Annotated in this window: 107 protein-coding genes and 4 pseudogenes (2 of these 111 cut by a window edge); 38 read left to right on the top strand and 73 right to left on the bottom strand. The window is 63.9% G+C overall.

The window, feature by feature from the left end:
- On the top strand, positions 1-1,322 hold the 3' portion of the coding sequence (locus tag AC3FNH_RS07395; protein WP_488719570.1) for a type II toxin-antitoxin system HipA family toxin. 28 nt of this gene lie to the left of the window's left edge; the window shows 1,322 of its 1,350 coding nt (coding positions 29-1,350); its start codon lies off the left edge, out of view; it ends in the stop codon at positions 1,320-1,322.
- A 65-nt stretch (positions 1,323-1,387) separates the two neighbouring features.
- On the opposite strand, the gene AC3FNH_RS07390 is transcribed toward AC3FNH_RS07395, so the two are convergent.
- From AC3FNH_RS07390 to AC3FNH_RS07345, 10 genes are all read right to left on the bottom strand, one after another.
- Positions 1,388-2,377 (bottom strand): WD40/YVTN/BNR-like repeat-containing protein, encoded by a 990-nt coding sequence (locus tag AC3FNH_RS07390; protein WP_488719569.1) that lies wholly within the window; start codon positions 2,375-2,377, stop codon positions 1,388-1,390.
- 10 nt (positions 2,378-2,387) lie between these two features.
- Positions 2,388-4,748, bottom strand: coding sequence for an efflux RND transporter permease subunit (locus AC3FNH_RS07385; RefSeq protein ID WP_488719568.1), 2,361 nt, complete (start codon positions 4,746-4,748; stop codon positions 2,388-2,390).
- 122 nt (positions 4,749-4,870) lie between these two features.
- Positions 4,871-6,619, bottom strand: a complete 1,749-nt coding sequence (locus AC3FNH_RS07380) for a DUF1302 domain-containing protein (protein ID WP_488719567.1) — start codon at positions 6,617-6,619, stop codon at positions 4,871-4,873.
- 159 nt (positions 6,620-6,778) lie between these two features.
- A complete protein-coding gene (locus tag AC3FNH_RS07375) occupies positions 6,779-8,155 on the bottom strand; it encodes a DUF1329 domain-containing protein (protein WP_488719566.1) in 1,377 nt (458 codons plus the stop codon).
- Between the two features lie 66 nt (positions 8,156-8,221).
- The gene (locus AC3FNH_RS07370; protein WP_276101465.1) at positions 8,222-8,653 is read right to left on the bottom strand and encodes a c-type cytochrome; all 432 of its coding nucleotides are present in this window, start codon (positions 8,651-8,653) and stop codon (positions 8,222-8,224) included.
- A gap of 2 nt (positions 8,654-8,655) precedes the next feature.
- On the bottom strand, positions 8,656-9,111 hold the full coding sequence (locus AC3FNH_RS07365) for a c-type cytochrome (protein ID WP_276101464.1): 456 nt from the start codon (positions 9,109-9,111) through the stop codon (positions 8,656-8,658).
- A gap of 6 nt (positions 9,112-9,117) precedes the next feature.
- Positions 9,118-9,651, bottom strand: coding sequence for a methylamine dehydrogenase light chain (locus tag AC3FNH_RS07360; protein ID WP_488719565.1), 534 nt, complete (start codon positions 9,649-9,651; stop codon positions 9,118-9,120).
- Between the two features lies 1 nt (position 9,652).
- Positions 9,653-10,291 (bottom strand): methylamine dehydrogenase accessory protein MauD, encoded by a 639-nt coding sequence (gene mauD / locus AC3FNH_RS07355; RefSeq protein ID WP_488719564.1) that lies wholly within the window; start codon positions 10,289-10,291, stop codon positions 9,653-9,655.
- Positions 10,288-10,869 carry a MauE/DoxX family redox-associated membrane protein gene (locus tag AC3FNH_RS07350; RefSeq protein WP_488719563.1) on the bottom strand — a complete coding sequence of 194 codons (582 nt, stop codon included), beginning with the start codon at positions 10,867-10,869 and terminating at the stop codon, positions 10,288-10,290. The genes mauD and AC3FNH_RS07350 overlap by 4 nt, the downstream gene beginning before the upstream one ends.
- Positions 10,866-11,957 (bottom strand): amine dehydrogenase large subunit, encoded by a 1,092-nt coding sequence (locus AC3FNH_RS07345; RefSeq protein WP_488719562.1) that lies wholly within the window; start codon positions 11,955-11,957, stop codon positions 10,866-10,868. Before AC3FNH_RS07345 ends, AC3FNH_RS07350 begins: the two co-directional genes overlap by 4 nt.
- Positions 11,958-12,349: 392 nt before the next feature.
- Here AC3FNH_RS07345 and AC3FNH_RS07340 point away from each other — a divergent pair, with 392 nt between their 5' ends.
- Positions 12,350-13,363, top strand: coding sequence for a helix-turn-helix domain-containing protein (locus tag AC3FNH_RS07340; protein WP_488719561.1), 1,014 nt, complete (start codon positions 12,350-12,352; stop codon positions 13,361-13,363).
- Between the two features lie 261 nt (positions 13,364-13,624).
- Here AC3FNH_RS07340 and styD read toward each other — a convergent pair whose 3' ends face one another.
- From styD to hpaC, 4 genes are all read right to left on the bottom strand, one after another.
- Positions 13,625-15,103: a phenylacetaldehyde dehydrogenase StyD gene (gene styD, locus AC3FNH_RS07335; RefSeq protein ID WP_488719560.1), complete on the bottom strand. Its 1,479-nt coding sequence runs from the start codon at positions 15,101-15,103 to the stop codon at positions 13,625-13,627.
- A gap of 110 nt (positions 15,104-15,213) precedes the next feature.
- On the bottom strand, positions 15,214-16,611 hold the full coding sequence (locus AC3FNH_RS07330; RefSeq protein ID WP_488719559.1) for an MFS transporter: 1,398 nt from the start codon (positions 16,609-16,611) through the stop codon (positions 15,214-15,216).
- 109 nt (positions 16,612-16,720) lie between these two features.
- A complete protein-coding gene (locus AC3FNH_RS07325; protein ID WP_488719612.1) occupies positions 16,721-16,969 on the bottom strand; it encodes a tautomerase family protein in 249 nt (82 codons plus the stop codon).
- A gap of 205 nt (positions 16,970-17,174) precedes the next feature.
- On the bottom strand, positions 17,175-17,672 hold the full coding sequence (gene hpaC / locus AC3FNH_RS07320; RefSeq protein WP_276101452.1) for a 4-hydroxyphenylacetate 3-monooxygenase, reductase component: 498 nt from the start codon (positions 17,670-17,672) through the stop codon (positions 17,175-17,177).
- 270 nt (positions 17,673-17,942) lie between these two features.
- Here hpaC and AC3FNH_RS07315 point away from each other — a divergent pair, with 270 nt between their 5' ends.
- Positions 17,943-18,578: a response regulator transcription factor gene (locus AC3FNH_RS07315; RefSeq protein WP_488719558.1), complete on the top strand. Its 636-nt coding sequence runs from the start codon at positions 17,943-17,945 to the stop codon at positions 18,576-18,578.
- 17 nt (positions 18,579-18,595) lie between these two features.
- Here AC3FNH_RS07315 and AC3FNH_RS07310 read toward each other — a convergent pair whose 3' ends face one another.
- Positions 18,596-20,095 carry a sensor histidine kinase gene (locus tag AC3FNH_RS07310; protein ID WP_488719557.1) on the bottom strand — a complete coding sequence of 500 codons (1,500 nt, stop codon included), beginning with the start codon at positions 20,093-20,095 and terminating at the stop codon, positions 18,596-18,598.
- Positions 20,096-20,331: 236 nt separating this feature from the next.
- On the opposite strand from AC3FNH_RS07310, the gene AC3FNH_RS07305 reads away from it, so the two are divergent.
- From AC3FNH_RS07305 to AC3FNH_RS07265, 9 genes are all read left to right on the top strand, one after another.
- Positions 20,332-21,522, top strand: a complete 1,191-nt coding sequence (locus tag AC3FNH_RS07305) for an acyl-CoA dehydrogenase family protein (protein ID WP_488719556.1) — start codon at positions 20,332-20,334, stop codon at positions 21,520-21,522.
- Between the two features lie 40 nt (positions 21,523-21,562).
- A complete protein-coding gene (locus AC3FNH_RS07300) occupies positions 21,563-21,931 on the top strand; it encodes a hypothetical protein (RefSeq protein WP_276101449.1) in 369 nt (122 codons plus the stop codon).
- A gap of 15 nt (positions 21,932-21,946) precedes the next feature.
- Positions 21,947-22,456: a nuclear transport factor 2 family protein gene (locus AC3FNH_RS07295; RefSeq protein ID WP_488719555.1), complete on the top strand. Its 510-nt coding sequence runs from the start codon at positions 21,947-21,949 to the stop codon at positions 22,454-22,456.
- Positions 22,453-23,595 (top strand): amidase, encoded by a 1,143-nt coding sequence (locus tag AC3FNH_RS07290; protein ID WP_488719554.1) that lies wholly within the window; start codon positions 22,453-22,455, stop codon positions 23,593-23,595. Before AC3FNH_RS07295 ends, AC3FNH_RS07290 begins: the two co-directional genes overlap by 4 nt.
- A gap of 17 nt (positions 23,596-23,612) precedes the next feature.
- Entirely contained in the window at positions 23,613-24,902 is a 1,290-nt protein-coding gene (locus tag AC3FNH_RS07285; protein WP_276101446.1) for an aromatic ring-hydroxylating oxygenase subunit alpha, read from the top strand.
- Complete coding sequence (locus tag AC3FNH_RS07280; protein ID WP_488719553.1) at positions 24,895-25,395, top strand: aromatic-ring-hydroxylating dioxygenase subunit beta; 501 nt, start codon at positions 24,895-24,897, stop codon at positions 25,393-25,395. The genes AC3FNH_RS07285 and AC3FNH_RS07280 overlap by 8 nt, the downstream gene beginning before the upstream one ends.
- A gap of 9 nt (positions 25,396-25,404) precedes the next feature.
- Complete coding sequence (locus tag AC3FNH_RS07275; RefSeq protein ID WP_488719552.1) at positions 25,405-26,145, top strand: SDR family NAD(P)-dependent oxidoreductase; 741 nt, start codon at positions 25,405-25,407, stop codon at positions 26,143-26,145.
- A gap of 63 nt (positions 26,146-26,208) precedes the next feature.
- On the top strand, positions 26,209-27,159 hold the full coding sequence (locus tag AC3FNH_RS07270; RefSeq protein WP_488719611.1) for a PDR/VanB family oxidoreductase: 951 nt from the start codon (positions 26,209-26,211) through the stop codon (positions 27,157-27,159).
- 50 nt (positions 27,160-27,209) lie between these two features.
- On the top strand, positions 27,210-28,130 hold the full coding sequence (locus tag AC3FNH_RS07265; protein ID WP_488719551.1) for a dioxygenase family protein: 921 nt from the start codon (positions 27,210-27,212) through the stop codon (positions 28,128-28,130).
- Between the two features lie 107 nt (positions 28,131-28,237).
- On the opposite strand, the gene AC3FNH_RS07260 is transcribed toward AC3FNH_RS07265, so the two are convergent.
- From AC3FNH_RS07260 to AC3FNH_RS07250, 3 genes are all read right to left on the bottom strand, one after another.
- Complete coding sequence (locus AC3FNH_RS07260) at positions 28,238-28,384, bottom strand: hypothetical protein (RefSeq protein ID WP_488719550.1); 147 nt, start codon at positions 28,382-28,384, stop codon at positions 28,238-28,240.
- Between the two features lie 258 nt (positions 28,385-28,642).
- Positions 28,643-29,140, bottom strand: coding sequence for a hypothetical protein (locus tag AC3FNH_RS07255; RefSeq protein ID WP_488719549.1), 498 nt, complete (start codon positions 29,138-29,140; stop codon positions 28,643-28,645).
- A 217-nt stretch (positions 29,141-29,357) separates the two neighbouring features.
- The gene (locus tag AC3FNH_RS07250; protein ID WP_488719548.1) at positions 29,358-29,840 is read right to left on the bottom strand and encodes a fumarate hydratase; all 483 of its coding nucleotides are present in this window, start codon (positions 29,838-29,840) and stop codon (positions 29,358-29,360) included.
- Between the two features lie 252 nt (positions 29,841-30,092).
- On the opposite strand from AC3FNH_RS07250, the gene AC3FNH_RS07245 reads away from it, so the two are divergent.
- Together AC3FNH_RS07245 and AC3FNH_RS07240 are read left to right on the top strand one after the other, a co-directional pair.
- Positions 30,093-30,467: a hypothetical protein gene (locus AC3FNH_RS07245; protein WP_488719547.1), complete on the top strand. Its 375-nt coding sequence runs from the start codon at positions 30,093-30,095 to the stop codon at positions 30,465-30,467.
- 59 nt (positions 30,468-30,526) lie between these two features.
- On the top strand, positions 30,527-31,111 hold the full coding sequence (locus AC3FNH_RS07240; RefSeq protein ID WP_488719546.1) for a DUF6988 family protein: 585 nt from the start codon (positions 30,527-30,529) through the stop codon (positions 31,109-31,111).
- Positions 31,112-31,148: 37 nt separating this feature from the next.
- Here AC3FNH_RS07240 and bcsZ read toward each other — a convergent pair whose 3' ends face one another.
- The 3 genes from bcsZ to AC3FNH_RS07225 are packed head-to-tail and all read right to left on the bottom strand — an operon-like array spanning position 31,149 to position 35,484.
- A complete protein-coding gene (bcsZ, locus tag AC3FNH_RS07235; protein WP_488719545.1) occupies positions 31,149-32,285 on the bottom strand; it encodes a cellulose synthase complex periplasmic endoglucanase BcsZ in 1,137 nt (378 codons plus the stop codon).
- 28 nt (positions 32,286-32,313) lie between these two features.
- Positions 32,314-33,042: a cellulose biosynthesis protein BcsS gene (gene bcsS, locus AC3FNH_RS07230; protein WP_488719544.1), complete on the bottom strand. Its 729-nt coding sequence runs from the start codon at positions 33,040-33,042 to the stop codon at positions 32,314-32,316.
- Positions 33,043-33,051: 9 nt separating this feature from the next.
- Positions 33,052-35,484 carry a glycosyltransferase gene (locus AC3FNH_RS07225; protein ID WP_488719543.1) on the bottom strand — a complete coding sequence of 811 codons (2,433 nt, stop codon included), beginning with the start codon at positions 35,482-35,484 and terminating at the stop codon, positions 33,052-33,054.
- Between the two features lie 274 nt (positions 35,485-35,758).
- Between AC3FNH_RS07225 and AC3FNH_RS07220 the strand changes: the two are divergent.
- A pseudogene (locus AC3FNH_RS07220) lies at positions 35,759-35,967 on the top strand (DUF4158 domain-containing protein); the annotation flags it as partial.
- A gap of 62 nt (positions 35,968-36,029) precedes the next feature.
- On the opposite strand, the gene AC3FNH_RS07215 reads toward AC3FNH_RS07220, so the two are convergent.
- From AC3FNH_RS07215 to AC3FNH_RS07175, 9 genes are all read right to left on the bottom strand, one after another.
- Complete coding sequence (locus AC3FNH_RS07215; RefSeq protein WP_488719542.1) at positions 36,030-36,725, bottom strand: hypothetical protein; 696 nt, start codon at positions 36,723-36,725, stop codon at positions 36,030-36,032.
- Positions 36,726-36,859: 134 nt separating this feature from the next.
- Positions 36,860-37,693 carry a YaiO family outer membrane beta-barrel protein gene (locus AC3FNH_RS07210; protein ID WP_488719541.1) on the bottom strand — a complete coding sequence of 278 codons (834 nt, stop codon included), beginning with the start codon at positions 37,691-37,693 and terminating at the stop codon, positions 36,860-36,862.
- A gap of 114 nt (positions 37,694-37,807) precedes the next feature.
- Positions 37,808-38,812: a hypothetical protein gene (locus tag AC3FNH_RS07205; RefSeq protein ID WP_276101432.1), complete on the bottom strand. Its 1,005-nt coding sequence runs from the start codon at positions 38,810-38,812 to the stop codon at positions 37,808-37,810.
- Positions 38,805-39,893: a polymer-forming cytoskeletal protein gene (locus AC3FNH_RS07200; RefSeq protein ID WP_488719540.1), complete on the bottom strand. Its 1,089-nt coding sequence runs from the start codon at positions 39,891-39,893 to the stop codon at positions 38,805-38,807. Before AC3FNH_RS07200 ends, AC3FNH_RS07205 begins: the two co-directional genes overlap by 8 nt.
- A 4-nt stretch (positions 39,894-39,897) precedes the next feature.
- A complete protein-coding gene (locus AC3FNH_RS07195) occupies positions 39,898-41,439 on the bottom strand; it encodes a glycosyltransferase family 2 protein (protein ID WP_488719539.1) in 1,542 nt (513 codons plus the stop codon).
- Positions 41,440-41,533: 94 nt separating this feature from the next.
- Positions 41,534-43,297, bottom strand: coding sequence for a polysaccharide deacetylase family protein (locus AC3FNH_RS07190; protein ID WP_488719610.1), 1,764 nt, complete (start codon positions 43,295-43,297; stop codon positions 41,534-41,536).
- Between the two features lie 178 nt (positions 43,298-43,475).
- Positions 43,476-43,799: a hypothetical protein gene (locus tag AC3FNH_RS07185; protein ID WP_488719538.1), complete on the bottom strand. Its 324-nt coding sequence runs from the start codon at positions 43,797-43,799 to the stop codon at positions 43,476-43,478.
- Positions 43,796-45,028: a non-hydrolyzing UDP-N-acetylglucosamine 2-epimerase gene (gene wecB, locus AC3FNH_RS07180; RefSeq protein WP_488719537.1), complete on the bottom strand. Its 1,233-nt coding sequence runs from the start codon at positions 45,026-45,028 to the stop codon at positions 43,796-43,798. The genes AC3FNH_RS07185 and wecB overlap by 4 nt, the downstream gene beginning before the upstream one ends.
- Positions 45,029-46,474: 1,446 nt before the next feature.
- Complete coding sequence (locus AC3FNH_RS07175) at positions 46,475-46,675, bottom strand: plasmid pRiA4b ORF-3 family protein (RefSeq protein ID WP_488719536.1); 201 nt, start codon at positions 46,673-46,675, stop codon at positions 46,475-46,477.
- Between the two features lie 723 nt (positions 46,676-47,398).
- Here AC3FNH_RS07175 and AC3FNH_RS07170 point away from each other — a divergent pair.
- On the top strand, positions 47,399-48,538 hold the full coding sequence (locus AC3FNH_RS07170; protein WP_488719535.1) for a hypothetical protein: 1,140 nt from the start codon (positions 47,399-47,401) through the stop codon (positions 48,536-48,538).
- A 230-nt stretch (positions 48,539-48,768) separates the two neighbouring features.
- Here AC3FNH_RS07170 and AC3FNH_RS07165 read toward each other — a convergent pair whose 3' ends face one another.
- Entirely contained in the window at positions 48,769-49,473 is a 705-nt protein-coding gene (locus AC3FNH_RS07165) for a dienelactone hydrolase family protein (protein ID WP_488719609.1), read from the bottom strand.
- A 497-nt stretch (positions 49,474-49,970) separates the two neighbouring features.
- Here AC3FNH_RS07165 and AC3FNH_RS07160 point away from each other — a divergent pair, with 497 nt between their 5' ends.
- From AC3FNH_RS07160 to bluB, 4 genes and pseudogenes are all read left to right on the top strand, one after another.
- Positions 49,971-50,207, top strand: coding sequence for a type II toxin-antitoxin system Phd/YefM family antitoxin (locus tag AC3FNH_RS07160; protein WP_488719534.1), 237 nt, complete (start codon positions 49,971-49,973; stop codon positions 50,205-50,207).
- Positions 50,207-50,584 (top strand): type II toxin-antitoxin system VapC family toxin, encoded by a 378-nt coding sequence (locus tag AC3FNH_RS07155; RefSeq protein ID WP_488719533.1) that lies wholly within the window; start codon positions 50,207-50,209, stop codon positions 50,582-50,584. The genes AC3FNH_RS07160 and AC3FNH_RS07155 overlap by 1 nt, the downstream gene beginning before the upstream one ends.
- An 8-nt stretch (positions 50,585-50,592) precedes the next feature.
- Positions 50,593-50,691: pseudogene (locus tag AC3FNH_RS07150) on the top strand (recombinase XerD); the annotation flags it as partial.
- 122 nt (positions 50,692-50,813) lie between these two features.
- The gene (bluB, locus tag AC3FNH_RS07145) at positions 50,814-51,482 is read left to right on the top strand and encodes a 5,6-dimethylbenzimidazole synthase (RefSeq protein WP_488719532.1); all 669 of its coding nucleotides are present in this window, start codon (positions 50,814-50,816) and stop codon (positions 51,480-51,482) included.
- 359 nt (positions 51,483-51,841) lie between these two features.
- Here bluB and AC3FNH_RS07140 read toward each other — a convergent pair whose 3' ends face one another.
- The 8 genes and pseudogenes from AC3FNH_RS07140 to AC3FNH_RS07105 form a co-directional block, all read right to left on the bottom strand.
- The gene (locus tag AC3FNH_RS07140; protein ID WP_488719608.1) at positions 51,842-51,952 is read right to left on the bottom strand and encodes a hypothetical protein; all 111 of its coding nucleotides are present in this window, start codon (positions 51,950-51,952) and stop codon (positions 51,842-51,844) included.
- A 155-nt stretch (positions 51,953-52,107) separates the two neighbouring features.
- Entirely contained in the window at positions 52,108-52,380 is a 273-nt protein-coding gene (locus AC3FNH_RS07135) for a hypothetical protein (RefSeq protein WP_488719531.1), read from the bottom strand.
- A 532-nt stretch (positions 52,381-52,912) separates the two neighbouring features.
- Complete coding sequence (locus AC3FNH_RS07130) at positions 52,913-53,146, bottom strand: BON domain-containing protein (protein ID WP_488719530.1); 234 nt, start codon at positions 53,144-53,146, stop codon at positions 52,913-52,915.
- A gap of 246 nt (positions 53,147-53,392) precedes the next feature.
- Positions 53,393-53,785: a TraR/DksA family transcriptional regulator gene (locus AC3FNH_RS07125; RefSeq protein ID WP_488719529.1), complete on the bottom strand. Its 393-nt coding sequence runs from the start codon at positions 53,783-53,785 to the stop codon at positions 53,393-53,395.
- A gap of 27 nt (positions 53,786-53,812) precedes the next feature.
- Positions 53,813-55,747 carry a molecular chaperone DnaK gene (gene dnaK / locus AC3FNH_RS07120; RefSeq protein ID WP_488719528.1) on the bottom strand — a complete coding sequence of 645 codons (1,935 nt, stop codon included), beginning with the start codon at positions 55,745-55,747 and terminating at the stop codon, positions 53,813-53,815.
- Positions 55,748-55,913: 166 nt separating this feature from the next.
- Positions 55,914-56,312, bottom strand: a pseudogene (locus AC3FNH_RS07115) (Hsp20/alpha crystallin family protein); the annotation flags it as partial.
- 11 nt (positions 56,313-56,323) lie between these two features.
- Complete coding sequence (locus AC3FNH_RS07110; RefSeq protein ID WP_488719527.1) at positions 56,324-56,758, bottom strand: Hsp20/alpha crystallin family protein; 435 nt, start codon at positions 56,756-56,758, stop codon at positions 56,324-56,326.
- Between the two features lie 948 nt (positions 56,759-57,706).
- Positions 57,707-59,077: an LLM class flavin-dependent oxidoreductase gene (locus AC3FNH_RS07105; protein WP_488719526.1), complete on the bottom strand. Its 1,371-nt coding sequence runs from the start codon at positions 59,075-59,077 to the stop codon at positions 57,707-57,709.
- Between the two features lie 244 nt (positions 59,078-59,321).
- Here AC3FNH_RS07105 and AC3FNH_RS07100 point away from each other — a divergent pair, with 244 nt between their 5' ends.
- From AC3FNH_RS07100 to AC3FNH_RS07060, 9 genes are all read left to right on the top strand, one after another.
- Positions 59,322-60,152: a transporter substrate-binding domain-containing protein gene (locus AC3FNH_RS07100; protein WP_488719525.1), complete on the top strand. Its 831-nt coding sequence runs from the start codon at positions 59,322-59,324 to the stop codon at positions 60,150-60,152.
- A 47-nt stretch (positions 60,153-60,199) separates the two neighbouring features.
- A complete protein-coding gene (locus tag AC3FNH_RS07095; RefSeq protein ID WP_488719524.1) occupies positions 60,200-61,078 on the top strand; it encodes a transporter substrate-binding domain-containing protein in 879 nt (292 codons plus the stop codon).
- A gap of 205 nt (positions 61,079-61,283) precedes the next feature.
- The gene (locus AC3FNH_RS07090) at positions 61,284-62,513 is read left to right on the top strand and encodes an aminotransferase class I/II-fold pyridoxal phosphate-dependent enzyme (protein WP_488719523.1); all 1,230 of its coding nucleotides are present in this window, start codon (positions 61,284-61,286) and stop codon (positions 62,511-62,513) included.
- Positions 62,510-63,253 carry an amino acid ABC transporter permease gene (locus AC3FNH_RS07085; protein WP_488719522.1) on the top strand — a complete coding sequence of 248 codons (744 nt, stop codon included), beginning with the start codon at positions 62,510-62,512 and terminating at the stop codon, positions 63,251-63,253. The genes AC3FNH_RS07090 and AC3FNH_RS07085 overlap by 4 nt, the downstream gene beginning before the upstream one ends.
- Positions 63,243-64,055 (top strand): amino acid ABC transporter permease, encoded by an 813-nt coding sequence (locus tag AC3FNH_RS07080; RefSeq protein ID WP_488719521.1) that lies wholly within the window; start codon positions 63,243-63,245, stop codon positions 64,053-64,055. Before AC3FNH_RS07085 ends, AC3FNH_RS07080 begins: the two co-directional genes overlap by 11 nt.
- On the top strand, positions 64,042-64,914 hold the full coding sequence (locus tag AC3FNH_RS07075; RefSeq protein WP_488719520.1) for an amino acid ABC transporter ATP-binding protein: 873 nt from the start codon (positions 64,042-64,044) through the stop codon (positions 64,912-64,914). The genes AC3FNH_RS07080 and AC3FNH_RS07075 overlap by 14 nt, the downstream gene beginning before the upstream one ends.
- Positions 64,911-65,534 (top strand): cysteine dioxygenase family protein, encoded by a 624-nt coding sequence (locus tag AC3FNH_RS07070; RefSeq protein ID WP_488719519.1) that lies wholly within the window; start codon positions 64,911-64,913, stop codon positions 65,532-65,534. The genes AC3FNH_RS07075 and AC3FNH_RS07070 overlap by 4 nt, the downstream gene beginning before the upstream one ends.
- Positions 65,531-66,712, top strand: a complete 1,182-nt coding sequence (gene metC, locus AC3FNH_RS07065) for a cystathionine beta-lyase (protein WP_488719518.1) — start codon at positions 65,531-65,533, stop codon at positions 66,710-66,712. The genes AC3FNH_RS07070 and metC overlap by 4 nt, the downstream gene beginning before the upstream one ends.
- A gap of 1 nt (position 66,713) precedes the next feature.
- The gene (locus AC3FNH_RS07060; protein WP_488719517.1) at positions 66,714-68,138 is read left to right on the top strand and encodes a SidA/IucD/PvdA family monooxygenase; all 1,425 of its coding nucleotides are present in this window, start codon (positions 66,714-66,716) and stop codon (positions 68,136-68,138) included.
- A gap of 206 nt (positions 68,139-68,344) precedes the next feature.
- On the opposite strand, the gene AC3FNH_RS07055 is transcribed toward AC3FNH_RS07060, so the two are convergent.
- The gene (locus tag AC3FNH_RS07055; protein WP_488719516.1) at positions 68,345-70,567 is read right to left on the bottom strand and encodes a rhodanese-like domain-containing protein; all 2,223 of its coding nucleotides are present in this window, start codon (positions 70,565-70,567) and stop codon (positions 68,345-68,347) included.
- A gap of 226 nt (positions 70,568-70,793) precedes the next feature.
- Between AC3FNH_RS07055 and AC3FNH_RS07050 the strand changes: the two genes are divergently transcribed.
- The 3 genes and pseudogenes from AC3FNH_RS07050 to AC3FNH_RS07040 form a co-directional block, all read left to right on the top strand.
- Positions 70,794-71,780: a tripartite tricarboxylate transporter substrate binding protein gene (locus AC3FNH_RS07050; protein ID WP_488719515.1), complete on the top strand. Its 987-nt coding sequence runs from the start codon at positions 70,794-70,796 to the stop codon at positions 71,778-71,780.
- 18 nt (positions 71,781-71,798) lie between these two features.
- Positions 71,799-73,472 (top strand): rhodanese-like domain-containing protein, encoded by a 1,674-nt coding sequence (locus tag AC3FNH_RS07045; protein ID WP_488719514.1) that lies wholly within the window; start codon positions 71,799-71,801, stop codon positions 73,470-73,472.
- A gap of 119 nt (positions 73,473-73,591) precedes the next feature.
- Positions 73,592-73,777, top strand: a pseudogene (locus tag AC3FNH_RS07040) (RNA polymerase sigma factor); the annotation flags it as partial.
- A gap of 36 nt (positions 73,778-73,813) precedes the next feature.
- On the opposite strand, the gene AC3FNH_RS07035 reads toward AC3FNH_RS07040, so the two are convergent.
- The 3 genes from AC3FNH_RS07035 to AC3FNH_RS07025 form a co-directional block, all read right to left on the bottom strand.
- Entirely contained in the window at positions 73,814-74,863 is a 1,050-nt protein-coding gene (locus AC3FNH_RS07035; protein WP_488719513.1) for an alpha/beta fold hydrolase, read from the bottom strand.
- Positions 74,864-75,030: 167 nt separating this feature from the next.
- Positions 75,031-75,351 carry a putative quinol monooxygenase gene (locus AC3FNH_RS07030; RefSeq protein WP_488719512.1) on the bottom strand — a complete coding sequence of 107 codons (321 nt, stop codon included), beginning with the start codon at positions 75,349-75,351 and terminating at the stop codon, positions 75,031-75,033.
- A gap of 266 nt (positions 75,352-75,617) precedes the next feature.
- Positions 75,618-76,535 carry a LysR family transcriptional regulator gene (locus AC3FNH_RS07025; protein ID WP_488719511.1) on the bottom strand — a complete coding sequence of 306 codons (918 nt, stop codon included), beginning with the start codon at positions 76,533-76,535 and terminating at the stop codon, positions 75,618-75,620.
- A 113-nt stretch (positions 76,536-76,648) separates the two neighbouring features.
- Here AC3FNH_RS07025 and AC3FNH_RS07020 point away from each other — a divergent pair, with 113 nt between their 5' ends.
- Positions 76,649-77,398 carry an SDR family oxidoreductase gene (locus AC3FNH_RS07020; RefSeq protein WP_488719510.1) on the top strand — a complete coding sequence of 250 codons (750 nt, stop codon included), beginning with the start codon at positions 76,649-76,651 and terminating at the stop codon, positions 77,396-77,398.
- 39 nt (positions 77,399-77,437) lie between these two features.
- Here AC3FNH_RS07020 and AC3FNH_RS07015 read toward each other — a convergent pair whose 3' ends face one another.
- On the bottom strand, positions 77,438-78,463 hold the full coding sequence (locus AC3FNH_RS07015) for a LysR family transcriptional regulator (RefSeq protein WP_488719509.1): 1,026 nt from the start codon (positions 78,461-78,463) through the stop codon (positions 77,438-77,440).
- Between the two features lie 358 nt (positions 78,464-78,821).
- Between AC3FNH_RS07015 and AC3FNH_RS07010 the strand changes: the two genes are divergently transcribed.
- Positions 78,822-79,832, top strand: coding sequence for an MBL fold metallo-hydrolase (locus tag AC3FNH_RS07010; RefSeq protein ID WP_488719508.1), 1,011 nt, complete (start codon positions 78,822-78,824; stop codon positions 79,830-79,832).
- 164 nt (positions 79,833-79,996) lie between these two features.
- Here the strand turns inward: AC3FNH_RS07010 and AC3FNH_RS07005 are convergent, their stop codons facing one another.
- The 10 genes from AC3FNH_RS07005 to AC3FNH_RS06960 all read right to left on the bottom strand — a co-directional run bounded on the left by AC3FNH_RS07005 (position 79,997) and on the right by AC3FNH_RS06960 (position 89,052).
- Positions 79,997-80,521: a VOC family protein gene (locus AC3FNH_RS07005; protein WP_488719507.1), complete on the bottom strand. Its 525-nt coding sequence runs from the start codon at positions 80,519-80,521 to the stop codon at positions 79,997-79,999.
- 30 nt (positions 80,522-80,551) lie between these two features.
- A complete protein-coding gene (locus AC3FNH_RS07000; RefSeq protein ID WP_488719506.1) occupies positions 80,552-81,553 on the bottom strand; it encodes a Gfo/Idh/MocA family protein in 1,002 nt (333 codons plus the stop codon).
- A complete protein-coding gene (locus tag AC3FNH_RS06995; RefSeq protein WP_488719505.1) occupies positions 81,550-81,939 on the bottom strand; it encodes a Dabb family protein in 390 nt (129 codons plus the stop codon). Before AC3FNH_RS06995 ends, AC3FNH_RS07000 begins: the two co-directional genes overlap by 4 nt.
- Before the next feature lie 54 nt (positions 81,940-81,993).
- Positions 81,994-82,296: a YciI family protein gene (locus AC3FNH_RS06990; protein WP_488719504.1), complete on the bottom strand. Its 303-nt coding sequence runs from the start codon at positions 82,294-82,296 to the stop codon at positions 81,994-81,996.
- Positions 82,297-82,310: 14 nt separating this feature from the next.
- Entirely contained in the window at positions 82,311-83,189 is an 879-nt protein-coding gene (locus tag AC3FNH_RS06985) for an intradiol ring-cleavage dioxygenase (RefSeq protein ID WP_488719503.1), read from the bottom strand.
- Positions 83,190-83,219: 30 nt separating this feature from the next.
- Positions 83,220-84,188, bottom strand: a complete 969-nt coding sequence (locus AC3FNH_RS06980; RefSeq protein ID WP_488719502.1) for a sugar ABC transporter substrate-binding protein — start codon at positions 84,186-84,188, stop codon at positions 83,220-83,222.
- A gap of 64 nt (positions 84,189-84,252) precedes the next feature.
- The gene (locus AC3FNH_RS06975) at positions 84,253-85,218 is read right to left on the bottom strand and encodes an ABC transporter permease (RefSeq protein ID WP_488719501.1); all 966 of its coding nucleotides are present in this window, start codon (positions 85,216-85,218) and stop codon (positions 84,253-84,255) included.
- The gene (locus AC3FNH_RS06970) at positions 85,215-86,192 is read right to left on the bottom strand and encodes an ABC transporter permease (protein ID WP_488719500.1); all 978 of its coding nucleotides are present in this window, start codon (positions 86,190-86,192) and stop codon (positions 85,215-85,217) included. Before AC3FNH_RS06970 ends, AC3FNH_RS06975 begins: the two co-directional genes overlap by 4 nt.
- A gap of 1 nt (position 86,193) precedes the next feature.
- Positions 86,194-87,702 (bottom strand): sugar ABC transporter ATP-binding protein, encoded by a 1,509-nt coding sequence (locus AC3FNH_RS06965; RefSeq protein WP_488719499.1) that lies wholly within the window; start codon positions 87,700-87,702, stop codon positions 86,194-86,196.
- Positions 87,703-87,711: 9 nt separating this feature from the next.
- Positions 87,712-89,052, bottom strand: a complete 1,341-nt coding sequence (locus AC3FNH_RS06960) for an amidohydrolase family protein (RefSeq protein WP_488719498.1) — start codon at positions 89,050-89,052, stop codon at positions 87,712-87,714.
- 222 nt (positions 89,053-89,274) lie between these two features.
- Here AC3FNH_RS06960 and AC3FNH_RS06955 point away from each other — a divergent pair, with 222 nt between their 5' ends.
- A complete protein-coding gene (locus tag AC3FNH_RS06955; RefSeq protein ID WP_276101396.1) occupies positions 89,275-90,189 on the top strand; it encodes a LysR family transcriptional regulator in 915 nt (304 codons plus the stop codon).
- A gap of 56 nt (positions 90,190-90,245) precedes the next feature.
- Here the strand turns inward: AC3FNH_RS06955 and AC3FNH_RS06950 are convergent, their stop codons facing one another.
- Entirely contained in the window at positions 90,246-91,118 is an 873-nt protein-coding gene (locus tag AC3FNH_RS06950; protein ID WP_488719497.1) for an NAD(P)-dependent oxidoreductase, read from the bottom strand.
- A 40-nt stretch (positions 91,119-91,158) separates the two neighbouring features.
- Positions 91,159-92,232, bottom strand: a complete 1,074-nt coding sequence (locus tag AC3FNH_RS06945; protein WP_488719496.1) for a maleylacetate reductase — start codon at positions 92,230-92,232, stop codon at positions 91,159-91,161.
- Between the two features lie 327 nt (positions 92,233-92,559).
- On the opposite strand from AC3FNH_RS06945, the gene AC3FNH_RS06940 reads away from it, so the two are divergent.
- Positions 92,560-93,180, top strand: a complete 621-nt coding sequence (locus AC3FNH_RS06940) for a flavodoxin family protein (RefSeq protein ID WP_488719495.1) — start codon at positions 92,560-92,562, stop codon at positions 93,178-93,180.
- Positions 93,181-93,431: 251 nt separating this feature from the next.
- Here AC3FNH_RS06940 and scpA read toward each other — a convergent pair whose 3' ends face one another.
- The 9 genes from scpA to AC3FNH_RS06895 are packed head-to-tail and all read right to left on the bottom strand — an operon-like array spanning position 93,432 to position 102,156.
- The gene (scpA, locus tag AC3FNH_RS06935) at positions 93,432-95,531 is read right to left on the bottom strand and encodes a methylmalonyl-CoA mutase (RefSeq protein ID WP_488719494.1); all 2,100 of its coding nucleotides are present in this window, start codon (positions 95,529-95,531) and stop codon (positions 93,432-93,434) included.
- Positions 95,528-96,367 (bottom strand): Pnap_2097 family protein, encoded by an 840-nt coding sequence (locus AC3FNH_RS06930; RefSeq protein WP_488719493.1) that lies wholly within the window; start codon positions 96,365-96,367, stop codon positions 95,528-95,530. Before AC3FNH_RS06930 ends, scpA begins: the two co-directional genes overlap by 4 nt.
- A 1-nt stretch (position 96,368) precedes the next feature.
- Complete coding sequence (locus tag AC3FNH_RS06925) at positions 96,369-97,652, bottom strand: MSMEG_0569 family flavin-dependent oxidoreductase (RefSeq protein WP_488719492.1); 1,284 nt, start codon at positions 97,650-97,652, stop codon at positions 96,369-96,371.
- 57 nt (positions 97,653-97,709) lie between these two features.
- Entirely contained in the window at positions 97,710-97,997 is a 288-nt protein-coding gene (locus tag AC3FNH_RS06920) for an MSMEG_0570 family nitrogen starvation response protein (RefSeq protein WP_488719491.1), read from the bottom strand.
- 3 nt (positions 97,998-98,000) lie between these two features.
- Entirely contained in the window at positions 98,001-99,017 is a 1,017-nt protein-coding gene (locus tag AC3FNH_RS06915) for a sll0787 family AIR synthase-like protein (protein WP_488719490.1), read from the bottom strand.
- Positions 99,014-99,568 carry an MSMEG_0567/Sll0786 family nitrogen starvation N-acetyltransferase gene (locus AC3FNH_RS06910; protein ID WP_488719489.1) on the bottom strand — a complete coding sequence of 185 codons (555 nt, stop codon included), beginning with the start codon at positions 99,566-99,568 and terminating at the stop codon, positions 99,014-99,016. The genes AC3FNH_RS06915 and AC3FNH_RS06910 overlap by 4 nt, the downstream gene beginning before the upstream one ends.
- A complete protein-coding gene (locus tag AC3FNH_RS06905) occupies positions 99,565-100,644 on the bottom strand; it encodes an MSMEG_0568 family radical SAM protein (RefSeq protein WP_488719607.1) in 1,080 nt (359 codons plus the stop codon). Before AC3FNH_RS06905 ends, AC3FNH_RS06910 begins: the two co-directional genes overlap by 4 nt.
- The gene (locus AC3FNH_RS06900) at positions 100,637-101,653 is read right to left on the bottom strand and encodes a Nit6803 family nitrilase (protein WP_488719488.1); all 1,017 of its coding nucleotides are present in this window, start codon (positions 101,651-101,653) and stop codon (positions 100,637-100,639) included. The genes AC3FNH_RS06905 and AC3FNH_RS06900 overlap by 8 nt, the downstream gene beginning before the upstream one ends.
- Before the next feature lie 20 nt (positions 101,654-101,673).
- Positions 101,674-102,156, bottom strand: a complete 483-nt coding sequence (locus AC3FNH_RS06895) for an MSMEG_0572/Sll0783 family nitrogen starvation response protein (protein ID WP_276101384.1) — start codon at positions 102,154-102,156, stop codon at positions 101,674-101,676.
- 394 nt (positions 102,157-102,550) lie between these two features.
- Between AC3FNH_RS06895 and AC3FNH_RS06890 the strand changes: the two genes are divergently transcribed.
- Complete coding sequence (locus AC3FNH_RS06890) at positions 102,551-103,942, top strand: aminotransferase-like domain-containing protein (RefSeq protein ID WP_488719487.1); 1,392 nt, start codon at positions 102,551-102,553, stop codon at positions 103,940-103,942.
- A gap of 270 nt (positions 103,943-104,212) precedes the next feature.
- Here AC3FNH_RS06890 and aroQ read toward each other — a convergent pair whose 3' ends face one another.
- The 7 genes from aroQ to AC3FNH_RS06855 form a co-directional block, all read right to left on the bottom strand.
- Positions 104,213-104,653, bottom strand: a complete 441-nt coding sequence (gene aroQ / locus AC3FNH_RS06885) for a type II 3-dehydroquinate dehydratase (protein WP_488719486.1) — start codon at positions 104,651-104,653, stop codon at positions 104,213-104,215.
- Positions 104,654-104,817: 164 nt separating this feature from the next.
- Entirely contained in the window at positions 104,818-105,639 is an 822-nt protein-coding gene (aroE, locus tag AC3FNH_RS06880) for a shikimate dehydrogenase (protein WP_488719485.1), read from the bottom strand.
- 170 nt (positions 105,640-105,809) lie between these two features.
- Positions 105,810-107,216: an MFS transporter gene (locus AC3FNH_RS06875; protein ID WP_488719484.1), complete on the bottom strand. Its 1,407-nt coding sequence runs from the start codon at positions 107,214-107,216 to the stop codon at positions 105,810-105,812.
- Between the two features lie 103 nt (positions 107,217-107,319).
- Positions 107,320-108,564 (bottom strand): CaiB/BaiF CoA transferase family protein, encoded by a 1,245-nt coding sequence (locus AC3FNH_RS06870; protein ID WP_488719483.1) that lies wholly within the window; start codon positions 108,562-108,564, stop codon positions 107,320-107,322.
- Positions 108,564-109,022: a MaoC family dehydratase gene (locus AC3FNH_RS06865; protein ID WP_276103217.1), complete on the bottom strand. Its 459-nt coding sequence runs from the start codon at positions 109,020-109,022 to the stop codon at positions 108,564-108,566. Before AC3FNH_RS06865 ends, AC3FNH_RS06870 begins: the two co-directional genes overlap by 1 nt.
- Before the next feature lie 2 nt (positions 109,023-109,024).
- Entirely contained in the window at positions 109,025-109,417 is a 393-nt protein-coding gene (locus AC3FNH_RS06860; protein ID WP_488719482.1) for a VOC family protein, read from the bottom strand.
- Positions 109,414-110,367: a ketopantoate reductase family protein gene (locus AC3FNH_RS06855; protein WP_488719481.1), complete on the bottom strand. Its 954-nt coding sequence runs from the start codon at positions 110,365-110,367 to the stop codon at positions 109,414-109,416. The genes AC3FNH_RS06860 and AC3FNH_RS06855 overlap by 4 nt, the downstream gene beginning before the upstream one ends.
- A 95-nt stretch (positions 110,368-110,462) precedes the next feature.
- On the opposite strand from AC3FNH_RS06855, the gene AC3FNH_RS06850 reads away from it, so the two are divergent.
- The gene (locus tag AC3FNH_RS06850; RefSeq protein ID WP_488719480.1) at positions 110,463-111,389 is read left to right on the top strand and encodes a LysR family transcriptional regulator; all 927 of its coding nucleotides are present in this window, start codon (positions 110,463-110,465) and stop codon (positions 111,387-111,389) included.
- Between the two features lie 293 nt (positions 111,390-111,682).
- On the opposite strand, the gene AC3FNH_RS06845 is transcribed toward AC3FNH_RS06850, so the two are convergent.
- Positions 111,683-111,981, bottom strand: partial view of an MFS transporter gene (locus AC3FNH_RS06845; RefSeq protein ID WP_488719606.1) — the end only. 1,042 nt of this gene lie beyond the right edge of the window; only the last 299 of its 1,341 coding nucleotides appear in the window; the start codon falls outside the window, past its right edge; its stop codon occupies positions 111,683-111,685.

Below are 111,981 nucleotides of genomic sequence, written 5' to 3'. Positions count from 1 at the left end.
TGTCCCTCTGGGCCAATGGTCTTCGGGTTGGCACCTGGCGCATCCCGCCACACGGTCCAATGGAGCTCCAGTACGACGAAGACTGGATGCGATCTGCCGCCGGCCGTCCCTTGTCCCTGTCATTACCGTTTGGCGTTGACAACTCTCCCTTGAAGGGAGCCCGAGTCCGAAACTACTTTGACAACCTCCTGCCAGATAACGACAACATCCGCAGGCGGCTCGCCACCAGGTTTCAGACCGGTTCCACCGACGCTTTCGACCTGCTGGAAGCCATTGGACGCGATTGCGTTGGCGCTGTCCAACTCCTCAGGGAAGATGAGGCTCCTCAGAATGTCGACCGGATTGAAGGCATCCCGCTATCCGATGCCGACATCGAAAAGCTGCTTGAGAATACGGTTACTACAACGGGGCCTGGAACGGTCAGGGAAGACGAGGATTTCCGCATCTCCATTGCGGGCGCCCAGGAAAAGACCGCCCTGCTCTATCACGAAGGAAGGTGGCTGCTGCCGCATGGCGCAACGCCTACCACGCATATCTTGAAGCTGCCGCTCGGCCTGGTCGGCAACCGCAAGGCGGACTTGACGACTTCGGTGGAGAACGAATGGCTTTGCATGCAGCTGGTCAAGGCGTTCGGACTCCCGGTGCCCGACTGCGAAATACTGACCTTCGGCAAGCAGAAAGTGCTCGTCGTCAAGCGGTTTGACCGACAGCTACATCGCAGCGGCCAGTGGATCATGCGGTTGCCGCAGGAGGACTTCTGCCAGGCCCTCGGCGTACCTCCCCATCTGAAATACGAAGCAGAAGGCGGCCCGGGGATGGCCGACATTGCGAGAATTCTCCGGCAATCGCAGACGCCCGAGCGGGACCTCGAGATCTTCCTGGCAGCACAAATCCTGTTCTGGATGCTGGCCGCGACTGACGGACATGCCAAGAACTTCAGCATCCATATGCTGTCGGCGGGGCGCTACAACCTGACGCCACTCTACGATATCTTGTCTGCCTGGCCCATTATCGGCGATGGGCCCAATTGCATCTCTTACCATAAAGCCAAGCTTGCCATGGCAGTCGATGGCAAGAACCGCCACTATCACCTGAAAGACATTCGGCGCCGCCATTTCAACGCCATGGCCCACAGGTGTTATGCGGGCGAAACTGCAGAGCCAGTCCTTCGCGATTTAATTGCGCAAGTTCCCTCGGTTATTTCGAGCGTAGCAGGACAGCTCCCTGCTGGATTCCCGGCTCGGGTCTCCGACCGAATTTTCGAAGGCCTTCAGGCATCGGCGAAGCGTCTGGAAGACATGGAATCTGTCGTGGTGAGGTGACGGCAATCGGCAATTCCGGCAGATATGCCTGTGAAACGCCGGACATTGTCATCACCTTCCTACGATCAATGCCTGGATCCCGCGGCCACCACTCCCGCCTTCGAGTACTGCAACAGCACACCCGACGACGCGACCGCAGCAGCAGTCAGCGGCAGGCGATCCGCCCGCTGCGTCGCGACGAATGACTTGCCATCATCCGCGCTCGTCAGGAGGACGCCGTCCAGCGCCGTGGCAAACACTTTGCCATCCTGCTCGCGAAACGCGGTCACGGAGCTCTTGGCGGGACTGGCCGCCGGCTTCCAGCTGGCGCCGGCATCGTCGCTTCGGTAGATCGTTCCCTTCAGTCCCCCAACCAGCAAAGCGCCGCTCTTCAGGTACGTGCCGGCCCAGAACGAACCCTGGTACCCGGTCTCGACATAAGTCCACGTTGCGCCATCATCAACGGAGCGCAGGATTCGACCGCGCTCCGCCGCCACCAGCAGTGCACCGGGGCCGCCGGCGAAGACCGCGTAGAGATTGGCATCGGCGCCCTTCTGTGCGGCCGGATGCGGGAGTTCGACCTGCGTCCAGGTCTTGCCACCGTCCTCGGTCCGCAGCATCAGCGACCACAGGCCGACCGCCACGCCATGCATCGTATCCCGGAAGTAGACCGAAAAGAGCGGCTGGTCGATCTTAGTGTCGAGCCGCTGCGTCTGCCACGTGCGGCCTCCGTCGGCCGTGTGCAGGATCGCTCCCCAATGGCCGACGGCCCAGCCCTGCTGCGGATCGGCGAAATGCACCGCGTTCAACGTAGCCCGCAGCGGCACCTTGTCGGCCTGCCGGTATGACTTCCCGTCATCGTTTGACAGCAGCACGATGCCGTGCTCCCCCACCGTGACGACGCGACTGCCGGCGTTGGCCGCGCCCAGGACGGACGCCCTGGTCGCGTGGCTGGCCGCCTCGGCGGGTTGGGTGAATGGCTGCGCAGCGTCGGCGGCGCTTGCGGCAGGGGCGCCCATCGCACCGGCCAGGGCAAGCGCCAGTACCGGGCAGGTCAGCAGTTTCGAGACGTTCATTTGCAGCACCTCAATGACTCAGCACACCGGGCGCCCGGACCGGCTTCCTGCGCGGGAAGATCATTTCCAGCACCACCGCCAGGGCCGGCAGCGCTGTCATCGCCATGATCAGATTGACGATGAACATGAAGGCAAGCAGCTTGCCCATGTCCGCCTGGAACTTCAGGGCAGAGAAAGACCACGTCGCCACCCCGATCGCCAGCGTGATGGCGGTAAAGATCGTGGCCACGCCAACTTCCTGGATGGCCTTCTCCAGCGCGGCCGTGATCTGCACGCCGTTCGCGAGATGCAGTTGCAGGCGGTTGTAGATATAGAAGGCGTAGTCCACGCCGATCCCCACGGCTAGCACCATCACGGGCAGCGTCGCCACGGTCAGGCCGATCTGCAGTTCCTTCATGAACCAGTATCCGATGAAGGTGCCGACGGTCAGCGGCACGCAACAGGCAATCATGGCGCGGAAATCGCGGTACGCCACGAACACGAGGATCAGGATCGCCGCGTAGACGTACAGCATCATCGGCAGCTCGGACTTCTCCACCTCGTCGTTGATGGCCGCCAGCACGCCCGCATTGCCGGCCGCGAAGCGGACGGTCACGCCGGTCGTCTCGTGGGTCTTGCGGAACTCGCGGGCGGCATGCAGCACGCCCTCGATGGTGGTCGCCTTGTGGTCCTTCAGGAACAGGTGGACGGCGGTCATGCTGCAGTCCTTGCTCATGTACCCATGCACACGACCGATCTCGGCGCTCAGCGCGGCGTAATTGCCGGCGTCGATGGGCACCACGGCCATCTTCGGGTTGCCCTCGTTGTAGCCCTCGCTGTAGGTCTTGAGCTGCGTCGAGTAGGACGAAATCGACGCCACGCCATCGGCCTTGCCCATCGCCCACACGAACTCGTCCTGCAGCATGCCGACATTGACGTTCCCGCAGGAGTCGGCCGGCGCCTCGAAGACGACGGTCAGCCAGTCCAGACCCACGTCATAGGACGATGAGATCGCCACGGCATCTCGGTTGAAGCGCGCATCCTCGCGCAGTTCCGGCGCGCCCGGCTGCAGTGTGCCAATCACGCGGTCACGGCTTTCCCAGGCGGCGACACCAAAGACTACGGCGGTCACAAGCAACGCAATGACGGCATTGCGGCGCTCGGCCACGCGCGCCAGCGAGCGCAGCCACACGGCGCGCTGCTCGCGCTTTTCCATCGCCTTGGCCGCGTATGCCTTTTCGAAATGGAAGTACGACGCCGCAACCGGCAGCATCACGAGGTTGGTGATGATCTTGTACCCGACGCCGATCGACGCCGTGATCGCCAGTTCGCGCACCATCGGGATCGGGATCAGGATCAGCGTGACGAACGACACCAGCGCGGTCACCAGCGCCAGCGTGCCCGGCACCAGCAGCCCGCTGAAGCTCGCGCGGGCGGCCTCCATCGAACTCCTGCCGTGGGATAGTTCGCGCACGATGAAATTGATCTGCTGCACGCCGTGCGACACCCCGATCGCGAAGACCAGGAATGGCACCAGCACCCCCAGCGGGTCCAGCCCGAAGCCCAGCAGCCGCAGCGTGCCGAACTGCCACACCAACGACGTCAGCGAGCAGACGATCGGCAGGATGGTGAAGCGCAGCGAGTGGCAGTACCAGTACACCGCCAGCGCGGTCAGGACCAGCGCGATGCTGCAGAAGACCAGCACGCCTTCGGCGCCGTCGGCGATGTCGCCGATCTGCTTGGCAAAGCCGATGATCTGGACTTCGAAGTCCTTGTTCTCGAACTTCGAGCGGATTTGATTTTCGAGCAGCCGGTTGTACGCGATGTAGTCGAGCTGCTTGCCGTCGCGGCCCACCTCCACCAGTTCGGCCGTGATCATGCCGCTGGCCTGGTCGCGCGAGACCAGCGTGCCGACGAAGCCGCCCTGGCTCGCGGCGCGCTGGATGCTGGCGATGGTGTCCGGCGTCAGCTTCTCCGGCGTGATGGTACCGTCGATCAGCGGGTCGGCACGGAAGCCGTCTTCCGTGATCTCGTTGACGAAGCTGTTGGGCGTCCATACCGACTGGACGCCGAGGCGATCCACGTTCGGCAGGTTCTGCACGGCCTGTGTGACCTCATAGAGCCGGCCAAGCCCCTCTTTCGTCCAGATCGTGCCGTGGCGCGCCTTGACGACGACGGTAAGCCGGTTCGCGCCCAGCAGTTCGTCGCGATACTGCTGGAACGTCCTGATGTACTCGTGGCCGATCGGCATCTGCTTCTCGAAGCCGGCCTCCATGCGCAACTGCGACGCAAAGAATGCCATCGCCAGTGTGAACAGGCCGATGACGCCCAGCGTGATGTTTCTATGGCGGAAGACGATCCGCTCCAGCCATCCAGTCATTCTTGACAACACTTGCTTCCCCTTTGCAAAGGCGAGAATCCCGCGCATCCATTCCCGGGCTGAGGCGCGCTCCCCTCCCCGGGCCATGCCCCGGACGACCTTCGGGTAAACCAGTCAGGCCGCCCGAATCCTCCTCAGAAGTTCCTCGAAATGAACGCGCCGAAGAAATTCCGGTCAGCCAGCGGCTGATCGAACGTCGATGCGCCCTTGAAGAACATCGCGTAGTTGATGCCGGCCTGCCACGACGCCGGGTTCTTGTTGAACTGCACGTAGAGGTTCAGCGACTTGGCGCCCTGCATGTAATTCGAGCTGAAGCTCGGCGTGCGGCCGTTGACCGCCTGGAAGTAGGTGGCGCCCGGCGTCACCTGCCAGCCCGGCAGCAAGGTACCGTCGTAGGTCCAGTTGAAGTCGACGGTGTAGCCCCACGAGAACGACGTGCCCTGGCCGACGGCGATGGTCTGACCATTGGCGTCCGCGCCGGTCCACGTCCAGTAGCCGGCGGCCGGCACCTGCGTGACCGCCGTGCCGTCCGCAGCGGTGCGGTTGATGCGCGTGCCGGAGCCAATGCCCGGGTACTTCACGAACACCACTTCGGCGAGGAAGGTCGCGGTGTCGGCACCTAGCAGCTTCAGGAACGGCTTGTGGTCGCTTGGCGTCAGGCTTAGTAAGCCGGTCAGGTGAAGCTGGAATTTCTTCTTGTCGATCCAGGCGTCGCAGGTGGAGGCCGGCGACGCATTCGTGTTCGCGTCGGTCGGACCGCCCTGCCCGTAGCAGGCAGACAACGACACCGCGTCATGCGGGCGATAGGAAAGCTCGGTACCGAAGGCCCAGTTGCCGACCGGCATGTTGGCGCTGATGCCATACAGCTTGCGGTCTTCCAGGTACTTCCAGCGTGCCGCCGAGCCATTGTCCGTGAACTGCAGGACTGGCGTCTTGTCGTGGTAGTTCAGCATGTAGAAGCCGAAATCGGCCTCAACCCCGGTAGGCTTGTAGTGCATCGAAATGCCATATTGCCCCTGGCTTCGTGCCTTCACGTCGCCACCGATCGGTACTGCGAAGCCGGGCTGCTGTCCCGTGCGCGCCGCCGCGGCCAGGTCCAGGCCGCCAACGTTGAAGTTGTTCGGGTCGAGGTAGACCGCCTGGCGGCCCTTGTCGAACGTGTCGGCAACCGAGAAGTACGTGCCGACCGGCGGGAAGCGGTACTGGTTCCAGCCGAACTGGTAGTAGGCTTCCATGTTCAGGCCGTGCCCGAGGCCCGACGCAAAGCTCAGCATCGGCGCCGGCAGGACCGCTTCCTTCAGTTGCGTGCCCGGCATGGAAAGGCGGTTCAGGTCATAGCCGTTAGTGGCGTTGATGCCGCCCAGGGCGAACACGCTTTCACCCCAGTTGATGACCTGGTTGCCCAGGCGCCAGCGAGCGCGCTGCTCGCCGATCTCGAACTCCTTGCTCACCCACAGGTCAAGCAGGCGCGGATCGCTCACGACCTGGGAGCGTGCGTCGCTGGACAGCCCGGTGCGCTGGGTGTTGGCCGCGGCAAAGTCATAGAGATAGCTGACCCGGCCCATGAAGCGGTATTGATCGGGCAGGCTCAGCAGCAGTTCGCTCGTTCCCTTCAGGTACGCGGAAAACAGCTGGCCGCGCTTGTAGTTCAGGTTGCCGTCGTCGCCGTTCGCCCACTGCCCCGTGTTCACATTGCCCCCGCAGTACGAGGGATCGCCGATCATCGAGCAGGACTGGCTTCCGGCCCGCATCCCGAGACCCGCGGTGATTGTTGTATCGAACGCCCCACTGATTGATTCGCCTTCGAACGTAAAGGCAAACGACGACTGGGACGCCAGCGCGCACACCGCCGCGGCGATGGCGCTGATTTTGGCGGCTCGCATGATTCCTCCATCCTAAGTTGGACAAGATTGAAGACGCTGGACGCGTTTCCGGGCGTTTCGTGGCGGCGCGCCCCGTTTTTTATTCATCGTCGCCGCCACGCCCTTTGTTTTTCTGGTTACTGCCGCATTGACTGCTGCAGTTGCCCTCCTGGGCAGGCCCTACCGTTCGCTGATGGCGCGCAGGTTTTCGCCGGTGTAGAAGCTGTCCTTGAAGCGGACGTCGGTGGTCTGCGGGAACCAGCGGATGTCCTTGCTCGATCCGAACGGATGCAGGTCGAACACATAGCGCCCATCGGTCAGGTCATACTGGACAAACGGCAGCACGTCGCAGCTGCCGGTCTCGAAGACCGGCGTCACGTAGCCTTCGCGCAGCTTCCACAGCTTGCCCTGCGTGTCGTAGTCCTCGGCAACCAGGATGTTCCAGCTATCCTCGTCCACATAGAACGTGCGCTTCGGCGAGATATGGCGGGTGCCGGACTTGACCGTGGCCTCGATGACCCACACGCGATGCAGTTCGTAGCGGCGGAAGTCCGGGCTGACGAAGTTCTCGCCAAGCACGTCGTGCAGCTTGGCGGCCGGGTCGAACATGTTCACGTTGTTGTACGGAACATAGATCTCCTTTTTTCCGGCCAGCTTCCAGTCGAAGCGCTCGATGGTGCCGTTGAACAGCAGCGGCTGGTCCATCGTGTACTGGTTCTCGAAGCCAATCTGCGGCGCGTCATAGGCATATGACGGCATGCGGCGCACGCGGCGCTGGCCCGGGAAGTAGTAGAAGGTTTCGCTGACCTTGTCGGTATAGACCGTCTGCACCAGGCCCTGGCCGGCCAGTGCGGTCGGCGCCTTGTAGGCGTAGTACGTGAAGTACTCGACCGGCGGCAGGTCGGACAGGTTCTTGCTGCCCTTGGCGCCCCACGGGAAGTACAGTGTCTGCACCGAAACGGCCTCGATCCAGTCCGTGCTGCCCTTGCGCGGCGACACCACGGTCGTATTCGACGGCAGTTCGATACCCACGCCGCGATAGCGCATCTTGAAGTTCCACATCACTTCGGCGCCGGTCTTGGGCATCGGGAACGGCGTACCCGGCAGCGTCGCCTGCGCCAGGCTCCAGCCATCCGCGCCGAGCTTGGCCGTGCCCACGTTCTTCTTCGTGTTCTCGGCGAAGAAGTCGGGCGCGCTGCAGTTGCGGTGCGTCGGATACACGTCCATGCGGTATCCCTTGGTCTGCTTGATAAAGGCGACCTGGCCCGGGGTCAGCTTGTCGGCAAACTTGTCCACGTTGCCGGCATCGATCGACACCTGCGGCTTCTCGCCCCTGTACTTCCAGAAGTCGGCGCGCTTCTTGCCGTAGCTCCAGCCGTGGCCGACGTCGCCCGGCGCCCAGGCCGGGACCAGGCCGTCCTTGCTGGCTGCCTTCTCTCCGCCCAGCGAGGTCAGGTCGTTGCCCAGCCGCTCGGCTTCCTGCGCGGACGCGCATTGAATCGTGGTGGCGCCGATGGCCAGCAGGCTGGCCAATGCGATTGAAAGGCGTTGTCTCATCGAAAGTCTCCTGCCTTGATTAGTTAATGCCGATTGATGTAAAGAACTCCGTTTGCCGAATGGCGATCACCTGACGTCCTGACCCGCGTCCCGCAATCCCTGGATGACCCGCTCGCGTGCCCTCGGGATGTCGACCGGCGCCGCTGCGCGCAGCCGGTGGACTTCGCCTGCCGTGTATGGCGCCGCGCCCTGTGGCATCTCTGTCTTGCTGAAGTTGTCGAGCATCCACGCCAGTACCTCGGTCACCTCCTGGTCCGAGAGCGGCGCGTTGGCCGTCCCCGGCACCTGCACGAGGAACGCCCGCCCTTGCGGCGTATGGAGGAACTTGCCGATCGACCCGCGCAGGTCCGGTATCCCGCTTGCCTCGTTGCCCGCGCCGTCCGTCAGATGGCAACCGGCGCAGCGCAGCATGTAGTTCTGCTTGCCGAACTCGGCGCCAAAGGCGGCAAGCGGGACAAGCGTTGTCGCCGCGAGCAGAAGAGGCCAAGGGAAACGCATCGCTACTCCCCGAGCAGCGTCTTGCGCAGCCCGTAGACCTGTGCGGGCTTCATCGGGCTCGTGCGTGCCTTGGACACGTCAGCCGCCTCCACCGCAAATCCCGCCGCGCCCGGGTTCAGTTCGCCAGACAGGTAGGTCATGACCGCGGCCAGCTCGGCGTCCGACATCGCGCCTTGCGGCGGCATGATGCCGTTGTAAACCTGCCCGTCCACGCGCAGCGTGCCGGACATGCCCGACAGGAGCAGGTGCGTCAGGTAATCCTTGCCCTGCGCCCCGCCAAGCTGCTTGTCCAGGCTGCCTGCCAGTGGCGGCGCCAGGCCCGGGATGCCCGCGCCACGTTCGCCGTGGCAGGCCATGCAGGCGGACTTGAATACGGTTTCCCCCGCGCTCTCGGCGTGGACGGAAGCCGCGCCGGGCAACGCGAAGGCCAGCGCGAGCAGCAAAGAAGTCGGCTTCATCGACATTTACCTCGCCTCCGCCACGCCCATCGATACCACCACCGTGCAGTGGTACGAGGTGCTGTTGGTATGCGCCATGCACCAGTTCACGTCGTTGTGCTCGCCCATGCGGTACCCGGGCTTGTCGCCGATGTTGTTGTTGCACGCGCAACGGCCGCAGGGCGTGCTGCCGCAGCAGTCGTTGTAGCTGATCAGGTAGTCCTTGCCGTCCTTCGGGTTGTGGCAGGTGCCGATCCATGCCACCTTCGACGCCTCCGTGCCAGGCGGGCAGGAATTGATGGTGCCGCCGCAGCAGGTGCAGAGAAAGCCGTCAATGGCGCAGTAGCGCCAGTACTCGCAGGCGGTGTCGTCCTGCACGCTGCCTTTGGCGCCGCCGCCGTGGCCAGCCGCATGGGCGTTAGTACGGTCAAAGGGCAGGACGGGCAGCGTGATCGCCGAGCCGAGCGCAAGCTTGCCCAGCCTCGTGAGGGCGGAACGCCGGGAAGTCCGGTGCGCGACGCCACGCGAGAGATTTTCGAAGAGCCGGTCGAACACGTTCATGTCAGTGCGCCCCCACCGCGTGCACGTGTTCGTGCGCCGGTTCCCGGACCGTCAGGAAGTCCTGCACCGATGCCACGCCAAGTTCACGCGCGGTAAAGAGGCTCTCGAACTGTTCCCGCGAGTTCACCAGGCCCTTGGCCTGCACGGTGCCGGCCTCGCCGATCAGCACGGCGTAGGGCAACTTCGAGACGCGCCAGGTCATGCCCAGTTCGTGCGACAGTACATATGGGAACGCCTGCAGGCCTGCGCGCCGGACAAACTCGAGGTGTTCCGGCTGCTCGCCGTCCGAGGCCAGCACCACGCGCAGCCAGCCGCTTTCCCGCTGGGCGATGCGCTTCACGATGGGCAGCAGCTTCTTGCAGACCGGACAGGTCGGCGAGACGAAGAACAGCAGCGTGGCCGATTTGCCGGCCTGCCCGAACGGCGAGCCGATCTGCAGGTCCTCGCCAGCCAGCGTGCGGTACACATTCGCCGGGGCGCGGTCGCCGACCTTGGGACCGTCATCCATCATCAGCGCCCCCATGGGCGCCACGCGCTCGTAGAGCACGCCGATCTGCCGCGTGAGCGCAACGCAGATGGCCAGCACTGCCAGGAGCAGGATCCAGAGTAAGACGTGTGAAATGAGGAGTGAATCGCTCATGGGTGTTGCCTCGCGGTGTTGGATACAGGACTGTTGGGACTGTTGGGACTGTTGGGACTGTTGGCGATGAGTTGGGTGAAGGCCACGTGGACGCCCAGAAGGCTCATGGCACCCCCCGCAATGGAGAGGTAGTCGAACAGGGACAGCGCACGCCCGGCGGGCACAGCGGTCAGGCCGGCGGCAACCAGGATCAGCACTGTGTTGCGCGCCAGGATCGGCCAGGACAGGCGCGAAGCCCCCTGCGCCCCGCCGCAGCCGCAGTCGATATCGACATTGCCGCGCGCGAGGTTGATGCCGACCGCCAGCGTGACGATGCCGAGGAAGCCGACCGGCACCCAGGCGCCCCCGCTTACGGACAGCAGTTGCAGCGAGAGCACGCCGCTGACCGCTTCGAGGGCAACCACCAGCATGGCGGCGGCTTTGACGGCGGGATCGGGAATCAGGCGATAGGCGGCGAGCGTGCCGGTGAACGCCTCGAATGCCATCGCCTTCAACGTGGCGCCGACGAGGAACAGCAGGGCCAGGAACGTGCGTCCCACGCCGTGCGCCACCGGATCGCAGATCAGGTCGAGGCTCATTGGACCCCCAGGCTCACCGGAACTTCGACCAGCCCGTCCATGCGGGCCAGCGGCTTGCCGCGCCCGCTCGGATCGAGGCTCACCACGCCGGCCCTGGCACCGTCCAGCACGAACAGCCTCGGCCGCTCACCCCGGCTGACTGCCAGCGCCATCGCGTTATTGCCTGGCAGGCGACTGACCAGCTTTAGCGCTGACAAGTCGTATACCCAGATCTCCTTCGCCGGACTCTTCTGCGTGCCATTCGCGCCCTTCGGATGCATGGCGACGTAGAGACGGCCGGATCCTGCGTGCAGCGCCATCGGGTGGTAGCCGCCCGGGCGCCAGCCACCCTTCACGTCGGCCGGCTTCGTCACAAGATTCCACGGCTCGCCGAACGTGGCGACCTCACCCGCGAGATTTACCGGGTGGACAACGCCGTGATAGCTGACGAAGTAGTACTGGTCGCCGGTATTCGCACTGGAAATGAAGACCGGATCCTTGTCGGGATCGAAGAACTTCCTGCTTTTCTGCTGCGATACCGCCTTGCCTTCGGCGTCGAGCGTGACGGTCAGCAGTGTGCCGTCGCCGCACAGTGTCGAGAAGCGGTTGGGTGCGCTCATCGACGGCGCGATCGACCAGCAGCCCGGCGTAGGCACCTCGCCGATGAAGGTGTGGTTGCGCACGTCGACGACCGAGACCGAGGTCGCCGGGGTCGCGTTCTGCACCAGGACAAAGTGGCCGTCCGAAGTGGCGTGCATCAGGTCGCGATATGGCAGCGACTGCGCATGCTTGGGCGGGATGGGGATCTCGGCCTTGCGCTTCAGGGTCAGCGCGTCGAGGACCTCGACCTGGTCGAGACGGTCCCCGCGGTTGAGCTTCGAGTAGTACTGCGTGGCGATATAGATCTCGCTGCGATCCGGCGACAGGGTGGTCAGCCCCATGCCGCCGGTGGCGAACACGCTCAGCACGCGCATCTTGTCGCCGTCCACGATAACGAGGCGCGAATCCGCGAGATGGGACAAAGCAGCGTCCTGCAGATACAGGCGGTACGGGTTGCCGGGCGCAAGGACCTCTGTGGTCAGCGTCTCGGGCTCAGCGTGCGCGGACATCACGATGGCTGCGCACGCACACCCCATGAGAGCCTGGCACACGCGCCGGATGGGACTGGTAGTACGGGTCTTCAAGTTGGGGCTCCACGGATCGGCTCTGCTGTGCTGTGCTGTGCTGATGCATTCAGGTGCAATGCCGACTTCTGTTTCGTCATCACAAGTCTATGGATGGCGCTATCGCATCGTTATCCGTTTTCCGCATTTCTGCGCGCACTGTTTGCGTGCGTCCTGCGCAGGCGTGCCGCACGCTTCGCAGGCGCTGTGGCGCGAAATGCAACGCGTTGCCTTGATTTCTGTTGCATGGGTCTTTCCCGGATTGCTGGCACTGCATTTGCTACGTATAAAGTCGTCATGATGGGCCGTTTGCAAGCGCATCCAATGCGCGGAAAAACATGAACCACCGATTTGAAGAGATACGCGCTGAGCGCAACGGCATGAGCACCCATGCGACCATCCGCTCGGTCGTCACCAATGACGTGCATGAGCAGGCCTCAGGCCTTGCGGAGTGGGGCCAGCACTACGAGCAGTTGAGCGCAGGCAGGTTCGACGGCGCCGTGACGGAGATCCGCTTCCTCGATACGCAGATCTACGGGGAGCGCTCCAACCAGTCCGTCCATATGACCGGCGATGGCATCCCAGGCACGCGGAATTTCACGATTCCCTACGACATGAGCGGCTCCGGCTCGTTTCACGGGCACCCGCTCACCGACGATTCCCTGCTGATGTTCGCTTACGGCGACAGCCTCGATTGCCGGACCCCGCGGGAACTGCGTCTTGCCGGGGTCTCCTTTGATACGGGCGTACTTGCAGAGCACCTGGAAAGCACATCGCGCGACGATGTCGTGCATCGGCTGACGGGCAAGCACTTGGTGCCAGCCGAGCGCGGCGCCATCGGCCGCATGCGTCTGCTGATCGTGTCCATGCTCGCCACGCTGGCCGGCGATCCCGTGCTGCTGGAAGACGAGGCGATCCAGCGGAACCTGCAGAGCTCGCTGCTGGACAACGTCTCAATGCTGCTCGCCACATCGGAAGAGCTGCCGCCGGTGCCGGCGTCGTACAGTGCGCGGCGCGCCATCGTCGAGCGCACGAAGAACTATGTCATGGCCAATATCGGCGAGCCGCTCACGATTGCCGATCTGTGCCGGGCCGCTGCCGTGAGCCGACGCAACCTGGAGTATTGCTTCAACGAGGTCCTGGCGCAGAGCCCCGCGCAATACCTGCGCACGGTGCGCCTGAACGGCGTGCGGCGCGAGTTGCGCAAGGAAGAAGCCAGCAACGTTCAGAGCGTGGCGGCGCGCTGGGGCTTCTGGCACATGAGCCGCTTCGCCCAGTCCTACCACGCCATGTTCGGCGAACTGCCCTCGGAAACCCTGCGCGAAAAAAGGACGGTGCGCGTCGCCACGTGAGTCCGCGACCACCGCGCACCGGCTTTCCGGTTGCCTTTCAGGCCGGTTTCAACGTTCCCTTCCCCCCAGATATGCCTCGACAGCCGCGCACGCGTATTCGATCAGCACGGGCGTAAGGTTCCTCGCCGTCTCCGTTTCCTTCTTTTCATGGACCCAGCCGAGGTAGGTCGTTCCCCGGGCGGCCATGAACCCGGCACCGCGCGGACACTGCCCTCGGTGGTGAAGTCTGTGGTGGTCATGGCGCGGCTGCCGGCGGCTGGCTCAGTACGCGAAGCAGACGGACTTCGTCTCGGTGTAGGCATCGATGATCGCCTTGCCGTGCTCGCGGCCGACGCCCGACGATTTGAAGCCGCCGAACGGCATGGCCGGATCGACCATGTTGTGCGAGTTGACCCACACGGTTCCGGCTTCGATACGGTCGACCACCTGCAGCGCCTTGTCGAGCTGGTTCGTCCAGACGCTGGCGCCCAGGCCGTACTCGCTGGAGTTGGCGGCCGCGATCACTTCGTCCAGGTCGTCGTACGGCATGGCCACCAGCACCGGACCGAAGACCTCGTCGCGAACCAGCGACAGCGGCTTGCAGTGCTCGTTCGCCACCACCGTCGGCTTGACGAAGTAGCCATCGCCCGGCACGGCGCCGCCGCCCGAGACGATTTCGCCACCCTGAGCGCGGCCTTCGGCAATCATGCCAACGACCCTGTCGCGATGGCGGGCCGACACCAGCGGCCCCATCTGCGTGCGCTCGTCGAAACCGGAGCCGAGCACGAGGCTGTCAGCCACCGCCGCGATGCCGCCGACGATCTCGCTGAACTTCGCGCTGGGCACATACAGGCGCGAGCCGGCGGTGCACACCTGGCCGTGGTTGAAGAAGATGGCGTTGGCCGCGCCCTCGATCGCCTTGCGCGGATCGCAGTCATCGAGCACGATGACGGGACTCTTGCCACCGAGTTCGAGCGATACGCGCTTGATATCCTGCCCGCACTGCGCACCTATGATGCGGCCGACCTCGGTCGAGCCGGTGAAGGTGACCTTGCTCACGTCCGGGTGGCGCACCAGCGCCGCGCCGGCGGTCTCGCCACGGCCGGTCACCACGTTCAGCACGCCTTTCGGGAAGCCGGCTTCGTGCGCCAGCTCGGCGAGGCGGATGGCCGTCAGCGGCGTTTCCTCGGCGGGCTTGAGCACGACAGTGCAACCACAGGCCAGGGCCGGCGCAATCTTCCACACCGCCATCAGCAGCGGAAAATTCCACGGCACGATCGCGGCGACGACGCCAGCCGGCACGCGGCGCGTGGACGCCTGGTAGCGCACGCCCGGCGGAAATGCCAGCGACAAGTCGATGGTGCTGCCCTCGATCTTGGTCGCCCAGCCGGCCATATAGCGCAGCCACTGCGCACTGCCACCCACTTCCAGCATCTTTGAGAAACCGAACAGCTTCCCCTGGTTCAGGGTTTCCAGCGCGGCGAGTTCGTCGCAGTGCGCTTCCACGAGGTCGGCGAGCTTCAGCAGCAGATGCTCGCGCTGGGCCGGGGGCATGCGCCGCCACGCGTCCGACTCGAAAGCGCGCCTGGCCGCGCCAACCGCCGCAGCGACGTCTTCGCTGTCGCCATCGGCCACCTGCGCGATTTCCTCGCCCGACGAAGGATCGTAGACAGCGAAGGTCTTGCCGCTTTGTGCGCTGACCGGTTGCCCGTCGATGAACATCTGGGTACGGATATTTGCAAACAGTTGCTGGATCTGCATTTCAACCCCTGATCTGTCCGGCATTCACACCGGCACTTGAAAGACAAGACAAGGTGGAGCGCCCCCGCGCGGTAGCACGGCTGGCACCTGATGGGCATGAACTATCGGATTCAGGCGGCGCGCGTCCCGGCCGAGCCTGCGCGTGCGAACGAGATCACCACGAATGCGCCGAGCACGAGTACCGCTGCCGCGTACAGCAGCCCCGACGTGAAACTGCTGGTGACATCACGCAAGTACCCGACGATCACTGCGTTCAGCGCCGCGCCGACGATACCGGCGGCGTTGATGAACGCAATCCCGATGGCGCGGTGATTCGCGGACAGCGCGAGGTCGGGCAGCGTCCAGAAAATCGTCATGGCCGCATAGGCACCGGCCGACGCCGCGCACAGGCCGGCAAGCTTGACCAGCGGGTCGGCGGCAAACGATGTGAGTGCCCAGCCGGCGCCGGCGAACAGCATCGGCAGCGCGACGTGCCAGCGGCGCTCCTGGTGCTTGTCGGAACGGCGGCCCCACACGACCATCGCGGCGATGGTGACAACGTGCGGCACGGCGGTCAGCATGCCGATGGCGAGATCGCTGCTGCCCTGGTTAAAGCTCTTGACGATCTGCGGTACCCAGGTGCTGATCATCCCTAGCGTGTTGACCAGCAGGAAGTAGGCAACGGCCAGTTTCATCACTGGCAGCGAGAACAGTGCCTGCGCCAACGACACCTCATTCCCCTCCACCTTCCGGACCGGGCTGCCGGCGGTATCCCTTTCCATCATCGCTGCCAGCCGCGCGCGCTCGGCGGGCGTCAGCCACTTCGCCTTTGCGGGTGTGTCATCCAGATATAGCCAGACCGCGATGCCAAGCAGTGCCGAAGGCAGCCCTTCCAGCATGAACAGCCATTGCCAGCCGTGCAGCCCGTGCAAGCCGTCGAGCTTCAGCAGGTAGCCAGAAACGATGGCGCCGACTGCCGACGTGACCGGCATCGCGATCATGAAGAAGGCGTTGGCACGCGCGCGGTGCGCCGCGGGGAACCAGAACGTCATGTACAGCAGCACGCCGGGCAGGAAGCCTGCCTCGGTGATGCCGACCAGGACGCGCAGCACGTAGAGGCTGTTGGCATCCCACGCGAACATCGTCGCCGTGGAGGCGAGCCCCCACGCCACCATGATGCTGGCGATCCAGCGGCGCGCGCCGAGCTTGCCGAGCATGATGTTGCTCGGAATCCCGAACAGGATGTAGGCGCCGTAGAACACGGTGGACGCCAGGCCGAAGGCCGTGGCCGACAGGCCGAGGTCGCGCCCCATGGTCAGTCCCGCGAACCCGATGTTGATGCGGTCGAGGAACGAGAACACGAACAGCACGAACAGGAAGCCGATCAGCCGCCGGTAGATCTTCCCGACGACGGCTTCGTCCGCCGCGGCGTCCGCGGCATGGACGTCGGCAAAGTGCTCGCCCGCCTGGGGCGGCGATACGGCCGGGGCTGGCATGGCATCGATCATCAGATCGCGATCTGGTCTCATGATTGTCTCCTTTCTCTTCTGTGGATGGCCGGCGCGACGACTGCGGTGGGCTGATGCCTCTGTCAGACCGCTGTGCTGTGCGGTTCAGTGTCGCGCTGTGTCAGGGCGCCTAGCGCCCCAGCGCCTTGGCGGTCTGGCCGCCGATGGCGTAGTCGGTCCTGGGCACGTCGAGGAACATCACCCGGACCGAGGAGCGGTCCACGCCCAGCGAATTGACAGCGGCGTCGGTAACCTCGGTGATGAAGGCCTCCTTCTGCTGCTGCGTACGGCCCTCGATCAGGTAAATCTGCATGACTGGCACTGCGTCTCTCCTTCTGCGGTTCGGTAGTTCTGGACTTCCGTTGTCTACGGTTGGAATCCCAGTGCAGGGTATGACGTACCGCGAGCGGGCGATATTGGGTCGCGTTCGGGCTCGACTGAGGATTCCGACGGGGGTGTGTAGGTATTTCCTTTAGGTCGCCCTGAAAGGGCTCATGACCGAGCCACCCGCGTGGGGCACTCCTGTAAAGAAATGCGCCCATGTGCCTGGGCGCTTATTTCGGCGCAAGCGCGGGCGGCGGACGCTATCGCGAACGCTGGACCCGGTGGAAGTCGCGGTTGAAATACACCAGACCGCCCCCCTCCTCGTTCACCGCGATGCGGTCGAGCGTGACGAAGACGACCGAGTGCGATCCCACCTCCTTGCAGTCGCTTATGGTGCCTTGCAGCTTGACGATGGCGTCGCGCAGGGCCGGCTGGTCGGCATCGCAGTGGTCCCAGATATCCCAGGCGAAGCGGTCCTCCATCGGCACCTTGGTCATGCCGGAAAAGTGCCTGGCAAGTTCCTCCTGCTCGCTGCTCAACACATTGACGCAGAGGCGGCCATTGCGCTGGAAAATGCCGTGCGACGCACTGCCGCGGTTGACGCAGACCAGGATCGTCGGCGGCGAGTCGGTCACCGAGCACACGGCGCTGGCGGTGATGCCGCACCGGCCCGCGTCACCTTGCGTGGTGACGATATTGACCCCTGCGGGCAAGTGCGCCATGGCCTGGCGGAATTCGGTTTGATTGACGGCGTTCATCGGGTGGTCTCGCTAGGGGGCGCGGTCGGCCTGGTTGCCGACCTCGTTGCCGGCTTGTACGAAAGCGTAGGGCAATGCCCCCTCCACCCGCTATTCATAGGATCTACCCTGATTCACAGGGTTGTGCGCCACCTTCTACGTGTTTTCTTTATCGTGGACCCGGTAGTACCTGGTGTACGCTTCAAACCACAAGCACCCGCCGGGCAGAACGCACAACAGATGCACACCGGGCGGAAATATTCAGCATTTGCCACAAAGAGCGCCTCCGCCATGACCGCTTCATCGGCTATCGTCTACATCGTCGACGATGACAAAGACCTTCGCACCTCCCTGGCCTGGCTCCTCGAGACAGTGTCCGTCCAGGCCGAGTGCTTTGCCGGCGCGCGGGAATTCCTGGCCGCCTACGATCCGAAGCGGCCCGCCTGCCTGGTACTCGACGTGCGCATGCCCGAGACCGGCGGCTTCCAGCTCCAGCAGATCCTTAACGACAGAGGCGCTACGCTGCCGATCATCTTCGTCTCGGCGCACGGCGACATCCCCATGTCGGTGAAGGCGCTGCAGAACGGAGCCATCGACTTCGTCGAGAAGCCCTACAACCCGCAGCAGATGCTCGAGAGGATCCAGGCCGCACTGAAGCAGGCCGTGCAGATGCACGACAGCGCCGAGCAGCGCCAGAAGATCCGCGCAAAGCTGGACAAGCTGACCACGCGCGAGCAGGAGATCCTGTGCCGCGTGCTGGACGGCAAGGCAAGCAAGGTCATTGCCGACGAACTGCACATCAGCGTGAAGACCGTTGACGTCCACCGTACCAAGATTCGCGAGAAGCTCGGCGTGGTGAGCACGGCCACGCTGGTGCGGGACGTAATGGAGGTCTGGGCGTCGTCGAAGAGCGGCGCGCCAGGCTAGCGCGCCAGCCGGCAAGGCTAGCTGGCCGCCTGCTCCGCGCACAACGGTACCGAGAACGCGAACGACGTGCCGAACGGTGCGCGATTCTCAGCCCAGATGTCGCCCCGATGCCGCGACACAATGCTCTTGCAGAGCGCCAGCCCGATGCCGTTGCCGGCCGGCTTGCCAGAGAAGAAGCCGTCGAAGATCCGCTGGCTCGCCGCCTGCGGCAGGCCGCGCCCGAGGTCGTGCACGATCAGCATGGCCTTGTCACCCTGGTCGCCTGTCGTGCAGGTTTCGATGCGCAGCGTGCGCCGGTCGGGTGGCAGCGCCGCCATTTCCTCGATCGCGTTGAACGCGATATTCAGGATCACCTGGCCGATCAGCACCTTCTCGCAGCTGATCGGCAGCGTCTGCGGCGACAGCGCCAGTTCCAGCCTGACGTCCGCCTCCTCGCACTTCAGCGAGATGAAGTAGGCGCTGTCATGGACGATGTCGTTCAGGTCCACCAGCGCCTCGGCCTGCTCCAGCTTGACTACGTACTCGCGGATACTCTTGATGATCAGCGACGCGTGCTCAACCTGGCGTGCAGCCGCCTCCAGGCCGAAGCGGATCGAGTCCGGGTCGGCCTGGTTCTTCGCCAACCGCATGGAGACGCCCTCAATGAAGTTGCGCGTGGCCGCTAGCGGCTGGCTCAGCTCGTGCGCGATGGTCATCGCCATTTCTCCCATCGCGTTGTAGCGCGCGAGGTATTCGATCTCGCGCTCGCGTTCGCGCTCCAGTGCCTCGGCCTCGACCTGCGCCGTCACGTCGCGGAAGAGCAGCAGGTAGCCGCTGATGTCATCCTCGATTTCCACGTAGCGCGTGACAGCCTGGTGCCAGCGCAACTCGCCCGTTGCCGCGCGCACCTGGAAGCGCGTGGAGAATGCGCCGCGCATCGCCGAATCGGGCGCGACGTGGTCGCGGAGCACCTCCAGGAGCGGGGTTTCGCACAGGCTGTCGAGCCCCGCTCCGAGCAGGTCGCCCTCGACGCGTCCGAGAATCCGGCACGCCGATTCGCTCACGTATGCCACGTGCCCGCCGCGATCGACCACGAGAACCCCTTCGGCCAGGTCCTGCATGAACGCCCTGAGCCGGCTTTCCGAGCGGCGCAGTTCGCGCTTGAGCGCTTCCTCCGCCGAAATATCGCGGAACTGCACCATCAGCACGTCGCGCGCCTCCAGCGCCACGCGCGTGGCGATGGCTTCCGACAGGATCTCGTTGCCGTTCTTGGCGCGATAGCACCACTCGATCACGCTCTGGCCCGTTCGGGCCGCCTCGTCGAGCCACTGGAGCCCGACCTCGCGCCGGTACTTTTCCGCACTGCTGGTCATGTCCGGCGCCTTCAGCGCCGGAAATTCCTCGAGCGTGAAACCCAGCGTCTCGCGCGCGGCATGGTTCGCCCACAGGATGGATTTGGTTTCGGCGTCATGGAGGATCACGCGCAACGTCAGCGCCTCGACCATGCGAAAGAAGTCGTCTTGTCCGAATCGATACATGTTGCCTCGAGCCATACCGCTGGAATGAATCAACCCGCAGCGTACCGCCGGCAGAGCCCGGACCCGTATAGGTAATTCCTTTACGCATCCCCGGGAAACTGCGCAGCAATTCACGCCCCGCTCCAATTGTTGCCGCCCGGGGGCCGTCGATAGACTGCTTTCAACGGTCCATGCCGTTAGAACCGGCTCCCCCGGCCGGTCCCTTAGCCGGCCCACGCAATCCACCGGAGACAACCATGCTGCATTCCGCTGTGTCGGAAAGCCTCCTCAACCAGCACCCCGGCGTCGCCATGCCATTCGCCGCGCAGACCGAGCCGCGCCAGGCCGAGCTCGATCGCGTGCTGGCCGAAATCCGCGCCCGCCGCGAAGAATTCGATGTAAAGCGGTACGTGCCGCGGGATATGGTAGCCCAGCTGAAGCAACTGGGCGTCTACCGCGCCGCCGTACCGCGCTGCTTCGGCGGCGACGCGTGCTCGCCTTCGGAATTCCTCAGGCTGATCGAAACCATTTCCGAAGCCGACGGCTCCGCCGGCTGGGTGGCCAGCTTCGGCTCGGCACAGGTCTATCTCGCCGCCCTGCCGCGCGAGACCCTCGCACAGCTCTACGCCAACGGACCAGACGTCGCCTTTGCCGGCGGCCTGTTCCCGATCCAGCCAGCCGGGAAGGTGGACGGCGGCTACCGCGTCAATGGCCTGTGGAAGTTCGCCAGCGGCTGCAAGGGCGCGGACATCCTGGGCGTCGGCATCGGCGCCGGCGACGGCGGCAAGCCGCGTACCGCGGTGCTGCGGCCCGAGGACGTGGAAATCGTCGAGAACTGGGAAGTGATCGGCCTGCGCGGCACCGGCAGCCACGACCTGCGCGTCAACGACGTCCTTGTCCCCGACGAGTGGACCTTCGTGCGCGGTGGTCCGCCGACCATCGATGAACCGCTGTACCGCTATCCGTCCATCGCCTACGCCGCGCAGGTACTGGCGGTGGTCAACCTGGGCCTTGCCCGCGCCGCGCTGGATGAAGTGTCGCGCATGGCCGGCGGCCGCACCGGGATCACCGGCGCACCGAAGATGGCCGACCGCGCCTACCTGCGCATTTCGGTCGCCAAGGCCGAAGCCGAACTGCGCTCGGCGCGCGCCTTCTTCTACGACGCCACCGAGTCCGCCTGGGACACGATCCTCAAGGGCGACAACCTCAGCCCCGAACAGACCAGCCTGCTGCGCCTGTCGGCCGTGCAGGCAACCCGCTCCGGCGCCAGCGCCGTGCAGGCGGCCTACCTGCTCGCCGGCACCGCCGCGATCTACGACGGCCACCCGCTGCAGCGCTACTTGCGCGACGCGATGGTCGTCACGCAGCACGCCTTCCTCGGCGAAGGCCTGTATGACGCCGCCGGCGCGGTCAGCCTCGGCGTGCCGCCGATGCCCGGCTACATCTGAAGCGCCGCACGAACCCACACCGACACCGACTGGAGCCAATATGCCGCAACCTGCCCAAAGCCCCCTGCGCGTCCTTTTCTGCATCGGCATCACGCAGAATTTCTTCGACCTGCCAACCGGCCATGGCATCGAAGTGTGGAAGGGATTCAGCGCCATGATGAAGTCGATGGGCGCCATGCCTGGCGTCTCCATCCTCGGCGCCATCGACGACGATCGCCTGATGGTCGGCCCGTCCACCACGTCGCCCTGGACCGTGTACATCATGGCCGATGTGAAGGACTACGACACCGTCGTCGCGGCCTGCAACCTGTTCCGGACGACACCAGTCGGCGAGCACAGCCTGTGGCGCTACGCCAAGATCGAGGCACGCGTTGGCCGCGCGCTCGAGATTCCGGCCGAAGCCGCCTGACGCGGGCCTGACGTCATGACGAAAGCGCAGATCCCCGCAAGCGCCGCGGACACCGGCCGGCGCCTCGCGGCCCTTGAGGCCGAAAGCGCGGCACGCCGCACGCTGTCCCGCTACATGTCGCTGTGCGACGTGCCGGCCCCGGCCGAAGCCCGCGATGGCGAACTGCCGGCGCTGTTCACCGACGACGCGGTGTGGGAAGGCGTGGGCGCGGAGTACGCGTCCGGCTTCGGCCGCCATGCCGGCCCCGCCGCGATCGACGGGTTCCTGCGCAAGTACCTGCCACCCGTACCGCATTTCCAGCGCAATGTGCATTTCCTGACCAGCGAGGCGATGGTCGCGGACGGCGATGTGGTGCGCGGCCACTGGATCATGCAGCAACTGTCGGTCTATGCCGGCGGCAAGACCGAACTGATCTCGGCGCGGCTGGCGGTCGTGTTCGACATCGACAGCGACGGCACCGCACGCATGCGGCATTTCCAGACGGAGCGGCTGTCATGCCAGACGCTGGCGGAGACACGGCCATGACCGCCTTCGTCTCCCGCTTCCGTCTGGGTGGCGATGGGCCCGCCATCGCCATCAAGGATTCGATCGACATTGCCGGCTACCCGACCATCGCGGGCAGCAGGGCACTTAGCGACACCGCGCCGGCTACCGAGCACGCGGACGTAGTCGCGCGGCTCGTCGATGCTGGCTGGTCGATCGTCGGCAAGACCGCGATGCACGAACTGGCGTTCGGCATCTCGGGCATCAACGATTTCGCCGGTACGCCGGTCAATGCGCAAGCGCCGGACCGCATTCCGGGCGGCTCGTCCAGCGGTTCCGCCGCCGCCGTTGCCGCGGGCGAAGTCCGCATCGCGCTGGGTACCGATACCGGTGGCTCGATCCGCATGCCTGCAGCCTGCTGCGGTGTGGCCGGACTGAAGCCGACCTTCGGCCGCGTCAGCCGCCGTGGCGCGCATCCGTCCGAGTCATCGCTCGATTGCGTCGGTCCGTTCGCGGATTCGGTCGAGGGCATCGTGGCCGCCATGGCGGTGATCGCGCCGGACTTCGACTCAGCGCTGGCACGCGATAGCGGCAAGCCCTGGCGCATCGGCCTGCTGGACGACGTGCAGGCCGATCCCGCGATCCTCGAAGCCGTCGCCAGCGCGCTGCGCCAGGCCGGCTTCGACACCCTGCCGGTACGCCTCAATGGCATGGCTGCCGCCTACCACGCCGGCATGCGGGTCATCAACTTCGAGACCTGGGCAGCCTTCGGCCACCTGACCGGCACAGGCGCGCTGCAGCGCGACGTCGAGCAGCGCCTGCTGGCGGCCAGTGCCGTCAGCCGCGACGATGTCCGGCAGGCGGAAGCGGTGCGCCGCGCCTTCACGTCGCAGGTCGACGCCGTGCTCGGCAAGGTGAGCGCCATCGTGCTGCCCACGCTGCCCGAACTGCCGCCAACGCTTGCCGCGGTACGCGCAGGGGCACCAATCCTCGGCCTGACGTCGCTGGTCCGCCCTTTCAACCTGAGCGGCCATCCCGCGCTCACGCTTCCCGTGCCGGTCGCCAGCGTCGCCATCAGGGCGGGCCTGCAGCTGGTGGGCCGCAAGGGCGGGGACGAAGCACTGTGCGCCATCGCATCCCGGATCGAACGCGCCATCGCTGCCGATGGCGCCTCCCAATGACCTCACGGAGAGCTAGCATGTGTTCCCACGACAACTACCAGCCAGTGACGTTCACGGTCAAGCCTGAGCGCCTGGTGCAGGACGACCGCGTTGACGGCTCGATGTACTACGATCCGGCGCTGTTCGAGACTGAACTCGACCGCATCTTCTACAAGACCTGGGTCTGGGTCGCGCACGAAAGCGAGATCCGCAACCCCGGCGACTTCCGCACCACGAAGATCGGCCGCCAGCCCGTCATTGTCGTGCGCGACAAGACCGGCGCCATCCGCGTGCTCGAGAACCGCTGCCGTCATCGCGGCGCCACAGTGTGCGAGAAATCCAAAGGCAATGCCACGGGCTTCACCTGCCCGTACCACAGCTGGTCCTATGCCCTGGACGGCAAGCTGCGCGCCTTGCCCTATCCGGACGGCTACGAGGACATCCTCGACAAGTCCGAACTGCCGCTGCGCTCGCTGCGCGTGGATAGCTACGCCGGCATGGTGTTCGCCAGCTTCAACCAGGACGTGGAACCGCTGAGCGACTACCTCGGCGAAGCCAGGCACTGGATCGACCTGTTCATGAAGCAAGGCGCGGGCTACCCGATCAAGACCCAGGGCGAGCACAAGTTCACGTTCCGCGGCAACTGGAAGATCCAGCTCGAGAACACCACCGACGGCTATCACTTCCCGATCGTGCACAAGTCGTGGATGTCGTCGGTCGATGAAGAGACCTCCGAGATGCTGTCGTTCATGACCGACGAGAAGGCCGTCACCCATGCGCTCGGCAATGGGCACAGCGTGATGGTGATGGTGCCCGAGCATGTGGATCTCGACCAGGACGATGGCACGGAACAACTTCAGGAACGCTTCGCTCACGTCACCGAGGCGCTGTCGAAGGAGATGCCGCCCGAGCAGGTCCGCCGCATCGTCCGCTCGCTGCACGGCGCCGGTTTCAACCTGAACCTGTTCCCCAACGTGGCGATGTCGATGGCGTTCTTCCGCGTGCTGCATCCGGTGTCGGCCACCGAGACCGAGATCCGCCACGTTGCGCTGGGCATGGACGGTGGCCCCGAGATCGCCAACCGCGAGCGCCTGCGCATCCATGAGCACTTCCAGGGCCCGTTCGGCTTCGGCAGCCCGGACGACGCCGAAGCCTGGGAGCGTGTGCAGCGCGGCTCGTACGCCGGCAAGAACGTGCCGATCCTGGTCAACCGCGGCCTGAACCGCGAAATCGTTGCCGAAAACGGCGACAAGATCTCGCACGCCACCGACGAAGGCGGCATGCGCGAAGCCTATCGGATGTGGAAAAGGATGATGAGCGATGAATAAAGCCAACGAACTGACCCTGGTCGCGCCCTCGCTGCAACTGGCCGCCGAATTCATCTGGCGCGAGGCCGAGTTGCTGGACCGCAAGGACTATCAGCAATGGGCCGGCCTGTGGAGCGAGACTGGCCACTACGTCATCCCCATCGATCCGGAGACCGCCGATTTCGATGCCGCGCTGAACTACGCTTATGACGACGCACGCATGCGCTCGATGCGCATCGAGCGCCTGACGTCCGGCCACTCGGTTTCGGCCGTGGATGCCGCGCGCACGGTGCGTACCGTATCGCGCTTCACCGAGGTGTCGAGCGAGGCTGATGTCATCGAGGTGCGCTCAGCGCAGATCCTGGTCGCCTACAAGCGCGAGCACCACACGCTGTTCGCGGCGGACCTGACGCACCGCCTGCGCTTCACGCAGGCCGGCATCCGCCTCGAACAGAAGGTGGTCCGCCTGATCAACTCGACCGACAGCCTCAACGCTCTCGGCTTCCTGCTTTAAGGAGACGCGATGAAGCGAGTTGCCCTGATCACCGGCGGTGCGCGCGGCCTTGGCGAGGTCATCGCCCGCCGCATGCATGCGGCCGGCTACCGTGTAGCCATCGGCGACCTCAATGCGCAAGACGCCGCAGCGGTGGCGCATTCGCTGGATCCCACGGGCGAGACCGCGCTGGCGCTCGCCCTCGACGTGACCGAGAAAGCCGCGTTCGAGTCGGCCAAGGCCGCGCTGGAGGAATGCTGGGGCGGTACCGACGTGCTGGTCAACAACGCTGGCAAGTCGCAGGTGTCGGGGCTGATGGACATCAGCCCCGAGGAGTTCGACCAGGTAGTGGCCATCAACCTGCGCGGCACCTTTGTCGGCTCGCAGGTGTTCGGCGCGCACTTCGCGGCGAGGGGCTTCGGCCGCATCGTCAACATCGGCTCGCTGGCCGGCCAGAACGGCGGCACGGCGACTGGCGCGCACTACGCGGCGGCCAAGGGCGGCGTGGGCGTGCTGACCAAGATCTTCGCGCGTGAACTGGCGCCGCAGGGCGTGACGGTGAACTGCGTGTCGCCCGGCCCGCTCGACCTGCCGATCGTCCACGAGACCGTTCCGCGTGAACGCCTGGAGGCGATCTGCAAGACGATCCCGGTCCGGCGGCTGGGGTCGCCGGAGTATGTGGCGGATGTGGTGCTGCTGCTGGCCGCTGACTCCGCGGGCGCGGTCACCGGCGCCAACTGGGATGCGAACGGCGGCCTCTTGATGCGCTAGGCGTCCAAGGCATCCGCGCGTCTCAGTCTGAATCAAGATAGTCGTTCTGGAAGGGTAGTCATGTTGAAAGTCAGAGTCGAAAAGGTTGTGGAAGAGGCGGTCGGCATCCGCTCGTTCCGTCTCGTGCCCTGTGATGGCGCAGCGCTCGCCCCTTACGAGCCAGGTGCCCACGTGGATGTGCTCGGGCCGACCGGCTTCACGCGCCAGTATTCGCTATGCAGCCCGCCCGATGATGCGTCCGGCTACCTGATCGCGGTGAAGCGGGAAGACGCGTCGCGCGGTGGCTCCGCAGCCCTGCACGACATGGTGCAGGAAGGCGCGGAGCTGGCGATCAGCGCCCCGCGCAACCTGTTCAGCCTGGCACCGCAAGCGAGCCAGTACCTGCTGTTTGCCGCCGGTATCGGCATCACTCCGCTGTTGAGCATGGCTTACCAGCTCAATCGCGGGGGGCGCCCCTATCACCTGCACTACTTCGCCCGCTCGCGCGAGCACGCCGCCTTCCTGCGGCTGCTGGAATCCGCGCCGTTCGACGGCAAGGTGACGCTGCACATTGGCGTGGACCGCGATACGCTGGGCCAGGTGCTGACCGACTGCATGGCGGGAGCCAGCGCGGGCACGCTGGCCTATACCTGTGGCCCGTCCGCCTTCATGGCGCGCGTGGTCGAGGAGGGCGAACGCGTGCTTGGCCCCGACAACGTCCACCTGGAGCACTTCCAGGCCGATCCGTTGGCGGCCGGCCTGCCCGCTGGCGCATTCGAGGCCGAGCTGGCGCAGAGCGGCAAGGTCATCGTCGTCCCGGACGGCACGACGCTGGTCGACGCGCTGATCGCCGCTGGCTGCGAAATCGATACCGAATGCCGCGAAGGCATCTGCGGCACGTGCGTGGTGCCCGTGCTCGATGGCGAGCCGGATCACCGCGACAACTGCCTATCGAAGAAAGAGAAGGCCTCCAACAAGCAGATCTGTGCCTGCGTGTCGCGTGCGCGCACGGCACGGATCGTACTGGACCTGTAGTACCCATCCCCACTGCCCCTCCCGGGCGCAACACAACAAGGAGACAAAGCATGGCTGAAATGAATGCCGCCCAGTTGCTCGAGCTGGTCAACAGCCGCCGCCTCGGCGATGAGGGCGACGAGCGCGTGCGCGCCATTACCGCCCGCATCGTCGGCGACCTGTTCCGCACCATCGATGAATTCGACGTCCAGCCGGACGAGTTCTGGAACGCCGTCAAGTGGCTGACCCGCCTGGGCCAGGCCGACATGGTCGGCCTCATCACCGCCGGCCTCGGCTTTGACCGCCTGCTCGACATCCGCCTGGACGAAGCCGACCAGGCCGCCGAACGCATCGCCGGCACGCCGCGCGCGATCGAAGGTCCGCTCTACGTGCCCGGGGCGCCGCTGTCGGAGAATGAAGTCCGCCTTGACGCCGGCAACGAAGACAAGGGTGCCCCGTTCGTCATGGAAGGCCAGGTGCTCGACACCGAAGGCCGCCCGGTCCCGCACGCCCTGGTCGACGTCTGGCACTGCAATGAATTCGGCCGCTACTCGCACTTCGACCCCTCGCAGCCCGACTACAACCTGCGCCGCCGCATCCAGGCCGACGAGGCGGGCCGCTACCGCTTCCGCAGCTTCCTGCCGCCCGGCTACGCGATTCCGCCGGCCAGCCCCGTGTCCGAGCTGTTCGCACTGCTGGGCCGCCACGGCAACCGTCCGGCGCACATCCACTTCCTCGTATCGGGCGAAGGCAAGCGCGCGCTGACCACGCAAGTCAACATTCCCGGCGACACGTTCATCGATGACGACTTCGCTTTCGCCACGCGAGACGGGCTTGTGGTGGAATTGCAGCAGGTACAGGATCCGGCCGGCTATGAATCTCTGGGCCTGACGGGTCCGTTCACCCGCGTCCAGTTCAACTTCCGCCTGCAGGAAGCGGCCAGCGACCGGGAGACCATCGCGGCTAGCCGGTACGAAACCGAGCTCTGCTGACGCTTCACGGGGAGACGGCCGCGTGGCCGCCTCCCTCTTGCGGTGGCGGTCCCTGCGGCGCCGTGCAGAGAGCCGGATCGGATTTCGCCCCCCGGCGCAGCGGCGGTTTATAGCAATAGCCGGTACATCAGCTGCGTCGCGACCTGCATGAGGCGGCTTCCAATGTCGGAAATCGTGGATTCAAAGCCGAACACTGTTATCAGGCCATAGAAGGTCGCCCCCAGCAGGGCAAAGGACAGCATGCTGGTCTTCACGTTTTCGCTCACAACGCCCCCTCGCAAATTGCCGTATCAGGTCAGAATCCCCCCGACATAGCCGCAGCGAGTAGCAGCGTTTTTTATTATCTGGACCCGTCTAATTCTTTATAGACCGCGTGACGTGCGAGGAGGGGTTCATTGTGTGTGGCATCCCGCACACAATGCGGTTGGCAATGTACGGGACCGCCCCGAGATTTTCAGGATAACGGACCGGAAGCGAACCACCGGCATGGACCGCGTGGACCGCGAGGGGCTTCAGACCGCCCTGCCGAAGCCATCCGCTGCCCAGCGGGCGGCGCGCTCGCGTGTCAGCCGAAAGTCAGGCCGCACCTTGACGGTGGCAACCACATCCCCGAAGGAATCCACGGCCGTGAGCGTGCCGTAAGGCTCGAATTCATCAGGGGTGACAACAAGCCTGATCGTCAGCGCTCCCGATTCGGTCTCGATATTGCACTGCTTGTTGAGCTGCGCATGCAGCTGCTGCTCGTGCCGACGGATGACTTCGGCCGCTGTCTTGACCAGCGTCTGGTGGGCAGTGGCATCTAGCGGCTTCGGATCGACCTTGTTGCGTCCCATGGTCCAGGGGCCGACCAGGGCAGGCTCGGCGCTGCCGTCGCGGATCATCTCGACCGCCCAGCCGTCGCCATCCTCGTTCTTGATCACCCGGGCCGTCCAGCCCTTGTCTCGCCAGAGTCGAGGCTCGTGGATGGTTGAGGATTCCTGCTCCGAAAGAGCGTCGTCGGTATCGTGCATTAACTTCGTCGCGCTGGCCGCGAAAGACTTCCATGTCTTGCATCGACTCCAACCGCGCCGGAATTGCCGGAATACGCAGTCGGTCAATGCGGCATGAAACGAATTGAACCCGAGGGTCCGATGCACGGTTCCGCGGCACCGGGACCTGGGCGCTGACCATGCGCCCGTCTGGCGTCAATCGGCTGGTTGGTGAAATACCAACCAGCCGGGGCAAGGATCAGGCCGAAGCTTGCGGCGTCGCAGCAACCGCCTTCGGAGCCGCCGCCTTCTTCACCGCGGCGCGCTTCGGCGCAGCGGACTTGGCTGCGGCCTTCTTCGCGGCGGGTTTCGCGGCTGCCTTGACGGGCGCGGCCTTCTTCGGGGCTGCCTTCTTTGGCGCAGCCTTCGTGGCGGCGGTCTTGCGCGTTGCCTTACCGGCGCTGCCGGCCTTTGCCTTCTTTGCCGCGAGTTTTTCCTTGGCGGCCTGCTTCTCGAAACGCAGCGCGGACTTTGCGGCTTCCGTAGCTTGCGCGACTTCACGCTTTGCCACTTCGATGGCCTTCTTCGTGTCCGCACGCAGTTTCAGTAGGCGCTTCTTCGCAGCCTGCGCCTCACGTGCGAGCACGCTGGCCTTCCGCTTCGGCGCAGCCACTTTCTTTGCGGCAGGCTTGCCCTTGGCGACTGCATTCTTCGGAGCGGCGGCTTTGGTTGCTACGACCATGTTAATAACCCGTTAGTTGTGGAGCGCGGAGTATAACCGCTGGAGCGATCCATCCTGTACCGGCTTTAATCATTGGCTGATTCTCGAAGGACCCGGACGCTCCGCAAAACCGGGGGTCCCTCATCGGACGATCAGTTCTTTTTCACGAAAATTCGGCGAAATCCCGCCAACTTCAGCAAGCGTCTGAAGTAACGATCGGCATTCACGGCCGTGAGGTATATTCCATGCTTCGATAACACGCAAGTAGTCGGCATGGCCAAGAAATCGATTCGGGTATCGCATGTCGGGATTCCCGGTGACCTGAGTGTCCTGAAACTCAAGGGCTATCTGAGATCCGCACTGGCGGAAGTGGCGCAAGCGACCGGCGAGGACGAAATCCTGCTGGTCAAGGTGCTGGTGCCACGGCCACTGGGCCTGCGAGCCGGGGAAAAGCTGTTCGACAAGGTCTTGCAGGGGATCGTAGATAAGGATCCACGCGTAAATCGGGTGTCGGTCGAGTTTGTCGACGGCGAGGTTACGCCTGAGAAAATCGCCGAAAGCCAGGCGCGAACACAAAAGGAAATTGACGCGTACGGGCACTTGCTCGAGGACTCCACGGACGACGAACAACCTGGTCACACCGCATAGCGATGCCTGCAGACATCATCAAGCGTTCGGCGGAACTCCACGCCGCAGCCGTCTCCTGCATGAGCCGGTCGGAGCCGACCGACCATCCGCGGGTGATTTCCGCGTACCAGTGCGCCCTGATGTCAGTCGAGCATGCCGCCGGTGCCGTTGCCTTGCTTACCATCGGCATGCCAAACGCTGCGATGGCCCTGTTCCGGCCGCAGTTCGAGACGCTGATTCGCGGCGTCTGGCTGCTGGAGGCGGCAGACGAGAAATGGGTACGGCAGTACCATAAGCCGCTGTCGGAGGAGTCGGCACGTGCGGCAGACAAGGCGCCAGGGGTGAAGCGCATGTTCGACGAGCTGCTCAAGCTCGAGGATCCACGCGTCAAGGGCATCGTAGCGCATCTCGACGAGTACCGGGCGCAGTCCTTGCGCGCCTTGAACAGCTTCACGCATGGGGGCATGCATCCCATGGCCAGGTCCGGTACCGGATACCCTGTGGCTCTGGTCGACAACGTGGTTCGTTGTGCAAACGGCCTGGTTTGCTATGCGGCGCAGATGGCGGCACTGGTCTCAACGGACGCGCAAGCGAACATGGCCCGGGTCCGCACGCTCCATCAGGACTTTCTGGATTGCCTGCCTGGCATGAAGGACGCAGCGTAACGGGTGCTGTGGAAGCCTCCAGCACGCGGATACGCTTCTACTGGGAATTATTCCCCAACTGCAGGAAACCGCCCACGTCGAATCTGTATCGCCCTTGCGCCCAGCCAGAGGAAAAGAGCAGAAGATTCTTATCGTAGTAGCCAAGCGACGACCACAGGCGCTCAATATCACTTTCCATCTGTGCCCGCAGCCTAACTGCTAACCGGTCGTGTCCGGCGGCGACCAGGAACGGATAGATGGCCGCAGAGAACCCGGCCGGCCCCTCCCCAAACACTTCCCCCGTTTGCACGTTCACATAATGTGGCACCCTGCCGCTGGCAGCGAAGGCCTTCGCCATGCCGCCGAGCGAGGCGAGCAGTTCAGAGAATGACGGATCCTCGGGATTCAGCATGCCGGCCCAGAGATAGGTCCGGATTGCGTCATAACCGCCGGTCGGACCCTTGGCTGGTTCAACGGAAAAGCCCACGCCTTCCCTGAAGCGGTACCAGTCCGGGGCATAGCCGGCGGGCGCACTGCGGACTAGCAGGCTTACCTGGTTGGCGGCGACCGACTGCCAGGGCCCGTCCGGCTGCCGGCTGGCGAGGCGGCGCAGCACCTGGACCGGCGCATAGCTCGGGTTCAGCAGGTAGGTCCTCTCGCCAAGACGGAATCCGCTTTTACCCGGGATCAGCATGAAGCCCCCGTCGGCCAGGCGTGCCATCTCGCTGGACCGGATGGCGGCGAGCAGCTCCGTGCCAAGCTGCTGGCAGGCCGGACGCTCCCACAATCGTGCCGCCTCCAGCAGCGAGTAAGCGATCCAGAGTTCCGCATCGCTGGCGGAATTGCTGTCGATGATGCCCCAGGTGCCGTCCTTGCGCTGACCCCACAGCCATGCGGGCGGCTCCGCGCGGTTGGTCCAGAGCTGATTCAGTGTCCAGTCCAGTATGGTGTCGAAGCGGACTCTGTCGTTGGCAACCAGCGCGAAGAACAACGCATAGGCCTGCCCTTCCGATGTCGTACGGGCCTCACGGCTGTGCTCGATGACCCGCCCGTCAGCACTGATGGTTTCACTTGCATAGCGATCCCAGAGGCCCCACGATGCCTGAGAGGCCGCGCGGACGAACGGCATATGACACCCGATGCCTGCGGACAAGGCCATGGTGCCCGCGATCCAGCGGCGTCGGCTACGGTTCATGCGCGCCCTCTCCCATAAACGCCTCGCTCTAGAACGCCTTGCTCAACTCCAGCCCGCCATAGAATGCCCGGGCCTGCCCGCTGGTCTTCTTGACGCCTGTGTAAAAGCCCAGCATGAGCGTATCGGTGACCTTGATACCGGTCAGCACGACGCCCCCCTGGACCGCGCGATAGTCGGGATCTCCGTGCCCGATCGCCTCGAGACCCAGCGACATGCTGCCTGCAATGCGCCTGAGCAATCGTCCCCTCGCCCAGAAGGACGCGGGGCCGATGGTATAGGTGCCAATCCCGTTGAACGCCCAACGCTGGGCGAACTGCCACTCACCCTGCACGCCAAGTACCAGCCCCAGCCGATGGCTTTCGGCACGTACGTCGACCCCCGGCGGGCTGACGTCATTGTGACGATAGCGCAAGCCGGCCGAAGCCTCGACCCAGCCCGCGTCCGATGCCGATTTTATACCCAGGGCCGCCTCGATCGCCTGCCCCTTGACCACCACATCGGTCCCGTTGGACGGGTACCCGTACTGATAGTCACTCAGCATCAGCCTTTGCGTAAGGTATTGGGGCGGGAGAAAGGAAGAGGCAAGCCCGAGGTACTCATACCGCTCCCCACGCTCCGCAAAGGACGCACCACCAAAAAGCAGTGGCGGCGCCGCCGCAGCCAGAGCCGCGCCCGTCGTCTGCGCACCGGCCACAACCAGGATCATGGCGGCCCGCCGCCAGACCAGCCGCTTACCAGCAGGTTCGTCGCTGCGCATGGGTTAGTCCTATTGCTGCCGCGGTTGCAGCGCCGGTGCGGCTGGCGCTGCGTTGTAGAGATGGATCGCCCCGGTGGGGGTTTCCAGCATTCCCGCCGGGCTCAGGCTGATATGCTGCTCCGATTGCCGCCCCGCGATACGCTGGCGCAGCACGGTATCCGCGCGCACGTCGAATGCCACGCCGCTCGCGATCATCGAGAGCGCCTGTCCGCTCTGGCCTTTCGCGTAGGCGACGGCAATCGGCAGGGCGGCGCCGTTCCCCTGCTGCGAGACCAGCCCAGGCTCCCAGATCTGGTCGCTGGCCGGCAGGCTGGCATCGCGCCGCAGCGCCCTCGCCAGGCGCGCCAATGGCGCGTCCTGCCTTTCCCGGAGCCGGCCCATCTCGAACTGGAGACTGCTGCCGAACAGGAACATGTCAAGCGTGCGCCGCGCCTCCGGGGACGCCCACTGCAGATGCAGTTCGATCAGGCAGTCGTTTTGTCCGTCAGCATCGCGCCGGGACGTGAAGGTGGCGGCCGCGTTGCAGCGCACCACGGCGTTGGGCAGGTGCACTTCCACATCGATATTGGCCTCGCGCGGCAGCGACGGCACAACTTCGCCACGGTAGAGTGCACTGCTTGCCGACAGGTCTACGGTCAGTCCAAAGAACGACTGGTTCTGCATGGTCAGCGTCAACGGAATGCGCAGCGGAAAGCGATATTCCCCGCTGGGCCGCCTGCCGATACGGAGACTGAAGCGCGCGAGCAGGACAGCCGTCCAGACCGTCACGCATGCCCAGAATATCGAGATGATCCCGGCACCCAGTGGAATCTGTTCCTGCGTCATGCGCGCAATGCCTGCCGGAATGCTGGCGAAATTCAGCACGCCGACTCCCAGCGACGGGGCCAGCCACAGCCACGTCCTGCCGCGTTTGGTGATGTCCTTGCAGGTCACGGAGAACGATACCGTCCTGCGGAACAGTCCCGTAATGGTCAACATGAACGCAAAGAAGCGCGCCATGCCGTATTGCTCGTTGAGGAGAAAGGAGACATAGCCCCTGCCCAGTTCCAGGAAGACCAGCAGGGAAGCCAGGTAGTAGACGGAAAAGATTGCGAAGAAGGTCCACGTGGAACCGATGATCGGCAGCATCCCGAAGCCCAGTACCGCTGGCGGCGTCAGGAAAAAGACGAGCTTCTGCCATCCCTCGAAATAGATCAGCATGGAAGCCAGGTAATTCAGCCGCTGCGCAAGGCTCAGGCCGCGGCTGAAGACAACGCCTTCGCACCGCAGCACCTGCATGGCGCCCGTGCCCCAGCGTATCCGCTGGCTGAGGTAGGTATCAATATTGTGTGGCGCGAGGCCGTACGCGAGCGACTCTGCATGGTAAACGGAGCGGAACCCCTTCTTGTGGAGCCTGATCGAGGTGTGGATATCCTCGGTCACGGTATCAATCGCAAAGCCGCCGACGACTTCGAGGGCGGACCTGCGCAGCACCACGCAGCTGCCACAGAGGAAGCTGGCGTTCCACGTGTCCTTGCCGCGCTGGATCACCTTGTAAAACACCGACTGCTCGCTCCAGACCGCCTCGCCTGCAACGCGATGGCTAAACGCATCAACGTTGTAAAAATCCTGCGGCGTCTGCACGAACGCCACATCGGGATCGGTGAAGTATCCGAGCGTCTTGGACAGGAAATCCTTGCGGGGCGCGTGATCCGTATCGAAGACAGCGACGAATTCGCCGCGGCTGTATAGCAGCGCATGATTGAGGTTGCCGGCCTTGCCGTTTGCATTCACGGCACGCGCGAGATACTTGCAGTCGAGCCCGGCCGCGAGCTTGCGCATTTCGTCGCGGTTGCCGTCATCGAGCAACCACGTCACATGGGGATACTGGATGTTTTTGGCGGCCAGTAGTGTCCTGCGCACGAGTTCCACAGATTCGTCATAGGTAGGCACAAAGACATCGACGCTGGCACCGCTCAACGGCGGAGGCGCCTCGCGTACGCTCAGCCGGAAAGTCATCATCACGTAGAACAGGCCGTTCACGAATCCGAACAACTCCGCGGTGTACAAGGCCACCGACAGTGCCATCGCTTCCGGGTTGAACGTGCCGCTTCTCCATACGAAGTAGACGACCCCGCTGATGATGTAAGCGGCAACCAGGATTTGGACAGACCGTGTTGGCCTTTCCAGCGCAAAGCGGGCGTTGAGTCCCGGAACATTTGCCGACGCGTGGTCATCTGCCTCTGCCGCCATCACGTATGCGCTCCAGCCATCCGCGGCGCCAAGCCGTAGCCTTGCGGCCGACGCGGATCGTTTCAAGATTGACTTCTTCTTATGGCGTGGACGGGACCGGTCTGCGTGACCGAACGTGCCTGGCAATCCGTTGCACAAGCAACGGCATTGACATGCGATATGACGATTAGCCCATCTTCCCGATGGCATGGCCCGGTAGCCTGAGGTCATGGCTAAGTTCATCGTGGACAGGGGCCGGACTCATCAGCAACGAGAGTAGAAAAGGACGGGAGGCGCGGACGTCGGTGAATGTTGGCTACCGCACGCAAACCGCGCATAACGGGGTAGTCGTCCTTTTTGTGCCGAATCTTACGGTTTCCCCGCAAAGCCTTTCTTCACAAGGCGCTCGGGGCAAAGCAGTCAATTGGCTGCTGCCCTCAAGTGACTTCGGGAGTACTGTGTCCGCCCGCGATTTCGGATCGTGTCACCTGGATGGGGGCGTAAGATGCCGGGCTTGGGATTTCGCTATGTGGGAAAAGGCAGCTTGGCTTCTCGATTGCCGGAATTCGATGTCGAATACTATTTCGCGCTGACCGACAGCGACATCGCCGCAATCAACTAGAAATTCGCCGTGCTGGCCGTGCCGGAGCCGCCGTCCAGCTGGCATTTCTGCGCGCAAGTGGATGTACCCTTGACCAACTGAACACACTTCCCGTCAGCTCTTGCGATCTTTTTCTGCCGCCCAAGCATCACATCTCTCCTTGGGGAAGAATGATCTAAGCGGAACGTTCGCATGCCCGTGCACCACGGCCTAAGCTTTGCCAACTCATTGCCCACCCATATAGCGCTATGCATCCGAACAAAATCATTGATGGGCCAAGCAGGAACGACAGGAGAGGCAGACATAGCAATGACCAGCGGCACATGACATAAACATGCAGCATGAGCTGCAATGGCACCGCGACAACAACGAAGGTAAGCGTCATCATGGTCAGGCCTATTTTCCTCGACCAGGAAAAGTCAAAAATGTAGTAGACGAGGGCATGGGCCCATGGCAGCAGTAACAGAAAGCTGACGGCCGTTTTCAATCCATTGTCAACATAGCCGCTTGCGGTGTACGGGAAGCGCTCAGGCACGACGCCAAAGAAAATCAGCGCCGTGACCTGGATGAAGACGGCGAACAGCAGGAGGTAGCGCAGCGGCAGGTATTTGTCGGACAGGCGCAGGGCTACGAGACACACTAGAATCGTTAGTGCGGCCGCAACGAGCCATGTCACCCCATCCGGTAAGGATGCCACTACCTCAACATGGGGCAGAGGCATATCGAACCATGCCATCGAAGTCAGGTGCTCGGAGACGACACCGGCGATTTCAAGGCGTTTAAGCCAAAAGCCGAAGATAGCCGTCCACGCGGTGCTAAGCGGAATGCGCAGTTGCCATTCGACCACGTTGAACAAGACAGGAATCAGCACGATACCAGCGAGCGTTGTCGATGAAAGCGTTAGATGACCTAGGGAGCGATGGCGCGCAACGCTAAGCACGGTGCGGCCGAGAGCCTCTCCTTTGTCGGGCGCTGCGGGGGATTGGTGAGATTGTTGCGTCACCGCTAAAACTCAACAAAGATACTCGCCTCGGCTTGCTTGCGGTTGTAAGAAGGGTTTTCATAGTAGATTGCGCGCAGATTGAACCCCCACCGCTTAGTGATCCATCTACGCCAGTTCAAGCTGGCTTCGTGACTGGTAAAGTCACTCAGCACGGTCTGCGCACCGGTCAACTGGTATGCTTCATTCCCGCCGTCATATTTCAGCGTGATGTACTGTTCCTTATCACGGCCATACGTCACCGCAATCATCCCGCGATTGGAGCGGACATTCCCGGGGTCGCTTCGATTGAATCGCCCGAGAACCTGGACAATCCAAGGGCCGTCGAAGTAATAGGTCGCGCCCAACAGCAGCGTCTTGTCGTTATAGATTTCCTTTGCTTTGTAATAAGTGAAGCCAACGCTCGCCACCAGGTTCCGCTTATCTAGAAATTTGCGGAACAGCATCCCATCGACCCTGTACTTCGGTAGGAAAAAGCCGCCGGAACTGGTACCTCCACTCAGGAATGCATACCAGTCGTCATTGAAGGTTCTTGTATAGCCCAAGCCAAAGAAAGTGCCATCGTCGCCGAAATGGCTCTGATGGCTGATTTCCCCGGTCACGTAATCCTTCGGCGTCAGATGCACCCCTCCACGCAGGAACTGGTCGTTCCAGTCGGGGTTGTTTCCCGTGAGATTGGCGTGCCCGATGCCGCCTTCGATGAAGCCTGTCATGAGCGGCACGTAAACGCGCGGCCCGGTGGCTTCCTGCTCGGCTCGGGCATTTGTCGCCGCGCCTAACATCAGCGCGCCGAGCATCGTCAGCGCCCAACCGCTTAGGTAACCGGGGTGCTTTCCCATTCTTATTCCTTAGCTATATGGCTCTTACCGGTAGGCCTCCATCGCAGCCTTGCCCATTGCTTCCATCAAACTCTAGACCATGCTTCGCTGCTGCTTGGAGACCCACCCCAGCGGCTAGCGACACCGTACTCCCGCTGGCACGGGCGCCAGCGCCCGTTCGGGGGTGAGCCTTGCCTCAAATGACTGGTAGAGCGCCTCTTCCAAAACGTTCCAGTGCGTCCCATGCCGGAACTGAACGGAGCGTGCCCGCCAGCAGGTTATTGCATCCTGGTCTCCCATCTTATCGGCCACCAGAGCCACCAGGCCCCAGGGGAAGTCCGTCTCCGTGTTCTGCAGCCAGACAAACCGGTGCTTCTGCATCCAGGCCAGGTAACTGGCGTCTGGCGACTGGCTTTCAGGATGGATCCCCGCCAGAATCGGGAATATCTGCGCGACCGTATCCGGATAGAACTCGATCTTGTCACGCGCCTGGGTGCTGACCAGGTAGCCGCGTGCCGGCTGCCAGAACACCCGCAGGATGGCCCGGTCGAGTTGCGTGGCCTTGCGCATCCAGAACGCAGCAGCTTCCATGTCATGCCTGGTTTGCAGGTATTTGCTCACCGCCTTGTAGGCACTGGATATCTCGACGTTATCCATCATGAGTGCCACGGGCAGGTCGGCAGCAATGAAATAGACCCCTCGCTGCCGGTCACGCAAAGTGTCGAGATGGCGGCTGGCCTTGTCGAAACTCTCTTTCCATTCTGCCGGCATGCCTTCCGGCGGTGCGAACCGAACTAGGGTTTCCATCCACGTTGCGAGCATCGCGTCATCTGCATCCGCCCGGCGACAAGCGACAAAGCGCTGACTCTTTAGGCAGTAGCGCTCGAACCTTCCATCGCTGCGTTGTCGTGGCAACAACCAATCGATCCATTGGCGCGCAGCCACATCCGCGTCCAGCCCGACGTCCTTTGCGGCCAGCAGCGCCTTCGTGGCGAAGTATGGGTCAATCGAATTTCCGCCGAAGTAGGTAGTAATGGCACCGTCCGATCCCTGGTAGCCGGTGAGACGCAGCTCCGCTGCTTGGCTGGACTGACAAAGTATGGCGATGGCCATCAGAAAGGCAAAAAGGATTCTATTCATGCTCGTCGCAATGTGATGCCATATTGGCCCACACCACCCTCCCGTGATCATCCGCACTCACCGTGCCATGCACAGTTGTGCCAATACATATGCACACTTCCGGTGCCACCAGCGACGTCGGTCTCGAAAGGAGGCCGATCAGGCAATTTTCGGACACATTGATCGATTGCTCCGCGGTAACGGGACCCATGATGGCGCAGGACCTCGCGATGGAAAGCGCGCCACCGCACATCAGTGCTCCATCGATCCGGGCGTACCTCCCGAGCGAGATGGAACCGGTAGCCTTAACGCTGCCCATTATCCAGGCCCCAGTACCAATCCAAAGATCGCCGTGGACGATCAGGTTTCCCTCATAATGGATGTTGGAGGGGAAGGTATAGTCATGTTCGACGATCCAGCGTCCATCGTCGCGAAACGGCATCTTATTGGCCCGGTCCATCTGGTCCTTCCCCGTTGCGCGCGCGCCACTGGTGCTGGCGCTATATTTGGCAGCGCGTTTAGCCTCTTCGCCAAAGTAGATCGATCCGGCTGTCAACGAGGAGAAGTCACACTCTTTCTCAATGAGGATCGCCTGCTGCGCGAGCAGCGGACCCAGAAGGCGGCAGCGAGATTGGATATGCGCGCTTCGCGCATAGGCCCAGCGTTGTAGGACACTACCGTGGCGGAGCAGCATGTCCCCTTCGGTCATCACCGTCAGGAGCCGATTCCCTAGCCCGCTGCTGAGTGAGTGTGTCGCGTACAGTTCGCGCGTGAATGTGAAATCATCGGGCAAAATCAGGCTGCCCTTGGTGGCAAGCACGCGCCAGCACGTCCGCAACCCTATCTCAGCGGGGGCCGGGTCCCAGCATTCCATGACTTGTAGCACCTGACCAGGGGCGCGGTCCGTCTTTACCGCATTGCCCTCCCCCGGTGCGTCCAGCATCGCTCTGAACTCGGCAGCTACCGAGGCCACATCCAGTGTGTGATCGGCATCGATGGGTAGCGGAGCAATATCTAAGCGGCGCTTCCATTCCATGATCGCAGGGACTAACGGAAGACTGAAAACCAACGTGGTGAGGGCAGCCAGCATAATTGGCCACATGATCTCAACTTCCTTGTCGATATCGCGTTGTCTTGTCCCAGCGGAATTCTCGGCGCAGGAGCACGTCCGTGAACATTTGATCGAATATGGCTCGCGAGATGGAAAAAACGCTAACAAGGAAACCGAAATAGTTCAGGGGCAGCAGCCGGATTCGCTCCCGACCACCGTCAAGGTAAACGGCTGCGGCAATTTCGAAGAACGCCGCGAAATTGCCGAGAGTTCCATAGGACATCAGAGCTAGCAATACAAGGGTGCCCTGAATTGGGAAGCCGCTCGTATAGAACAAGAGGATCGTGAGCACCCACCCTATCAGCAAGATAGGAGCCATCGAGTAGATGGCCAGTAGCGCTACGCCGTCCAGCTTCTCGACCAGCCCGTGGCCCTGACAGGTCGCCATCCGACGAACGTGGCGATAGAACGCCTGATTGTGCCCTTTCGTCCATCGCATGATCTGCCTGTTCCGGACTGACCATGCTTCGGGCACCTCCTCATAGCATTCGCACCAGTTCTGATAGATCGTCTTCCAATTCCCCAATAGAAGGCGGTAAGTGAGATCGGTGTCTTCAGCAAGCACGTCGTCGTGCCACCCCCCGACACTGCGCAACGCCGACAGCCTGATGCCGCCCACCGTGCCGCCGTACTGCGGCACAAGCCCGAGGTTCATGCGAGCTTGCTGGTCCACCTGGTAGCCACCAGAACGTTCCAGATCCAGTAGTCTGGTGAGCAGGTTGCTGCCGAGGTTCAATGGCACAACACGGCCCATGGTTGCCCCAACTTCGGGGTCGAAGAATGGCGCCACAAGCTGCTTGAGCAGGCCAACAGGCGGTAGGTAGTCAGCATCGAAGACAACAACGATATCCGTGCCGACAGTCTCGCAAGCATCCTTGAGCGCGGCAGCTTTTCCGGGCTTTCCCCCCGTTCGGTGGAACGGGATGATCCGGCCGGGATGCTTGGCAACGACTTCATCAATAATCTCGCGCGTCCGGTCGCTCGAGCGATCATTCACGGGCGTGATCGTGAGGCGGTCCGCCGGGTAATCCGCCCGCAGCAGGCATTCGAGTGATCCGGCGATGACGGCTTCTTCATTGTGAGCTGCCACCAGCACCGTCAACGGGGGCCAGTCGGCAACGTCGATATCGAGGTAAGGGTGCCTCTGGCGGCCGAACAGCCGGTTCAGAGTGAAGACATAGTGCCTTACTGCATAGAACGCGACGAGGAGGATGATCAGGAACAACAGGCCGGTCAGCGCGCTGACAGCCACGTCGCCGATCCTGGCGCCGTCCACCAGCTTGCCAACGGAGCGATCGCTCGCAGGCGCGGCTACCGAGCCGTCGCTCTCCCCCTCAAGATCTTCTGGTTGCAGCAGCCGGGGGCCCATCTGCGCCACCGTCTGCACTGGTTCCGCGGAGACGGGATCGCTGCGCCCAGCCTCGCGCGAGGTTCGACCGGCCTCGATGGCACGCGCATCTACCGCACCCGGCGAGGCTAGAGCAGCGCCTGCGAGTAGCGCTCCCTGCAGCAGAATGGAACGAAGCGATGGAGGCATGACCGTGGCTTGAAGGTGGTTGTTCCACGAGCCCCCGGGCGAATGGAATTGACGCCTGGGGGATCGCGCTGCGGCACCGCGGCACTATAAGACGTCAATGCTTGCCGCTGGTGAATGCCAGAGACGTGCCGGCACCCGCTGTTATCAGCCAGTTCGTCAAGTCCCACGTCACCGTTGCAACGCCTTGTGTCACGACTGGCTGGTTGTAAGCGGCTTTCGGCAGAACCCAGGTCAGGTCGGTCAGCCCGGCTGCATTGGTCGCCTGGAACGACCACGCATTGCCGGTGTCGGTCGCCTGCCAGGCGGTCTGCTGGCGACGTTGCCCGAACTTGGCCAGATCATCCATGGTGTACCAGTTGAACTGTCCAACCGTGTGGAGCGTAGTGGCCTGGGTGAAGATGGAATTGAGAACTCCGTGGTAGGCGGAGGCGCCGAGTGGATGCATATAGATGAGCCGGCTAGTGCGGTTCTTCACCACGAAGTTAGTCAACTGACTGTACCAATTGCTGACGCTGGAGGTTGGCACACTAAATTGCTGAAACTCCTCGAAGGTCGCGTAGAGGCCGAATGGCATGACCGGGAACGCGCGAATTGTCTGATTAAGCAATGCACCATTGCGGTAACTGCGCGTGGGCGCCATACCAGTATGGCCGGTGAAGTAGTATCCGGTGTTGCCGTTGGCTTCCAGCCAGTCGATCGACCACTGCGGTGTATTCCCTTCCGGAGCCGCGTACTCGACAGTGGGCTGCTGGGTCACGGCCTCAACGCTTTGTTTATTGAGCACAAGGTATTGCGTGAAGGTTGACGCATTGGTTTCACTGGCGTTGGCGCCCCAATAGTCGTGGATCCAGCCGCCATGGTTGCCAATGTGATGCCCTTTGCCCAGCAGATATTGCACGAGCTGCTGCGCGGTGGTGTTCCGCGACAGATTGATCCCGAGGCCATCGCCAAAGGCGGCCTGGTCCGGTCCGGCAGTGATCGCCACTGAGAACGGGCCATTATTGAAAATCCCCCAGCTCTGGAGTTTCAAGGCCGGGGCGATCTCGTCGCCGGCGCAAAAATGGAAGTTAAGCACTAAACCCCCTACAGCCTTAGGCTGCGCAGACAGTCGCGGCATGCGCATCATCGTTTCGCCGAAATAGCGCACGAATCCGTGCATAGCCATACCGTCCGTTTGCCCCTTCAGGTAGGTAAGCGGAAGGTTGACAAAGAGCACCTGCCCGGCACCATACGGGCGCAGACCGGCTACCAGGCCGAAGTTGGGCGAAGTCAGCATAGTGGTCCCCGAGTAAGTGCCTTGCGTCACGTAACTCGGGTAAGTCAAGAAGCCATATACATAGCCTGATATGCCTTCGATTGGATTCGTCGACGTTGTCGTCGTCCACGCCATGGACTTGCCCGGCGGGACCTGGATGGCGCGCAAAGTGCTGCTCAGCCCGGTGACCGGACCGAGCCCGATCATGTTGCCAAGCAACTGGTCATAGAGCACGTAGTCAACCCCAGCCAGATTGCTGAACCGGCTTTTTTGGGGCGCGTAGAACCCGGTGGTTGTCAAAGCGCCGAAGTCATATACCAGCATGACGTTGCCGCCCTGATTCGTGTAGTTTTGGATCGCCGTGACCAGGTCGTCGCTGGCATTCGGGTGCGACAGATCCGGCAGGATCATGCCCGGAAACTGCGTGGGGGTGACGCCCTGAATCACTTGCGTGTCAGTAACTAAGGTAATCTGAAGCCCCTCCTCCAGCGCTGCGTCGAGCCAGGCAGCAATGTGCGGGTCGGACTGGTTGAAATTGTCAGGCACCACCAATGCAATCTGGTTGGTGGCGGCACGGGTGAGTGCCGGTGCCGACAGAACCAGCGAAAGGAGGGCTACGACGCTGATTCGCTGCAGCACGGAACAGAGTTTTTGGAACACGATCGCCTCCAAAGCGCGAAGGAATAAATCGGGACTGGCCGGGGATCAAGTCCTGCGCACCAAACGGGGCACGCGCACCTCCGACCATTGGTTCAACTGCAGGCGGATTTACGAGCTAGCCTCAGTTTGGACCAGGGACAGGCGCGGGCGTGTAGGAACCCGATTTGACCTTGGGCCCGACTACGGCCTTTTGCGGCATCGTCTTCGTCAGCTTGTCCCTCCGCGCCTGGAACTTGGCGGGCGGATCGCCCTCGATATCGACGTCGAACTGCCTGCCATGGTCATAGCCATTTACGCCCCCTGGATTTGACGGGCTGGCCGGGAGATAGAGTATTGGCCCGGACATTACCGCTGCCGCTTCTGCCGACAGCGTGTCGGCACGCGCTGGCCCTTCGGCCCATGTGCTGGCGAGCAGCATCGCTGCCGCTAAGGTTGCAAGCTTCATGATTCACTCCTCCAGATTCCGGCGTTACTGGGTACGTGGATAGCGCGCGGGTCAGTGTGCATTGGTGCCTGCGGCACGCGAGCGAAGGCGGCGGTACACATCGTTGTCACGGGTGCCTGCAAGGCGTTGACAATGCGCTCACTCGCATGCCCATCCCCAAAGGGATTGTGGGCACGCGACATACAGGCATACTCGTCGGGATCGCGAAGTAACAGCTCGACACCCGCAACGATCCGGTCCATGTCAGTCCCCACCAGTCGCGCAGTGCCGGCGGCCACGGCTTCAGGACGCTCCGTCGTTTCGCGCGTGACTAGCACCGGCTTGCCAAGCGCCGGTGCCTCTTCCTGAATCCCGCCGGAGTCCGTGACGATCAGGTACGCGGCCGACATCAGAAACACGAACGGCAGGTATTCCTGCGGCTCAATTAGGTGGATGCTGGGGTGATCGTTCAAGATGGCGTTCACCGGTTCTCGCACCCTTGGATTCAGGTGGACCGGGTAGACGATCTGGATGTCTTCATTACGGTCGGCAAGCCTGCGCAATGCTTTGCAGAATCGCTCGAATGGCTCACCCAAGTTCTCGCGGCGGTGCCCTGTCACCAATACCATCCGTCGAGCCTCGTCCAGGAACGGATAATTGCCTGACAACCTAACGCGCATATTGGCATCCGCGTCGATCCGCTGCTTGACCTGAAGCAAGGCGTCAATGCCGGTATTGCCAGTCAGCCTGACCCGAATCGGGTTGACGCCTTCGCGCAGCAACGAGTCCCGCGCCTGCTGCGTAGGCGCAAAATGCCACGACGCAATGATGTCCGTCACGCGCCGATTCATCTCTTCAGGCCAGGGTGCGCTCATATCGCCGGTACGCAATCCCGCCTCGACATGACCTACGGCCACGTTCCGGTAGAACGCGGCAAGAGTAGCTGCCAATGTGGTCGTAGTATCGCCGTGAACGAGCATCGTATCGGGCAAGAACTCGTCAAGTACCGCATGCACGCCGGTCAGCACCCTGGTCGTGATATCCGAAAGGCTCTGCCCCTTACTGATAACGTTGAGGTCAAAATCCGGGACGATTTTGAAGAGGTGAAGCACTTGGTCCAGCATTTGCCGGTGCTGGCCGGTAACACACACCCGCACATCGAAGGCCGGCGAACCGCGCAACCGGTGAATCAGCGGCGCCATTTTGATTGCTTCAGGACGGGTCCCGAATACCGCGAGAACTTTCTGCATACTGACGCCTTTCTTGGTGTTGGTAGGCCCGTACTCGTGGGCTGATCACAGGTCTTCCCTGCATGCCAAGAACTTTCCGCTTCCACCGCGCAACGGCGGCGGAAGCTACCTTATAGCGACGGTTGTGCCACGCGTTCATAAGTCCTTGATTCGAAGGGAATCACGGCGCCTTTGCCGGGCGACAGGTGTATTCGCCGCCCAATTGGTTGCAATGGTGTTACAAGTGACAAAATTGCTGCGGCGCATCCTTTCCGAGGCCAAATCGGCGAGGCGGCGGATAAATCTGCACTCCAGTAATGGGATTTGACGGGGGTTGGCATATTCGCCCGCCCCTTGGAGTAGCACGTCAACTCGATTCGTCGTCACCATCTGTAAATGTGCGATATAGCCAAGGTAAGGGCGTAAATTGGCACTGCACCCATCCGTTTAACTGAGTTGCGCTGAACGGGGCGGATCCTAAATGGGTGAAGAATGGGACCTTCGAGATAAGCCGAGTGGATAGGTGTCCTCTTAGGACCGCGGAAGTGAAGAGAGGGTCAACCGTTTGGCGGGTCCTTTTGCGACCGCCCGAAAAGTTCCCCAACCAGCGAGATCTGTTACAACGATGAAAATCAGTACACTCTCACGTAAACAGAATTCAATTCACTCGCATATGGACCGCACGAGCTCGGGACGAGACGGACCGGTCACCTGCGGTTTATTTGAGTACTAAATGCATCACAACGCCCTCGCGCAATCAATTTGAAAAATTAATCAGTATTGGGCAGGCCAGATAGTTTGGCGCAGGATCTCCCGGTGTTAACCGTCAGCGGAAACTGTCTGGCGAGGCGAGAGCGCCGGATGGCGGCTACACGGTATATGGGAGTGAAGCGGTGTCCGGACAACGAGATGGCGTTGGCCGGTGCACAAGGCAAGCTTCGACACCCTGGACACGCATTGAAATCAAAGGGATACCGGACACTGCCGCGAAAAATTCCGGACACAGGAGGAAGCGATAGCCTATGGCACTGAGAAGGCTAAGTAGAGGCAGGTCGAACTGCATTCACAGCCGAGACGGCCAGAGCCGAGAGCGAAACTCTTTCGGCAATGACCCGCGTGACATCAAGGGATAAAGCCGAAGCCAGCCGGTCGCCGCCAGCGCCGGGATGAAATAGTCCACGAAGCCCAGCCGTACCCGCTCTTGGGGACAGCATGCTTCAGCGCCCTACGCGGGTGGCCAGTCCGAAGAATACGTAGACCGCCGGCATGCACTTCGCCAGGAACTCATATTCACTGTGTTCGCCCCTGGCCTCCGGGCAGCTGGCCAGGATGTTGCGACAGCATACGCCGCTCCATCCGTATCTCGTGGCGCCACCACGCGTTGAAGCCTTCGTGTTCACGGAGATGAAACGCGGTCAGCGGCAGTTCGTCTGCCACTGTGCAGAACTGCATGACGCCCTCATGAGCTTAGCCGTAACGCCGGCCACGAATACTGAACATATGCAAGTGTTCGTCGGCCCAGCCCATGAGGACCTGGATGACATGGTGCAATTGTCCGAGAGTCAAGTGCTCGGGAACGAGGAAGCGTCGCCAAACCTGCGGGCTCAGGCCGCGCAGAGCAATTCGAAGTTGAAGGACGGAGATCGCCGGCCCGGGTTCGGAAGCCATGCGCGCATTGTAGGTGCCTCATTGGCCTCTTAGCAGTGATCCGGCCGTCAGCCCCCGCTTTGCGCGGTCTCCCGGGTAGCGAATCAGGCACATTCGCTGCGTGAAATTTGCCAGATTTTGTAACGGACGTTCTCCCGGCCGTTCCAGGCAGCCTGGTCTTTTCTTTTCGAATCGCTGCCTGATCCCATTTCCACAGGAGGACCGGCGTACTCGCCCCATACCAGTGCGTTACACCCCTTTACACAGTGATGCCTACGCACTGTAGCCATGCTCCGCCGGCGGCTATCATCGCCCCTCGCGAATGAAAGGTGCGGTATGCGCTTGCCTGAGTTACCACGGCCCGTTCGTTGCGTCGCCGGACGGTGCCTGGTTTTATCTGGCAGCGACCACGCCACCAACGGGCTGAACAGCCCTCATAAGTTCAAACAGCCTGCCTACACAGGCGCGCGCGTTACCAGCATCCACTAGATCTCCGTGACGTCTCCTCTTCGTTGTGCCATGCGCGGGCGACGAACGCCTTGGCTCGTCCATGCCAGTGCGAAACCGGCGCAGCGTCCACGTGAGCGACGGCACGGACGTCCGTTCCCTTCGTCATCAACCAAACACTTACCAACAATGTCATTGCTGAGAAGAAATCGAGCTATAGCCTGTTCCCTTCTTGCCGGCATCACCGTCATCACCTCGGGTTGTGGCGGGTCGGGCGACGATGCTGCCCCAAATACCATGCTGCAGACGCAGGCCCGCCCGAGCAAGGGAGCACCGACGCCGGCGCCCACTCCCCCCACAGCGACCACACCGGAACAGCAGCGGGCGGTCGCATTGCAGATTGCTGGCTTCATCCTGGCCCAACAGGACGTCAACGGTGCGATTCCGGATGAAGCCGGCGCTGACACGGTCAACACCGACTCCAACATGGAATACGCGTTGATTGGCCTCGCAGCCGCCTACGGCAATACCCGCGACCCCAAATACCTGACGGGCCTGGAGAAAGGCATCGCCTGGCTTGCTGCCCGTGAAGAGATGACGGACCCGGGCTGGAAGGGAAGCTGGCGCTATGTGTACTCGATCAAATCGCCGTATAACCCTGTGCCGACGTCGCCGGGTGCAGGTATCGCCGATGTGCGCGGCGTGGATGCCACCTCTGCCCTGTTCGTATATCTGCTGTATCAACACCAGCAGCTCACTGGCAGTAGCGCGCTGGTTTCCAGGTACAGCGCTAACGCGCGCGCTGCCCTGGACTTCATCCTCGCAAAGAACATCAACCCCAGTGGCTTTTCCGGCAGTTCGTGGCAATTGCCCAATGGAAGCTCGACCTGGGAATTCTGGCCGTATGAATACGCCGCCGACCAGGGCGACGTGTACCTTGGCATGAACGCCGGGGCGCTGCTATTCCCAGATAACCAGCAGTATGCAAGCAAGGCTGCCTTCCTCAAGGCGAACGTGCCGACCCAGTTCTACCTGAACAACCAGCAACGGTATGCCATTGGCCGTGACCCGGGCAGTCCGCTCGACACGGATATGGAGATCGATGCCATCTTCCCGCAAGGCTACCTGCCCTGGGTCTTTGGTGCGAATGCGCAGAGCACGGGTTCGGTCCAGTGGCTGATCAACCAGACCCAGGCAGACGGCAGCATCCGTGCGCCTGCAACTGACCCGGCCTACGCACTGAGCAACGTGGTTCTGATGCTTGGCGCAGGGGCGCTTGGAATGCAGCCGCCGAGCACGACCCTGCCATGGATCCTCAACAACGTCCTTGATCCGCAGACGTACGGCATCCACGACTTCCCCGGCTCGCCGGACCAGGAGACCAACGTTTCGGGCTTTGCGGTCGCGGCCCTGCTAGGCATGAAGCCGTTCCCCTGAACTTAGGCGCTTCTTCCGAGTGGTAGCCCGTGCCTTGCAACCCGGCCCGTCCAGTCAGTCCTTTCCGCGCTGCGGTAGCAGACCACTGGCGCGGGCGGTGGGGGCGTCCATCCCATTGGTTACGGATCGCCTCCGCCCGCTCATTTTTGACTGTCATCGTTAGCGTCGCTGCCGTCATCCGGGTTCAGGGCGGCCTGGCCGCAGACGGAATGCTTCTCGGCTGGCGATGATCAGCGCCATAGGTGGCGCGCGAAGAACGTCAGCGTGCGGTCCCAGGCGACCTGCGCCCAAGCGGCGTCGTACTGGGTACCGGCGATGCGGCCGTCGCCGATGGCTTCCTCGTTGGCAAATGCATGGTGCGCGAGGTAACGGTGGAACGTCGCGTCGACGCCGCCGGCGCGCAGCTTCTCCTCGAGCTTGTCGAAGTCCTCGGCCGCAAAGAACGCGTCCTGCGTGGCCGAGTGGACGAGCACCGGCGCCTTGATATTGGCGGGATCGATGGCTTCCAGCGGCGGCAAGCCGTAGAACGGCACACCTGCCTTCAGCTCGGGGATGGCGTTCAGCGACAGCAGCGTCAGCGCGCCACCCATGCAGAAGCCGGTGATACCGATGCGGTTGCTCAGGGTGCCGATGTACTGCACAGCGCCGCGGATGTCCTGCGCCACGGCGTCGCCGAAGTTCAGCTTGGACATCAGGTGGTGGGCTTCTTCCTGCTCGACTGTGCTGGCGCCGCGGTAGAGGTCAGGCACCAGCGCGTAATAGCCGGCACGCGCAAGGCGGTCGGCCACGCCGCGAATCTGGTTGTTCAGCCCCCACCACTCCTGGACAACGATGATGGCCGGGGCGCCCTCAGTGAGATCCGGCCTGGCAAGGTAGCCGTTGACCGACTGGCCGTCGGGACGGGTGAACGAGACGGTCTGACCGATGTGTCGCATCATGGGCTGCTCCTGTCGTTTGCTGTGGACCAGATTGGCCGGATGATAGCGCAAGCGAGGTGCTCCGGAATGCGCGGGCGGCGAATCTCATCGGGTACTGACCGACGCTGCGCTGCATACCGATTTGGCCGAACTGCGCGGGCGCTGCCCGGCACCCGTGCGCTGTTCCGCGAGGTCTCCGGCCTGCTGCCCTTCCGTTACGGCGTCACGCCTACTTTTCCTTCAACGCGGCAGGTCCGGATGGCCTGGGCGGGCGGGCGCACCGGGCTATAGCTCTGCTGCAGCTGTTCGGCGAGGACCCAGCGCGGGCGCACACGGGTGACACCGGCGATCCAAGACCTTCAACGTAATACGTTAAATATTTAACTACCGCAGTCGATATTTAGACATAACTGCGCTTATGTCTATAGATTCCAGCGGATCGAACCCGGTTGCGCGGGTGATCTTGTCGGACGGACTTGACTAAACTAGACTAAGTCCATCCGCAGGAGAGAAACATGCAGACGGTGAACATTCATGAGGCGAAAACGCATCTTTCGCGGCTCATCGAAGAGGTAGCGGCAGGCGACGAGGTGGTGATCGCCAAGGCAGGCAAGCCCATGGCCCGGATCGTGCCATTCGACAAGCCAAAGAGCCCGCGGCGCCTCGGCGGGCTGAAGGGGAAGATCCGCATGGCGGACGACTTCGATGCCCCGCTCCCTGACGACTTGCTCGCAGCATTCGAAGGACGGTAATGCGCATCCTTCTCGATACCCATGTTTTCCTCTGGGCGGTCACGAATGACCCCAAACTGAGCCAGGCCGCGGAGCGACTGATCTTGGATGCCGAGGAGGTCTTCATCAGTGCGGCCAGCATCTGGGAGATCTCCATCAAGGCAGGCCTCGACAAGATCGGAGTCGATGTCGACGAACTTATCGCTGAAATCACCGCCGCAGGCTTTCGCGAGCTTCCTGTGGCGAACTCGCATGCAGCCGCAGTGCGTCATCTGCCAAACCACCATCGCGATCCGTTTGATCGGCTGCTGATCGCCCAGGCGATCACCGAGCCATTGCGACTGCTATCGGCAGACGAACACGTCGGGAAGTATTCCGACCTCGTCATTCGGGTTTAGCCACAGATACGATCGCGACCACGAGCGGCTACTTGCACAGCGAGGAGGATGCACGGCATGAGGCCACCCAAGAGCGGCACCGCATCCGTTGGACCAGCCGGACCTAGGATGAGCCGGCATTGCAAAATCGCACAGCGCGAAGCCATCTATCGTCACGGCACCATCGCGGCAAGCTACCCGCATTGCTACTTCCCTCCAGCCCTAGCGCCACCGCCGCGTTATTCAAGCCATGAACTCATATCGCTACAGCGACAGTGAAATTGCCGCTGTCTATCGCGTCATCCGGGAGCGTCGCGACATGCGCCACTTTCGGAAGGACCCACTCGATCCTGCATTGCTGGAACGCTTGTTGCACGCTGCGCATCTCGCCCCCAGCGTCGGCTTCATGCAACCCTGGCGCTTCATCCGCATCACTGACAGGAGCCTGAGAACGCAGATCCACGCGCTGGTCGATTCCGAACGCCAGCGCACCGCGGTCGCCCTGGGCGAACGCCAGGACGAGTTCATGCGACTCAAGGTAGAGGGCATCCTGGACTGCGCGGAAGTACTGGTGGCAGCGCTGATGGATGGACGTGAGCGGCATATCTTCGGTCGGCGCACCATGCCGGACATGGATCTCGCTTCGGTGGCCTGCGCCATCCAGAACCTCTGGCTTGCTGCGCGCGCGGAAGGAATCGGCGTGGGCTGGGTTTCCTTGTTTGAGCCTGAACAGCTTGGCCAGCTGCTGCGGCTGCCGCCCGGTGCTCGGCCAGTGGCTGTGCTGTGCCTTGGCCAGGTCGACACATTCTATGAGAAGCCGATGCTGGAACAGGAAGACTGGGCCAGACGGCAATCCCTGGACGAGATGGTGTTCGAAAATGGCTGGACCAACCCCAGCCCCCCAATCGCCCCGGGCTGATTACTGAACCGGAAATTTGGGAGTGGAACGAAGTTGTGAGATACGCCTGTCAATATGCTCAGTTGGAGCTCTGGCGATCGTCGGCTAGTCGCCCGCCATGTAATTTCATGATCATGAAACTATGTCAGGTTTGGTCATGGTTACCTAAGGCAGGATGGCCGTACGCCGGCGGGCCCGCCCCTCTGCTAGCCGCATACACGGTGTTGGCTTGTGATGCTGGCGATTAATTGCAGTTAAGAATTCGATTGCAAACCCGGCTTGGGCAGCTGATGTTGAAGATCAACGCTGCGTTGGCAAGGCGTGATCCGGCCGCCCGGCACGCATAGTGCTTCGCCAGCATTCGGCCCTATACGACCGGCCTAGGCCAGGCACGGCCGCCCACAGCGGCGTCGGCGCGGCACACGCACCGTCAGATCGGCCAGCGTCTCGATGCCATGTCCGCGCAATGCGGCTACGGCGCGAGCGGGCAGCCACTGGCCGATGTCATCACTGACCTGCGGTGCGGCGGCAATAGGCGGCGCAACCGCAGGTCAATCGCCTGGCTGATGGCCCTCGCCCACCCGCTCCGCTCGGCACCGTGCTCAGCCAGGTCCTGGCGAAATCGGCCAACTGTTTCAAGGCGGGTTTACCGGGGGTGCTTACGGTCATTCTGCGTTGCTGCGGCGGAAGCGCCCTGGCCGCCGGCGCGCCCCGTACTGCGGTCAACCTTGCCGCGCGCTTCTTCGCTCTTGTCCTTTTTGGCGCTCTCGCCGGAGGAGCTGCTGGCGGCCTGCACCGACGGCTCCGCGCGCCTGCCAGTGTCAGTCCCTGGCGTGGGAGGAGAGCCGTACCGACCGCCCTGGGCCAAAGCAGCAGCGGCCAGTAGCGAAAGTGCGGCGAGGCACGCGAGCTTTTTCATTGCAGTCTCCTTTCAAATGGCATCGTGCTTCGAGGGTGAAAACTGCCAGTCTATTGATCCAGTCCAGCAGTTCAGTGAATTCCTTGAAGGACTTGGGAAAACGATCGAGGGAGAAGGATGTCCTGGTCGGTCAGATCGGCGCGCGCAATGAACCGGCCCGCCGGCCGGACAGAGCCCCCCTCGCGCCAACAGACCGCGATCTCGGCCGGCCAGATGTGCATGGCGTGGCGATCTGCCTTGGCTTGAAGAACAGGCATTCCTGAGAGGACTCAAGCGTCGATGACATAGATGCCGGGGGCCTCCCCCAGGTTGATATTGGGCACCGCTGGAGCGGTCGTCTCGCTAGAATGTTCCGCGAGCCAGGTCTGCCAGCACGGCCACCATGAGCCGCTCCTTGGCCTTGTCTGGGAGAACCACTCATCGGGACTACGATAAGGGGAGCCAGCCTTTCGCGTGCTGAAGCGATGGTGGCGCTCGCTCGGCCGGCGTCGTCGGGGATGGCGTCTGCTTCTGTTCTTCCATGTCGATCCGGTTAGTCGCTAACCTGCATCTCATCTTCCACGGTGCTGACCCCCGTCACCGATATGGCCGCCTTGAGCGCCGTCAGATGATCGCTATCAGTCTTCACTTTGCCGCCAAGATGCACCACTCCATTGTTGGTGCTGACCTTGATGCCAGTGGAATTGAGGCCCTTCGCTGCAAGCAGCCCGGCTCTTACCTTCATGGTAATTGCGCTGTCACTTAGCAGTTTTTGGACTGGTTTCATGACGATCTCCTCGTCGTATTGGCTAACGAATCGTCAATGCGCAAGATGGGTAGATTTCAGCCCCTTGTTGGCCGCATCCGCCCTCGCTTATGCCGGCAATATCTCGCGCCTTCGCGTCCGCTTCTCATTGTTCCGCCACCGACTGCACCGACTGTATTCCCATATGCCGTGAAGCCCCGATACCTTCTCGCCACTGCTATTGCTTCGCCAGATGGGTTCCGCTGACGCTTACTTCGAAATCGCTGATCACGCGCCCCGAAATATCCGCCCCGCTTCTCGCGCATACAGACGCTCGCGCCGGCTCTGGCACTCGGTGCAACGCTTGGCGGTCGGGTATGCCTGCAAGCGCGGGAACGGGATGGCCCCGCCACATTGGATGCAGGTGCCGTACTGGCCATGCTGCATCCGCGCCCGGGCTGCGTCGATGTCGGCGAGACGCATGCGGTAATGGTCCCGCATCGCGTCATCCTGCCGCTGCATGACTCCTTCGTCGGCCAGATCGGCCTCGTCTCTCGGCTCGTGCTGCGCCACTGGGGGCATTGGGGTATCGGAGTCGCTGACGGCGGCGCGTACTCGCGCTTCTTCCGCGTCAAGCTGGGCCGCCATCGCAGCGAGTTCCTGCACTGTAAGTTTGCTCATGATGGCACTCCTGAATCCAACCTCGGCTTACCGCTTCGCGTTCGCCTCCTTGAACTCAACGTCCACCACGTCCTCGTCGTTTTTGCCAACACCGTCCTCTTGCGCGCTCGCTGGACGATCCGAGGTGGAAGGCTCTGTCTGCACGTTGGCGTATACCTTTTCGCCGAGTTTTAGAGAGGCGGTGGCGAGCACCTGCGCCTTGGCGTCAATCCCGGCCTTGTCGGTCGTCTTCAGAGCTGCCTCGAGTTCCTGGATCGCGGATTCGATCCTTTCCTTCTCGCCCGATTCCAGCTTCGCGCCGTGCTCGGTCAGTGCCTTGCGCGTGCTGTGCACCAGGGCGTCGCCGTGGTTGCGCGCCTCGACCAGCTCGCGCAAGCGGCGGTCCTCGGTGGCGTGCGCCTCAGCATCCTTCACCATCCGCTGGATCTCCTCTTCTGTGAGACCCGAGTTGGCTTTAATGGTGATTCGGTTCTCCTTGCCAGTGGCCTTATCCTTCGCTGACACGTGCAGAATGCCATTGGCGTCGATGTCAAAGGTGACCTCGATTTGCGGCATGCCGCGCGGCGCCGGAGCAATGCCCTCGAGGTTGAACTCGCCTAGCAACTTGTTCCCAGCGACTACTTCGCGCTCGCCCTGATAGACCTTGATGGTCACCGCTGCCTGGTTGTCGTCGGCAGTGGAGAATATCTGCGCGAACTTGGTCGGAATGGTGGTGTTCTTGGTGACCATCTTGCTCATTACGCCGCCAAGCGTTTCGATGCCGAGCGAAAGCGGAGTGACATCGAGCAGTAACAGGTCCTCGCGATCACCCGCGAGCACCGCACCCTGGATGGCCGCGCCCACCGCCACGGCTTCGTCAGGGTTGACGTCCTTGCGCGGCTCGCGGCCGAAGAACGCCCTGACCTTCTCCTGCACCTTGGGCATGCGGGTCATCCCGCCCACCAGGATGACGTCATTGATCTTGTCCACCGATACCCCGGCATCCTTGACAGCGATGCGGCATGGCTCCATCGTGCGTTCGATCAGGTCCTCGACCAGCGCTTCGAGCCTGGCGCGCGTGAGCTTCAAATTCAGGTGTCTCGGCCCGCCGGCATCGGCCGTGATGTATGGCAGGCTGATTTCCGTTTGCTGGCTTGACGAGAGCTCGATCTTGGCCTTTTCGGCCGCCTCCTTCAGGCGTTGCAGCGCAAGCACGTCCTTGGACAAGTCCACGCCCTGGTCCTTCCTGAATTCACCGATCAGGTAGTCGATGATGCGCTGGTCGAAGTCTTCGCCGCCCAGGAAGGTGTCGCCGTTGGTGGACAGCACTTCGAACTGCTTCTCGCCTTGCACCTCCGCGATCTCGATGATGGAAATGTCGAAGGTCCCGCCGCCGAGGTCGAATACGGCGATCTTACGGTCACCGCACTCTTGTTTGTCCAGGCCAAATGCGAGCGCCGCGGCGGTCGGCTCATTGATGATCCGTTTGACTTCGAGGCCGGCGATGCGGCCCGCATCCTTCGTAGCCTGGCGCTGGCTGTCATTGAAGTACGCGGGAACCGTGATGACGGCTTCGGTGACGGGCTCGCCGAGGTAATCTTCGGCGGTCTTCTTCATCTTGCGCAGGACTTCCGCTGAGACTTGGGGCGGAGCCAGCTTCTTGTCTTGCACCTCGACCCACGCATCACCATTCTCCGCCTTGACAATCTTGAAGGGGACGAGGCCAATGTCTTTTTGCACCTCCGTCTCGTCGTAGCGGCGCCCGATGAGCCGCTTGACCGCAAACAACGTGTTCTTGGGATTGGTGACCGCCTGCCTCTTGGCGGGGGCTCCCACCAGCGTTTCATCGTTGTCCAAATAGGCGACGACCGACGGCGTGGTGCGCGCGCCCTCGGAGTTCTCGATCACTTTGACCCCTTTGCCTTCCATCAGCGCCACGCACGAGTTCGTGGTGCCGAGGTCGATGCCGATGATCTTGCTCATGGTTTCACTCCTCTTGGTCTAACTGGTCGTCTCGCCGACACGTTATCCGTTCTTCACGTGGGTGCCTTGCGCCGCCAATCGTCTTCATGCTATTGCGGAGTGCCGAACGAATTGAATGCAGGCCGGCGCGCAACACGTTTTGCCGAACCGGCGGACACTTACGCCACGAAACTGCAATGCGGCGTGGACGTGCTTCATCGCGACGCGGAATAGTCAGCTTGAGCACGCCATCCTGCAGATTCGCCTCGATCCTTGACGCGTCAAGGTCGGCGCCGAGCGAGAACGCGCGCGCGAAGTGTGGCTGACGAATTTCTGCGTGTTGCATCCGCAGTCCTGGGGGAGTGGGCACGACCGCTTCCGCCTCGATATGGAGGCTGCCGTCGTGGACATTCACCTCTAGCTTGTCCTTGCTCACACCCGGAAGGTCGGCCCAGAGCGTGACGCCGTTGCCGTCCTCGACGATGTCGACCGCAGGGAGCAGTGTCATCGTCGGGGTCGACCTGTCCTCCCGGGTTTTTGTCACCGCGTTCTGGGCGCGTTCGACCACCTGAGTAGTGTCGTTCATGACGTTCTCCCTTACTGGACTGTGATCGCCCAAGGCTTCGAGGATTCGCGCTTGCCAACATTGATCGACAGGCAGCCGTTGGCATAGCGCGCCTGGACTTTGTCGGGGTCAGCGCTCTGCGGCAGGTCGACAACGCGCCGGAACGTGCCGCTGAATCGCTCCTGCGCATACAGCCGGACCTCGTCCTCCGCGTACGCGGCTTCGCGCTCGCCGTTGATAGTCAGCAAGCCTTTGTCGATCGACACGTCGAATTTGTCCGGCTTGAGCCCCGGTGCAAACGCGACAATCTCGATGGAGTCGTCCGTGGCGCCGATATTGATGGGGGGAAATGCCCCGAAGCGGCCCGAGCGGAGGCTGGATGGGAACCCGCCGAACAAACTGGCCATCTGCCTTTGCATGCGGTCGAGTTCGCCGAAGAGATCGGTTCCAAAGAAGGGATCACTCATGGTCGTATCCTCCTTCGATGCAGCAAGGAGGCGAACGGGCATACGCGCTCCCATCCACCTGCCAAGCCGCTGGCAAACAAACAGAAACACGCAGCGCGCAACATCGCGACTGCCTGAGCGAAAAATAAAATAGTAAACGGACAGCCAAATTTCAAGGGCGAGGGCTGCCCGTCTTCCGGAAGAACGTCGGCCGACACAACCCGGCCTGCGCTGGTTTGGGCGCGCTACGCTTTCATGCTCTCTGCAGCGGGAGGCGCCCAAAATCATGCTGTATGAGGCGCATCAATCGCGCCGCGTGCACGGCACTTCACGATGCGTTGGCGATCCTCAAAGGTCAGGGCGCCGGCGCCTGGCGCCACCTCCGTTCAAGTGCACTCCGCCATGGAGTTGGACCACCACCAGCCGGCGAGCGTATCTCGCCCTGGGGGCTACCATTTCGTCATTCGAATCGCGCGCGGGGTCAGCTTAGCAGCTACGCCCGCGAGCTCGAGTCAATGCATCGACCAAGAGCTGTCGCGACTGACCGCCGTCGTAACGCGCTGGGCACCGCGCCCTTCCGGCAGGCCTAGAGCTGATTCTCACCACCGACGCGACCGTCGCGGAGTTGCCGAAGGAGGAGCGCAGGAGGAGCGCATCGCCGGTGCCTGAAATGGAGACATAAGGGCGGCAAATGGTCGGCTGCAGGCGTGGGGATTTGCCCCTTCGGGCGGCCCTCGCGCGCGGCGAGGCCCCCCGCCTCTGCCCGCGGCCGTTCGTTCTCGATGGCGATGCGTGGGGAACAGCTTGCGGTCATAGCCAAACGTGGCATCTTGCGCCAGACCGGCGCTGCCGCGCACGTGATCGATTACGACGACGGGAATGCTGGGTACGCCTATGACGCCCTCGCACTGCGGGTGGCACGTGGACCGGAATGGTCGCCCCTGTCCGGGGATCCTTGACGCCCCATCATCACGCCGCCGCAGCAACCTCGGCGTGCTTGCGCCTGACCGCGGGATGCGCAGGGCGCGCGAGGCCGAGATGCTCGCGCAGCGTGGCCCCCGCATATTCGGTCCGGAACAGCCCACGCCGCCGCAACTCGGGCAACACCAGCGCGATGAAATCAGTCAGCCCTCCGGGCAGTACCGGCGACATGACGTTGAAGCCGTCGGCGCCGTAGTTGAGGAAACGTTCTTCGAGCTGATCCACGATCTGTGCCGGTGTACCAACGAGTTGCCAGTGACCGCGCGCGCCAGCCACGCGCTGGTAGAGCTGGCGGATGGTAAGGTTTTCGCGCCGCGCCAGGTCCAGCACCAGGCGCTGGCGGCTCTTGCTGGCATTGGTCGGCGCAAGCTCCGGAATCGGGCCGTCGAGCGGATAGCCGGACAGGTCGAAGCCGCCCGTCAGGCCGGCGACCAGCGCCAGGCCCACTACCGGGTCGATCAGCGATTGAAGTTGTTCGAACTTCTCCTTCGCCTCGCTCTCGCTATGGCCGACCACCGGAAACACGCCCGGCAGGATCCTGAGGTCGTCCGGTGAACGGCCGTAGCGCGGCAGGCGGCCCTTCAGGTCGGCGTAGAACGCGACGGCCTCCTCCAGCGTCTGCTGGGCCGTGAATACCGCCTCGCCGCTGCGTGCCGCCAGTTCCTTGCCAGCCTCCGAGGAACCGGCCTGCACCACCACCGGGTGTCCCTGGGGCGGGCGCGAGACGTTGAGCGGTCCCTGCACCGAGAAGTGCTCGCCCTTGTGTCGCAGCACATGGCGTTTGGCCGGGTCGAAGTAGCGCCCGCTCGCCTTGTCGCGCAGGAAGGCGTCATCCTCCCAGCTGTCCCACAACCCGGTCACCACATCGGCGAATTCCTCCGCGCGCCGGTAGCGATCGGCGTGCGCGAAGTGCTCGTCCCGGTTGAAATTGCGGGCCTCGTGTTCGTTCGACGAGGTGACCAGGTTCCATCCGGCACGGCCACCCGAGATATGGTCGAGCGACGCGAACTTGCGCGCCACGTGGTACGGCTCGTTGAAACTGGTCGAAGCCGTGCCCACCAGCCCGATCCGCCCGGTGACGGCCGCCAACGCCGACAACAAGGTGATCGGCTCGAACTGAGCCTGGTAGCTGTGCGCGGTACGGCTGAGGAATTCGACATTGTCGCCGCGCGTGCCCACGCCGTCGGCCAGGAAGATCAGGTCGAACTTGGCAGCCTCGGCGGCCTGCGCCAGAGCCACGTAGTGCTGAAAGTCGATACCGGCGTCGGCCTTGGCTTCGGGATGCCGCCAGGCGGCGATGTGGTGCCCGCTCGGATAGAGAAATGCACCGAGGCTCATCAAGCCTTCGCGTCTCGCCATGTCTGTTTCTCCCGTCCTCAGTCTGTCAATGCAGGGGACATCGTAGGGATCACCACTGGTATTGCGAAGCTCGATGTTCTTCTATCCATAGGCAGGCCTCCCGCATATCGATGGATGGAAGCCGTCGAGCCGGAACATGCGACATTTGCCTACGACTTCGCAGCATATCCATATCCGAAAGCCTTCTTTGTTCACTGCGGCGCCGGGCGATAGCATCGTCTCCTCTTTGTTCTTATGACCAGACATGCCCGCGCTCCCGCTCCTTCGCATCGCCGCTGCTGCGGCACTGTCCTACCTGACCCTGAACGCCGCCTGGGCGGATGCCACGCTGGACCGCGTCAAGCAGCGCGGCAAGGTCTCCATCGGCGTCCTCGTCGGCGGCGGCCTGTTCGGCTCGATCGACCCAGTCACACAGCAGCCGGTTGGCTGGAATCCCGAGCTGGCGCGCGACCTGGCAAAGCGGCTGGGGGTGGACGCCGAACTGGTGCCCGTGCAGCCTTCCAATCGCGTGCAGTTCCTGCAGCAAGGCAAGGTTGACCTGCTGATTGCGTCGATGGAATACAACCCCGAGCGCGGCGAGTTGCTCGGCCATGCGCCAACCCCGTTCTACCGCGTCGGCGGCACGGCGGCTGTGCTGAAGCGCAGCGGCATCGCCAAGTGGGAGGATCTGCGCGGCAAGACCGTCTGCGCTTCGCAGGGCAGCAGTTACGTCAAGCCTTTGCAGGAGCAGTACGGCGCCCAGGTGCGTGGCTTCAAGACCTCCGCGGAATCGTTGCTGGCATTGCGGGGCGGCCAGTGCGTCGCCGCGGTTCACGACGCCACCCTGATCCACCCGCTGGTTCGCAGCAACGCCGACTGGACCGACTACGCCGCGCCAATCCCCACCGAGATCCTGCCCGCGCCTTCCGTGGTCTGGACCCGCAAGGGCGAGACGGACACCATCGCCGCGGTGGACAAGATCGTCCAGGAATGGCATCGCTCGGGCTGGCTGATCGCCACGGAAAAGCGGCTCGGCATCACGCCGCCGCAGCCACTGCTGCCCGAACTGCAAGCACGCTTCAAGAACGCGTCCTGAGCCGAACGCTGCGCACCGGCGCTATGGCGCCAAGGCGCCCTCCTGATATGAAGAGAGTCTTCCTGCTATTCCCTTTTCTCTGCGCCGCGCTGACTGCTTCCGGCCATGCACACGCCGACGCCACGCTCGACAAGATCAAGCAGCGCGGCAAACTCGCCGTGGGCATCGACGGCCCGAGCCCGCCGTTCGGCTTGCTGGATACCACGACCGGCAAGGCCGGTGGCTACCAGACCGAACTTGCGGCCGACCTGGCGAAGCGCCTTGGCGTCGAACTTGAAACCGTGCCGGTCACTGCCTCCACCCGCGTGCAGTTCCTGCAGGCGGGCAAGGTCGACCTGCTGGTCGCCAACATCCAGTGGACGCAGGAGCGCAGCGAGATCCTGAGCTTTGCGCCGACCCCTTATGACCTTGTCGGCGGCGCGGCCGTCGTGTCGAAGGGGAGCGGCATCAAGCGCTGGGAAGACCTGCGCGGCAAGGTGGCCTGCGTCTCGCAGGGCAGCAACTTTGCGCGTCCGCTGGCAGAGAACTACGGCGCGATCGTCAAGGGCCTGCGCGGCATCCCCGAGTCTCTGCTGGCGCTCAAGGGCGGCACCTGCGCGGCATCGGTACATATCCAGCCCGCGCTCTACCACACGCTGAACGGCCCAAGCGCCGGAGAATGGAAGGACTTCACGCTGGCAACGGAAGCGCAGCTGATTCCCTCGCCTACCGTGGTCTGGACCCGCCGCGGCGAGAAAGATACGGTCGCATTCGTGGACAAGGCAATCCGCGACTGGCACCGCTCCGGCCTGCTGCTCGCCACCGCACGCAAGTATGGCGTACCCGAAGGCGCCTACATCAAGCCTGCCAATGCGCGCGCGCAGCAGGGCAGGTTCGATGTCGCGCCGAGCGACTTCGCCGTCTTTGCCGAGAGCAAGAAGCCATGAGCGCGCGCCTTGTTCGTCAGCGAGGCCGCCATCAATTAACTGTTGCACGGCAGCCCCCATGCGCACGGCGGCTCGATCAGCGCACGGCACGGCATCTGCCTGCCCAGCGCGCAGCGCTGACGCGGCGCCAAAAAGCCGGTCTTCGATCGGCTCACCGGCTAAACCCCGGCAAGGCTCAGCCCGACACCACTATCGAAGTTTCTCCATGAGCATTCTCCTGTCCCAGCGCGCCCGCCGGGTGCGCCTCTCGCCGATCGCCGCTGCCGGCCAGCGCGCCACCGCGCTGGCCCGCCAGGGGCGCGACATCCTGGCTCTGACGGCCGGCGAGCCTGAGTTCGATACCCCCGAGGCCATCAAGCGGGCCGCCATAGCCGCGCTCGCGCGCGGCGAAACGAAGTACACGCCCACCGCGGGCTCAGTCGCGCTGCGCCAGGCAATTGCCGCCCGGTACCAACGCGACCACGGGTTCCCGGTCACCCCTGCCGACGTCTTTGTCGCCAATGGCGGCAAGCAGGTCATCTTCGAGGCATTCTCGGCCACGCTCGACAGCGGCGACGAGGTCCTGCTGCCGGCGCCATATTGGCCTTCCTTTCCGGACATCGTGCGCGTCAATGACGGCACCCCGGTGGTTCTGCCCTGCGATGAGCGCAGCGGCTTCAAGCTTGACGCCACCCGGCTGGAAGCCGCAATGACACCGCGCTCGCGCTGGCTGGTGCTGAACACCCCGGCCAACCCGACCGGCGCGGTCTACAGTGCAGACGAACTTGCGGCCCTCGCCGAGGTTCTACGCCGCCACCCACATGTGCTCGTGTTGGTCGATGAAATCTACGAGCAGATCCGCTTTGGCGCGGCACCACCGCACTGGCTGAACGTGGCGCCGGACCTGCGCGCGCGCACACTGCTGGTCAATGGCGCATCGAAGACCTACGCTATGACCGGCTGGCGCATCGGCTGGGGCATCGCCCCTGTGGAACTGGTGCAGGCAATGACGGCAATCCAGTCGCAGGTATCTTCGGGCGCCAGCGCGATCGGCCAGGCCGCCGTGGCGGCGGCGCTCGATGCAGCCGACCAGACGTTCGTGCAGAACGCGCGGGAGGCCTACGCGCGCCGCGCCGGACTCGTGACCAGGACCATCCCGTCTATTCCGGGCCTGCAACTGCTGCCACCCCAGGGCGCGTTTTTTGCCTACGTCAACTGCGGCGGCCTGATCGGATGCCTGCGGCCCGACGGGCGGCCCGTTGAAAGCGACGCCGATGTGGTCGACTGGCTGCTGGAGGCCGAAGGCGTGGCTGTCGTCGACGGTGCCGCCTATGGCCTGTCGCCCTACTTCAGGCTCTCCTTTGCCGTGGCCGACACGGTGCTGGAGGACGCGCTGCAACGCATCGCGCGTGCGGTTGCCGCGCTGAAACCGGCAAAGCTGGAGGTGGTGGCATGAGCGACCTCCTGCCCCCCGTTGTCGCGGCGCTCAAGCCGCTGGGGCTGAACTATGCCTTCGTACTTGACGCCGGCGAACGTGCGGCGTTCCTGAGTGGTCTGGTTGTGACGCTGAAGCTTTGCCTGCTGACCATCCCGTGCAGCCTCGCCGCCGGTATCGCGCTGGCGGCAATGCTCACCTCGGGCCGGCGCGCGCTCGCCGCACCGGCCCGCGCCTTCGTCGAGCTCACGCGCAATACCCCCACGCTCGTGCAGCTCTACTGCGCATTCCTGGTGCTGAACATGCTGATCACCCAGCAGCTCGCCAGCCGCGGCACCGGCAATCCGCTGACGCCTTTCGTCTGGGTCGTGATCGTGGTCTCGCTGCACAAGGCGGTGTTCCATGCCGAGGCGCTGCGCGCCGGTATCGAGGCGGTGCCCCGCATCACGCTGGAAGCCGCGCGCTCGCTGGCCTTCTCGCGGCGCCAGCTGCTGCTCCAGGTTGAACTGCCGCTCGCGGTGCGCTTCGCGTTGCCGGCACTGGTCAACAACGTGGTGGACCTCGTCAAGATGACTGCCGTGGCCTCGGCCATCGCGGTCGGCGACGTGACCTACGAATCCATCATGATCTGGACGCAGCGCGACAACGTGCTGGAACTGCTGTTGCTGATTCTGGCCTGGTTCGGCCTGCTGACCTGGCTGGTCAGCCGCGCCGGTCGCTGGTTGGAAAATCACCTGAGGATGCCCGGCTATGGCCAGTGATTCGATTCTCCCGGCCGCCATCGGCCGCCCCCCTTTGCCGGGCCGCGCGCTGCGCGATCCGTTAGTGCTGGCGCTCGGCGCTCTGGCGGCACTGCTGCTGTTCTGGAGCTTCACCGGCAGCACGCCGGCCGCAGTGCGCAGCCTCTGGACCTGGACCCCCGCGCTGCTGCGCGGGCTATGGGCCAACATCGAGATCAGCGTGCTGGCGATGGTGCTCGGCACCGTTGCCGGCCTGGTGATCGGGGCGCTGTCATTGTCATCGCATGCGGCGTTGCGCCTCTTTACACGTGCCTGGGTGCAGGCGTTCCGCAACGCGCCGGTGCTGGTGCTGGTCTATTTCACCACCTATGTGTTCCCGTTCGAACTGCACCTGGTGCACTGGACCCTTCCGTTCCCGGACTGGGTCAAGGTCGTGCTGGGCCTTGCGCTGCCGGCAAGCGCCAACGTCGCCGAGATCTTTCGCGGCGCGATCCAGTCGATTCCGAGCGCGCAGTGGGAGGCAGCGCAGTCGCTCGCCTTGCGCCGCCGCCAGATCTTCCGCCTGATCGTGCTGCCGCAGTGCCTGCGGCGCATGCTGCCGCCATGGATGAACCTGTACGCCGGCATCACGATGAGCACGTCGCTGGCGTCACTGGTCGGCGTCCATGACGTGGTCGATACCGCGCAGGTTGCCAGCAACACGGTCGCGCGCACCGACTTCACGATCCTCGTCTACTTCACGTTGCTCGCCCTGTTCTTTGCTTATTGCTACCCGATTGCGCGCGGTACCCGCGCGCTTGAACGCCGCCATGAACGCCACTGAGTCCTTTCTGCGCCGTGACACCGGCAGCCACTCCACATCGCCACTGGTGCAACTGCGCGACGTGCACCTGAGCTTCGGCGCCAACACGGTGCTCAACGGCATCGACGTCGACGTGCGCCGCGGCGAAGCCGTCACCATCATTGGCCCGTCCGGTTCGGGCAAAAGCACGATCCTGCGCTGCATCACCGGGCTGCTGCTGCCGCAACGCGGACAGATTCGCGTGGGCGACACCGCCGTCGAGACATTGCGCGGCGAGGACGCGCTCATTGCATTGCGCAAGCGCGTCGGTTTCGTGTTCCAGCAGTACAACCTGTTCCCGCATCTGACGGTGCTGGAGAACCTGGTGCTCGCACCGACCCGTGTGATGGGGCGCCCGCGCGCCGAGGCCGAGCGCGAGGCCCATGCGCTGCTTGCCAGGGTGCGCCTGTCGGAAAAAGCCAATGCCTACCCGGGCGAGCTCTCCGGCGGCCAGCAACAGCGCGTTGCGATTGCGCGCGCGCTGGCGATGCAGCCCGAGTTGATCCTGTTTGACGAGGTGACCTCCGCGCTCGATCCCGAGACCGTCGGCGAGGTGCTGACCGTGATCCGCGAACTGGTCGAGGACGGCATGACCTGCGTACTGGTGACACATGAAATGCGCTTCGCGGCCGAGATCAGCGACCAGATCTACTTTACCGAGGCCGGCCGGATCGTCGAACACGGCCCGCCGGCGCAGATTTTCGGCAAACCGCAGCACGAACGCACGCGCGCCTTCCTGCGCCGCGCGCTCGGTGCAATCCCGCGCCTGCCGCCCGATTTCGACGCCGCGTTCGCGCCGGCGCCTTCCCTCTTTCCCGCTGACGGAGTCTCCGCACCATGAGCCATTCTTCTCCCGCCGACCGCCAGGCGGCCCGCCGCAAGGCAGTGGCCGCCGCCCTGACCGACATCCGGCGCCTGGCCGCGGGCCAGCCTGACCGCGCCGCGCTCGATGCCATTGCCGCGCGCCTGCAGGCGCTGGCCGGGCAGCGCGAACTCTTCACCCGCGAGGACTTTCCGCCTCCGGCGGATACGGCCAGCGGCGCCTCGACGCGCTACCGCCTCAATCCCGATGATGGTGACGACGCGGCCGCGCTGTACCTGAACTCGATCAATCCGGGCAAGACCACCATCCCTCACAACCACGATACATGGGCCGTAATCGTCGCGGTAGAGGGCCGCGAGTTCAACCGCGTCTACCGCCGCACCGACGACCGCAGCGATCCGACAGTCGCGCAACTCGAAATCGAGCGCGAACTGACGGTCGAGCCAGGCACCCCAATCGCTTTCCTGCCCGACGACATCCACAGCATTCACGTGATCGGCGACGCGCCGACGCTGCATTTCCACTGCTATGGCCGACCGCTCGAGACGCTGACGGGCCGCTACGGCGTGCGCCCTGAGACCGGCGAGATCGTCAACTACAACGCCACGCAGATGCAACCCAGCAAGGTGGCGGCATGAGCGCCGCGGGCAGACATACCCAATTGCTTCACGCGGGGGCGCCGACGCTGCGCGACGGTGCCGGGCCGGTCAATGTGCCGGTGGTGCGGACCAGCACGGTACGCTTCGCCAGCCAGCAGGCACTGGAATCGCGCCAGCACCGACGCGCCGCCGGCGAGCGCGTCGCCTCCTACGGCCGCCACGGGCTTGACACGCACGAGGCACTGGAAAACGCGCTGAGCACGCTCGAAGGCGGCCATCGCGCATTCCTGGCGCCATCGGGGCTGTCGGCGATCACGCTGGTGCTGCTGGCCCTGCTCGGCCCCGGCGACCATGCGCTGGTTTCCGACAGCGTCTATGCGCCCGTGCGGCGCGTCGACAAGACGCTGCTGCAGCGGCTGGGCGTCACCATTGAGTACTTTTCGCCAGCGCATGACGACCTTGCCGCGCTGATCCGGCCCGAGACGAAGCTCGTCTACCTGGAATCGCCAAGTTCATTGCTGTTCGAGGTGCTGGACCTGCCGAAGCTGGCGGCAGTGGCGCGCGAGCGCGGCGTGCCGGTGGCCGTGGACAATACCTGGAGCGGCGGGTGGTTCCTGCAGCCACTGCGCCTGGGCGCCAATGTCTCGATCCAGGCGGCGACCAAGTATATTGCCGGGCATTCCGACGTGATGCAGGGCGCAGTCGTCGTGGATAGCCCGGCGCTGGCCGAATGCGTCGCCGCCACGCACGAGGCCCTGGGCCTCGCCATCGGCGCTGACGACGCCTACTTGTCGCTGCGCGGCCTGCGTACGCTGCCGTTGCGGCTCGCCCAGCACCAACGCAATGCCACCGAAATCGCGCAATGGCTGCAGCGCCATCCGCAGGTGGGGCGCGTGTTCTACCCGGCGCTGCCGGACGACCCTGGCCACGCGCTGTGGCAGCGTGACTTCAGCGGCGCCAGCGGCCTGGTGTCGTTTGCATTCCGCGATACCGGGCCCAGCGCAGCCGGCTCGTTCGTCGACGCACTGAAGTGGTTCTCGATCGGCGCCTCCTGGGGAGGATATGAAAGCCTCGCGCTGGTCGCCCCGCCGGAACGGCTGCGCGAACACCGGGTCTGGCAAGGCAATGCACCGGTGGTGCGGCTGCACGTCGGACTGGAAGACACACAAGACCTGCTGGCCGATCTCGACCAGGCCTTTCACCGTACCCTGACCTGACATGAGCGATCCGGATCAACTCGCCCGCGAAGCGCTACGCCTGCTCGGGCCGGCGCCAGAGAACTGGGTGCCGCCACGCGACGGCTTCGACCACAACGTCCTGATCGTCGGCGGCGGCCAGGGCGGCAGCGCCATTGCGTATGCGTTGCGCCGCGCCGGCATTGGCGGCGTCTCCGTCATCGACGCCGCGCCAGACGCCATGCAAGCCGGGGTCTGGTTGACACGGGCGCGCATGCACAAGCTGCGCACCGTCAAGAACCTGGTTGGCCCCGAACTGGGCGCCACCGCGCTGGGCTTCCAGGCCTGGTACGAGGCTCGCCACGGCAGCGAGGCTTACGCAGCGCTGGACCGCATCCCGCGCACCGACTGGGCGGCCTATCTCGACTGGTTCCGCCGCTTCCTCGACATCGAGGTTCGCTACGGCACCCGGCTTGCGGATATCGCGCCGCATGAAGCTGCTGACGTCCCGGGACTGGCTGTACAACTCGTTGTGAACGGTCAGGCGCGCACGGAAACCACGCGCAAGCTCATCCTCGCCAATGGCGTGGCCGGCAATGGCGCGCCGGTGCTGCCCGCCTGCCTGCGCCCGGCGGTAGCGGCCGGGCTGGCCGCACACACCGCCGATGCGATCGACTTCGCGGCGCTGGACGGCAAGACCGTCGCCGTGATCGGCGCTGCCGCCTCGGCCTTCGACGCGGCAGCAGTCGCACTCGAAGCCGGTGCCGCCGCCGTGCACCTGTTCGCGCGCCGCGATCATATCGCCGCGCGCGCCGTCGCCAAGCCGCGCGGCTACACCGGCTTCTACGATCATTTTCCCCGGCTGCCCGATGCGCACCGCTGGCACCACGCCGTGCGCTACCGGCGCGCGGGCTCGACGCCTCCGCCGGATGCGGTCAAACGCGTGCTTGCCCATCACAACTTCCACCTGCACCTGGCGTCACCATGGGAAGCCGCCCGAGTAGCCGATGGCCGAGTGGTGGCAGACGTCAATGGGCATGACTTCGCCTTCGACTTTGTGATCGCAGGTACCGGCTATAGCATCGATCCGGGCTTGCGCCCCGAACTGGCGCGCATCGCCCCGCTGGTGGCGCGCTGGCGCGATCGCTACACGCCGCCCGCCGGCGAGCGCGACGACGCGCTCGGGGCATCGCCCTATCTCGGCGACGGCCTGCAGTACATCGAGAAGATCCCCGGTACCGCACCGTGGCTGGGTGCGATTCATGTGTATAACCCGGCAGGGTATGCCACCGTCGGCGCGCCGCTAGGCGACGTGCCGAGCATGCGGCGCGATATCCCGGCCGCGGTGCGGCGCATCAGCGAGGACCTGTTCCTGGCTGACCTCGATCTGCATGAGGCACGGGCGCGCGTCGACGTGGAGCCCGACTTTGGCCCCGAGCTGTATGCGGGAGCAGTCTGGCGCGGGTAAGGACGGTGCGGCCGGGGCATGCCAACAGTGCTTTCCCCGGCAGCTGCGCGTTACGGCTTGCCGGCATACTGCTGCTGAAGCTGCACCAGCAGTGGCGAGCGCGGCACCAGGTCGAGACTGGCCACGAGCCTGATCAGGCAATCAGCATGGGGCCGCCGTAGGCCGAGCGATGGACCGGCCGCAGCAGGCGTTCGATATCGTTCTTGCTATTGCGTCAACAGCCGGATGCCGATGTCCCCTTCGCGCTCGAGTTGCGCGACCAGACCGATCTCCCAGTCCAGATAGGCCCGGAATGCTGCATCGCGCCGCGCCACATCAGCGTGGTGGTACGGGCTGTACCAGTAATCGTCCTCGCCGGTCAGCACGCCCTGCTCGCCGCTGCCGGTGGGCAGCGCCGCCGCCGTCCATGCTTGCGTGCCACCGGCCAGGTAGCGCACGTCACGGCCGCTGCGCGCCGCCAGTTCCGCTGCCACAATGCGTGCCAGCACACCGTCCGATGACGTGACGAGCAACGTTTCGCTGGCGGGCACTTCTGCAATCAGGGCCTCGAGCCGGTCAGGCACCGCAAACTGCGCCCCGGCAACATGGCGCTTTTCATAGGCAGCGCGGCGCTCGACATCGAAGACGCGTGCTCGCCCGGACTGCAACAGCGCATCGGCCTGCTGCGCCGACACCGGCTGCGCTGCGGGCCGCGAAGACAGCACACGCAGCGGCTCCGGGCCGGTGTCGACCGCGGCGTCGGTCGATGGGGCATATACGAACACCTCGTGCGCGCCCAGTTGCGCCAGCCACGCGCCGGTGGTCAGCGCGCGCACGCCGTCCCAGTCGGCGAGCACGATCCGCGCATGGCGCGTTGCCGCGTATTCGTCCGCGGCTTGCACCAGTTGCCCGCCCGGCGCCCAGCGCCAGCCCGGCAGGTGGCCGGCCTCATATTCGGCGCGCGTGCGCACGTCGAAGCGATACAAGGTGTGCCGCCCGGCTTCGCGCTCGAGCCGCGCCAGACCGGCATCGTCGAGACGGCGCACACCGACACGGGCAGCGACAGCCTCGGCACGTGCACGGCCAGCTTCACGTGTCGCGCCGGCCGGCTCGGGCAGCGACGTATGGCGCCCGTTCGCCAGCGTGCGGCCATCCAGCAGCCAGGCCATGGTGCCATCCTTGAGCGAGACCACGGGGTTCGGCACCCCGGCATCGATCAGCGTCTGTGCGCCCACGATGCTGCGGGTGCGGCCCGCGCAGTTGACCACGACCAGCGTCTCCGGCCGCGGCGCCAGCTCGCTGATACGGTAGACCAGCTCCGCGCCGGGCAGGCTGTGCGCGAACGGCAGGCTGAAGTCGGCAAACTCCTCGGGGGTGCGGCTGTCGACCACCACGAGGTCGTCGCCGCGCTCGATACGCTGCTGCAGTTCGCCGGCACTGATCCATGGCGTGTGCTTCTGGTGCTCGATGACTTCGCCGAAGGCCTTGCTGGGCACGTTGCTGCCGCTGAAAATCTCGAACCCCGCCGTCGCCCATGCCCGCGTGCCGCCGGTCAGCACCGACACATTGCGCCAGCCCAGGCGCAGCAGCTTGGCGGCCGCCTGGTGCGCCAGGCGATCGCCGTCATCACCACCATCGGTCAGGACGACGCGCGTATCGCGGCGCGGCACCAGCCTGTCGGCCAGCAACTCCAGCCGCCACAGCGGGGCGGAGGCCGCGAGCAACAGATGCCCGCGCACAAAGACGCCGGTCTCGCGTACATCCAGCAGCGCGATCTCGTCGCCGTCCGCCAGCGCAGCTTTCAACGCGAGCGCGTCGATGGCGGCATGGGCGATGTGCCTGGGTGGCCCGAAATGCCGATAGCTGCCGCCGGCGGCGCTTTCAAACACCACGCGCCCGCTCAGGCGGTCCAGTGCCAGGCCATAGAAATGCAGGTGCAGGCCGGGCTCATTGCCAACCAGCTCGATGGTATGGACGTCGTCGGGCAACAGCGTGACGGAGCTGCCGGTCACGACATCGCTGCGACCGGTCTCGTTCAGGCGGTCGCGTGCCGGGTCGTCGGTGGCTTCGCGGCGATAGAAGACGTTGCGCTCATTGCCGGTGATGCCGGCAATGATGGCCCATGTGGTGTGGTCGTGCGGCGGCTGTGCCTTGCCGGGCAGCCCGGCGGACACGTAGAGCGCGTAGCGACCATCGAGATCTTCGGACAGGCGATAGACCTGCGCGGGATTGTCAGCCGAAACAGGAAAGTGCGCCGACGGGAACAGGTCGCGTTGTGCGCCGAGCCGCTCCAGCGCCCGCGCCACGGTATGCAGCGTCTCGCGGTTGGCATGCGGGGTGCGCTCCAGCAACTGTCTTGCCTCGGCGATGAAGGCGGCCACGGCCGCGTGGCGCCGGCTGGCAACGTCGCTGCCCGGCACCGCTGATGGGGAAAGGTTCTGTTGGGTCATGCGCCGACTGTAACGCCGACACGAAGCTGCGCAAAAGAAGGCTTTCGAGTATCAACATGCCGCCGGCTTCCATCGCGACTTGTCTCGACCAGGCCGCAAGCCGCATATCCATAGGCTCAAACATTCGTTGGTGCGCGCCAGCCGGCTTCGTAAGCTTGACGGTCCCATCAGGCCATCGCACTTTCGTGCCGGCGACGGCCTGCCAGCTCGCTTCCGGGTCAATACCATGTTCCGTCGCAACTTTCTCCGCGCCGTCCTCGTTCTTTCACCAGCGATGCTGGCCGCTTCGCCGCTTCCCGCCAGCGCCGCCGAAGCGGCATTTCCCACGCGCCCTGTGCGCATCGTGGTGCCAGTCGCGCCCGGCGGCAGCGCCGACAAGCTGGCCCGCACGCTTGCCACGCGGCTCAGCGAGGTGTGGCAGCAACCGGTGGTGGTGGACAACGTGGTCGGCGCCAGCGGCACCATCGGCGCGGCACAGGTCGCCAGGGCCAGGCCAGACGGCCACGTGCTGCTGCTTGGCGGCGAAGGCGTGACGCTCAACGCATCGCTGTTCAAGAACCTGCCGTATGACAGCAGCCATGCCTTCCGCGGCGTCACCAAGGCCGTGGTGAACCCGCAGGTGCTGGTGGTCAGGCCGGACCTGGGGGTACGAAGCTTCCAGGATTACGTGGCCCTGGCACGCCGCAAGCCGGGAGAACTGGCACTCGGGCTGCCCGGCAATGGCGGCATCGCGCATGTCGCACATGAAATGCTGTCGCGCCAGCTTGGCTTCAGGGTCAACTACATTCCCTATGCCGGTGGCGCGCCGGCCACGGTGGACCTGCTCGGCGGTCATATTGACGCCACACTCATCACCCTGGCCGCCGTGACTGACTACGTACGGGCAGGCAGGCTCACAGCGCTCGCGGTCACGACCCCTTACCGCTCCAAGGCCCTCCCGCAGGTACCCACGCTGGCCGAAGCCGGCGCCGCGGGCTTTGCTGTGGAGAGCTGGCAAGGACTTCTCGCCCCCGCGGCGACCCCAACCGCGGTGGTCGACCGTATCAGCCGGGACGTGGCGACAGTGCTGCACGTGCCCGCCACGCGCAGCCAACTGGAAGACGCAGGCTATGTCGTGGTCGCCTCATCGGCGCAGGAACTCGATGCAAGCCTGTCGCGCGACCTGCCCCGGTACGCCTCGGTGATCACCGCGTCGGGCATCGCCCTGCGCTGACAACTTCCCCAACCAATCATGACTGACCTGACGCATACCATCGACGCCACCACGCTACGCAAATGGCTCAACGATGGCCAGTCGCTGGCCCTTTTCGACGTGCGCGAACATGGCCAATACGGCGAAGGCCATCCCTTCTTTGCCGTGCCCCTGCCCTATAGCCGCCTTGAGCTGGAGGTCGGCCAACTGGCACCGCGCCGTGCGGAACGCATCGTACTGCTCGACGATGGCGATGCGGCAAATGAAGTGGCATCACGCGCGGCACGGCAACTTGCCCACCTTGGCTACCGGAACGTGACGGTGCTCGACGGCGGCGCCCCCGCCTGGGCCGCCGCCGGCTACGCCTTGTTCAAGGGCGTCAATGTCCCCTCCAAGACGTTTGGCGAGCTGGTCGAGCAGATTCAGCACACGCCGCGACTGAGCGCCGACGACCTCGCGGCGCGCCGCGCTGCAGGAGAGCGCTTCCTGCTGGTGGATGGCCGCACCGAGGAAGAACACCGCAAGATGACCATCCCTGGCGCCGTGAGCTGCCCCAACGGCGAGCTGGCACTGCGGCTACCCGCGCTTCTGCGAAATCCCAACATGCCTGTGGTGGTACATTGCGCCGGACGAACGCGCAGCATCGTGGGCGCACAGACGCTGCTGAACCTGGGCCTGCCCAATCCGGTACTTGCGCTGGAAAATGGCACGCAAGGCTGGTACTTAGCGGGCCATGCTCTCCAACATGGCAGCGATCATTTCGCCGTGGAGATTGCCTCCGGACCGGTACTCGCCGCGGCGCGCGAGCGCTCGGCCAGGCTGCTACAGCGTTTCGGCCTGCCCGCGCTGTCGACCGCGCAAGCACAGCAATGGCTGGACGATACGCAGCGCACCACTTACCTCTTCGATATCCGCTCGGCCGCGGAATTTGCCCGGCGCACTATCCACGGCGCGGTGCATGCGCCCGGCGGACAACTGGTGCAGGCAACGGATCGCTATATCGGGGTACGTGGCAGCCGCGTCATTGTGTTCGATGACGACCGGGTACGCGCGCCCGTGGTTGCCAGCTGGCTGCACCAGATGGGCTATGAGACGGCGGTGCTTGCCGATGGCGTGGATGCTGCATTGCAGGTTCGCGCGTGGCCGAAAGCGAACGGCGACGCGCTGCCCGTCCTCGACGTGGACCTGCTGCGCGCGCTGCACATCCACGCGCAGAAGCTGGCGGTCATCGACCTGCGCGAGAGCGCGGCATTTGAGCGCGGACATGCCTCTGGCGCCGTCTGGTCGATCCGGCCGCGGCTACTTCAACAACTTCGGGCGCTTGACCTGGCGCATGCCGATCCTGTGGTTCTAATTGCCAACGAGCCAGAGGTAGCAATCCTTGCGGGAAAGGACCTGCTTGAAGCCGGCTATCGGCACATTTACCGCACTGACAACGGCTACGACACCTGGCAATCGGCCGGGCTGCCGGAAGCCATTGCGCCGGAACCGCTGCCGGCCCAGGCGCGCATCGATTACCTGTTCTTCGTGCACGATCGCCACGAGGGCAACCGGGACGCGGCCCGTGCCTACCTGGCGTGGGAGACCGGGCTGATCGCGCAGTGCGCGCCGGATGAGCTTGGTGTTTTCCGCATTGCCGCGCCCTGGCGCGATGAGGCCCAGCCAACAGCACCGGCACCGGCACCGGCACCGGCACCGGCACCGGCAGCCTAATAGCAGGCTGGGCGGAGCGGACTGCGTCCGCACCTACCGCTCAAACCAGACCCAGATGGCCACGATCGTCCTTGCCAGCCTTTCGCCCGTGGACACTTCATGGTCTCAATGCGGATGCCCTTCGCCTGGAGCTTGCCAGCGCTCTCGATTCGCTACCCGCCGGCTATCGCGACATCATTCTGCTGCGGGATTTCGAGGAGCTGTCGATCGGCGAGATTGCAGCTCGCCTTGGCATCACCACTGCAGCGGCGAAGAGCCGCCTGCATCGGGCACGGCTACTCGCTCGTGAATTCTTGCTCGGCTAGTCATGACCCTGGTGGTAGGTCCACCAGGGATCGGCGCTAGCGAGAAGCCTCCGCAAGTCCTTTCAGCAATGCCTCGTGAAAGGCCGCCGGGTCTTGCATTTGCGGCGCATGCCCAAGTTCCTGAAATTCGACCAGCGTTGCGTTCGGAATCGTCTTCGCGGCGACCTTCGCCAGCTCCGGATACCTGCCAATCCTGGCCTTGACCTCGGCCGGGGCCACATCCTTGGCAATAGCGGTCGTGTCCTTGTCGCCAATCAGCAGGAGCGTCGGGGCCTTGATCTGTCCCAGCTCATAAACCACGGGTTGGGTAAAGATCATGTCGTAGATCAGCGCCGAATTCCAGGCCACCTGCTGTTTTCCCGGGCCCCGGTTCATTCCCGCCGGCATCTGAACCCAGGGCTCGTACTCGGCGCGCCAGTGGCCCACATAATAGGTCTCCTGCTCATAGCGGCGGATCCGGTCCGCGTTGGTCGCGAGCTCGCGCGCGTACCACTGGTCAACCGACAGCGACGGTACGCCCTTGGCCTTCCAGTCCTCGAGCCCGATCGGATTGACCAGCACCAATTGCCGGGTCTGGTCCGGATACATCAGCGCATAGCGCATGGCAAGCATGCCTCCGGTTGAATGACCGAGGACAATTGCGCGCTCGATGCCCAACGACGCCAGCAAGGCGTGCGTATTCCTGGCCAGTTGCTGGAAGCTGTACTGGTAGCGTGCCGGCTTGGTTGATTTGCAGAAGCCGATCTGGTCCGGCGCGATCACGCGATATCCGGCCTCAGCCAGGACGCGGATGGTTTCATCCCACGTCGCCGCACAGAAGTTCTTGCCGTGCAGGAGCACAACGGTGCTGCCATTGGCGCGCGACGGTCTGACGTCCATGTAGGCCATATGCATGGCGTCGCCCTGGGACGTGAATGCATAAGTCTGGACGGGATGCGGATAATCGAAGCCCTGGAGCTCCGCACCATACGCGGGGCCGTTGCTGTCGCCGACGGTGGCCGTGTCCGCGGGTGCCGGGATGGCGGTCGAGGCAGTGAAAGCCGCGAACGCGAGCATGACGAGCTTTGCGGGGAATGTGAAGTTCATCGCAATATTGTGTATCAATTGGAGAGGCTCGGGACGCAGGCCACCGTACGGTCACGCCCGCAAGTCGGTGGGCCCTATTGGTCCGTGGGCAGGAGCCCGCACGCATGCCGGGCTCTTTCTGATTGCCTGAAAAATGCTGTACCGGGACACCGGCGCCGCGTCGGCGCTCAAGGCTGTTTCAAATATTCGCGCACCGGCGTCAGAAATTCAATCGTGCGCTGCGCCTTGAGAAGCCGCGGCAGCACCGCTTCATAGTTCTGCCTATAGGGGCGCGACAGGTGATGCGACAGGAAATGCTCGCGGCTGCAGGCCCAGGTCTCATAGAGCACCAGGGTGTCATCGTCTTCAGCCGAGCGGTGCAAGTACGTGTTGATGAAATCGGGCTCTTCGGACATGGCATCGAGCACAGTCAGAAGCTGTGCCTCGAGTTCGTCGCGGTACTCAGGCTTGCCGGGCAGATGGACAATGAAGGATATGTTCTGGGTCATGATGGCGTAGTTCCGGGTTCTGTCACAAATGACGGAAGAAGCAGGGGAGCGTGCCGGGCACCGCGGGAATCCGTCCGGAGCGGAATCCCGCACGAGTGCCGGACACGTCTGCCTAGAATCTAGTTCACGATATCGCGACGTACATGCGACTGGATCGATGAAGTCGTTCGATGAGATCGAACAAGATCCGCCATGGGTGCAGCGGGGCCTCATCGAGTACCAGCCCACGCCCGCACGAATTCGCACGTATCGTGGCCGCGCAGCCCCTACGCGTACGCGTCGATACCGGACACCAGACGCTTGGCCAGGCGTGGCTTGCGCAACTGCTCCAGCCACCATTGCAGGGCACGGCCTTCATGATCCCCGCGCCAACCCACATACAACACGTTGGGCTCGCGCGGGTCTGCCGTGCGCTTTTCCACCAGTTCGCCGCGCTGCAGCAGCGAGCTGACCCGTTGGCGCGGCAGCCACCCGATACCCAGGCCATCACGCTGGGCAAGCGTCTTGGCACGCATGCTCGGCACGGCCAGGGAGCGTTGCCCGCCAAGCATGCCATAGGCGCGCCCCCCGGTCAGGCGCGACGAATCGGCCACCACCACAGCGCGGTGCCGGGCAATGTCCTCGCGGGTAAGCGGCTCGCGGGCTGCCGCCAGCGGATGCCGAGGGGAGATCGCGAACACCCACTCGATCACGCCCAGTTCGAACCACCCCAGCTTGGGAATGACGGGCGGCTCATTGGTGGCGCCGATGACCAGATCCCCACGGCCGTCCCGCAGCGCCTCCCAGGTGCCGGCCAACACTTCATGCGTAAAGCGCAATCCGACACCCGAGTCCAACGCATCGAAGGCATGCACGACAGGCATCAGTGTTTCGAATTCCAGCAACTCATCGGAGACGATCCAGAGCCGGTCTTCCCAGCCGTTGGCCACCTGTCGCACGCGCTGCGTGATGCGAAAGACGTCTTGCGCGAGCCTGGCGGCTTCTTCGGTGAGCAACTCGCCAGCTCGCGTGAGCTGCAAGCGGTAGCGGCGGCGGTCGAACAGGAGCGCGTCGAAGCGCTGTTCCAGTTGCCGCGCGGCGTGCGACACCGTGGAAGGTGCCTTGCCCAGCCTGGCCGCCGCGCGCGACAGGCTGCCCGATTGCCGGATGGCTTCCAGCAGGGCCAATTCGTCGTCGGACAACATGTACAACCCCCTCGAACATGTTCGTTGGATCCATCGTATGGCAAAGCGGAGGCCAGCGTCCATACTGCCTTTACGCGATGGTTCAAATTCAACGTTTCCGACTGGAGGACATCATGAATCGCTTCGAAGGCAAGACCATTCTGGTCACTGGTGGCAATAGCGGCATCGGCCTGGCGGCTGCCCAGGCATTTGCCCAGGAAGGTGGCCGCGTGGTCATCACCGGCCGTGATGCCGCTGCGCTGGAAACCGCCCGCGCCACGCTCGGCACGGAGGCCGTCGCCATCCGCAACGAAACCGGCACCGTGCAGGCCGCGCGTGACCTGGCCCGCCAGCTGACCGACGCTGGCATCCGCCTGGACGCCGTCTTCATCAATGCCGGCATTGCCAAATTTGCCGCCGTTGCCGATGTGGATGAAGCCCTGTGGGACGCCACCTTCAACGCCAACGTGAAGGGCGCGTACTTCCAGATCCAGGCGCTGCTGCCGCTGCTGAACCCGGGCACTTCGATCGTCCTCAACGGCTCGATCAACGCGCGCATCGGCATGCCGATGTCTTCCGTGTACGCCGCCAGCAAGGCAGCACTGATCTCGCTGGCCAAGACCCTGTCGGGAGAGCTGATCAGCTCGGGCATCCGCGTCAATGTGGTCAGCCCGGGGCCGGTGACGACGCCGCTATATGGAAAGCTGGGCCTGGATGCCGACACCCTGTCGGCCACGGCCGCGCAGATCCAGAGCCAGATCCCGCTGGGCCGCTTCGGCGAGCCGGCGGAGATTGCTTCGACAGTGCTGCATCTGCTGGCGCCAGAGTCGGCCTTCATCGTCGGCACGGAAATCATTGCCGACGGCGGCATGAGCCAGCTGTAAGCCAGTCCTGTAAGCCAGTCCTTCGCCACGAGCCGCAATTCAAATCGGATGCGGCCCCTGGCTGGAGAGCGTCGGGACGTCGCCAGCCCCGTGCATGCGGTCTTCGATAAGGGTCATGGCAGTGGCCGAAGAATCGCCGCCTCGAATATGCTCGGCGATAACGGTGTCCCAAGGCGTCGGGTCATTCAGTGTGTCCGCGATTGCATCCATCAGCGAACGTACACGCCTGGGCATGTTCCGGTTCGGGGGATAGACCAGGAACGCAGCCATCTGGGACCAGCGCCAGCGTGTCAGCAGCGGCACCAGCCTTCCCTCCGCAATGGCCTGGTAGCACAGGAAGGTGGGACTGCATACAACGCCGTCGCCGCTCAACGCGGCTGCAAGCAGCACGTCGCCGTTATCGCACATCAGCCCCGGCTGGATCATTACCTCGTTGCGCTCGCCATGCGGAGTCCAATAGGACCAGACGTGTGGCCTGCGCCGGTTGGTATAGCACAGTGTCCGGTGCCATTTCAGATCCTCTGGCACGAGGATTGTCCCGTGGCGCCCGAGGTACTCCGGGCTGGCGGCAACAATATGCCGGACAGAACATAGGCGCCGTGCCACCATCGCGCCGTCCATCTCGGTGCCGATACGCAAGGCGAAATCGAAGGCCTCGCCGACGATGTCGACCCGATGGTCCCCAAGATGGAGATCGATCGACACTTCCGTGTGCTGGCGTTGAAACTGCTCCAGAGTCGTTCGAACATGCGCCAATGTAAAACTGAGCGGCGCAGCAAGCCGAATCCGCCCACGGAAATTGCATGTCTTTCCCGCCGCGTCGACCTCGAGCTCTTCGAAGTCCGACAGCAGCCGCGCTGCCCTTTCATAGATGCCGGCGGCCGCGTCGGTCAGGCTTACTTTGCGCGTATTCCGATGTAGCAGCGTTACCCCCAGGTCGCCTTCAAGCTCGCTCACGCGTCGGCTGACGGCCGAGCGAGCAATTCCCAACTGATGCGCGGCCCTGGCAAAGGAGCCGCACTCCACCACACGTACAAAGGTTCGCCAATGATCGAATTGCGCCATGCGGAAGGTTCTCAATAAGAAACGCTATCAAAAATGCAAGACGGCGCCGCCGTGGCGCGCCTATCGTCGGTCTCGGTTGGGCAACAGCCTGTTCAGCCCAATGCGTCTTCTCACGCGGCTCGGCGATCGACATCATGCGGCAAGCCATGACACACGGTTGTACGTAGCGTGATACATGGCAACGCTATCGATCCCCGACTCTTATAAGGAGACATCTGTGAACCTCTCATGCTATGCAGAGCACCCGGCTACGCCAGCGATGAGTATGACCAGACGGCTGGCTCTTCTCGCACTGGTTCCGTTGTGCATTGGGTCCCTGAGCGGCTGCACAGGCGACGACGCGCACTCGGCGACGACCTTGGGCAACCAGGCAACGCCATGGGGCTTGCCCTACCCGAACATGCCGGATTTCGTGCCGCCGAACGTCCGTCCGACGGAGTATGCGGCCGTTGCGCCTGCCGAGATGGGGCCGTCGATCGATGCCGCGAAGGGCTATCGCACCGAGAACTTTGGCGGTGGCGTCTTCATGGTCACCGAGGGCACGTACCAGGCAATGCTGGTCGTGTCCAACGTTGGCGTGATTCTGGTTGATGCACCGCCGACAATCGGCCCAAAGCTCCTCGATGCTGTCCACGAGGTGGCTCCCGGCGCAAAGATCGCTGCGCTGGTCTACAGCCACGCGCACATCGATCACATCGGATTCGCCGGCGAGATTCTCAAGACCAACCCGTCGATGATGATCGTCGCACACGAGGAGACCAGAAAGCTGCTCGCGCGCGCTCAGGATCCGGGTCGTCCCGTGCCGACGCAAACCTTCAGTACCCAGGATCAGGACTTCCCGCTGGCCGTGGGAAATCAAACGTTGCAGCTGCAATACCCTGGCCCCAATCACGAACCAGGGAACATCGGCATTTATCACGCCGGGCAGAAGGTACTCATGCTCGTCGACGTGATCTACCCCGGCTGGATGATGTGGCGCCGTTTCGGCGTTTCCCAGGATATTCCTGGCTACTTCGACCTGGTCCGGACTATGAACTCGCGCTGGGATTTCAATACGCTGATCGCAGGCCACGTCGGCCGCGCGGGCACAAAGGCAGACGTCGCCGCGCAACTCGATTTCATGACCGATCTGCACAATGCAGCGTACGAAGGACTCACGACCATCAAGCCCGGCGAGACAGTGAATCCCAAGAACCTGGGCAACAGCTGGGCCTACTTCCGCGACTTCGTCGACCGTGTCACCAATCATTGTGTCAATAAGGTCAGCCCGAAGTGGGCAGGCAAGCTTGCGGCGTATGACGTCTGGATCTATGACCAGTGCCTCGCAATGGAGCAAAGCCTTCGGATTGACGGCCCCAGCCTGAAATAGCTTCAGCGGGAGACGTAAGCCGGACGCGAGGTCCGGCGAACCTGGTTCCTGGCGCGCCTTGTCAGAAGCATCAATGTCAGGCAGTGGGGAGTCCACCATGCGAACTCCCCCGCCGTCATCTTTCAAATATCAACTTCGCTCGCCGAGCGAAATGGAGCCGCGCTTCATTGCTCCGCGCCGTGCCAGCCAGGCATATTGGAAAATACTTCGGCGTAGGAATGCGAAAAGCCCTCGATGACGTTGCCGAAGCAGTCTTCACAGTAGACCAACTGGTAGGGCCGTCCCGGCAGGAAGGTCCAGACCTTGGTACGCTGCTTGCCACCGTTGGCAACGATCCGCGCGGCCAGGCCTTCGAGGTCCGGGTCGGTAAAGCAAAGATGGAACACGCCCGGTCGCCAGTACGTGAAAGTCTCGTCACGCGCCTCAACTGCAGGAACGATGAACTGGAACAGTTCCAGCCCCACGCCGTTGGCGGTCACCAGATGGGCCTGGTATGCCTTTTCGAATCGCTGCCCGAAGATCTCGCCCACTTCCGGCACCTCCGGTCTGCGTTCAATCGTGCGCCGGTAGATCAATTGGAACCCGAACACAGCGCCATACCAGGCGATGGCCCGGTCAATATCGGGCACGGTCAGCCCGATATGGTTAAACGCGCGCGGCACAAGCGCCTCATTCGTATGGATGGTCATTGGAAGTTCTCCAGAGTATTGACGCAGTGCCTAGCGGAGGACCACAGTCTCGCCGCTGTTTTCGCTCGACTGCACGATGGCCTCGAACAATCGAATGTTCTCCACCAACTCCGCTGCGATGAACGGATACTTGACCCGTCCCGCCACGGCATCCGCCCAGGTCTCGAAATTCGCCAGTACCGCATCGATGGCGTCAAAGGTGCGTGTCGTGCGCGGGACGCCGGTACCCCGGCAATATGTCAGGTAGGTGGGAAGGCCCTGGTCGACATTTCCTTCCGATACGATTTCAACCCAGCCCTTGTCGCCGAACACTGCGATGCGACCATGGAAAGGGGTAACGGACAGGAAACTGATGGTGGCCTGGACACCGGAGTCAAAGGCGATTGTGGCGGTGGTGAAGTCACGCACGGGTTCGGCGAGGACGAGCGATTCAGTGCGTGCGCGCACGCTGCTGGCAGCGCCGGCCAGCGCGACAAAGATGTCGGTGACATGAATCCCTACCGCGGTCATCATGCCTGCCGGCGCGTGCTTGCGGTCCAGGCGCCAGTTGGAGGGGTCGAGCTTGCGGAACAGGTCGTGGCTGACGTTGGCCTCCATATGCAACAGCTGGCCCAGCTCGCCGGCGCGCACCATGCGCATGACTTCGGCAATGGCGGGCTCGAAGCGCCGCTCGTGCCCGACACCGAGTACCTTGCCCTGGCGCGCGCTCGCATCGACGATGCGCTGCGCACCCGCCGCGGTCATGGCCAGCGGCTTCTCGCAAAAGACATGCTTGCCGGCTTCCAGCGCCGACAGTGCCTGCTGTTCATGCAGCCTGTGCGGCGTTGCCAGGATCACGCCTTCAATATCGCCTCGCCCAAGCACCTCCGCCAGGTCGACAGCGAGCTCCATGCCATGCTGTTGCGCGAACTGCCGGGCCTCGTCCGTTGGCATCGGATCAACGGCAGCGACCACGCTGAATTTTTCGCTTTTGCTCAAGGAGCTGACGATCTGCTTGCCCCACCATCCTAACCCCGCAACGGCGACTCTCAAGGTCTGTCTCCCTCAAATGATTCTGTTTGTCGATCGATGCCACGCTCAGGCGAATGGAGGCGGTGGCTGGCGTGCTGCCCTGCCCCGTCGTAGTCCACCTGGTACCTGGCAATCCTCAGATCGCCAAGCTCCGACTTGACACGAAGGTGCTCCGGGTGGTTTGCGTAGGCCTGCAGCGCGCCGTACGAATCGAATTCGGAATAGAGCACCACGTCGCAGGCATAGTCGACTCGACTCTGGTCGACGCCAATCTCCAGATGGCGCAGCCCGGGAATTCTGCCGCGCAGGCCTTCGAACGCGCCCTTGAGCCGTGCGATGGCATCGCGCTTCTCGCCTTCGCTTTCGCCGCGCAGGTTCCACATCACGATATGTTTGACGACGGGCAAAATTGCCTCCTTTGCTGATGCCTTTTCTCTTTTCCTGAGTGGACTGGAACGGGTTCAGGATGCCGGGAACCCGGTCCGCTGCGGCCACATGTTCTCGAAGGCGTTGACCGAGCTGGTGGCATAGACGCCGGCGACCGTGAACGGCTCCTCGGCCAGCCAGCGGCGTGCCGCTTCGACGGAGGGGAAGTCGATCACCAACAGGCTGCCGACCATCGTCTCGCCATCCTCGGCCAACAATGGTCCGGCGAACGCTATCTGGTCCGCCACAGCGCGCAGGTAGGTCTTGTGGTCCGGTCGCACACGCAGGCGCAACGCACTCACGCCCGGTTTATCGATCATGTGGAATACGTAGAGCATGGTTTGCTTCCTGTTCAGGCGGCCCGGGACGGGCTGGCGGGGTTGAGCACGAAGTCGAAATCGAGCGTGTAGAACGGCTTGTCGGCCTGGCTGCCGTCGGGGGTCGTGCCGGCCTCATGGCGGATCCAGTCCGCCACCAGCGACGAACGTACGCCGAACACCGTGTCGGAATCGAGATAGGTGTCGCCGTCGCGGAATACATGCGTCACCAGCATCTCGTATCCGGGCGCCGAGATCATGAAATGCAGGTGGGCCGGACGCCAGGGATGCCGCCCCATGGCGTCGAGCATGCGTCCGACCGGGCCGTCGTGCGGGATCGGATAGCACTCGGCCACGATCGTCTTGAAGCGGTAATACCCGGACGCGTCGGCATGCAGCGTGCCCCGCCCTTGGGCTTCGGTGCGCTCAGCGTTCTGCACGTCGTAGAACCCTTCGGCGTCGGCCTGCCAGACTTCCATCCTTGCGCCAGGCACTGCCTCGCCCGTGATGCTCCGGACCTGGCCCCTGACATAGCAGGGCTCGCCTGCCATGCCGTTGCCCACGTCGGCGCCGAGCTCGTAATCGGGCGCGTCATCGACGTAGAACGGCCCGAACACCGTGGCCTCGGTGCAGCCGCGGGGCTTGCGGTGGTTCTGTGCCGTCACTAGCGTCGACAGGCCGAGCGTGTCGGACAGCAGGATGAATTCCTGCCGGGTCGGACTGCAGGTCTGGCCCACATCCGTCAGGAACTGGATACCGGCGGCCCACTCCTCCTCAGTCAGGTGCACTTCCCTGGCAAATGCGTGCAGGTGCTGGATAAGGCTGGTCATGACCTCCTTGAACCGGCGGTCCTTCATGTCGACGTTGCGTGCCAGAACCGCCTGGGTAATGGTCTCTTCATCGAGATTGCGCATGTTTGTCACTCCTTGATGGGTTGCCGGACACTACGCCTTGGCACCGTCTTCCCAGCGCGGGCAGGCGCGTTTTTCTACAGGGACGTCCAGCGGCTGGTAATTGGTCTTGTCGATCACGACGGCCGGCAGCACGATGTCCTGCTTCACCGGCAGCCCGCGCAACTTGCGGATCGCCGCCATGGCGCCCAGGCAGCCCTGGGCAAAGCCGTTGTAGTCGCCAGTGGCGAGCATCGTGCCAGCCTTGATCGCGTCCACCGCTTCCTTGGTACCGTTGATGCCGGAGACCAGGGCCTTGCGGTTGGCCCCCTGCAAGGCTTCGATGGCCCCGATCGCCATGGCGTCGTTGGCTGCGAATACGGCATCGATCTGCGGGTAGGACTGCATCAGGTTTTCCATCACCTGCAAGGCCTGCAGGCGCTGGTAGTTGGCGGGCTGCGCGGCCAGCAGCTTCACCTTGGGGAATGCCTTGAGCGCGTCGTTCACGCCGCGCACGCGGTCGACATTGGTCAGCGAGCCCTTGATGCCCTCCAGCAGCACCACATTGCCCTTGCCGCCCATGGCGTTGAACAGATGCGTGGCGGTCTTCAGGCCGAGTTCGTAGTCGCTGGCGCCGACGAAGGAAACGAACGTGCCGACGTCGCTGCGGTCGGTCACGTTGACCACCGGGATATTGGCCGCGTTGAGCTTCTTGACACCCGGCCCCATGGCCTTGTAGTCCACCGGAATGAATACCACCGCATCCGGCTTCCTGACGATGACATCCTCGATCTGGCTCATCTGCTCCGGAATGCTGTCCGGCTTGGTGGGGATGTAGTGCGTGACCTTTGCGTTCATGCTCTTTGCCGCCGCATCCGCGCCCTGTCGCACGACCTGGAAGTACGGGTTGGTCTGGTTCTTGGTGAAGACGGCGATCCGTTCGCCATCGGCATGAGCGACTGGCATGGCCGCCAGTCCGAAAGCCACCATTGCGGCGAACTGCCTGAGGTTACGCGCTTGCATGTCTGGTCTCCTTGATTTTGAGTAGTGCGGGCATGGGTGTCAGCCGGCTGTGATGCCGATTCGCCTAGCGGGTGCCGAGGCGGCGACGTGACACGGCGTCCAGAAAGACCGCGAGTACCACGATGACACCGGTCACCAGCGGCTGCCAGTTGGCGCTGACGGTAAGCAGGTTCATGCCGTTGAGCACCAGCGTCAGGATGATGGCGCCCACCAGCGTGCCGGACACCCGCCCCACACCGCCGAAGAGCGAGGTGCCGCCGATCAGTACCGCGGCAATGGCCGGCAGCGTCAGCGTCTCGCCGATATCCCCCTCGGCGGAATTGAGGCGCGCCAGGAACACCAGGCTGGCCAGGCCCGCCATGGCGCCGCTCACCACGTAGACCAGCACCAGCCGCCGCGTGACCGGCACGCCCGACAGCCTGGCGGCTACGGGATTGGCGCCAATGGCATAGATCTCCTGGCCGTAAATGGTCTTTTGCGAGATCGCCGTACCGGCCACCAGGAACGCCAGCATCAGGAATACCGGGACCGGCACACCCCACAGGTAGCCACTGCCGATCGCGCGGAACTCCGGGGCGAAGCCGTGGATGGTCTCGCCGGCCATGAACCAGTAGGTCAGCCCGTGCAACACCCACAGCATCCCGTAGGTGGCAATGAAGGGCGGGATGCGCAACGCGGCTACCAGCAAGCCATTGCCCAGCCCGATCAGCACGCCGCTGCCCAGGCCAACGCCCACGCCGAGCATCGTCGAACCGGTGGCCTTCATCACGGTCGCTGCCAGGCAGGCGGACATCGCCACATTGGCCCCGACCGACAGGTCCAGGCCGCCGGTCAGGATCACTAATGTCAATCCGGAGGCCAGCAGGAACAACAGGCTGGCCTGGCGCAACACATTGAGCAGGTTGCCCAGTGTCAGGAAGGCGTCGGAGGCCACCGCCAGCGCCGCGCACAGCAAGCCGAGCGCAAACAGGCGGTATGCAAAGGAACGCGCGTCCGCCGACAGCGGCGCCCATGAGATGGCGGTATTCATGCTTTCCCCTTGATGGATTCGATCAGCAGCACGACAAGTACCAGCAGGCCAATGGCCGCTACCTGGACCGACGATTGCACGCCCAGCAAGTTCAGGCCGTTGCGCAACACGCCGACCGCCAGCACGCCCAGCACCGTGCCCGGCAGCCAGCCGTTGCCGCGATCGAACGTGGTACCGCCGACCGCCACGGCGGCGATGGCGTCGAATTCCAGCCCGAGCGCCGCCGTGGGATGACCGGCATTCATGCGCGCCGTCAGCAGCAGCGCGGCCACACCCGCCATGACGCCGCCGAGCGCATACACGGCAACCAGCCAGCGACTGGTGCGCACGCCGGCGAACTTGAGGGCTTCGCGGTTGCCGCCCAGGGCGAACACATAGGTGCCGAAGCGGGTGCGGTAGAGCAGCCAGTGGAACAGGCCGTAGAAGGCCATGGCACCCCAGAGCGGCACCGGGACGCCGAGCAGTTCCCCCGAGTAGAGCAGCGGTATCGTGTCTCCGACGCCCACCACGCTCTGCCCATCAGTGAGAACGAGTGACAGTCCCTGCGCCACGCCGAGCGTGCCGAGGGTAGCGACGAAGGGCGGAATCCCCAGGGCGGCCACCAGCACCCCATTCAGCACACCGAACAGCAGCCCGGCGCCAAGAGCCGCCGCCAACGCCAGCGGCAGCGAGCCGGTGGATACCATCACCATGGCCAGCACCACGCCGCACAGCGTGAGGACGGCGCCCATCGACAGGTCCAGCCCCTCTGTCATGATGATCAGCGTCATCGGCAAGGCGATCAGCAGCAGGACGGAAGACTGCGTGCCCACATTGAGCAGGTTGGCCACGCTCAGGAAGCCGTCACCACCAACGGCAAATGCCAGTGTCAGCAACAGCAGCACCCAGACCGAGCCGGGGAGCGTCCCCAGCGCCGGCGCAAAGGGCAGCGCACCCGTGCGCGGGACGGCTTGGGTGTGAGGCATTTCAGTCATGTCAGGCATCGTTCATCCCCAGTTGCAGAATGCTTTCCTCGGTCATTTCCGTATGCACCAGGTGGCCCGCGACACGGCCCTCGCGCATGACGTAGGTGCGGTCGCAGACGTTGATGATTTCCGGAAGCTCGGAACTGATCAGCAGGACCGCGGCACCCTCCTTCACCAGACCGTCGATCAGCGCAAAGATCTCTGCCTTGGCGCCCACGTCGATGCCGCGGGTCGGCTCGTCGAAGATGAACAGCCTGGAACCCGCAACCAGCCATTTGCCGATCACGATCTTCTGCTGGTTGCCGCCTGAGAGAAATTGGGCGAGCTGGCCGCCGTCGGGCGTGGCGATGCGCAGGCGGGCGATCTCGCGCGCAGCCAGTGCATCCGCCTTGCCGGCGCGAAACCAGTACGCTGGAAAGGCACGCCGCAGCCCGGCCAGCAGCAGGTTGTCGCGCACGCTGCGGATCAGTGCCAACCCCTCGGTCTTGCGGCTTTCCGGAATCAGCGCCGCGCCAAGCGCGCGCGCCTGGTCCGGGCCGCCTTTCATCGGCTTGCCGAAAATGCGGATCTCGCCCTGGCGAACCGGGTCGGCACCGAATACGGCCCTGGCCACTTCGCTGCGGCCCGACCCCACCAGCCCCGCCAGGCCTACGATCTCCCCTGCTCGCACTTGCAGGCTGATGTCCTCGATGCCGTTGTCAGCGCCAACACCGCACATCTCCAGCGCCAGCTCGCCCGCGGGATTGCCGCGCTCGCGGCTGTAGCTCATATCGACCTTGCGGCCCACCATGCGGGCCACCAGTTCATCGGGTGTGGCTTCGCCCGGCAGGTAGCTGCCAACCTTGCGGCCATCACGCATCACGGTGATGCGGTCGCCCAGCGCAAATACCTCGGCCATGCGGTGCGAGATATAGATCATCGACACGCCCTCGGCCTTGAGCTTGCCGATCACTGCGAACAGCTTCTCGGTCTCGCGATCCGACAGCGCCGCGGTCGGCTCGTCGAGCACCAGGATGCGGGCATCCTGCGATAGCGCCTTGGCGATCTCCACCATCTGCTGTTGTGCCACACCCAGGCGATGCACGGGCGTGTGGGTGCTCAGGTCCATGCCCAGGATATCCAGCAGGCGCCGTGCCTCGGCATGCATGCGGGCGTGGTCGACCGAGCCCGGCACGCGGCCCCGCGGCTCGCGCCCAAGGAAGATGTTCTGCGCGATGTCCAGGTAGGGCACCAGCGAGAACTCCTGGAAGATGACGGCGATGCCCAGGCCCATGGTATCGGCCGGGCCGGTCACGCTGACGCGCCGGCCGTTATGGTAGAACTCGCCGGCGTCGGCCAGATAGACTCCGCACAGGACTTTCATCAGCGATGACTTGCCCGCGCCGTTCTCGCCAAGGAGCATGTGCACCTCCCCGGGATAGATCGCGAATGACACATCGTCGAGCGCCTTGACGCCCGGAAAGTCTTTGCATATGCCGCGCATCTCGAACAGCGGCGTCACTTCGGTGATCGCGTTCATGATCTCCTCTCAGGCGTGTGCAGGCTTGTGGAGCAGGCGCTCGCCGGAAGCGCGCAGCGCTTTGAGCCCGGCAGGAAGCCCGTCGACCAGCAGGCGGCCGTGGCGCTTGCGCGCCTCGCCTGCAACAAATACGCTGTCGATATTGGCCAGGCTTGCCTGCATCACCACTGCGCTGACCGGGTCGTGCAGCGGCATCATGTTCAGCCGGCGCGCATCGATCAGCACCAGGTCGGCCTGCTTGCCCGGAGCGAGGGAACCGATGCGCTCGGACATACCGAGCATCCGTGCGCCGGCCATCGTGATCCATTCCAGCGCGTCGCGGCAGCTCACGTCATGGGACATGGCGATCTCGCCTTGCTGCGCGCGGAAGGCAGCATGGTCGAGCGCGCGCTGCACGCCCAGCGCGATGCGCGCGGCCACGAACATTTCTCCGGACAGGCCGGATTCCAGATCGACACCCAGGGACGGTGTCGCTCCCAGTTTGCGTAACCGGCCCGTGATGGGAAAGCCATGACCCTGCGTCAGCTCGTTCTCCGGCGTCAGGGAGAAACTCATGCCCGCGGCAATAAAGCGCGCCAGTTGCGCATCGCTCAGATTGTTGCCGTGCACGATGTTGATATGCGGCCCGAGCAGGCCCGCGGCTTCGAGCCGCTCCCAGCCATCGGGCGTGCGCGCAGCGCCGCCGCCCTGGTGCATGCTGGCCAGCAGGCCGAACTCGCGCGCCAGCGCAAAGTCGTGCAGCGCCACCTCCATCGTCGAATAGTGCGGGCCGAGAATGGCCAGGCCCAGACTGATCAGGCTCGAGCCTTGCAGCCGCCGTGCGAGACGCCCGACTTCACCGCGCGGATGCGGAGTCTCCCAGAACGGCGCAATGCCCGGCCGGGGATCCGGCTTGGGCGAGCCGTGCAGGAATGCCGCGCGGATGCCAGCTTGCTCCAGCGCGTCCAGCGCGGCGTCGCTATGGGCCGGGGTGGGATTGTTGTGGCACCAGTCCACCAGGGTGGTCGTACCGCAGTCAAGTTGATTCCACGCGCCGACCAGGGTCGCAATGTGGATGTCTTCGGGCCGGAAGCGCGTCGCCAGGCCAGCATGCATCTGGCGGAAGTATTCGGTCAACGTCCAGCCTGCAGCAACCCCGCGCAGCGCGGTCTGCCACGTGTGCATGTGGGCGTTGATGAAGCCCGGCGTCACGATAAAGCCGCGCGCATCAATCTGCTCGGCATCGGGGGCTTCGATATGCGGCGCGATGGCGGCGATACGCTCGCCTTCCATCAGCAGGTCGCCGACGAACTCGCCATAAGCGGGTTCCATCGTGACGAGCGTCGCCCCGCGAATCAGGGTACGCGTCATGCCGATTGTCTCCTTTTGTCTGGCGGCTGACCCGTCAGAGCCGCCACCTTCGCTTCTTCAGCGTTTTCGTTCCGGTGCTGGCCGACGCTTCTGCAAACGTTTGTTTGTCCGGCACGGAATGAGTCTATACTCGCCAGAAGCGCAAAAAAACGACGTACTTGAAAATCTTCCTTCCGCTACGCGGAAAACCCCGTCAGGGTGGAAAAGCGCCGGAGACAAGCCATGGATCGCTGGACAGAAATCGAGCTCTTTGTACAGACAGCCGAACTCGGCAGCATCACCAAGGCCGCAGAAAGTCTGGATATTTCTAATGCGGCCGCAAGCCGCCACCTGAGTTCGCTCGAGCAACGGCTGGCCGCCCGGCTGATCGAGCGCAACACCCGCCGGCTCTTCCTGACCCAGGTCGGAGAGGAGTTCTTCAAGCGTTGCAAGGGCGTGCTGGCGGAGATGAAGGAAGCGGAGGCGGACGTCAGCGCCACTTTGCTCGAACCGAGTGGCATGCTGACCATCACCGCTTCGCTCTCGTTCTCGATGAAGCATCTGGCGCCACTGATGCCCGAGTTCACCGCGCTCTACCCGAAGGTGAGCATCAATATCCTGGCCGCCAACCGCTACTACGACATCATGGACAGCGGCATCGACCTGGCCATCCGGACGCGCGAGTTCGAGCCCGACTCCAACCTGACCGTGCGCCGCCTGGCAGAGACCCGGCGCGTGCTGGCCGCCTCGCCGCGCTACCTGGACCGCAGGGGAACCCCGCGCAGCGTGGAAGATCTCGTCAATCACGAGATGATGATTTACTCCTACGCCAACCGGCCCAACGAACTGGCGTTCACGCGGGGCGAAGAAAAGCGCGTCGTGACAGTCCACAGCACAATGGAGTCGAACGACGGCCAGGTGCTGCGCGCGGCCGCGCTGGAGGGCATGGGCATCCTGGTGCAGCCCAAGTACATCCTTTACGACGACATCGTAGCGGGCCGGCTGATCCCAATTCTCGATGACTGGGACCTGCCCCGGCTGACCGTCAACATCGCCTTCCAGACCAGGCGCCACCTGCCAGCGCGGGTGCGGCTGTTCATCGAGTTCCTGGTCAGCCATTTCCAGCGCATGGACTACGAGCGCAAGTGGACCTCGTAGGCAGGCGCGGCGGCCCGGGTGGCGCCCGGGCACATCATGAAAATGCCGGGCTCGTCCTAGCCCGGACGCATGCCGGCGGCCAGCTCCGCCGACTTGATCACCGCCGCATAATCGTCGCCGGCCATGCCCTGCGCCGCGGCACCCTGCAACATCTGCCCAAGCAACGCGGTCAGGCCCATCGGCACGTGCAGTTGCGCACCTGCGTCCAGGATCAGCCCGACATCCTTTAGCATCTGCTCTACCGTGAACGTCGGCGTGTAGTCGTGCACGGCCAGCTGCGCGGACTTTGCCTTCACGATCGGCGAAGCCACAGCGCTGGCGGTAATCACCTCCCACATGGCCGCCCAGTCGAGGCCGCCCTTCTTCCCCAGCGTCAGGGCTTCGGCCAGCATGCCGCTGGTCAGGCCGATCAGCAGGTTGACGACCAGCTTCATCAGGCGCGCCTCTTCCGCCTCGCCGAGATAGAACTGCGCCGGCCCCAGCGCCGCCAGCAGCGGCTTGATCCGTTCGTAGGCGGCCCTCGGCCCCGAAGCCAAGGCGGTCAGCTTGGCAGCCTCAGCCATATGGCTGTTGCCCGATACGGTCACGCGCAGGTAGCCGATATCGCGCTCGGCGAGCGCTGGGGCTGCGGCGGCCGATGTGCCCGGAGAGATCGTGCTGGTGTCGACATAGATCGTGCCATGCGTGGCCGCCGCAGCGACCTGGCCCGACACCGCCAGGAACGCGGCATCGTTGGGCATGGAGCTGAACACTACCTCCGCCTGGGCCACCGCTTCGGCCAACGACGCAGCAACGGCCAGGCCAGCCTGCCTGGCGGCCGCCACCTGGGCCGGGGCGACGTCGTAGACCAGGACATCATTTCCGGCCGCGGCCAGATGACGTGCCATCGGCAAGCCAATCTTGCCGGTTCCGATAAAGCCAATCTTCATGCTCTGACTCCAGTCTCACGTTGTTATTGCGTTCATGTCTTCAGGCCGGCCGTGCGCCGTCGTAGGCGGCCTGCAACAGGGCTCTGATGGCCTCGCGCTCGATCGCGCGGGGGTTCCAGTAGGGGTTGGCCAGCGCGATGTCGGCGGCGCGATCGAGGTCCTCTTCGCGCATGCCGATATCGCGCAAGGCAACCGGTGCACCATGGCGCTGTGCCAGGTCAAACAATGCCGCGGCTGCCGATGCATCGGTGGCGCCGGTGGCTCGCTGGATCCGCGCCATGGCTTCCGGCGCCGCTGCCGCGTTGTACGCCATGGCATGGGGCAAGACGATGGTGTGGGTCTCGGCATGCGGCAGGTTGAAGCTGCCGCCCAGCGTGTGGCATAGCTTGTGATGAAGCGCCATGCCGACGCTGGCGAGTACCGTGCCGCATAGCCATGCGCCGTACAGGCACTGCGCGCGCGCATCCAGGTCGGCCGGCTCGCGGAAGACAGCTGGTATGCCGCTGGCCAGTGCCCGGATGCCCTCCTCTGCCATCAGCGACATCACCGGGTTGGCATCGCGCGCGTAGAGGCCTTCGGCCGCATGGGCAATCGCGTTCAGGCCGCTGGTCACGGTCAGCCCGGGAGGCAATCCGACCGTCAGCGCCGGGTCGTAAATAACAGTGCGCGGCAGCACGCGCAGGTCTCGCCCGGTCTTCTTCAGGCCGGCCTCCGTGATGCCGTAGATCGGCGTCATTTCCGAGCCGGCGTAGCTGGTCGGAATGGCAAGGACCGGCATGCCGGTCTCCAGTGCAATGGCCTTGCCCAGGCCGGTGGTCGAACCGCCGCCGATGGCCACTGCGCAGTCCGCGCCGGCCGCACGAGCTTGCGCCACGGCCTCGCGCGCGCTCTCGATCGGCACATGCATGACCGCGCCGGCGAAGATGCCTGCTGACAGCGTGCCCAGCAGATCCGAAATGCGCTGCGCTTCGGCCACCTGGTTAGGCGTGCTGAGCACCAGGGCACGCCTGCCACCGAGCCGCTTGACCTCTTCGGCCACCTGGTCAGACGTGCCAGTGCCGAACAAGACGCGAGCTGCATGTGACTCATAAACGAATGAATGCGGCGCTTCCATGACCTCTTTCCTGTTGCGGATATCGATAGGAAAGTTATCCTTCCGCACGCCGCAAGGAAACAGTCCATGCGAAAAACACTCTTCACATGGGCGGAAGAATGACGGATGCCAGTGCTTAGGAACCACATACCGGTAAGGACTGCCGTGATACCGGGACGAGCTGGCCGCATTGGACGCGGACCCTGACGCATATTCAAAATTATTCAATTTCTCCTTGAGATTCTGATCGCAATCCTTGGCCATCCCCCACCTAGACTGCCTTCACATCGGTGCCGCACCACGCCGAGATCGATCAAACTTTTTTGCAAGCCACCAAGGAAATCCATCATGACTTCGTCCTCCAACCGCGTCGCCATCGTCTACCACAGCGGCTACGGTCATACTGCCAGGCAAGCCCAGGCCGTCGCACGCGGCGCCGGCAGCGTAGCCGGCACTGAAAGCCTCCTGATCCCTGTGGAAGACATCGATCAGCACTGGGACACACTGGAACAGGTGGACGCCATCATCTTTGGCGCGCCGACTTACATGGGCAGTGCCTCGGCGCAGTTCAAGGGTTTCATGGACGCCACCTCGCGCAATGTCTTTGCCAAGGGCGGCAAGTGGGCCAACAAGGTCGCCGCGGGCTTCACCAACGCCGCGTCGCGCTCGGGCGACAAGCTGGCCACGCTGCAGCAGATCGCCATCTTCGCGGCGCAGCACGGCATGCACTGGGTCAACCTGGGCCTGCCCCCCGGCCACAACAACTCCAAGTCGACGGAAGACTCGCTGAACCGCCACGGCTTCTTCCTCGGTGCAGCCGCGCAGTCCGACGCCGATGTCAGCGCCGAGGTGGCACCGCCGCCAGCCGACCTGCGCACCGCCGAACATCTGGGGGCTCGTGTGGCAGAGGTGGCTCAGCAACTAGTCGCAGGCCGGCGCGCGCTGGCACAGTTGAAAGAAGCCGCCTGAAGCCGCGTTCAGGCGTCGCCGAACAGCAAGCCGGCTGTATGGATTGGCACCCGCACCACCAGCGGGATGCCACACGCTACATGCAGGCGTCTTCAGGGCTGACGCGACAATCCGAGCCATGCCCAGAATGTCGTAGCGGAGACCGCATTGCGTAATGAAACTGATGGACATGGCCGCAATCCGTTCCGCGTGAGCCCATAACGCTGGCTCGGCACAGTAGAGCTTCTGGCCTGCCCAGTAAGCCGCAGCGGTCACGAGTGCCCTGCTGCCACCACATGCCTTTTATCGTGTTGCGCAGTCAGCACCATCACGATCTCTGAGACGATTCGCTCCAGTGGCGTCCCTGGACCATAGATGCCACGGACGCCTGCCAGCTGCAAGGTGCGCCTGTGCGGCGCCGGAATAATCCCGCCAACAAATACCGGCACAGTATCCCCGCGCTGGCGAAGGGCCTTGAACAACATGGCAACCTGGGCAAGATGTGCACCGCCGAGCGTCGAGATGCCGATGGCATCGAAGTCGCCATCGCACGCTTGCGCCGCAATGGCCTCGGCCGACTGGAACAATGGCGTAAGCCCGACCAGGAACCCGGCATCGCTCAGGGCGGCGGCGACAGCCTTCGCGCCGCGATCGTGCCCGTCCTGCCCGAGCTTTGCCACCAGGATTCGCGGCGGGCGTCCAAGTGCCGCGCTCAGCCGCCTCACATGGTCGCAAGCCGCCGCCCAGTTCGGACTCCCGGCGCGGGTAGCGCCGTAGTGCGCCTTGTCGTAGTCCGGTTGCGCTGCATAGCGCGGCCAGACGTCAAGCAAGGCGCGCGTGCATTCGCCGACCGTCGCCCGGCAGCGCATGGCGTCAATGGCGCAGTCCAGCAAGTTCCTGCCGCCCCGTCGCGCAGCTTCCGTCAGTGCCCCCAGCGCCTGCTGGACTGTGTGCTCGTCCCGCCTTGCCCGCAATGCCGCGAGTCGAGTCGCCTGCTCGGCGCGAACGCGGCCTCCATCGATTTCCAGGCACGCTGGCAGTGTTTCTTCGTCGGCCTGGTAGCGATTGACGCCCACCACGACCTCCTCTCCCGCATCGATCCGCGCCTGTGTCCGCAGGGCATTGCGGTGGATGCGCTGCTGCACCCAGCCTGATTCCAGCGCCTTGAGCACGCCCCCATGAGCATCGATCTCGGCAAGGATCGACCGGACGGTATCGGCCATGCGACCCGTCAATGACTCGATCAGGTAGGAACCTGCCCACGGATCCGCCACGTCGCAAAGGCTGAACTCGTGCTGCAGGATCAACTGCGTGTCACGCGCGATACGCGAGGCTTCGACGCTGGGCAGCGCCAGGGCTTCATCAAAGCCGTTTGTGTGCAGCGACTGCGTGCCGCCAAAGATTGCGGCCATGCCCTCGATCGTGGTGCGGGCAATATTGTTGTGCGGTGCCTGCGCCGCCAACGTCCAGCCCGATGTCTGGCAGTGCATGCGCATCGCCGCGGCCTGGGCAGTGGTGCCGCCTCGTGCACGGACGATGTCGTGCCACAGGAGCCGGGCGGCGCGCAGCTTGGCAATCTCCTTGTAGAACTGTTTGCCGACGCCGAAGAAGAAGCTCAGCCCACCACAGAAGGCATCGACATCGAGACCTCGAGCACGCAGCGCATCGACATAGGTCCGCGCGTTCGCCAGCGTCAGGGCCAGTTCCAGCGCCGGATCCGCTCCGGCTTCCTGGAAGTGGTAGCCGGAAATCGACATGCCGTGGAATTTCGGCGCGTGCCTGGCGAGCCATTCGACCACATCCGCCGCAATGCGTAGCGACGGCTCCGGAGCATGGATCCAGGTGTTCCGGACCATGAACTCCTTCAGGATGTCGTTCTGGATGGTGCCACGCAGCCGGGCGTACGGAATGCCAGCTTCCTCAGCCACGACCAGGAAGGCCGCCAGGATTGGCAGAACCGCCCCGCTCATGGTCATCGACACAGAGACCCGATCCAGCGGTATGCCGTCAAACAGGCGCCGCATGTCGTCGACCGAGTCGATCGCCACCCCAGCCATGCCGACGTCGGCCGCCACCTCCGGATCGTCCGAATCGTAGCCACGGTGGGTTGGCAGGTCGAACGCGACCGACAGGCCCTGCGCCCCTTGCCTCAGGGCCTCACGATACGCCAGGTTCGACGTCGCGGCGTCACCATAGCCGGCGTACTGCCGGATGGTCCACGGGCGCTGCCGGTACATGGTCGGGTAAGGCCCGCGTACGAATGGCGCCTCGCCAGGCATGCCGCCGAGGTGGCTCAGACCGACAACGTCCTCCTGGCCGTAGACAGGTTTCAGGTCGACGCCGAAGCGCGGCTCATTGCACTCTTGGCTCATCGCTGCCTCCAGCGCTTGCGGGTCACGATATCCGCGATCTTCTCGCCATCCGCAGCGCGCCGGACCTCGCACCAGTGTGCCAGTCCCGACTCGTCTTCGCGCAGGGCCGCGAAAGTCAGCTCCAGTGCCTCGCCGACATTGACGTTGCCATGGAAGAACAGGTCCCGCGCGGCCACGGTTGGCGGCTCCGCATGGCTGCGCCATTGCCACTCCGCGCGGTCCACCATCGCCTGGAAGCTGGCGAAGTACATCAGGTCGGCGCCGTTGAAGTCGTTGTAGGGACATGGCAGGAAGTCGACGACATGGTTGATGCCATCCTGCTGCTGGCGCAAGCCGAGATGCGTACCCCAATCCCCACTGCGAAAGCGACGTGCCAACTGCGACAGCTCCGTCGCCTCGGTCGTGGATGCCGCGTTATTCCAGCCGGTTGCCACGGACGGCATCGCGCGAACCACGGAGCGATTGTCCCGCTCGCGCGTGCGCCGGATAAAGGTCGACAGCATGGTGACAGTGGCGCAGCGCATCCCGTCGAGCGATGCCACGGCATGCTGGCTGAGGCGCTTCACGCCGCCTGCCGGCAAGCCGGCCGAGTCCAGCGTGAAGGTGCCATGCTCGCCGATCCTCTCCAGCACGGCATCGCGTACGCGTACGGCGGTGAAGGCGGCATAGACAGGATTGCCCTCGCCGTCACGGAAGTCCGGCACTGCCAGGCCGCAGCCCGCAGCCAACTGGCGCCAGTGCAGGTCGCCGCAGGTCTTCAGCAACCAGTTTTCCGACAGGCCGGTGTACGCCAGTTGCGGCATACCAGCGATATGGTGCGAGCGGACGGCCTCCATTTCACGCTGCCAGTGCGGCGTCGGGCCCGTATGCGGCGATCAGCCCGGCCAGGTACTCGGCATCGCGCGCGACACCCGAGAAGCGCCCCGACCCCCAAGTGTGCAGCCACGGCAGGCCAAGGAAATACAGGCCGGCATGCGCAGTCACGCCACGCTCGTGGCCCGGATAGCCACGGCCGTTGAAGACCGGGACCTCCAGCCAACTGAAGTCGGGCCGGAACCCGATGCTCCAGATGATGGTGCTGATCCCCGCCGCACGGGGATCGAGTGCTGTTCGCTCCGTTTCCGGCGCCCATACCGGCGCATAGATACTGGCCGGCGGCGCATCGATGCCGCGCTCGGCAATAAACTTGTCGATGCTTGCGTTGATGCGGTTGTAGGTCGCATCGGCATCGTCAAGGCTCTGGCGCAGGTCCGGGGCAAAATGCAGTTGCCCGTCGCGGTAGTCTTCCAGCACACCGTACAACTGCATGCCCTCGGTGGCAAACTTGCGCAGGTCGATATCGCGGCCGCCATCGCGGCCAGTCACATAGTGGTTGGTGTTGTCGCGCACGCCCTCGCGCAGCGGATGCTCGGTGACAGGCAGGTCGTAGTACTTCATGTCGGCGAGCCAGTCGACCACATCGCGGCCGCGATAGAAGCGCGCGCAGCGGGGCGCTTCCCCGACCGCCAGAACGACCTCGCGGCCGGCCAGATGCAGGTCTTCGGCAATCTGGGCGCCCGACTGCCCGGACCCCACTACCAGCACAGCGCCATCCGGCAGGTCTTGCGGGTTCCGGTAATCGGCCGACTGGATCTGGCGGATCGAAGCCGGCAGGCGCTCGGCCATGCGGGGAACGATCGGCGTGTGGTAGCCGCCGGATGCGACGACCACCTGGTCGGCGCTGAAGACGCCCCGGCTGGTCGTGACGAGGTACCCGCCCTGCGGCCTCGGCCTGACGCTCAGCACCGCGGTATGTTCGAGCACCGGTGCCGCAACGGACTGTATGAACCCGTCCAGGTACGCGATGATCTCATCCTTCCTCATGAAGCCGTGCGGATCATCCCCGCGGTACGGATGCCCCGGCAGCGCGCATTGCCAGTTCGGCGTGACCAGGCAGAAGGCGTCCCAGCGCTGGGTGCGCCAGGTATGGGTGAGCGTGTGCTTTTCCAGCACCAGGTGTTCGATCCCGGCCTGCTTCAGGTAGTAGCTGACGGACAGGCCGGCCTGGCCGCCTCCTACCACGATCACCGGAAGATGACGGGGTTCCGCGTGAATGGGGGTATCGATGCTGTTGCGTGTCATGGCGTGATTTCCTTGATGCGATTAGGGTTCGGCCGCGGTGGCAGCCGTCAATGCTGGCTAATGACCGAAGCCGATCACCTGCACGGTGGCATCCGGCTGGTCGTGGAATCTTGCGGCGGCCTCTTCGATGGCCTGCAACTGGTCCATGGCGGACGAGCACGCGTAGCCATATTTCGTGCGCACGCGCTCGGACGCCTCGAGCAGGGCCGCGCGGGTCAGGCTGACAAACTCTGCGAGCGGATAGGTGCGGCCCGCGTCGAGATGCGCCGTCACTACCGATGACGGCGAATAGCAAACCGCTTCGCTCTGATCCGGCCAGCGGATCCGGAAATGGGTAACGGGCATGGCTTACGCTCCCAGCGTGACGGGTTCCGGCTCTTCGAGACCCGCTGCCTGTTCAGGCAGGATGAAGGCGGCCCTGGCAAAGTCCCACAGCAAGGCCGACTCGCCCTTGTGCGTGATCGACACGCGCGTGGTGCCGTCGAATTGACCGATGGACGCGCACGCGATGTCGCGCGCCTGGAAACACGCCGTGACTTCCGCAACATGGCCTTCGTCCACGGCGAGCAGGAACCCATAGCTTGGGAAAGCGCTCAGCCAACGGAGCAACGGCACATCCGGTGGCATTGGCACGGCGTCGAGGTCGATCCGTCCGCCGACGCGCGAGCACTCCATCAACATCAATGCCGTGCCCGCGATGCCCGCCATGCTGATGTCCTTGGCGGCCGCGCACAATCCGGCCTCGGCCAGCGCGGGAAGGATCTCCAGATCGGCGCGCAGCCGTTCAACTGGCGCGCTAGTGGACGCGTTCCAGTAAGGATAAGGTTCCTCAAAGGCACCCCGCAGGTCCGCGGCCATCAGCAGGTGCTGGCCGGGACGCGCCGCGAAGCTCGACAGCAGCCGGCGCGCCCGGCCCAGAATGGCCACGGCCAGTTGCGCGCCATCACTCCTGGCATTGCTATGCCCGCCGACGACCGGCACGCCATAGGCGGCCGATGCGGCAGCCATGCCCCGGATGACTTCGGCCGCACCGTCGATGCCATCGCTCCAGATCGCATCGACCACCGCCAGCGGCCGGCCGCCCATTGCATAGATGTCGCTGACGTTCACCATCACTGCGCTATAGCCCGCGAACCAAGGCATGGTGCGCAGGAACTCGCCGACCATGCCCTCGATCGCGAACAGCAGGTGTCCGTCACCGTCCGGAATCGCGGCACAGTCATCGCCCAGTGCGATGCCTCGGTCTTCCGCGCCCTGCCCGGCTGGCAGCGCATGCCTGAACACCGACAGCATGCCCGCGATATCGGTCTTGTGGCCGAAGCCGCGACCAGCCCGCAAAACCTTCGCCAATTCCGCAGCGCTCATGGTGCCCTCCTTTCCTCGATGACCAGTCCGGACAGAGGCGTGTGGCAAGGCGGGTAGTAATTCAGGTCTGCCTCCATCAGGTGATGGCACCGGCCCAACAGCACTTCCTCCTGCAGCGTGGTCCAGTGCAGCCGGCGGAACAGCGGCACGTTCTGGCTTTGCACATGGGCCAGGAAGCGCCGGCAGCCTAGCGCATGGGCGCTGCTCACGGCCAGGCGGATCAGGGTCGCGCCGATGCGCCCCTGTCGGCGGTACGCTGCCGCCACCGCCAGGCGCGAGCCATACCAGACACCGGGCTCGCTCTCGTGGATACGCACGGTGCCGACAACCTCGCCTGGCTCAGCCGGCAGGTCCGGATCGGCCCTGAGCGCCACCAGCAACTGCGCCACGTCATCGATGACATCACGGTCGTCGCCGGCAAAGAGCTGCTGCTCTTCGCAGAACACGGCGCGGCGCAGCCCATAGGCCGCTTCCTTTTCGCGGCGCGTATCCGCCCAGCGGATCCGGTACACCGGGATCGCAGGGACCTCGACGCAAAGATCGCGGCTCATAACGGCACCCCTTCGTATGCGGACAGCGACGAACACGCCCCGCACTTGCCGCAGCCGGCCTTGATGTCGGCCGAGCGCATCCCGGCCGCCGCGACCATTGCGCCCAGCGGCGCCAGGATCTCGCGCATGAACGCCGGCGTCGGTGCGGGGTGGTCTTCCAGCGGGGTCCCGGAGATCGGCACGAACGGCACCACGAAGGGGTACACGCCCATGTCCACCAGCCGGCGCGAGATGGCGAGAATGGACTCGGCCGTGTCGCCAAGCCCGGCGAGGATATAGGTGCTCACCTGTCCGCGGCCGAACACGCCCACGGCAGCCTCGAACGCGTCCATATAGCGCGACAGCGGCACGGATGCCTTGCCGGGCATGATCCGTTCGCGCACGGCAGGCGTGACCGCCTCTAGGTGCATGCCGAGACTGTCGATCCCCGCGGCGCGCATGCGCGCAAACCAGCGGTCGTCGTCCGGTGGCTCGCACTGTCCCTGAATCGGCAGGTCGACCGCCGCCCGGATCGCAAACGCACTGTCGCAGAGGATGCCGGCGCCGCGATCGGGCGTCGGCGGCGTGCCGGTCGTGAGCACCATGTGCCTGACATGATCGAGCAACACCGCCGCGCGGGCGACCTCGGCAAGCTGCTCCGGGGTCTTCCTGGCAATGGTGCGACCGGCCGCCAGCGACTGCCCGATCGCGCAGAACTTGCAGGTCTTGCGTCGGCTCTCATAGCGGATGCAGGTCTGCAGGACGGTCGTCGCCAGCACATCGGCGCCATGCAGCGTCGCGATCTGCGCATACGGAATGCCGTCCAGCGTCTGCAGGCCGTAGAAGCGCGGCGCTTTCGGGAAGCTGATGTCGGCGATCGGAATGGCGCCGCGCTTGAGCGCGCTGCGGCCGCTGCCGTCCGGCGCCGAGGCGACGAAGGGCGAATTCCACGCGGTACTGGTATGCACGGGCACCATGATGGTCACGCCATCGATGGTCACCGCCTTGTGGTCGGACGGCCCCGCGCCGCCGCGACGGCTCTGGGCCCCCGCGCGCGGATCTTCCAGCCGCAGTCCGACGGACTGCAGCTCAGTCATCAATTGCCGGCTCGAGGCCGACATCGTCTCGCTGGCTTGCATGATCGGGGCTCCGATAAGTGGGAAGAGGAAATTCGCCCATGGCCGACACCGTGGCCGCCGGCCGGTCGTTGATGGCGAGGCTGAGCAGTTCGGGGCGCGCATAGTGGCCCACCGAGTCCATCATGCGCTTGCGCTTGGTGATGAGGGCCATGTCGAGGTCAGCGATCACCATCCCTTCGCCTTCGCGCAGCGGCGGCGCGAGATGCTGCCCCTCTGGCGAGACGATCGCTGTGTTGCAGCCGCCGCGCAGCGCCTTCTGCAGCACGGGATCGGTCGTCACCGAGGCGATCTGCGCATCGGTGAGCCAACCTGTCGCATTGACCACGAAGCAGCCGGCTTCCAGCGCGTGATGGCGAATCGTTGCCTCGATCTGGTCGGCGAAGATGGGACCGACCAGCGAGCCGGGAAACTGGCTGCAATGGATCTCTTCATGCTGGGTCATCAGCGCGTAGCGCGCGAGCGGGTTGTAGTGCTCCCAGCACGCGAGCGCGCCGACACGGCCGATGGCGGTCTGCGCCACCTTGAGGCCAGCGGCATCGCCCTGCCCCCAGATCATGCGTTCATGGAAGGTTGGCGTCAGCTTGCGCCGCTTGACGGCAAGCCGCCCCTCCGTGTCGAAGATCAGCTGCGTGTTGTACAGGCTGCCGTGGTCGCGCTCGTTGACGCCGAGCACGACCACCATGCCATGCTGCCTCGCCTGTTCGGCGACGGCCAGCGTCACGGGGCCGGGTATCGTCACCGCCTGCTCGTACAGGCGCAGATGATCGCTTCCGGATTGCACCGGCGGGCGCACGAACGAGAAGTACGGGTAGTACGGCACGAACGTTTCCGGGAAGACGATCAGCTGCACCCCCTCGCGCGCGGCCTTCTCGATGGCTTCAAGCACCTTGGCCAGGGTTCCCTCACCGCTTTCCAGGTCCGGCGAGATCTGGACCGCCGCGGCGCGGACAATGCGTTTCTGTGACATGGCGATACCCCTGCGCTGGATCAGACCGTCCAGGTGTCGATGATCAATGCGTTCTCCTTGCGGTGGATCAGCCTCAGGTCCAGCACGTCGAGCGGATTGATCGGGCGAATGCCCTCGATGAGCGATGCTTCGCCATGGCCGTAGAGAGCCTGCAGCGCGAAGCGGCAGGCATAGACCTTGCCGCCCTCGTCCATGAACTTGCGCAGTTGCTTGTTGAAATTCAGGTGGCCGGCAAAGGCTTCATCGCCCAGGCGCGGAAAGCCACGCTGCAGGCCAAGGGTGACGCCCGGGCCGTACAGCAGGATGCTGGTGTCAAAGCCCTTGCGCTGCAGCCGCGTGGCCTGCAGCAGGTTGACGAATCCGATCGATCCCTCGAAGGCCACGGTATGAAAGGTCACTAGCGCCTTCTCGCCGGGTTCTGCCTTGACGTCCTCGAACACCTTCTCTTCGAAATCGACCAGGAAATCGCCATCCTGATGGGCAGGTTTGTTGACTGCGGGCATGCTGTACTCCAGTGAGTGGGTTGCGGTTCGGACAAGCCGGTGCGGCGCAATCCGCCACCCCGGGCCGGCGCTGTCGCCGACGGTCCAGGTTGTGCAACCGATATGCCATCAACCGGATTCACCCCTCCGATCAATGCCCGATCAAGCAGTCGCCATGCGATCGATCGCATCATTGATCGCATGGCCCGCATGGCCCGCATGGCTTAATCGCAACGCGAAGGGCGCCTGACGATTGCACCAGAATCGCGTCGTGCGCCGCTACTCACTGCATTTAGATGGTGCGGCCAGACGGCCTGCGCACCATCATGCAGCCATTCAGATGCAATCAAACTGGCACGCACCATGCATTCATTTGCGCGGCGCCACGACGGCGCAGCCCCGTTTGGAGAGAATCTTGTCCGGCCTGACCAGTCATTGGGCAAAGCGCATTGCAGAAAGCCCCAAGCCCGCCTACCTGACCATTCCCGACCTGATCGAGGAGGCACTTGCCGACGGGCGCCTGCAGGCGCGTGACCGGCTGCCCGGCTTGCGCGACCTGGCCGAGGCGCTGGACCTGAACTACACCACCGTCGCGCGCGCCTACGGCGAGGCGCGCAAGCGCGGGCTGATCGATGCCAAGGCCGGTAGCGGCACCTATGTGCGCGGCCGGGCGCCGGCTCTGCCGCTGCGCGCCGGCACCAGCGCCGAAATGACGATGAACATGCCGCCGGAGCCCCCCGCGCTGGCAACGCGGCTGCGTGAATCGTCGGCGGCACTCCTCGCCGGGACGGATCCGTACACGCTGCTGCGCTACCAGGATTTCGGCGGCACGCCGGCCGACCGTGCGGCCGTGACGGCCTGGCTGCGCCGGCTCGTGCCGACGGCAGCCAGCGAAACGCTGCTCATCTGCCCGGGCATCCACAGCGCGCTGGTTGCCCTGCTGTCGCAACTGGCGCGCGGCGGACAGACGCTATGCGTTGAGGCACTGGCCTATCCCGGGATCAAGGCCATTGCTGCGCAACTCGGGGTCCAGCTGCAGGCACTGCCAGGCGACGAGGATGGCATGATCGGCAGCGCCTTCGAGAACTTCTGCAAGGCGCACAAGCCCGCAGCGCTTTATTGCAACCCCACCATCCAGAACCCGAGCACGCGCACGATGCCCCAGGGACGCCGCGAGATCCTCGCCGATATCGCGCTACGCTATAACGTGCCGATCATCGAGGACGATGCCTATGGCATGCTGCCCCGGCGCACCCCGGACACCTTTGCAGCGCTGGCGCCGGAACTGACCTACTACATGACCGGCCTGTCGAAATGCTTCGGCGCCGGCTTGCGCACGGCGTTCGTCCATGCGCCCTCAGCCAGGCAAAGCCAGCGCCTGGCAGGCACGTTGCGCGCCACCACCGTGATGGCCAGCCCGTTCACCAATTTGCTGGCCACGGCCTGGATCAAGGACGGCACGGCCGATGAGATGCTTGCTGCAGTCAGGCAGGAAAATGCCGCACGCCAGGCCATCGCCACGCGCGTGCTGGCCGGCCGCACTTACGCCGCCGATCCGGAGGGTTTCCACCTCTGGCTGCATCTGGGCACCGGCAATGCCTGGCGCCCGTCTGAACTGGCCTTGCACCTGCGTTCGCGCGGCATCGGCGCCGTGTCGAGCGCGGCCTTCTCGACGGATGGCAACCCGCCCGATGCGATCCGTCTTTGCCTTGGCGGGCCCAGCGAGCGGGACGAGATCGAGGAGTCGCTGCAGATCGTCGCGGATACGCTTGACGATCCGCACCATCTGCATTCGGCCATGCTGTAGTCCAGGCTATGCCTGGCTCATAGTCGCGCAATCCTGCCAGCGCCCAGCAAAGCCGCAAGGTCGTCTGACGACGGAATCGGCATCGTTCCCACGGGCACCCGGACAAGAGGTGCCTTGCCCTGCGGAAAGCGAAGGCGGGCGCCAATCCGGCAAGCCGGATCAAATCAGTAGTCATACATCAGTGCATTCTCTGGCGCCGGGTGCCCCTTCTAGCACCGCTGACGCATGCCACTCCAACGACATCAACTCCACCGCTGATCAACGGTCGCTTTAACGCCCCGTTGCCGCAGCGACCGCTCCCCGCAATGCGAGCAAATAGCTGTCGACGCCCAACCCGCAGATTTGTCCATTCACAACTTCAGCGAATACCGAGTGGTGCCGGAATGCTTCTCGGGCGTGGATGTTCGACATGTGGACCTCGATGACAGGTACGGTCAGAATCGCCAACGCATCGCGGATTCCATAGCTATAGTGTGTCCAAGCGCCAGCATTGATCAGCACGGCGTCTACACCATCGAAGAAGGCCTGGTGGATACGCTCACACATTTCGCCCTCACTATTTGTTTGAAAGCTGTCGACCTTGGCGCCAAGCTCTCGCCCGAGAGCTTGCAGCTTTTCGTCAATCTCGTTCAACGTGATGGTCCCGTATTGGACCGGATCCCGCTTGCCGAACATGTTGTGATTGATGCCATGAAGCATAAGAACTTTCATTACTACTCCTTAGATTGGGATATGCAAGGTTAATCGCGCGGCAGTTCGACTACAGTCGGTGGCGCCGCAAATGAGTCGTTCCACAGGCCCGCTTGCATAGTTCCCCACGCGGCCGAGTCGGCCGCGTACGGCCCGTGCGTACCCGAGCGAACCGTCCAACTATGTCAAACCAGTGGAACGGTGAGCCGGTCGATCACTTCCCTGGTATCAGGCCGCACGCCTCGCCACCATGCGAACGCCTCGGCAGCCTGTTCTGCAAGCATGCCAACGCCATCCGCGAGATGGGCGACCCCCGCGTTTTGCGCCAGCCGAAGGAAGGGTGTGAGGCCCTTGCCGTAGGCCAGTTCATAAGCAAGGGCACCCGGGAGAAACACCATCGCGGGCACTGGAGGAAGTTCACCGCGCAGGCTCGCCGACGTAGCGTTAAAGACGATGTCAAACTTCTGCGCGATCAGATCCTGGTAGCTACAGCCGGTCACTGCACCATGTTCCGAGCCAATGCTCGCCAGCTTCAGCGCTTTGTCGAGCGACCTGTTTGCGATCACAAGTTCGGCGGGACGTTCAGCCAAAAAAGGAAGCAGCGCGCCTCGTGCTGCTCCGCCGGCACCAAGAAGTAGGATTCGCTTACCACGGAGGGGATGTTTCAAATTGTGGACCACGTCCCGTACCAGGCCGACGCCGTCGAAATTCTCGGCGAAGACCCGATCGTCATCAAACTTGATGGCATTAGCCGCGCCAGCCAGTTCGGCTGCGGGAGACCGGTCGGTGGAGTAGGCAAATGCATCGAGCTTGAACGGTGCGGTGATGTTCATTCCCTTTCCCCCGGCTGCACGAAATGCATCCGCGGTGGCGGCGAACTCACCGATTGCCCCTTCAATCTTGCCATACTCGATATCTTGACCGGTTGCGCACCCAAACGCGGTATGGATCAAGGGCGATTTACTATGTTGGATAGGATTGCCGATGACGGCGTAACGGTCAGTCATGATTTCTCCATGTACCGGTCACGGCCGGTGGGATGTCGTGGATAAAGTGAGGTGGGGGGATTGGGGGCATCGCTTTCCTCCTGCTCAGGCTAGCTGGAAGCCGACGGCAGCGGATGGTCTTCACAACTGCCTCCTGATTGGTGCTTCGTGTGACAAACAGACTGACAGCCTCAAACTGCCGGGCGGCCCATGCCGGGGGCGGTCAGCGACTGTGCGCGCATCCGGTCGTACTCCACTTTGCTGACCGGCTCTGTCCCTGGCTCCCCCAAGTTGTTCATGTGAACCCGGTATGTCTCTCGTGCGCTGAATGCGGCAAGCGCTGCGATGATGGTGATACCGAACGCAATGCTGCCAACGGTCAGCCAAACGTTGGTAGAACCGGGAGGCGCCACGGCCGTAAAGAGCGCCGGCAGCATCGCCGTCGCCGCCGTGCCGATGTTCTGCGAGATCGCCATGGCCGAGACACGGGTGCGGGTCGGGAACAGTTCCGGGTAGAAGCTCGGGAATACGGCGTTGTAGCCCTGGTAGACAATGCCCCACATCAGTATCGACATCCCAAAGGCCAGCGGAACGTTCTTGATGCTGATCGCGTAGAGATAGACGAAGGCGAGGAAGCCAGATGTCAGCGCTCCGATGATGAGCGGCGGCTTGCGACCAATCTTGTCGGACAGGTTTCCCACGAAGGGAATGACCAACACGGCCACAATGTTGCCGACCACCGGAATCCAGAGATACAGGTCTTTGTCCAAGCCAATGCCATAGGCTGGCTGAACAGCGTATGCCGCACCGAAGATAGTGGCGACCACCGGGATGACATTCATCAGGGCCATGCAAACGACGCGAAGCATATCCGGCCAACTGAACTTGATAGCGTCGATGACGGGTGACCGGGAGCGGCCCTCGCGCCCCTCTTCAGCAAAGGCAGGAGTCTCACTCACTTCACGGCGAATGACCCAGCCAGCGACGATGACTACGAAGCTAAGCAGGAAAGGAATACGCCACCCCCAGCTATTGAACTGATCGGCCGGCATATAGTGCGCCAAAGGCAGGAACACCGCGGCTGCCAGGACTTGTCCGGCCTGCACGCCCTGTAGCGTGAAGCTCGCGAAATAGCCACGCCGTCCGAACGGGGCATGCTCCAGAATCATGGAACTCGCGCCGGAGATTTCTCCCGCGACAGCGAAGCCCTGCGCCAACCGCAGCATCACTAGAAGCGCTGGGGCCAGCAGGCCGACCTGATCGTACGTGGGCAGCAGTCCCACGCCGATGGTCGAAAAGCCCATCAGGAACATGCACCACACGAGGACGTTCTTGCGACCATGCGTGTCTCCGAGATGGCCAAGCACAAAGGCGCCGATAGGGCGTGCCACGTAGCCAACGCCGTAGGTGGCCAGCGACGCGATGATGGCCGTCGTCGCATTGCCTTTTGGAAAGAAGATCTGGGGAAAGATCAATGCCGACGCTGTGGCGTAAATGAAGAAGTCATAGTATTCAAGCGCCGAACCGATCCAGCCGCTGGCAGCGGCTTTCCTTGATTGATGTTTGCCTTGGGGCTCGTGGGCCGTTGCAGTTGTCATGCTTGTCTCCTGACGTGTTCCAAAGCCGGCGCTGCCCTTCTGGAGTGGCCTCCGCCGGCGTTCTGTACTGTTTCCCTTGCCGGGTATCCTCAAGAATTGCGAACTACGCAGTCGCGGCGCTCGTATCGACCCGCGCACTGTAGAAGACACCATCCTCTTCAAGAGAGGCGATTTCCTCGTCTGTGTAGCCGAGACTCGCTGCGACAGTAGTGTTGTGCTGGCCCAGGTCGGGGGCCACCTGATAAATAGTGGTGTCGCAGTCGGAAAACCGGAACGGCAAATTGGGCAACCTCAACGCCCCATAGCGCGGATGTTCCTGTTCCACGATCATGCCGCGCGCCTGAATCTGCGGATCGGCCAGCACCTCGTCGATGCGTTGCACCTTTGCGCAAGGGACGTCGATGCTGTCCAGCAGGGCGAGAACTTCCGACACACGTCGCGCCGCGACCCACGGATTGATGACGGCTAGAATTTCCTCACGTCCGGCGTTGCGCCCATTGAGACTGTAGAAGCGGGAGTCAGAGCTAAAGCCTTCCGGGCCACCGTGGGATTCGACGAGGGCTGCGAAACGCCGCCATGCATCGTCGACCTGCGCGGCAATCACGACGTATCCGTCGGCCGCGGTGAACACTCCGTACAGCGTCGACGTCGGCATGTCATGCCCGGTCTGCTCGGGCAGGACCCTGCCGCCCGAGAGCGTGTAGCACTGCACCGCATACTCGTGCATGGAGACCAGCGTGTCGTATAGCGCCATATCGATATGCTGGCCCTTACCCGACTTGACCCGCCCGAGCAGCGCCGCGTTGATGGCGGCGACGGCGTGGATGCCGGTGTACATGTCGCCCAGTGAGATGCGAAGCAAAGGGGGCGCCTCGCCCGGCGTGCCAATCATTTGCATGATGCCGCTCTTGGCCTCGGCGATTAGTCCGAAGCCGGCCCGATGCGCGTCAGGCCCGGTGTGGCCGTAGGCAGAAATTGAGCAATAGATGAGGCCGGGGTTGCGCGCCGACAAGTCGGCATAGCCCAGTCCCAGCTTTTCCAGCGCGCCCGGGCGGTAGTTCTCGACGAACACGTCGGCCGAATCACACAACCGTTGCATGAAGGCCTTGCCGCGCGGATCCTTCATGTTGACGCTCACGCCGCGTTTGCCCATGTTGAGCTGGAGAAAGTAACCGCTTTGCTGGTCATCGAGGACGGTGGCATGCTGCCGGCCGGCGTCACCGCTGCCAGGGCGCTCGACCTTGATCACCTCCGCACCGAGAGCCGCCAGGCAGCGTCCCACGTACGGACCGGCCAGGAAGTGGCTGTAGTCGATGACGCGAATTCCTTCAAGTGGACGAGCTTGCATCAGACTGCTCCCGGACGGCGCGGCACCATCAGGCGATGTTCGCCGCGTTGCACCACCTGCCCGTCCTGGTTGATCAGTTCGGACGGCAGGGTGACGATGCCCCAGCCGGCGCGGCTCTTGCTCGGCCGCATGACGCCAACGCGGAATTTCACATGCAGCACGTCGTTAACCTTGATGGGCAGCAGAAAGTCCCATGTCCAGCCGAGGGACATGCCGGGAAGGAAGCGGTATTCGCTTTGCGTTTTCAAGCCATCGGCGATGGACAGGCCGAACAAGCCGTGGGCCACAATGCAGCCGAAGTGGCTGGCATTGGCGTAGTCCTCGTCGACGTGTACCGGCGTGTGGTCGCCGGTGAGTTCGGCGTAGGCCAGGATGCGAGCCTTCGTCACGGTGTAGGTCGGACTGGTGCACTCGTCGCCCTCCCGGGCGTCGTCCCAGTATTTCTCGATGATTGTCACTTTCATGCCTCCGCACGAGGGTTGATGGCCAGGGCTTGCGCGACGCACGAGGCGGGCTTGGCCTGAATGCATTCCACGGCCAGGCCGTCGGGTAGCCGTAGCCAGTTGCGTCCTTGCGTCATTTCTTTCACGTCGTAGCGCTGCGCCGCGGCGAGCACCGCCTCCAGGTCCTCGCACATCACGCCGAGGTGGGCGAGCCGGCCCTCCGGACCATCGTGACCAGGAGCGTGGATAAACTGCAGTCCGCCGAGCGTCCAGTACTGCCGCGGCTCGTCGGGTGTTCCGTCCACCTCGCGCATCGTCATGCCGAAGACGTCCTCGAAGAAGCGGATGTGCCAGTGGATATCTTTTACCCAGATGGCGACGTGTTCCAGGTAGGCCTTTGGTGAGTTCATGAAACCGCTCCCTGCCGCTGCTGCCGATCGGCCATGGCCCGCTCCACGCCCTTGATGCAGGCCACCAGGGTTGCGTTGACCGGCGTGGGCACACCATGCCGCTGCCCCCATCGAACGACGGAGCCGTTAATAAAGTCGATTTCCGTGACGGAGCCCTTCTCGATGCTTTGCAACATTGACGTCTTGAATGCGGCTGGGAGCCCTTCCGCGGCCAACACCCACGCTTGCTCAGGGTCCGTCATGGACAGCCTGACGCCTGCCGCCTGTGCCGCGGCCATCGCCTCGGCCACTGCTGCCAGCGAGGTCGCTTTGAGCACCGATTCTTCGTAGAGCTGCCCGTAGGTCAGGCCGGTGATGCCGGTGATCGCGCCCGTGGCGACGTTGACCAGCAGCTTGTCCCACATCGTGCCCATGATGTTGTCGCTGACTTTGGTCGTCAGGCCGGCAGTGTTGAAGGCATCGGCGATCGCATTGACGCGGCTGGTAAGGCGACCGTCGAGTTCCCCGATATGGGTAGCCTTGCCGATCACGCCGGATTCGATGTGCCCCGGACCGCGCAGCACGCCTCCGACGTATGTCTTGCCCGCCAACACGCGCTCGCGGCCCACAATGTCGGCGAGAATGTCTTCATGTCCGAGACCGTTCTGCAGCGACAGCACGAGCGTGTCTGGTCCGACCAGTTCCATTGCGCCACGCATGGCGGAGTCTGTATGGAAGGACTTGACCAGGACGATCACCAGATCGGCAACACCGACCTCAGCCCCGCGCGTTGTCGCGCGGACTTTGACCTGCCTGGAACCGCTGGCATCGTCGACCCGCAGGCCGTCACGGCGCATGGCGTCGACGTGCGCTTCGAAGCGGTCGAGGAGCCAGGTCTCGTGGCCGCCTTCAGTGAGGGTGGCACCAATTGCGCAGCCCAGCGCGCCGGCACCCAGAATTGCAATCTTCATGGCATCTCCTTGGCATGTGCCTACACGATAGGAGGAGCCTGTTATTGTGACAATGCAATGGGTAACATAGCATCATTGCGTATTACAATAATGCGATGACACCGACGGACCTTCCGGACCCGAAGCTGCTCCAGCTCTTCGACCTGCTCTATGACACTCGCAACGTGACACGCGTGGCAGAGCAGCTCGGTCAAAGCCAACCGACCATCAGCATCTGGCTAGGGCGCCTTAGAAAGCACTTACAGGATCCCCTGTTCATACGTACGCCCGGCGGGATGGCACCGACGCCACAGGCGGACGCACTCATCGGGCCATGCCGGGAGATCCTTGAATCGCTAAGGCGCTTCGCCGCCTGGGAAGTGGCGTTCGACCCGCTCACCGCACTGCGCCGGTTTCGCATCTGCATGACGGACGCCAGCCATATCACGTTGCTACCTCGCCTGCTGGCGCATCTGCGCGCCCAGGCGCCGGGCGTGAAGCTAGAGGCAGCGCGGATCGACGGCAACACGGAGCGGGCTCTGGAATCCGGGGAGGCCGACCTCGCGATCGGCTATGTGCCTTGGCTGAGCGGAGGCATTTACCAGCAGCAGTTGTACGAACAGGACTGGGTGTGCCTGGCCAACCGCCAACACCCGAGAATTCGCGCCCGGCTGGGATTGAAGCAATATTGCGCGGAGGGACACGTCGCGATCGCGTCAGGCACCGGCGCGCAGCTTCTCGACCAGGCACTCGTGAGGAACCGCATCGAGCGGGTGGTAGTACTGGAGTTGCCGGGATTCCTGGGACTGGGGGCCATCATCAGGAGCACCGACTTGATTACTACCCTGCCCCGGCATATCGGCGAAACCCTGGCGCAAGCCAACGACTTGGCCGTGCATGCCTGCCCGATCGCGGTAGATGGCTTTGCAGTTCGTCAGCACTGGCATGCGCGGTATCACCATGAGGCGGGCAATCGTTGGCTACGCAGTCAGATGACGCAATTATTTGGAAGTACACATCAAGGAGCGGAGTCCCGCACCTGAACAGTGCCGAGTGCGCTAACCACGCGAGTCGCGCTGGACCACGGCTGTCGCGAGTCGGTGGGCGCGTTCGCTCGCCTTTTTGGCGTCGCGTTGTGCAAAGGACGTCCGGCTTGAGACGCTTCCCCGTTTCCTTTACGGAGAGAAGGGTGAACGTCCGCATGGACGGCCTTGCCGCGACGCCCAGCATCGGAACGCAGATTCGACTAGTCCCGCTTTTTGTAACGCTCGGCGGAAGCAAACAGAATCTGGTTGACCCGATTCACATCTCGACAGCCCAAAACCGATGACGCCGCTCACGCCGCAGATTGCGCTGACCCCGGCCGCAGCGCGGCCCGCACCACGAACGCCATCACCACCGCGAAGACCAGCATTGCCGCCAGGAAGTAAAGGCCGGCCGCCAGGCTGCCGGTCGCATCCTTGATCACGCCAATGCCATACGGCCCGAAGTAGCCGCCGAGGTTGGCCAGCGAGTTGATGGTGGCAATGCCCACTGCCGCGCTGGCGCCGGTCAGGAATTCACCCGGCAGCGCCCACACCACCGCCTGGATCGAATAGATCGAGAACGCGGTCAGGCAGATAAACAGGAACTGCA

This window comes from Cupriavidus sp. 22TCCZM01-5 (assembly GCF_057798915.1).
The sequence above is the reverse complement of the archived record's forward strand: the minus strand, read 5'-3'. Positions and strand labels throughout refer to the sequence as shown.

What these genes read in the sequence shown, in the direction of transcription:
- AC3FNH_RS07390 (WP_488719569.1), bottom strand. Translation starts at nt 2,377, where the DNA reads ATGAACGTCTCGAAACTGCTGACCTGCCCGGTACTGGCGCTTGCCCTG.
- AC3FNH_RS07380 (WP_488719567.1), bottom strand. Translation starts at nt 6,619, where the DNA reads ATGCGAGCCGCCAAAATCAGCGCCATCGCCGCGGCGGTGTGCGCGCTG.
- AC3FNH_RS07375 (WP_488719566.1), bottom strand. Translation starts at nt 8,155, where the DNA reads ATGAGACAACGCCTTTCAATCGCATTGGCCAGCCTGCTGGCCATCGGC.
- AC3FNH_RS07370 (WP_276101465.1), bottom strand. Translation starts at nt 8,653, where the DNA reads ATGCGTTTCCCTTGGCCTCTTCTGCTCGCGGCGACAACGCTTGTCCCG.
- AC3FNH_RS07365 (WP_276101464.1), bottom strand. Translation starts at nt 9,111, where the DNA reads ATGAAGCCGACTTCTTTGCTGCTCGCGCTGGCCTTCGCGTTGCCCGGC.
- AC3FNH_RS07360 (WP_488719565.1), bottom strand. Translation starts at nt 9,651, where the DNA reads ATGAACGTGTTCGACCGGCTCTTCGAAAATCTCTCGCGTGGCGTCGCG.
- mauD (WP_488719564.1), bottom strand. Translation starts at nt 10,291, where the DNA reads ATGAGCGATTCACTCCTCATTTCACACGTCTTACTCTGGATCCTGCTC.
- AC3FNH_RS07350 (WP_488719563.1), bottom strand. Translation starts at nt 10,869, where the DNA reads ATGAGCCTCGACCTGATCTGCGATCCGGTGGCGCACGGCGTGGGACGC.
- AC3FNH_RS07345 (WP_488719562.1), bottom strand. Translation starts at nt 11,957, where the DNA reads ATGTCCGCGCACGCTGAGCCCGAGACGCTGACCACAGAGGTCCTTGCG.
- AC3FNH_RS07340 (WP_488719561.1), top strand. Translation starts at nt 12,350, where the DNA reads ATGAACCACCGATTTGAAGAGATACGCGCTGAGCGCAACGGCATGAGC.
- styD (WP_488719560.1), bottom strand. Translation starts at nt 15,103, where the DNA reads ATGCAGATCCAGCAACTGTTTGCAAATATCCGTACCCAGATGTTCATC.
- AC3FNH_RS07330 (WP_488719559.1), bottom strand. Translation starts at nt 16,611, where the DNA reads ATGAGACCAGATCGCGATCTGATGATCGATGCCATGCCAGCCCCGGCC.
- hpaC (WP_276101452.1), bottom strand. Translation starts at nt 17,672, where the DNA reads ATGAACGCCGTCAATCAAACCGAATTCCGCCAGGCCATGGCGCACTTG.
- AC3FNH_RS07315 (WP_488719558.1), top strand. Translation starts at nt 17,943, where the DNA reads ATGACCGCTTCATCGGCTATCGTCTACATCGTCGACGATGACAAAGAC.
- AC3FNH_RS07310 (WP_488719557.1), bottom strand. Translation starts at nt 20,095, where the DNA reads ATGTATCGATTCGGACAAGACGACTTCTTTCGCATGGTCGAGGCGCTG.
- AC3FNH_RS07305 (WP_488719556.1), top strand. Translation starts at nt 20,332, where the DNA reads ATGCTGCATTCCGCTGTGTCGGAAAGCCTCCTCAACCAGCACCCCGGC.
- AC3FNH_RS07300 (WP_276101449.1), top strand. Translation starts at nt 21,563, where the DNA reads ATGCCGCAACCTGCCCAAAGCCCCCTGCGCGTCCTTTTCTGCATCGGC.
- AC3FNH_RS07295 (WP_488719555.1), top strand. Translation starts at nt 21,947, where the DNA reads ATGACGAAAGCGCAGATCCCCGCAAGCGCCGCGGACACCGGCCGGCGC.
- AC3FNH_RS07290 (WP_488719554.1), top strand. Translation starts at nt 22,453, where the DNA reads ATGACCGCCTTCGTCTCCCGCTTCCGTCTGGGTGGCGATGGGCCCGCC.
- AC3FNH_RS07285 (WP_276101446.1), top strand. Translation starts at nt 23,613, where the DNA reads ATGTGTTCCCACGACAACTACCAGCCAGTGACGTTCACGGTCAAGCCT.
- AC3FNH_RS07280 (WP_488719553.1), top strand. Translation starts at nt 24,895, where the DNA reads ATGAATAAAGCCAACGAACTGACCCTGGTCGCGCCCTCGCTGCAACTG.
- AC3FNH_RS07275 (WP_488719552.1), top strand. Translation starts at nt 25,405, where the DNA reads ATGAAGCGAGTTGCCCTGATCACCGGCGGTGCGCGCGGCCTTGGCGAG.
- AC3FNH_RS07265 (WP_488719551.1), top strand. Translation starts at nt 27,210, where the DNA reads ATGGCTGAAATGAATGCCGCCCAGTTGCTCGAGCTGGTCAACAGCCGC.
- AC3FNH_RS07255 (WP_488719549.1), bottom strand. Translation starts at nt 29,140, where the DNA reads ATGCACGATACCGACGACGCTCTTTCGGAGCAGGAATCCTCAACCATC.
- AC3FNH_RS07250 (WP_488719548.1), bottom strand. Translation starts at nt 29,840, where the DNA reads ATGGTCGTAGCAACCAAAGCCGCCGCTCCGAAGAATGCAGTCGCCAAG.
- AC3FNH_RS07245 (WP_488719547.1), top strand. Translation starts at nt 30,093, where the DNA reads ATGGCCAAGAAATCGATTCGGGTATCGCATGTCGGGATTCCCGGTGAC.
- AC3FNH_RS07240 (WP_488719546.1), top strand. Translation starts at nt 30,527, where the DNA reads ATGAGCCGGTCGGAGCCGACCGACCATCCGCGGGTGATTTCCGCGTAC.
- bcsZ (WP_488719545.1), bottom strand. Translation starts at nt 32,285, where the DNA reads ATGAACCGTAGCCGACGCCGCTGGATCGCGGGCACCATGGCCTTGTCC.
- bcsS (WP_488719544.1), bottom strand. Translation starts at nt 33,042, where the DNA reads ATGCGCAGCGACGAACCTGCTGGTAAGCGGCTGGTCTGGCGGCGGGCC.
- AC3FNH_RS07225 (WP_488719543.1), bottom strand. Translation starts at nt 35,484, where the DNA reads ATGACCTCAGGCTACCGGGCCATGCCATCGGGAAGATGGGCTAATCGT.
- AC3FNH_RS07210 (WP_488719541.1), bottom strand. Translation starts at nt 37,693, where the DNA reads ATGGGAAAGCACCCCGGTTACCTAAGCGGTTGGGCGCTGACGATGCTC.
- AC3FNH_RS07205 (WP_276101432.1), bottom strand. Translation starts at nt 38,812, where the DNA reads ATGAATAGAATCCTTTTTGCCTTTCTGATGGCCATCGCCATACTTTGT.
- AC3FNH_RS07200 (WP_488719540.1), bottom strand. Translation starts at nt 39,893, where the DNA reads ATGTGGCCAATTATGCTGGCTGCCCTCACCACGTTGGTTTTCAGTCTT.
- AC3FNH_RS07195 (WP_488719539.1), bottom strand. Translation starts at nt 41,439, where the DNA reads ATGCCTCCATCGCTTCGTTCCATTCTGCTGCAGGGAGCGCTACTCGCA.
- AC3FNH_RS07185 (WP_488719538.1), bottom strand. Translation starts at nt 43,799, where the DNA reads ATGAAGCTTGCAACCTTAGCGGCAGCGATGCTGCTCGCCAGCACATGG.
- wecB (WP_488719537.1), bottom strand. Translation starts at nt 45,028, where the DNA reads ATGCAGAAAGTTCTCGCGGTATTCGGGACCCGTCCTGAAGCAATCAAA.
- AC3FNH_RS07175 (WP_488719536.1), bottom strand. Translation starts at nt 46,675, where the DNA reads ATGGCTTCCGAACCCGGGCCGGCGATCTCCGTCCTTCAACTTCGAATT.
- AC3FNH_RS07170 (WP_488719535.1), top strand. Translation starts at nt 47,399, where the DNA reads ATGCTGCAGACGCAGGCCCGCCCGAGCAAGGGAGCACCGACGCCGGCG.
- AC3FNH_RS07165 (WP_488719609.1), bottom strand. Translation starts at nt 49,473, where the DNA reads ATGCGACACATCGGTCAGACCGTCTCGTTCACCCGTCCCGACGGCCAG.
- AC3FNH_RS07160 (WP_488719534.1), top strand. Translation starts at nt 49,971, where the DNA reads ATGCAGACGGTGAACATTCATGAGGCGAAAACGCATCTTTCGCGGCTC.
- AC3FNH_RS07155 (WP_488719533.1), top strand. Translation starts at nt 50,207, where the DNA reads ATGCGCATCCTTCTCGATACCCATGTTTTCCTCTGGGCGGTCACGAAT.
- bluB (WP_488719532.1), top strand. Translation starts at nt 50,814, where the DNA reads ATGAACTCATATCGCTACAGCGACAGTGAAATTGCCGCTGTCTATCGC.
- AC3FNH_RS07135 (WP_488719531.1), bottom strand. Translation starts at nt 52,380, where the DNA reads ATGAAAAAGCTCGCGTGCCTCGCCGCACTTTCGCTACTGGCCGCTGCT.
- AC3FNH_RS07130 (WP_488719530.1), bottom strand. Translation starts at nt 53,146, where the DNA reads ATGAAACCAGTCCAAAAACTGCTAAGTGACAGCGCAATTACCATGAAG.
- AC3FNH_RS07125 (WP_488719529.1), bottom strand. Translation starts at nt 53,785, where the DNA reads ATGAGCAAACTTACAGTGCAGGAACTCGCTGCGATGGCGGCCCAGCTT.
- dnaK (WP_488719528.1), bottom strand. Translation starts at nt 55,747, where the DNA reads ATGAGCAAGATCATCGGCATCGACCTCGGCACCACGAACTCGTGCGTG.
- AC3FNH_RS07110 (WP_488719527.1), bottom strand. Translation starts at nt 56,758, where the DNA reads ATGAGTGATCCCTTCTTTGGAACCGATCTCTTCGGCGAACTCGACCGC.
- AC3FNH_RS07105 (WP_488719526.1), bottom strand. Translation starts at nt 59,077, where the DNA reads ATGGCGAGACGCGAAGGCTTGATGAGCCTCGGTGCATTTCTCTATCCG.
- AC3FNH_RS07100 (WP_488719525.1), top strand. Translation starts at nt 59,322, where the DNA reads ATGCCCGCGCTCCCGCTCCTTCGCATCGCCGCTGCTGCGGCACTGTCC.
- AC3FNH_RS07095 (WP_488719524.1), top strand. Translation starts at nt 60,200, where the DNA reads ATGAAGAGAGTCTTCCTGCTATTCCCTTTTCTCTGCGCCGCGCTGACT.
- AC3FNH_RS07090 (WP_488719523.1), top strand. Translation starts at nt 61,284, where the DNA reads ATGAGCATTCTCCTGTCCCAGCGCGCCCGCCGGGTGCGCCTCTCGCCG.
- AC3FNH_RS07085 (WP_488719522.1), top strand. Translation starts at nt 62,510, where the DNA reads ATGAGCGACCTCCTGCCCCCCGTTGTCGCGGCGCTCAAGCCGCTGGGG.
- AC3FNH_RS07080 (WP_488719521.1), top strand. Translation starts at nt 63,243, where the DNA reads ATGGCCAGTGATTCGATTCTCCCGGCCGCCATCGGCCGCCCCCCTTTG.
- AC3FNH_RS07075 (WP_488719520.1), top strand. Translation starts at nt 64,042, where the DNA reads ATGAACGCCACTGAGTCCTTTCTGCGCCGTGACACCGGCAGCCACTCC.
- AC3FNH_RS07070 (WP_488719519.1), top strand. Translation starts at nt 64,911, where the DNA reads ATGAGCCATTCTTCTCCCGCCGACCGCCAGGCGGCCCGCCGCAAGGCA.
- metC (WP_488719518.1), top strand. Translation starts at nt 65,531, where the DNA reads ATGAGCGCCGCGGGCAGACATACCCAATTGCTTCACGCGGGGGCGCCG.
- AC3FNH_RS07060 (WP_488719517.1), top strand. Translation starts at nt 66,714, where the DNA reads ATGAGCGATCCGGATCAACTCGCCCGCGAAGCGCTACGCCTGCTCGGG.
- AC3FNH_RS07055 (WP_488719516.1), bottom strand. Translation starts at nt 70,567, where the DNA reads ATGACCCAACAGAACCTTTCCCCATCAGCGGTGCCGGGCAGCGACGTT.
- AC3FNH_RS07050 (WP_488719515.1), top strand. Translation starts at nt 70,794, where the DNA reads ATGTTCCGTCGCAACTTTCTCCGCGCCGTCCTCGTTCTTTCACCAGCG.
- AC3FNH_RS07045 (WP_488719514.1), top strand. Translation starts at nt 71,799, where the DNA reads ATGACTGACCTGACGCATACCATCGACGCCACCACGCTACGCAAATGG.
- AC3FNH_RS07035 (WP_488719513.1), bottom strand. Translation starts at nt 74,863, where the DNA reads ATGAACTTCACATTCCCCGCAAAGCTCGTCATGCTCGCGTTCGCGGCT.
- AC3FNH_RS07030 (WP_488719512.1), bottom strand. Translation starts at nt 75,351, where the DNA reads ATGACCCAGAACATATCCTTCATTGTCCATCTGCCCGGCAAGCCTGAG.
- AC3FNH_RS07025 (WP_488719511.1), bottom strand. Translation starts at nt 76,535, where the DNA reads ATGTTGTCCGACGACGAATTGGCCCTGCTGGAAGCCATCCGGCAATCG.
- AC3FNH_RS07020 (WP_488719510.1), top strand. Translation starts at nt 76,649, where the DNA reads ATGAATCGCTTCGAAGGCAAGACCATTCTGGTCACTGGTGGCAATAGC.
- AC3FNH_RS07015 (WP_488719509.1), bottom strand. Translation starts at nt 78,463, where the DNA reads ATGGCGCAATTCGATCATTGGCGAACCTTTGTACGTGTGGTGGAGTGC.
- AC3FNH_RS07005 (WP_488719507.1), bottom strand. Translation starts at nt 80,521, where the DNA reads ATGACCATCCATACGAATGAGGCGCTTGTGCCGCGCGCGTTTAACCAT.
- AC3FNH_RS06990 (WP_488719504.1), bottom strand. Translation starts at nt 82,296, where the DNA reads ATGCTCTACGTATTCCACATGATCGATAAACCGGGCGTGAGTGCGTTG.
- AC3FNH_RS06985 (WP_488719503.1), bottom strand. Translation starts at nt 83,189, where the DNA reads ATGCGCAATCTCGATGAAGAGACCATTACCCAGGCGGTTCTGGCACGC.
- AC3FNH_RS06980 (WP_488719502.1), bottom strand. Translation starts at nt 84,188, where the DNA reads ATGCAAGCGCGTAACCTCAGGCAGTTCGCCGCAATGGTGGCTTTCGGA.
- AC3FNH_RS06975 (WP_488719501.1), bottom strand. Translation starts at nt 85,218, where the DNA reads ATGAATACCGCCATCTCATGGGCGCCGCTGTCGGCGGACGCGCGTTCC.
- AC3FNH_RS06970 (WP_488719500.1), bottom strand. Translation starts at nt 86,192, where the DNA reads ATGACTGAAATGCCTCACACCCAAGCCGTCCCGCGCACGGGTGCGCTG.
- AC3FNH_RS06965 (WP_488719499.1), bottom strand. Translation starts at nt 87,702, where the DNA reads ATGAACGCGATCACCGAAGTGACGCCGCTGTTCGAGATGCGCGGCATA.
- AC3FNH_RS06960 (WP_488719498.1), bottom strand. Translation starts at nt 89,052, where the DNA reads ATGACGCGTACCCTGATTCGCGGGGCGACGCTCGTCACGATGGAACCC.
- AC3FNH_RS06955 (WP_276101396.1), top strand. Translation starts at nt 89,275, where the DNA reads ATGGATCGCTGGACAGAAATCGAGCTCTTTGTACAGACAGCCGAACTC.
- AC3FNH_RS06950 (WP_488719497.1), bottom strand. Translation starts at nt 91,118, where the DNA reads ATGAAGATTGGCTTTATCGGAACCGGCAAGATTGGCTTGCCGATGGCA.
- AC3FNH_RS06945 (WP_488719496.1), bottom strand. Translation starts at nt 92,232, where the DNA reads ATGGAAGCGCCGCATTCATTCGTTTATGAGTCACATGCAGCTCGCGTC.
- AC3FNH_RS06940 (WP_488719495.1), top strand. Translation starts at nt 92,560, where the DNA reads ATGACTTCGTCCTCCAACCGCGTCGCCATCGTCTACCACAGCGGCTAC.
- scpA (WP_488719494.1), bottom strand. Translation starts at nt 95,531, where the DNA reads ATGAGCCAAGAGTGCAATGAGCCGCGCTTCGGCGTCGACCTGAAACCT.
- AC3FNH_RS06930 (WP_488719493.1), bottom strand. Translation starts at nt 96,367, where the DNA reads ATGGAGGCCGTCCGCTCGCACCATATCGCTGGTATGCCGCAACTGGCG.
- AC3FNH_RS06925 (WP_488719492.1), bottom strand. Translation starts at nt 97,652, where the DNA reads ATGACACGCAACAGCATCGATACCCCCATTCACGCGGAACCCCGTCAT.
- AC3FNH_RS06920 (WP_488719491.1), bottom strand. Translation starts at nt 97,997, where the DNA reads ATGCCCGTTACCCATTTCCGGATCCGCTGGCCGGATCAGAGCGAAGCG.
- AC3FNH_RS06915 (WP_488719490.1), bottom strand. Translation starts at nt 99,017, where the DNA reads ATGAGCGCTGCGGAATTGGCGAAGGTTTTGCGGGCTGGTCGCGGCTTC.
- AC3FNH_RS06910 (WP_488719489.1), bottom strand. Translation starts at nt 99,568, where the DNA reads ATGAGCCGCGATCTTTGCGTCGAGGTCCCTGCGATCCCGGTGTACCGG.
- AC3FNH_RS06905 (WP_488719607.1), bottom strand. Translation starts at nt 100,644, where the DNA reads ATGACTGAGCTGCAGTCCGTCGGACTGCGGCTGGAAGATCCGCGCGCG.
- AC3FNH_RS06900 (WP_488719488.1), bottom strand. Translation starts at nt 101,653, where the DNA reads ATGTCACAGAAACGCATTGTCCGCGCCGCGGCGGTCCAGATCTCGCCG.
- AC3FNH_RS06895 (WP_276101384.1), bottom strand. Translation starts at nt 102,156, where the DNA reads ATGCCCGCAGTCAACAAACCTGCCCATCAGGATGGCGATTTCCTGGTC.
- aroQ (WP_488719486.1), bottom strand. Translation starts at nt 104,653, where the DNA reads ATGAAAGTTCTTATGCTTCATGGCATCAATCACAACATGTTCGGCAAG.
- aroE (WP_488719485.1), bottom strand. Translation starts at nt 105,639, where the DNA reads ATGACTGACCGTTACGCCGTCATCGGCAATCCTATCCAACATAGTAAA.
- AC3FNH_RS06875 (WP_488719484.1), bottom strand. Translation starts at nt 107,216, where the DNA reads ATGACAACTGCAACGGCCCACGAGCCCCAAGGCAAACATCAATCAAGG.
- AC3FNH_RS06870 (WP_488719483.1), bottom strand. Translation starts at nt 108,564, where the DNA reads ATGCAAGCTCGTCCACTTGAAGGAATTCGCGTCATCGACTACAGCCAC.
- AC3FNH_RS06860 (WP_488719482.1), bottom strand. Translation starts at nt 109,417, where the DNA reads ATGAACTCACCAAAGGCCTACCTGGAACACGTCGCCATCTGGGTAAAA.
- AC3FNH_RS06855 (WP_488719481.1), bottom strand. Translation starts at nt 110,367, where the DNA reads ATGAAGATTGCAATTCTGGGTGCCGGCGCGCTGGGCTGCGCAATTGGT.
- AC3FNH_RS06850 (WP_488719480.1), top strand. Translation starts at nt 110,463, where the DNA reads ATGACACCGACGGACCTTCCGGACCCGAAGCTGCTCCAGCTCTTCGAC.